At 58.6% G+C, this 115,343-nt stretch carries 97 protein-coding genes; 79 read left to right on the forward strand and 18 right to left on the reverse strand.

The features are described from left to right. On the reverse strand, positions 1-440 hold a 440-nt coding region (locus B0G52_RS22515), incomplete at its 3' end, for a transposase (protein ID WP_143762620.1). A gap of 457 nt (positions 441-897) precedes the next feature. Between B0G52_RS22515 and B0G52_RS22520 the strand changes: the two genes are divergently transcribed. Further along, positions 898-1,551: a hypothetical protein gene (locus tag B0G52_RS22520; protein ID WP_094047653.1), complete on the forward strand. Its 654-nt coding sequence runs from the start codon at positions 898-900 to the stop codon at positions 1,549-1,551. A 352-nt stretch (positions 1,552-1,903) separates the two neighbouring features. Here B0G52_RS22520 and B0G52_RS22525 read toward each other — a convergent pair whose 3' ends face one another. Beyond that, a complete protein-coding gene (locus tag B0G52_RS22525) occupies positions 1,904-2,797 on the reverse strand; it encodes an AraC family transcriptional regulator (protein ID WP_094047654.1) in 894 nt (297 codons plus the stop codon). Between the two features lie 133 nt (positions 2,798-2,930). Between B0G52_RS22525 and B0G52_RS22530 the strand changes: the two genes are divergently transcribed. The 10 genes from B0G52_RS22530 (at position 2,931) to B0G52_RS22575 (ending at position 22,043) form a co-directional block, all read left to right on the forward strand. Then, positions 2,931-5,954, forward strand: a complete 3,024-nt coding sequence (locus B0G52_RS22530; protein WP_094047655.1) for a glycoside hydrolase family 2 TIM barrel-domain containing protein — start codon at positions 2,931-2,933, stop codon at positions 5,952-5,954. A gap of 22 nt (positions 5,955-5,976) precedes the next feature. Next, positions 5,977-7,725: an alpha-1,3-galactosidase-related protein gene (locus B0G52_RS22535; protein ID WP_094047656.1), complete on the forward strand. Its 1,749-nt coding sequence runs from the start codon at positions 5,977-5,979 to the stop codon at positions 7,723-7,725. Positions 7,726-7,801: 76 nt separating this feature from the next. Continuing rightward, complete coding sequence (locus B0G52_RS22540; RefSeq protein WP_094047657.1) at positions 7,802-10,150, forward strand: glycoside hydrolase family 95 protein; 2,349 nt, start codon at positions 7,802-7,804, stop codon at positions 10,148-10,150. Between the two features lie 49 nt (positions 10,151-10,199). Continuing rightward, on the forward strand, positions 10,200-12,305 hold the full coding sequence (locus tag B0G52_RS22545) for a DUF5054 domain-containing protein (protein WP_094047658.1): 2,106 nt from the start codon (positions 10,200-10,202) through the stop codon (positions 12,303-12,305). Positions 12,306-12,467: 162 nt separating this feature from the next. Continuing rightward, entirely contained in the window at positions 12,468-14,105 is a 1,638-nt protein-coding gene (locus tag B0G52_RS22550) for a response regulator (RefSeq protein ID WP_094047659.1), read from the forward strand. Beyond that, entirely contained in the window at positions 14,098-15,897 is a 1,800-nt protein-coding gene (locus B0G52_RS22555; RefSeq protein ID WP_094047660.1) for a sensor histidine kinase, read from the forward strand. The genes B0G52_RS22550 and B0G52_RS22555 overlap by 8 nt, the downstream gene beginning before the upstream one ends. 446 nt (positions 15,898-16,343) lie before the next feature. After that, entirely contained in the window at positions 16,344-17,285 is a 942-nt protein-coding gene (locus tag B0G52_RS22560; protein ID WP_094047661.1) for an ABC transporter permease, read from the forward strand. A 29-nt stretch (positions 17,286-17,314) separates the two neighbouring features. Further along, the gene (locus tag B0G52_RS22565) at positions 17,315-18,208 is read left to right on the forward strand and encodes a carbohydrate ABC transporter permease (RefSeq protein WP_094047662.1); all 894 of its coding nucleotides are present in this window, start codon (positions 17,315-17,317) and stop codon (positions 18,206-18,208) included. Between the two features lie 70 nt (positions 18,209-18,278). Then, a complete protein-coding gene (locus B0G52_RS22570; RefSeq protein ID WP_094047663.1) occupies positions 18,279-19,961 on the forward strand; it encodes an extracellular solute-binding protein in 1,683 nt (560 codons plus the stop codon). A gap of 36 nt (positions 19,962-19,997) precedes the next feature. After that, positions 19,998-22,043 carry an endo-alpha-N-acetylgalactosaminidase family protein gene (locus tag B0G52_RS22575; RefSeq protein WP_094047664.1) on the forward strand — a complete coding sequence of 682 codons (2,046 nt, stop codon included), beginning with the start codon at positions 19,998-20,000 and terminating at the stop codon, positions 22,041-22,043. A 215-nt stretch (positions 22,044-22,258) separates the two neighbouring features. Here B0G52_RS22575 and B0G52_RS22580 read toward each other — a convergent pair whose 3' ends face one another. Continuing rightward, positions 22,259-22,930 carry a hypothetical protein gene (locus B0G52_RS22580; RefSeq protein WP_094047665.1) on the reverse strand — a complete coding sequence of 224 codons (672 nt, stop codon included), beginning with the start codon at positions 22,928-22,930 and terminating at the stop codon, positions 22,259-22,261. Positions 22,931-23,085: 155 nt separating this feature from the next. On the opposite strand from B0G52_RS22580, the gene iolD reads away from it, so the two are divergent. The 16 genes from iolD (at position 23,086) to B0G52_RS22660 (ending at position 41,882) form a co-directional block, all read left to right on the forward strand. Then, positions 23,086-24,951: a 3D-(3,5/4)-trihydroxycyclohexane-1,2-dione acylhydrolase (decyclizing) gene (gene iolD / locus B0G52_RS22585; protein WP_094047666.1), complete on the forward strand. Its 1,866-nt coding sequence runs from the start codon at positions 23,086-23,088 to the stop codon at positions 24,949-24,951. Positions 24,952-24,964: 13 nt separating this feature from the next. After that, positions 24,965-25,876 (forward strand): myo-inosose-2 dehydratase, encoded by a 912-nt coding sequence (gene iolE / locus B0G52_RS22590; protein ID WP_094047667.1) that lies wholly within the window; start codon positions 24,965-24,967, stop codon positions 25,874-25,876. 1 nt (position 25,877) lies between these two features. Beyond that, entirely contained in the window at positions 25,878-26,888 is a 1,011-nt protein-coding gene (gene iolC, locus B0G52_RS22595) for a 5-dehydro-2-deoxygluconokinase (RefSeq protein ID WP_094047668.1), read from the forward strand. 42 nt (positions 26,889-26,930) lie between these two features. After that, positions 26,931-28,376, forward strand: coding sequence for a CoA-acylating methylmalonate-semialdehyde dehydrogenase (locus tag B0G52_RS22600; RefSeq protein ID WP_094047669.1), 1,446 nt, complete (start codon positions 26,931-26,933; stop codon positions 28,374-28,376). A gap of 43 nt (positions 28,377-28,419) precedes the next feature. Then, the gene (gene iolG / locus B0G52_RS22605) at positions 28,420-29,433 is read left to right on the forward strand and encodes an inositol 2-dehydrogenase (protein ID WP_094047670.1); all 1,014 of its coding nucleotides are present in this window, start codon (positions 28,420-28,422) and stop codon (positions 29,431-29,433) included. Between the two features lie 21 nt (positions 29,434-29,454). Then, positions 29,455-30,267 (forward strand): 5-deoxy-glucuronate isomerase, encoded by an 813-nt coding sequence (gene iolB / locus B0G52_RS22610; protein WP_094047671.1) that lies wholly within the window; start codon positions 29,455-29,457, stop codon positions 30,265-30,267. A gap of 160 nt (positions 30,268-30,427) precedes the next feature. Further along, positions 30,428-31,441, forward strand: coding sequence for a LacI family DNA-binding transcriptional regulator (locus B0G52_RS22615; protein ID WP_094047672.1), 1,014 nt, complete (start codon positions 30,428-30,430; stop codon positions 31,439-31,441). A gap of 422 nt (positions 31,442-31,863) precedes the next feature. Continuing rightward, positions 31,864-33,834 carry an ABC transporter substrate-binding protein gene (locus tag B0G52_RS22620; protein WP_094047673.1) on the forward strand — a complete coding sequence of 657 codons (1,971 nt, stop codon included), beginning with the start codon at positions 31,864-31,866 and terminating at the stop codon, positions 33,832-33,834. A 98-nt stretch (positions 33,835-33,932) separates the two neighbouring features. Beyond that, entirely contained in the window at positions 33,933-34,931 is a 999-nt protein-coding gene (locus B0G52_RS22625; protein WP_094047674.1) for an ABC transporter permease, read from the forward strand. A 3-nt stretch (positions 34,932-34,934) separates the two neighbouring features. After that, complete coding sequence (locus tag B0G52_RS22630; RefSeq protein ID WP_094047675.1) at positions 34,935-36,080, forward strand: ABC transporter permease; 1,146 nt, start codon at positions 34,935-34,937, stop codon at positions 36,078-36,080. A 115-nt stretch (positions 36,081-36,195) separates the two neighbouring features. Next, entirely contained in the window at positions 36,196-37,167 is a 972-nt protein-coding gene (locus B0G52_RS22635; protein ID WP_233162968.1) for an ABC transporter ATP-binding protein, read from the forward strand. Next, positions 37,164-38,195 carry an ABC transporter ATP-binding protein gene (locus B0G52_RS22640; protein ID WP_094047677.1) on the forward strand — a complete coding sequence of 344 codons (1,032 nt, stop codon included), beginning with the start codon at positions 37,164-37,166 and terminating at the stop codon, positions 38,193-38,195. The genes B0G52_RS22635 and B0G52_RS22640 overlap by 4 nt, the downstream gene beginning before the upstream one ends. Beyond that, entirely contained in the window at positions 38,173-38,736 is a 564-nt protein-coding gene (locus B0G52_RS22645) for an HAD family hydrolase (protein ID WP_094047678.1), read from the forward strand. Before B0G52_RS22640 ends, B0G52_RS22645 begins: the two co-directional genes overlap by 23 nt. Positions 38,737-38,754: 18 nt before the next feature. Beyond that, positions 38,755-39,804 (forward strand): LacI family DNA-binding transcriptional regulator, encoded by a 1,050-nt coding sequence (locus tag B0G52_RS22650; RefSeq protein WP_094047679.1) that lies wholly within the window; start codon positions 38,755-38,757, stop codon positions 39,802-39,804. A 15-nt stretch (positions 39,805-39,819) separates the two neighbouring features. Next, positions 39,820-40,347, forward strand: a complete 528-nt coding sequence (locus B0G52_RS22655) for an MgtC/SapB family protein (RefSeq protein WP_094047680.1) — start codon at positions 39,820-39,822, stop codon at positions 40,345-40,347. 113 nt (positions 40,348-40,460) lie between these two features. Further along, positions 40,461-41,882, forward strand: a complete 1,422-nt coding sequence (locus B0G52_RS22660; protein WP_094047681.1) for a SulP family inorganic anion transporter — start codon at positions 40,461-40,463, stop codon at positions 41,880-41,882. Positions 41,883-41,904: 22 nt separating this feature from the next. Here B0G52_RS22660 and B0G52_RS22665 read toward each other — a convergent pair whose 3' ends face one another. Further along, positions 41,905-42,738, reverse strand: a complete 834-nt coding sequence (locus tag B0G52_RS22665) for an AraC family transcriptional regulator (RefSeq protein ID WP_094047682.1) — start codon at positions 42,736-42,738, stop codon at positions 41,905-41,907. Positions 42,739-42,855: 117 nt separating this feature from the next. Here B0G52_RS22665 and B0G52_RS22670 point away from each other — a divergent pair, with 117 nt between their 5' ends. The 5 genes from B0G52_RS22670 to B0G52_RS22690 all read left to right on the forward strand — a co-directional run bounded on the left by B0G52_RS22670 (position 42,856) and on the right by B0G52_RS22690 (position 47,468). Next, positions 42,856-44,178, forward strand: coding sequence for an alpha-L-fucosidase (locus B0G52_RS22670; protein WP_094047683.1), 1,323 nt, complete (start codon positions 42,856-42,858; stop codon positions 44,176-44,178). Between the two features lie 91 nt (positions 44,179-44,269). Next, positions 44,270-45,073 (forward strand): lipase family protein, encoded by an 804-nt coding sequence (locus tag B0G52_RS22675; protein WP_094047684.1) that lies wholly within the window; start codon positions 44,270-44,272, stop codon positions 45,071-45,073. Between the two features lie 384 nt (positions 45,074-45,457). Further along, positions 45,458-46,267, forward strand: coding sequence for an amino acid ABC transporter substrate-binding protein (locus tag B0G52_RS22680; RefSeq protein WP_094047685.1), 810 nt, complete (start codon positions 45,458-45,460; stop codon positions 46,265-46,267). Further along, a complete protein-coding gene (locus B0G52_RS22685; RefSeq protein ID WP_094047686.1) occupies positions 46,267-46,941 on the forward strand; it encodes an amino acid ABC transporter permease in 675 nt (224 codons plus the stop codon). The genes B0G52_RS22680 and B0G52_RS22685 overlap by 1 nt, the downstream gene beginning before the upstream one ends. 2 nt (positions 46,942-46,943) lie before the next feature. Continuing rightward, the gene (locus B0G52_RS22690; RefSeq protein WP_094047687.1) at positions 46,944-47,468 is read left to right on the forward strand and encodes an OsmC family protein; all 525 of its coding nucleotides are present in this window, start codon (positions 46,944-46,946) and stop codon (positions 47,466-47,468) included. 621 nt (positions 47,469-48,089) lie between these two features. Here B0G52_RS22690 and B0G52_RS22695 read toward each other — a convergent pair. Both B0G52_RS22695 and B0G52_RS22700 read right to left on the reverse strand, forming a co-directional pair. Continuing rightward, positions 48,090-48,701, reverse strand: a complete 612-nt coding sequence (locus B0G52_RS22695; RefSeq protein WP_094047688.1) for a DsbA family oxidoreductase — start codon at positions 48,699-48,701, stop codon at positions 48,090-48,092. Next, on the reverse strand, positions 48,685-50,073 hold the full coding sequence (locus tag B0G52_RS22700) for a purine/pyrimidine permease (protein ID WP_158223828.1): 1,389 nt from the start codon (positions 50,071-50,073) through the stop codon (positions 48,685-48,687). The genes B0G52_RS22695 and B0G52_RS22700 overlap by 17 nt, the downstream gene beginning before the upstream one ends. A 228-nt stretch (positions 50,074-50,301) precedes the next feature. Between B0G52_RS22700 and B0G52_RS22705 the strand changes: the two genes are divergently transcribed. Together B0G52_RS22705 and ssuE are read left to right on the forward strand one after the other, a co-directional pair. Then, the gene (locus tag B0G52_RS22705) at positions 50,302-51,189 is read left to right on the forward strand and encodes a LysR family transcriptional regulator (RefSeq protein WP_369827115.1); all 888 of its coding nucleotides are present in this window, start codon (positions 50,302-50,304) and stop codon (positions 51,187-51,189) included. 12 nt (positions 51,190-51,201) lie between these two features. Next, on the forward strand, positions 51,202-51,768 hold the full coding sequence (gene ssuE, locus B0G52_RS22710; RefSeq protein WP_094047690.1) for an NADPH-dependent FMN reductase: 567 nt from the start codon (positions 51,202-51,204) through the stop codon (positions 51,766-51,768). 490 nt (positions 51,769-52,258) lie between these two features. Here ssuE and B0G52_RS22715 read toward each other — a convergent pair whose 3' ends face one another. Then, positions 52,259-53,446 (reverse strand): IS4 family transposase, encoded by a 1,188-nt coding sequence (locus tag B0G52_RS22715; protein ID WP_094047691.1) that lies wholly within the window; start codon positions 53,444-53,446, stop codon positions 52,259-52,261. Positions 53,447-53,924: 478 nt separating this feature from the next. Between B0G52_RS22715 and B0G52_RS22720 the strand changes: the two genes are divergently transcribed. From B0G52_RS22720 to B0G52_RS22780, 13 genes are all read left to right on the forward strand, one after another. Beyond that, complete coding sequence (locus B0G52_RS22720; protein WP_094047692.1) at positions 53,925-54,803, forward strand: transporter substrate-binding domain-containing protein; 879 nt, start codon at positions 53,925-53,927, stop codon at positions 54,801-54,803. A 41-nt stretch (positions 54,804-54,844) separates the two neighbouring features. Then, complete coding sequence (locus B0G52_RS22725) at positions 54,845-55,627, forward strand: amino acid ABC transporter permease (protein WP_094047693.1); 783 nt, start codon at positions 54,845-54,847, stop codon at positions 55,625-55,627. After that, positions 55,624-56,334, forward strand: coding sequence for an amino acid ABC transporter permease (locus B0G52_RS22730; RefSeq protein ID WP_094047694.1), 711 nt, complete (start codon positions 55,624-55,626; stop codon positions 56,332-56,334). The genes B0G52_RS22725 and B0G52_RS22730 overlap by 4 nt, the downstream gene beginning before the upstream one ends. Further along, entirely contained in the window at positions 56,331-57,083 is a 753-nt protein-coding gene (locus tag B0G52_RS22735) for an amino acid ABC transporter ATP-binding protein (protein ID WP_094047695.1), read from the forward strand. Before B0G52_RS22730 ends, B0G52_RS22735 begins: the two co-directional genes overlap by 4 nt. A gap of 22 nt (positions 57,084-57,105) precedes the next feature. After that, positions 57,106-58,116, forward strand: coding sequence for an LLM class flavin-dependent oxidoreductase (locus B0G52_RS22740; RefSeq protein ID WP_094047696.1), 1,011 nt, complete (start codon positions 57,106-57,108; stop codon positions 58,114-58,116). Positions 58,117-58,168: 52 nt separating this feature from the next. Beyond that, entirely contained in the window at positions 58,169-59,314 is a 1,146-nt protein-coding gene (locus B0G52_RS22745) for an amidohydrolase (RefSeq protein ID WP_094047697.1), read from the forward strand. Positions 59,315-59,328: 14 nt separating this feature from the next. After that, complete coding sequence (solA, locus tag B0G52_RS22750) at positions 59,329-60,474, forward strand: N-methyl-L-tryptophan oxidase (protein WP_094047698.1); 1,146 nt, start codon at positions 59,329-59,331, stop codon at positions 60,472-60,474. A gap of 30 nt (positions 60,475-60,504) precedes the next feature. Beyond that, positions 60,505-60,999 (forward strand): DinB family protein, encoded by a 495-nt coding sequence (locus B0G52_RS22755; RefSeq protein WP_094047699.1) that lies wholly within the window; start codon positions 60,505-60,507, stop codon positions 60,997-60,999. Between the two features lie 45 nt (positions 61,000-61,044). After that, a complete protein-coding gene (locus B0G52_RS22760) occupies positions 61,045-61,578 on the forward strand; it encodes a GNAT family N-acetyltransferase (protein WP_094047700.1) in 534 nt (177 codons plus the stop codon). A gap of 28 nt (positions 61,579-61,606) precedes the next feature. Beyond that, a complete protein-coding gene (locus B0G52_RS22765; protein ID WP_094047701.1) occupies positions 61,607-62,935 on the forward strand; it encodes an LLM class flavin-dependent oxidoreductase in 1,329 nt (442 codons plus the stop codon). A 460-nt stretch (positions 62,936-63,395) separates the two neighbouring features. After that, positions 63,396-64,181 carry an ABC transporter ATP-binding protein gene (locus B0G52_RS22770; protein WP_233162938.1) on the forward strand — a complete coding sequence of 262 codons (786 nt, stop codon included), beginning with the start codon at positions 63,396-63,398 and terminating at the stop codon, positions 64,179-64,181. A 17-nt stretch (positions 64,182-64,198) separates the two neighbouring features. Next, a complete protein-coding gene (locus tag B0G52_RS22775; RefSeq protein WP_094047703.1) occupies positions 64,199-65,188 on the forward strand; it encodes an ABC transporter substrate-binding protein in 990 nt (329 codons plus the stop codon). 3 nt (positions 65,189-65,191) lie between these two features. Continuing rightward, positions 65,192-65,959, forward strand: a complete 768-nt coding sequence (locus tag B0G52_RS22780; RefSeq protein WP_094047704.1) for an ABC transporter permease — start codon at positions 65,192-65,194, stop codon at positions 65,957-65,959. Between the two features lie 7 nt (positions 65,960-65,966). Here the strand turns inward: B0G52_RS22780 and B0G52_RS22785 are convergent, their stop codons facing one another. Continuing rightward, on the reverse strand, positions 65,967-66,407 hold the full coding sequence (locus B0G52_RS22785; protein WP_094047705.1) for a winged helix-turn-helix transcriptional regulator: 441 nt from the start codon (positions 66,405-66,407) through the stop codon (positions 65,967-65,969). 101 nt (positions 66,408-66,508) lie between these two features. On the opposite strand from B0G52_RS22785, the gene B0G52_RS22790 reads away from it, so the two are divergent. The 4 genes from B0G52_RS22790 to B0G52_RS22805 all read left to right on the forward strand — a co-directional run bounded on the left by B0G52_RS22790 (position 66,509) and on the right by B0G52_RS22805 (position 70,346). Beyond that, complete coding sequence (locus B0G52_RS22790; protein ID WP_094047706.1) at positions 66,509-67,039, forward strand: DUF4242 domain-containing protein; 531 nt, start codon at positions 66,509-66,511, stop codon at positions 67,037-67,039. A gap of 5 nt (positions 67,040-67,044) precedes the next feature. Continuing rightward, a complete protein-coding gene (locus B0G52_RS22795; protein ID WP_094047707.1) occupies positions 67,045-68,142 on the forward strand; it encodes an acyl-CoA dehydrogenase family protein in 1,098 nt (365 codons plus the stop codon). Positions 68,143-68,249: 107 nt separating this feature from the next. Continuing rightward, a complete protein-coding gene (locus tag B0G52_RS22800) occupies positions 68,250-69,296 on the forward strand; it encodes an RpnC/YadD family protein (protein WP_094047708.1) in 1,047 nt (348 codons plus the stop codon). A gap of 102 nt (positions 69,297-69,398) precedes the next feature. Beyond that, positions 69,399-70,346 (forward strand): DMT family transporter, encoded by a 948-nt coding sequence (locus B0G52_RS22805; RefSeq protein WP_094047830.1) that lies wholly within the window; start codon positions 69,399-69,401, stop codon positions 70,344-70,346. Positions 70,347-70,490: 144 nt separating this feature from the next. Here B0G52_RS22805 and B0G52_RS22810 read toward each other — a convergent pair whose 3' ends face one another. Genes B0G52_RS22810 through B0G52_RS22825 form a run of 4 tightly spaced genes read right to left on the reverse strand, consistent with a single transcriptional unit; the run spans position 70,491 to position 75,350 of the window. Beyond that, complete coding sequence (locus B0G52_RS22810; protein WP_094047709.1) at positions 70,491-72,125, reverse strand: extracellular solute-binding protein; 1,635 nt, start codon at positions 72,123-72,125, stop codon at positions 70,491-70,493. Between the two features lie 45 nt (positions 72,126-72,170). Continuing rightward, positions 72,171-73,466, reverse strand: coding sequence for an alpha-glucosidase/alpha-galactosidase (gene melA, locus B0G52_RS22815; RefSeq protein WP_094047710.1), 1,296 nt, complete (start codon positions 73,464-73,466; stop codon positions 72,171-72,173). A gap of 20 nt (positions 73,467-73,486) precedes the next feature. Beyond that, complete coding sequence (locus B0G52_RS22820) at positions 73,487-74,380, reverse strand: carbohydrate ABC transporter permease (protein ID WP_094047711.1); 894 nt, start codon at positions 74,378-74,380, stop codon at positions 73,487-73,489. Positions 74,381-74,393: 13 nt separating this feature from the next. Next, on the reverse strand, positions 74,394-75,350 hold the full coding sequence (locus tag B0G52_RS22825) for an ABC transporter permease (RefSeq protein WP_233162940.1): 957 nt from the start codon (positions 75,348-75,350) through the stop codon (positions 74,394-74,396). A gap of 182 nt (positions 75,351-75,532) precedes the next feature. Between B0G52_RS22825 and B0G52_RS36550 the strand changes: the two genes are divergently transcribed. From B0G52_RS36550 to B0G52_RS22920, 19 genes are all read left to right on the forward strand, one after another. Then, positions 75,533-77,116 (forward strand): helix-turn-helix domain-containing protein, encoded by a 1,584-nt coding sequence (locus B0G52_RS36550; protein WP_094047712.1) that lies wholly within the window; start codon positions 75,533-75,535, stop codon positions 77,114-77,116. 4 nt (positions 77,117-77,120) lie between these two features. Further along, positions 77,121-78,860: a cache domain-containing sensor histidine kinase gene (locus tag B0G52_RS22835; RefSeq protein WP_094047713.1), complete on the forward strand. Its 1,740-nt coding sequence runs from the start codon at positions 77,121-77,123 to the stop codon at positions 78,858-78,860. A gap of 165 nt (positions 78,861-79,025) precedes the next feature. Continuing rightward, positions 79,026-81,077 (forward strand): PAS domain-containing sensor histidine kinase, encoded by a 2,052-nt coding sequence (locus B0G52_RS22840; protein WP_094047714.1) that lies wholly within the window; start codon positions 79,026-79,028, stop codon positions 81,075-81,077. After that, positions 81,074-82,348: a sigma-54-dependent transcriptional regulator gene (locus B0G52_RS22845; protein ID WP_094047715.1), complete on the forward strand. Its 1,275-nt coding sequence runs from the start codon at positions 81,074-81,076 to the stop codon at positions 82,346-82,348. Before B0G52_RS22840 ends, B0G52_RS22845 begins: the two co-directional genes overlap by 4 nt. Next, positions 82,345-83,277 (forward strand): ABC transporter substrate-binding protein, encoded by a 933-nt coding sequence (locus B0G52_RS22850; protein WP_094047716.1) that lies wholly within the window; start codon positions 82,345-82,347, stop codon positions 83,275-83,277. Before B0G52_RS22845 ends, B0G52_RS22850 begins: the two co-directional genes overlap by 4 nt. Before the next feature lie 592 nt (positions 83,278-83,869). Further along, entirely contained in the window at positions 83,870-86,392 is a 2,523-nt protein-coding gene (locus B0G52_RS22855; RefSeq protein WP_158223829.1) for an alpha-L-fucosidase, read from the forward strand. 184 nt (positions 86,393-86,576) lie between these two features. Then, complete coding sequence (locus B0G52_RS22860) at positions 86,577-87,713, forward strand: mandelate racemase/muconate lactonizing enzyme family protein (protein ID WP_094047718.1); 1,137 nt, start codon at positions 86,577-86,579, stop codon at positions 87,711-87,713. Further along, positions 87,710-88,330 (forward strand): ABC transporter permease, encoded by a 621-nt coding sequence (locus B0G52_RS22865; protein WP_094047719.1) that lies wholly within the window; start codon positions 87,710-87,712, stop codon positions 88,328-88,330. The genes B0G52_RS22860 and B0G52_RS22865 overlap by 4 nt, the downstream gene beginning before the upstream one ends. A 14-nt stretch (positions 88,331-88,344) precedes the next feature. After that, positions 88,345-88,983, forward strand: coding sequence for an ABC transporter permease (locus tag B0G52_RS22870; RefSeq protein ID WP_233162942.1), 639 nt, complete (start codon positions 88,345-88,347; stop codon positions 88,981-88,983). Between the two features lie 44 nt (positions 88,984-89,027). Beyond that, on the forward strand, positions 89,028-89,951 hold the full coding sequence (locus B0G52_RS22875; RefSeq protein ID WP_094047720.1) for an ABC transporter substrate-binding protein: 924 nt from the start codon (positions 89,028-89,030) through the stop codon (positions 89,949-89,951). Positions 89,952-89,964: 13 nt separating this feature from the next. After that, entirely contained in the window at positions 89,965-91,407 is a 1,443-nt protein-coding gene (locus B0G52_RS22880; protein WP_094047721.1) for an NAD-dependent succinate-semialdehyde dehydrogenase, read from the forward strand. A gap of 19 nt (positions 91,408-91,426) precedes the next feature. Further along, the gene (locus B0G52_RS22885) at positions 91,427-92,380 is read left to right on the forward strand and encodes an ABC transporter ATP-binding protein (RefSeq protein ID WP_094047722.1); all 954 of its coding nucleotides are present in this window, start codon (positions 91,427-91,429) and stop codon (positions 92,378-92,380) included. Positions 92,381-92,392: 12 nt separating this feature from the next. After that, a complete protein-coding gene (locus tag B0G52_RS22890) occupies positions 92,393-93,727 on the forward strand; it encodes a lyase family protein (protein WP_233162944.1) in 1,335 nt (444 codons plus the stop codon). Beyond that, positions 93,724-95,214 (forward strand): aldehyde dehydrogenase family protein, encoded by a 1,491-nt coding sequence (locus B0G52_RS22895; protein WP_094047724.1) that lies wholly within the window; start codon positions 93,724-93,726, stop codon positions 95,212-95,214. The genes B0G52_RS22890 and B0G52_RS22895 overlap by 4 nt, the downstream gene beginning before the upstream one ends. Positions 95,215-95,247: 33 nt before the next feature. Continuing rightward, a complete protein-coding gene (locus B0G52_RS22900) occupies positions 95,248-96,372 on the forward strand; it encodes a Zn-dependent alcohol dehydrogenase (RefSeq protein WP_094047725.1) in 1,125 nt (374 codons plus the stop codon). Further along, the gene (locus B0G52_RS22905; protein ID WP_094047726.1) at positions 96,369-97,547 is read left to right on the forward strand and encodes an iron-containing alcohol dehydrogenase; all 1,179 of its coding nucleotides are present in this window, start codon (positions 96,369-96,371) and stop codon (positions 97,545-97,547) included. Before B0G52_RS22900 ends, B0G52_RS22905 begins: the two co-directional genes overlap by 4 nt. A 190-nt stretch (positions 97,548-97,737) precedes the next feature. Further along, positions 97,738-98,244, forward strand: a complete 507-nt coding sequence (locus B0G52_RS22910; protein WP_094047727.1) for a DUF2179 domain-containing protein — start codon at positions 97,738-97,740, stop codon at positions 98,242-98,244. A gap of 28 nt (positions 98,245-98,272) precedes the next feature. Then, positions 98,273-99,703 carry an NAD-dependent malic enzyme gene (locus B0G52_RS22915; protein WP_233162946.1) on the forward strand — a complete coding sequence of 477 codons (1,431 nt, stop codon included), beginning with the start codon at positions 98,273-98,275 and terminating at the stop codon, positions 99,701-99,703. Positions 99,704-99,936: 233 nt separating this feature from the next. Next, positions 99,937-100,350 (forward strand): TerB family tellurite resistance protein, encoded by a 414-nt coding sequence (locus tag B0G52_RS22920; RefSeq protein WP_094047728.1) that lies wholly within the window; start codon positions 99,937-99,939, stop codon positions 100,348-100,350. Between the two features lie 39 nt (positions 100,351-100,389). On the opposite strand, the gene yyaC is transcribed toward B0G52_RS22920, so the two are convergent. Then, a complete protein-coding gene (gene yyaC / locus B0G52_RS22925; protein ID WP_094047729.1) occupies positions 100,390-100,968 on the reverse strand; it encodes a spore protease YyaC in 579 nt (192 codons plus the stop codon). 314 nt (positions 100,969-101,282) lie between these two features. Here yyaC and B0G52_RS22930 point away from each other — a divergent pair, with 314 nt between their 5' ends. Then, a complete protein-coding gene (locus B0G52_RS22930) occupies positions 101,283-101,831 on the forward strand; it encodes a hypothetical protein (RefSeq protein WP_094047730.1) in 549 nt (182 codons plus the stop codon). 23 nt (positions 101,832-101,854) lie between these two features. Next, positions 101,855-102,559, forward strand: a complete 705-nt coding sequence (locus tag B0G52_RS22935; RefSeq protein ID WP_094047731.1) for a GLUG motif-containing protein — start codon at positions 101,855-101,857, stop codon at positions 102,557-102,559. A 330-nt stretch (positions 102,560-102,889) separates the two neighbouring features. Here B0G52_RS22935 and B0G52_RS22940 read toward each other — a convergent pair whose 3' ends face one another. After that, a complete protein-coding gene (locus B0G52_RS22940) occupies positions 102,890-103,150 on the reverse strand; it encodes a hypothetical protein (protein ID WP_094047732.1) in 261 nt (86 codons plus the stop codon). Between the two features lie 446 nt (positions 103,151-103,596). Between B0G52_RS22940 and B0G52_RS22945 the strand changes: the two genes are divergently transcribed. Beyond that, positions 103,597-104,121, forward strand: coding sequence for an RNA polymerase sigma factor (locus B0G52_RS22945; protein ID WP_094047733.1), 525 nt, complete (start codon positions 103,597-103,599; stop codon positions 104,119-104,121). Then, a complete protein-coding gene (locus B0G52_RS22950; RefSeq protein WP_094047734.1) occupies positions 104,105-104,881 on the forward strand; it encodes a hypothetical protein in 777 nt (258 codons plus the stop codon). The genes B0G52_RS22945 and B0G52_RS22950 overlap by 17 nt, the downstream gene beginning before the upstream one ends. 113 nt (positions 104,882-104,994) lie before the next feature. Here the strand turns inward: B0G52_RS22950 and B0G52_RS22955 are convergent, their stop codons facing one another. Then, positions 104,995-106,026 carry a C40 family peptidase gene (locus B0G52_RS22955; RefSeq protein ID WP_094047735.1) on the reverse strand — a complete coding sequence of 344 codons (1,032 nt, stop codon included), beginning with the start codon at positions 106,024-106,026 and terminating at the stop codon, positions 104,995-104,997. 170 nt (positions 106,027-106,196) lie between these two features. Beyond that, positions 106,197-106,700, reverse strand: coding sequence for a hypothetical protein (locus B0G52_RS22960; protein WP_094047736.1), 504 nt, complete (start codon positions 106,698-106,700; stop codon positions 106,197-106,199). Between the two features lie 238 nt (positions 106,701-106,938). On the opposite strand from B0G52_RS22960, the gene B0G52_RS22965 reads away from it, so the two are divergent. The 5 genes from B0G52_RS22965 (at position 106,939) to B0G52_RS22985 (ending at position 113,478) form a co-directional block, all read left to right on the forward strand. Continuing rightward, positions 106,939-108,177 (forward strand): anhydro-N-acetylmuramic acid kinase, encoded by a 1,239-nt coding sequence (locus B0G52_RS22965; protein WP_233162948.1) that lies wholly within the window; start codon positions 106,939-106,941, stop codon positions 108,175-108,177. 25 nt (positions 108,178-108,202) lie between these two features. After that, positions 108,203-109,339, forward strand: a complete 1,137-nt coding sequence (locus tag B0G52_RS22970; RefSeq protein ID WP_094047738.1) for an exo-beta-N-acetylmuramidase NamZ family protein — start codon at positions 108,203-108,205, stop codon at positions 109,337-109,339. Positions 109,340-109,354: 15 nt separating this feature from the next. After that, positions 109,355-110,257, forward strand: a complete 903-nt coding sequence (locus B0G52_RS22975; RefSeq protein WP_094047739.1) for an N-acetylglucosamine kinase — start codon at positions 109,355-109,357, stop codon at positions 110,255-110,257. A gap of 279 nt (positions 110,258-110,536) precedes the next feature. Beyond that, positions 110,537-112,342 carry an RNA polymerase sigma factor gene (locus B0G52_RS22980; RefSeq protein WP_158223830.1) on the forward strand — a complete coding sequence of 602 codons (1,806 nt, stop codon included), beginning with the start codon at positions 110,537-110,539 and terminating at the stop codon, positions 112,340-112,342. Further along, positions 112,339-113,478, forward strand: a complete 1,140-nt coding sequence (locus B0G52_RS22985) for an extracellular solute-binding protein (protein ID WP_158223831.1) — start codon at positions 112,339-112,341, stop codon at positions 113,476-113,478. Before B0G52_RS22980 ends, B0G52_RS22985 begins: the two co-directional genes overlap by 4 nt. Positions 113,479-113,534: 56 nt before the next feature. Here B0G52_RS22985 and B0G52_RS22990 read toward each other — a convergent pair whose 3' ends face one another. Together B0G52_RS22990 and B0G52_RS22995 are read right to left on the reverse strand one after the other, a co-directional pair. Then, the gene (locus tag B0G52_RS22990) at positions 113,535-114,098 is read right to left on the reverse strand and encodes a hypothetical protein (protein WP_094047742.1); all 564 of its coding nucleotides are present in this window, start codon (positions 114,096-114,098) and stop codon (positions 113,535-113,537) included. Positions 114,099-114,150: 52 nt separating this feature from the next. Next, positions 114,151-114,876, reverse strand: coding sequence for a FadR/GntR family transcriptional regulator (locus B0G52_RS22995; RefSeq protein WP_094047743.1), 726 nt, complete (start codon positions 114,874-114,876; stop codon positions 114,151-114,153). Between the last annotated feature and the right edge of the window lie 467 nt (positions 114,877-115,343).

Below are 115,343 nucleotides of genomic sequence, written 5' to 3' on the forward strand. Positions count from 1 at the left end.
CGTTTGCAATAGACGGAATCCGAAACGCGAACAATGCCCGATAGCAGCCGATTCGATTCTCTCGCAGCCATGGCGCGGCGAATTTTGTGACAGATGAGCCAGGCCGTTTTATAGGTGACATGGATCGCTTCGGAGAGCTGGCGGGCATTCACGCAGCGGGGCTGGGCATGCAGAAAAATGGCCTGGAACCAACGATGAAGAGGCGTACGGCTGCCCTCCATAATGGTGCCGGCGATCAGGGAAGTTTGCGTATGGCAGGAGCGACATTCGTAGAGCGGAATCCGACGGGTGGAAATGAGATAGAAAAGCGGGTGGTTGCAGCGCGGACAGCGAAAGCCGTCGGGCCACTTCAACTCGAACAGAACAGAGAAACAATCCGCTTCCTCTTTATAGACGGAACAAAATTTTTGGAATTTCTCCGCGGCTTCTTTAAGGCTCATACGAATCTCCCTTCCGCATTAAACGAACGTTTGTTCTCTACTCAATTATACCAAACATTTGTTCTTATTTAAAGTTGAAATTAGTTAATTTTTCTTTTTACCATCATGATTTCCAACTGACTCAAAGGGATATCGGCAAAAGGGGCGGAAAGGCGGTAGGGCGGGCTGGTGCAGCGCGAACTGACTGAAAGGGATAGTGGCAAAAGGGGCGGAAAGGCGGTAGGGCGGGCTGGTGCAGCGCGAACTGACTGAAAGGGATAGCGGCAAAAGGGGCGGAAAGGCGGTAGGGCGGGCTGGTACAGAGCGAACTGAAAGGCGGCGGGGTGAGCACGGGATAGGATGGGAAGGGAGAGGACGGATTGACATTCGCAGATGTCAATGATACATTAGCTACTGCTCTTTTGCTTTCCCTTGGCTATAATAGATGAAAGAGCTGAAATCACGAGGGGGACCATCTTTGAATCACAAGGTTACGATCAACAAGAAGGAAATCGCGGTTACGTTCACCAGTTACTATGATACGGAGCTGGGTGAATTTTTATTTAAGCAGGTCATGTGCGACGTTTATATGCCGGGCAACGAAGTCGTTCCGATCGACGTGGAGAAGGAGCAGATTCGGCGCATCGTCGAAGGTTTCAAGAAGCGCAAAGAGCTGTACGACGAAATTCCTAAAGAAAAAATCAAAGGCAAAGAATATTACGTCATCAATACGAAAATGCGGTACGATCTGGATTGGCTGAAGGGGAGGAAGCAGGAGCGCCCGATGTCGCTGGCCGAGCACGAGAAGCTGAAGGCGGACGCCGCCCGCGGCATCAAGCCTGCGCCCAAGCCGCCCGAGCGGGAACCGGAAGAAGCTCCGGCGCCGTCGAAGCGGGAACCGGTTGCTCCGGAGTACAAGGATGCCAGAAGAAAGTTTCTGCTTGCCGAAGGATTCAAGCATAATCTGGCCACGAACAACTGGGAGATCAAAGACATTCGCTTTCCCGACGCCAAGATCGACAAGGCCGCTTCCGATACGGAGTTCGAGGAAGGCATGAAGCGCCTGCTTGACGCATCCTACCAGAATCATCTGAAGCGCCGCACCTCTTCTTCCCGCAAGAACGAGTCCTGAACATAGATTGGCTTGAGCCGTTTGCGCCCTTTCGCAGGGTGCGGCGGCTTTTTTTGATTACAGCGGGCCCGGCGATAAGGGTGGACTAGGACAGGCGATGAAGGTCGGCCAGGCTCTGACGATAAGGATGGACTAGGACGGGCGATGAAGGTCGGCCAGGCCCTGGCGATAAGGATGACTAGGCCAGGCGATGAAGGTCGGTCAGGTCCTGGCGATAAGGGGTGACTAGCCTTGGAGATAGGGATGGACTAGGCCCAGCGGTGAGGGGGATCAGGCCCTGCGATAAAGGTGGACTAGGACGGGCGATGAGGGACGATCAGGCCAACGATGAAAGCCGATCAGGCCTGGTGTATTAAATCCGGCGGGAGTCATTGCCGGAACGCGCTGCATCGCGGGCTTCACTGGCTTTGATCAGCCTGTATTCTCCCGGAACGGTGCCGTATGCGCGGCGGAACTCGCGGGTGAAGTAGGTCGGCTCCATGCCGACGTGGCGGGCGATCTGGCCGATGGACAGGTTCTCGTTCGTCTCCAGCAGCAACTGCCCCGCCGTCAGCCGGACATGGCGCAAATACTGCAGCGGCGTCTTGTGGAAAGTCTGCAGGAACAGACGCGTCAGCTGCTTCTGCGAATAGCCGACCTGTTCCGCCAGATGGGCGATGCTGATTTCCCGGTGCATGTAATCCTGCATGAATTTCGCTGCTTTGAGCACGATCGAGGAACGCGACGTTTCAGGAGCAGGAAGCAGCAGGGCGTTCGGGTCCAAGTCGCCTGCAGACTGCTTGCGAAGCTCCGTCAGCAGGGCGAACAACAGCTCGGAAGCCGCCCACGTATCGTAGTCGGCGCCCGAATGACGCCAAATGCGCTCCACCAGCTCAAGCAGCCGGGCTACCGATTGGACGGGAATGGAGGCGGGAGCGTCGCCGAGCCCCCATGAAGCCCGGGCGATCGCCGAGCCGTGGAACGAGACGAAGGCGACCAGCCAATCTCCCTCGACGACGGGCACGTATTCGTTCGGATATCCGGCAGGAATGTACAGCACTGTATTCCGATGGACGATGTCCCATTTGTTCTGGCCGAGCAGATGCATCCGGCCTTTGCCCGATGCCGTGATCAGCAGCTGGTGGGCCGAAAATCCCTCCAGACGGCTAAGCGCGCTCTGCTGCTCCATCCCTACCGTGTACACAGTGAACGGAACGACGCGCTCTTCCGACTCCGACGGGAAATTGGAACGCAAAGCGAGCTTCACCGTCGCTCCCCCTCTCAAGAATGTCCATTTTGTACGAGGATGTGTCCCTTCCGAAAGTTGTCTGACTCAGTATAGCACATTCTATAATGGAACTAAGCAAGCTATCGAATCCTTCGAGAGGATGGTTGTCAAAGTGATCTCTGTTTCGAAATATTGGGAGGATCCCTCCATTCTGCAAGTCAACCGCGAGCCGGCTAGAGCGCACTATATTCCCTATGCAGACCGGAGCGGCGCGGCGTCGGGCAAGCGGGCGCGCTCGCCGTATTACGGGACGCTGAACGGAAGCTGGAAATTCCGTTACTATGACAGCGTTCAGGAAGTTCCGGAAGGTTTTTACGAAGAGAACGCCGACCGGTCCGGCTGGGATGAACTGCTCGTTCCTTCCTGCTGGCAGGTGAATGGCTACGACCAGCTTCACTATACGAACGTCAATTACCCGATTCCGTGTGATCCGCCGTACGTGCCGGACCGCAATCCGGCAGGTTTGTACGAGCGGGAGTTCGAGATTCCGGCTGCCTGGGCGGATAAAGAGAAATATGTTGTTTTCGAAGGCGTCAATTCTTGCTTCTACGTGTGGGTGAACGGGAGCTTCGTCGGCTACAGCCAGGGCAGCCGCGTCCCGGCGGAGTTCAAGCTGACCGGGTTAAGAGGCGGCAAAAACCGGATCGCCGTCATGGTGCTGAAGTGGTGCGACGGAACGTATATCGAAGACCAGGATGCCTGGCGGTACTCCGGCATTTTCCGGGACGTCTATTTGCTGGCGAGGGACAAGGCGCATGTGCGCGACGTGTTCCTGAAGCAGCAGCTGTCCGAGGACTTCGGTTCGGCCGAGCTTTCCGTTGACGTGGAAGCGGTCGGCGCTATCCAACTGTCCGTCTTCCTCACGGACGCGGAAGGAACGATGATCGCATCCGCGAATTCGGCGGTGTCCGGCGCGACGACGATCAAGCTTACAGTAAGCGATCCCGAGCTGTGGAATGCCGAGAGGCCGTATCTCTATAGGCTGTACGTGCAAGCAGGCGACGAAACGTTTTATTTTCCGGTAGGGTTCCGCAAGGTGGACATCGTCGACGGAGTTTTCCGTATCAACGGACAGGCCGTCAAGCTGAAGGGCGTCAACCGTCACGACTCGCACCCTTCGCTGGGCCAGACGATTCCGCTCAACCATATGATCCGCGACTTGAAGCTGATGAAGCGGCATAACGTCAATACGATCCGGACTTCCCACTATCCGAACGATACGCGTTTTCTCGACCTGTGCGACGAATACGGATTCTATGTCATCGATGAGGCGGATTTGGAATGCCACGGCATCGGCAGCGGAGATCCGGCGCGCGAGGGCGAGTTTCATCGCCTGACCAACGATCCCGCCTGGAAGGATGCTTTCGTGGATCGGGCGGTTCGCATGGTCGAGCGGGACAAAAACCATGCCTGCGTCATCATCTGGTCGATGGGCAACGAGTCGGGCTACGGTCCGAACCATATCGCGATGCAGGAGTGGACGAGAAGCCGTGACGGTTCGCGTCCCGTGCATTACGAAGGCGCGGCGCCGCATTACAAAGGAAGCACGGACACGGAAAGCCTGGACATGGAAAGCCGGATGTACGCTTCCCCGGCAGAGATCGAAGCATACGCGCAAGATCCGGCCAACCTCAAGCCGATGTTTCTGTGCGAATACAGCCACGCGATGGGCAACGGTCCCGGCGATCTGCATGATTACTGGGAAGTCATCTACCGCTATCCGAAACTGATGGGCGGATGCGTGTGGGAGTGGACCGATCACGGCATCTCCACCGAGACGCCGGAGGGCGTGCCTTATTTCGCTTACGGAGGCGACTTCGGCGATCTGCCGAACGACGGCAATTTCTGCATCGACGGACTGGTGACGCCGGACCGGAAGCCGCATACCGGATTGCTGGAGCTCAAGCAGGTCATCGCTCCGGTCAAGATCGAGAAATCCGATGCGGAGAAGGGAAGCTACCTGGTTCGCAATCTGTACGACTTTACGGATTTGTCCCGTGCGTACATCCAGTGGAAGCTGGAGGAGGACGGAAAAATCGTCCGCCAAGGCACGATCTGGCAGCTGGAGGCCGGTCCGCATCAGGAGCAGCTCGTCAAGCCGGATGTTGGATCCGACGATGCGGCCTCTCGTTTGCTGACGTTCTCGGTCCGCGCAAAGGAAGAGACGCCTTGGGCGGAAGCGGGATACGAGCTGACCTTCGCCCAATTCGAGCTGGGGGCGGAAGCGCCGCCGGTGTCCTCCGACTCGTCTGCCAGCGTTGCGCGGCCGCTTAGCGCCCGCGTCATCGATTCGGAGCTCGTGCTGGAGGGCGCGGATTTCCGGTACGTTTTCGATTTGGCAGGCGGAGCGTTCCGAAGCCTGAAGAAGCATGGTGTGGAGATGCTGGCGGCTCCGACGCGGTTTGCCATCTGGAGAGCGCCGACCGACAACGACATGTACGTGAAAAAACAGTGGTTTGACGAAGGTTATGACCGCGCGGAGACGAAGATTTATGCGTGCGAATGGAAGCAGACCGGGGAAGGAGTCGTCGAGATCGAAGCGCGGTTTTCGCTCGGCGGCTATATCCGTCGTCCGCTGCTGCACGGAGAAGCGGCCTGGACGGTCGACGGCTCCGGACAAATCGCGCTTGCGGTGAAGGCGAGCGTCCGAGAAGGGCTGCCGTATTTGCCGAGATTCGGCCTGCAATTGACGATGCCCAAGGGCAGCGAAGAGGTCGAATACGTCGGCTACGGCCCGCACGAGAGCTATGTCGACAAGCGCCGCAGCGTGAAAAAGGGACATTATTTGCTCGCGGTGGACGACATGTTCGAATCCTACATCCATCCGCAGGAGAACGGGGCCAGAAACGATACGGAATGGGCAATCGTCTCCAACGAACAGGGAATGGGGCTTCGCTTCGAGAGCGGCCGTCCGTTCTCGTTCGGAGCGTCTCATTATCCGGCGGAGGAGCTGACGCGGGCCACGCATGCGCATCTGCTCAAAAAAAGCGCCGAGACGATCGTTCACCTCGACTACCGGATGAGCGGCGTCGGCTCCAACTCGTGCGGTCCGCAGCTTGCCGACAAGTACCGGATTGACGAGCGGGAATTCGCCTTCGACCTGCGGATCAAACCCGTTTTCAAGGAAGACGAATAACGAGCGAAGCGGGGGATGACGGATGGCGCACGAGACAGGACATCGGGCTGAACGGAAGGAAGAGGACCGGATGGAGGGCGAGCTGCTGCTGACGTTCGCGGATTTCGGAGGGCGCCCGGATACGGGGGAGGATGCCGGCCCGGCGATGAGGCGCGCATTGACCGCGGCTGCCGAGGCCCGGCGGCCCGTCCGGCTCGCGATCGAACCCGGACGCTACGATTTCTATGCGGAATCGGCCGAGCGGGCGTCGTACTATATCACGAACACGGCAAGCGAACAGGAAAACCCGAACCCTGCCAAGACGATCGGCATCCTCATGAAGGGGCTGAAAGACTTTACGTTGGACGGGGGAGGCGCGTTATTTCTATTTCATGGTAAAATGACGATGTTTGTTATCGATGAGTGCGAGAGAATCGCCGTGCGCAACTTGCGCACGGACTTCGCGCAGCCGACGGTGGTCGAGATGACGATTGCGCGGCTGGGAGATGGCTATATGGACGTATCCGTTCATCCCGATTCCCGCTATTCGATCGCCGAAGGCAGGCTTTCCTGGACCGGACCGGGCTGGAGTTTCCTCGAAGGGCCGATGCAGGCGTTCGATCCGGAGCGCAACGTCACCTGGCGCATCGACAACGTCGTCGCCCGCGCGGAGAGCGCCGAGGAGCTGGCTCCCGGAACGATCCGGCTTCGCTTCGGCGAGGAGCCGGGCGAAGCTCTGGCAGTGGGCTGGACGCTGCAGGTTCGGGACGGCATTCGAGATCAGGTCGGCGCGTTCATTCACCGCAGCCGGGACGTGAAATGGCGGGATGTCGGCGTCCATTTCACGCACGGGCTCGGCATCGTCGGGCAGTTCAGCGCCGATCTGAGCTTCCGCAGGCTGGATATGTCGCCTCGGCCGGAAACGGGACGGACGGTGGCCGCGTTCGCGGATTTCGTTCACCTGTCGGGCTGCGGGGGCAAAATCGAAATTGCGGACAGCCGGTTCGTCGGCGCTCACGACGATGTCATCAACGTGCACGGCACGCATCTGCGCATCGTCGGCCGTCCTTCCGAGCGACAGCTCGCCGTTCGCTTCATGCATTCGCAGACGTACGGCTTCGCGGCGTTCGCGGCGGGAGACGAGATCGAATTCGTCCGGGCGGGCTCGTTAACGCCGTTCGGACGCGGCCGAGTGGCGGCGGCAGAGCTGACTTGCCCGCGCGAGATGCTGCTGACGCTGGAGGACAGGCCGCCAGAGGGCATCGGCGAAACGGACGTTGTCGAGAACGCGACATGGACGCCCGAAGCGGAAATCCGCGGCAACTACTTCGCCCGCATTCCGACAAGGGGCGTGCTGGCGACGACAAGGCGGCCGGTCGTCATCGCGGACAACGTGTTCGAGCGGATGCGGATGAGCGCTGTGCTCGTCGCCGACGACGCGGCGTCCTGGTACGAGTCGGGCCGTGTGGAGGATTTGACGGTCCGGGGCAACCGCTTTATCGAATGCGGCGGTCCTGATCAAGCCGTCATCGCCATCGTTCCGGAGAACGAGGAGATCGACGAGGAAGCGCCGGTGCATAGCGGTATTCGCATCGAAGACAACGTGTTCGAGACGCGGGAAGCGCGGGTGCTGGACGCGAAGAGCACGCGTTCGCTGGAGTTCTCCGGCAATACGGTCCGCTTTCTGGATGAAGATGCCGCCGAGCCGGAACAACGGGCTTTCCGGTTTGTCGCCTGCAGCGAAGTGAAGATCGGGAACAACCGGTTCGAGAAAGGGTTCGCGCAGGCGTGACGTGATGCGAAGGTGTGAAGCAACGCAAAGGCGCGGAAATGGAACGTAACGACGAACGACAGGGGGAAAGAACAACGTGAAGCTGCAATACGACAAACCGGCTTTCAGATGGACGGAAGCTTTGCCGCTGGGCAACGGCCGGATCGGGGCAATGCACTTCGGAGGCGTCGAACGGGAGCGCATCGGCTTGAACGAGGATACGCTGTGGTCGGGAACGCCGTCCAAAGACGGCAACAACAAGCGCGCGCTGGAAGTGCTGCCGGAAGTCCGCAAGCTTGTACGGGAGGGACGCTACGAGGAGGCTGATCTGAAGAGCAAGGAGATGATGGGCGACTATTCGCAGTCTTACTTGCCTTTCGGGGATCTTGTGCTGACCTTCGGTCACGGGGACGTGTGCCGTTCGTATCGGAGATCGCTCGATCTGAACGATGCGGTATCGCGGGTCGAATACGAGATCGGCGGGGTTAGCTATAAGCGGGAGCTGTTCGTCTCGCATCCCGACCGCGCGCTCGTTCTCCGGCTGGAAGCCGGCGCGCCCGGAGCCCTGGAGGTTCATGCGCGTCTGGACAGTCCGCTTCGCCACGCGACTTCGTCCGAGAACGGAAGGCTCGTTCTGCGCGGAATCGCGCCGGAGCACGTCTCGCCGAGCTACTACGATTCGCCCGATCCGATCGTTTACGGAGACGAGGCGACGTCGGAGGCGATTCGGTTCGCGGGCGTTCTGCACGTCTCGGCGGAAGGTGGAACCGTTCGTGCGGACGGAGACGGTCTGCACGTGCTGGGCGCGCGCAGCGCCACGTTCGTATTCGCCGCGGCAACGACTTTTAACGGCGCGGCGGATGCGGCCGCGGAAGCGGGCCAGCACCTGGACGGAGCGCTGGCCAAAGCTTACGCCGCGCTTCGCGCCGACCATATCGCCGACTACCAGGCTCTGTTCGACCGAGTGCGGCTAGATCTTGGCGAACGCATTTCCCCCGAGGGGATGTCGACCGACGAGCGGGTCGCCGCGTACGGGTCGTCCGATCCGGATCTTGTCGGACTGTTATTCCAGTACGGACGTTATCTGACGATCGCCGGCTCCCGTCCGGGGACGCAGGCGACGAATTTGCAGGGCATATGGAACGATCTCACTCGTCCGCCGTGGAGCAGCAATTATACGATCAATATCAACACGCAGATGAACTATTGGCCGGTCGAGACGGCCAACCTGTCGGAATGCCACGAGCCGATGATTTCCTTGATCGGCAGAGTGGCGCGAAGCGGGAGCAAAACCGCGGAGATCCACTACGGCTGCCGCGGATGGGTCGCGCACCATAACGTCGACCTCTGGGGCCATTCGGCTCCGGCGGGAGGGCGTGGAGCGGGGGACGCCTCCTGGGCGATATGGCCGATGGGCGGCGTCTGGCTGGCACAGCATCTGTGGGAGCATTACGCTTTCGGCGGGGATGCCGCTTACTTGCGGGACACCGCTTATCCGACAATGAAGGAAGCGGCGCTGTTCTGCCTCGATTTCCTCGAAGAAGACGAGAGCGGCCGCTTGTCGACCTGCCCGTCGACCTCGCCCGAGCATAAGTTCCGCTACGACGGCAAGCTGGCTGGAGTCGGCCGCGCGTCGACGATGGACATGTCGCTGATCTGGGATCTGTTCACGAATTGCATCGAATCGGCCGAAGCGCTTGGAACGGACGAACGGTTCGCGGAGGAGCTTCGCGCCGCCAGAGCCAAGCTGTATCCGCTTCAGGTCGGACGGGGCGGGCGATTGCAGGAATGGTTCGAGGATTTCGAGGACGAGGATCCGTATCATCGCCACGTGTCGCATCTGTTCGGCGTCTATCCGGGCCGGCAGCTGACGGAGCGGGATACGCCGGAGCTGTTCGCCGCCGCCCGCCGTTCGCTGGAGCTGCGCGGCAACGAAGGCACGGGCTGGAGCCTTGGCTGGAAGGTCGGACTGTGGGCCCGGTTCCGCGAGGGGAACCAGAGCTACGAGCTGCTGACGAACCTGATGAGGCTTTCGGGAGAGGGCACGAATTATTCGCGGGGCGGCTTGTATCCGAACCTGTTCGACGCGCATCCGCCGTTCCAGATCGACGGCAACTTCGCCGCGACTTCCGGAATCGTCGAGATGCTGCTGCAATCGCATCAGAACGCATTGGAGCTGCTCCCGGCGCTGCCGGACGCCTGGCCGACCGGCAGCGTGGAAGGGCTGCGGGGCCGCGGCGGCTTCGAAGTCGGCATTCGCTGGCGCGAGGGCCGGCTGGAAGAGGCGGACGTGCGTTCCTTGCACGGCCGGGTTTGCGAGATCGCGGAGGCGGGGGAACTGTCCGTTACGGCGGACGGAGAGGAAGTAGTCGTTCAGCGCTCGCAGCAAGGAGGAATCCGGTTCGCCACCGAGACGGGCCGGACGTACCGCATTCGTCCCCTCTAGACGATAGAGGAGCGACAAGTCTTCGGAAGGATGGAGTAGACGCGACAACATGACCACGATCGAGAGAGTTCACGTCGTTTTCAAGACGCATCTGGATATCGGTTTTACCCACCTGGCGGCCCGTGTGGCCGAGCAGTACAGGGAGGAATACATTCCGAAGGCGATCGAGCTCTCGGAGCGGCTGGAGGAGGAAGGCGGCCCGGCCGGTTTCGTCTGGACGACCGGCTCGTGGCTGATCCGGCACTATCTGGATTCGGCCTCGGACGAGGAGAGACGCCGGATGGAGAACGCGATTGCCCGCGGGCATATCGCCTGGCACGGCCTTCCGTTCACGACGCATACGGAGCTGATGGACGAGGAATTGCTCCGGTTCGGCTTGTCGATCAGCCGCGATCTGGACGCCGCCTACGGCAAGACGACGATCTCGGCCAAGATGACCGACGTGCCCGGCCATACGCTGGGCATGGTCCCGCATATGGCGCGGGCCGGCATCCGCTATTTGCATCTGGGCGTCAATCCGGCGTCGAAGCGGCCCGACGTGCCTCGGCTGTTCCGCTGGCAGGCGGAGGACGGTTCGGAGATTATCGTCAACTATGCGGGCACGTACGGGGAGGAGCTGCAGCTGGAAGGGCTTCGCGACGTACTCGTCTTCGCCCACACGGGGGACAACTGCGGCCCGCCGTCGGCGGAGGAAATCCGCGAGCAGTTCGAGGAGATCGGCAGCCGTTATCCCGGCGCGGAAGTAGTCGCTTCGACGATGGACGCGTTCGCGCGCAAGCTGCTGGAAGCGAACTGCGAGCTGCCGGTCGTTCGAGAGGAGCTCGGCGATACGTGGATTCACGGAGCCGGGACGGACCCGCTTAAGCTGGCTCGCTACCGGGAGCTTCTGCGTCTGCGTTCCCGTTGGCTGGAGGAAGGGAAGCTCAAGCGTACGGATGAAGCGTATCGGCTCATGAGCATGGAGCTGCTGATGGTTGCCGAGCATACGTGGGGACTGGACGTAAAGAAATGGCTTCCCGACTTTCGCAATTACGCCAAGCGGGATTTCCAAGCCGCTCGCCTGCAAGATGAGGTGGACCCCGCCGACGTGCCGGCGAAGTTCGGGTATATCGGAGCGTTCGCGATGGACGAATTCGACAAGCATTCCGGCACGCTGTTCTCGGCGGAGGAGAGCCGGCGCTCGTATTCGCTGATCGAGAGCTCCTGGGCGGAGCAGCGGCAGTATGTGGACCGGGCGGTTTCGCATCTGGACGAGCCGCTGCGCGGGGAAGCGGTCGGCGCGCTTGACGATCTTGCGCCGAAGGCTGAGCAGCCGGGCGGATTAATGCTTGGCGCGGCGTCGGGCAGCTTCGCTCCCGGCAGCGGCTGGCAAGCGGAATTCGACGCAAGCGGCGCGCTGATCCGACTGTCGGACGCGAGCGGCAAGCGATGGGTCGACGAGGCGCACCCGTTCGGCGCGTACCGATACGAGACGTTCGGCACGGAGGATTACGCCCGTTACTTCCGCACGTACATGCAGAACCTGCCCATCACGCATCCGTGGGCGGACGCGGACTTCGGCAAGCCTGGCTTCGAGTTCGTCCGTCCGCTGCCGAGCCATCGGCTGTATGCGCCCACGCTGAACGACATGCGGCGGCTGGACGACGGCCGATACGTGCTGCGGCTGGTTATGCCGGAGGAAGCTCACGAAGAATATGGCGCTCCGAGGGAACTGGAAATCGCGTATGCGTTCGGACCGGAGACGATCGACGTTTCGCTGCAATGGTTCGGCAAGGACGCCAACCGTCTTCCCGAAGCGAGCTGGTTCGGCTGTGCGCTTCACGTCGACAACCCGAATCTGTGGACGATGGACAAGCTGGGGCTGTCCGTATCCCCGCTGCGCGTCGTGAAGGGCGGCAACCGCAATCTGCATGCTATCGGCAGCGGCGTCCATTACGAGGGGGCGGACGGCTTCGCTTCCATCGAGACGCTGGACGCGGCTTTGGTCGCGCCGGGTGGCGGCAGGCTGCTGCAATTCGACCAATCGTTCGCTTCGCTGGAGCGGGGCTTTCATTTTAACCTGCACAACAATATTTGGGGAACGAACTTCCCGATGTGGTTCGGGGAGGACGCGAAGTTCCGGTTCAGGCTTCGCCTGAAATCAAATCCGCAGTAATCGGTTGATCGGACCCGCAATAAGGAACACTTGGAGGAGAGGTAGCGCGCGCTGCCTCTCTTTCGGCATTGGCGGTTTGACCGGGCAGGCGAGGCCGGCAAGGACGGAAGAAGGGGCGGCAAGGAGAATGCAACCGCAAGCACGGAGGAAGGGGGAAGAAAGGTGCGCAAAGTGTTGATCGTCGAAGACGAGCCGCAAATTCGCGGCGGGTTGTTGGGCTTGTCTCTGTGGCAGGAACTTGGGTTCGCGGAAGCGAACGGCGCCGAAGACGGGGAGGAGGCGCTGGAAGCCGTCCGTTCGTCGCCGGAGATTAGCTTGGTCGTCACCGACATTCGCATGGAGAGGATGAGCGGCCTCGAGCTGATTCGAAAACTGCAGGAAGAGGTCGGCTACGCCGGGAAAGTGGTCATTTTGAGCGGGTACGACGATTTTCAATATGCACGGCAGGCGATGAACTACGGCGTCGTCGATTTCCTGCTGAAGCCGGTGGATGTAGCGGAGTTGAAGCAGGTCGCGAAGAAGGCGCTGGCGATGCTGGAGCGGGAGGAACGCCGGAGGGTGAGCCTCTATCTGGTGGAGGACGCCATTCCGAAGCTGAGAGAGGAGCTGCTGCAGGATCTGATCGAGCGCGCTCCGGTTCCGTCGTCGAAGGAGCAGGTTCACCGGCAGTTGGCGCAATACGGCATCGAGTGGCTCGCGGACCGCAGGTTGGTCATGCTGGCGCTGGAAGCGGACAACCTCAAGGCGTTCGCGCAGATGGGCTACACCGAGAAGGAGCGCGAGCGGGTGCGCTTCGCGATCGGCAACGTGCTCGAGCATTCGCTGCTGGAGCAGGCGGAGAGCGCGGGCAGCTATGTGTGGCTGCGATCCAGGCCGGAGGGCAGATGGATCGTCGTGTTCTCCGCAGAGGAGGAAGGGAATCCGGCGCTGCTCCGATGGCTCGGGGAATTCAAGACGCTGCTCGCCGCCCGTCTGAAGCAATACGTGAAGACGAGCGCGACGATCGTCGTGTCGGGGGAGGGCGACTTGGCCGCGCTGCCGGAGCTGTATGAGGAAGCTTGCCGCAAGCTGACGCAGACCAAAATTTACGGGGAAGCGGACGAGGATCCGGAGGCGGCGCGAACGTTTCGCGACGTCGACGTTCTGACGGAACCGCGGGCGCTTGCGGAACTGCTGAAGCACGGGGACGAGCAGGACGTGCGCGAGGCGGCGTCGCTCTTTCCCGTCATGGTGCGCGAATGGGGAGTCGAGCAGCTTCGGGATCTGCACCATCGGGTGTTCGAGTGGCTGCTCGACGTGTTCGAGGAAGCCCGAAGGGCGGGCTGGAAGCGGGAGGATTGGAAAAAGCGGCCGCTGCTCGTCTGGGAGAAGATCGAAGCGCTGGATACCTCGGAAGCGCTGCAGCCGCTCGTGCTGGAATATTTGCTGCAAGCGAACGCCGAGCTGCAGGGAGAGTCCGCCTCCCGCAGCCAAATCTTCGAAAAGGCCAAGCAGTTCATCGACGAGCGATTCCGCGAACCGATTACGGTGCAGGCGGTGGCCGATCACGTGTACCTGTCGCCGGAATGGCTGAGTACACTGTTCAAGAAACACGCAGGCATGACCTTTCTGGACTACTTGACGCACCTGAGAATCGAGCAAGCCAAGGAACTGCTGCAGGACGTTTCCCTGAAAATTTACCAGATCGGCAGCGAGGTGGGCTACCGGGACACGGTGTATTTTTCCAAACTGTTCAAAAGAAAGGTCGGCTGCACGCCCAACGAATATCGCAACTTGAAGGGGCTGGGCGGAGATGATTGAACGGACGCGTCACCCGCTGTCGATGCGCTACCGGTTCATGCTCGTTTTTTTCGCGCTGATCGTCATTCCGTTTGCGCTGGTCGGCTACCTGGCCTGGTCCAAATCGGAGAAAACGATTCGCGGCAGCCATCTCGACTCGGTCGTGCAAACCGCCAAAAATCTCGACAACTTCTTCCAATACGTCGTGAACGAGCAGGACAAGATTATGGCGTCCGACGAGCTGCAGGCGTTGTTCGACCCGGCCCGGAACGATCCGGCCGACGAGATCGCGTACTCGAACAAGCTGATCGCCTACGCCGACTCGCTCAACTATTCGAACAAGCTGTTCCGAATCCGGCTGTTTCCGCTGCATCCGTCCGAGCATCCGACTTACATGAGATCGGCTTACGGCAGCCTTGATCTGGAGCAGGCTCCATGGTTCGCCGACATCGCCGCGAACGGCCGGCCGTTCTGGAAGAGGTTCGACTCGGCGGATCATCCGAACCTGTTCGTGCAGCCGACTCTGGGCAACGCGAAGCGGCTGCACAGCTTGAAAACCTATGCGCCGCTAGGCGTCGTCGTCATGGAGATCCGGCCGTCCATCCTCGAGGAATTTATTCATCCGATGCGCCAATTTCGCAACCAGGAGCTGCTTCTCGTCGACAAGAACGGATTTCCCGTCTACAGTTCGAACGGTCGCTACCAAGCCGTGGAGCCCGGCCTGCTCGCCGAGCTTAAGCCGTCTCTCGCGTCCGCGACGATCGACCATGACGGCCGCAAATCGCTGCTCAGCTTCTCCGCGGTCATGGGCGACGAGCTGAGACTGATCAGCATCGTGCCAAACAAAGATCTGAACAACCCGATCGCCGTGCTCAACAAGGTAACGGTGGCTCTGCTCGGTTTCTATTTTCTGCTGTCTCTTTTTCTGGCCGGCTACTTGACGGTCACCTATACGGGCCCGATCTCGCAGCTGGTCCGCCGAATGAAGGCGATGACGCGCAGCGACTTCAAGGAGGATACGCTCGCGGATACGCGGTATGCGGACAGGAGCGACGAAGTGGGCTTGCTCTACCGCGGAATGTCCGCGATGGTCGGGGAAATCCATCGGCTGCTCAAGGAGACGAAGGATTCGGAGAAGCGCAAGAAGCAGCTGGAGTTCCAGGTTCTCGCGTATCAGATCAATCCGCATTTTCTGTACAATACGCTCGATACGATTCGCTGGAAGGCCGAAGCCCATAACGTCGGGGAGATCGGCGACATCGTCAGCTCGCTCGGCTCGCTGTTCCGTCTCAGCTTGAACGGAGGCCGGGAGCTGACGAGCGTGGAGCGCGAGCTGGAGCTGCTGAAGGCGTACGTCGATATCGAAAAAACGCGCCGTTCCCGGCCGATTCGCGTCACGTACATGATCGAGGAGGAGATCCGGGGGCTGCCGCTTATGCGTCTTGTGCTGCAGCCGCTCGTCGAGAACGCGATCCGCCACGGCATCTCCGGCAAAGGCGAGACGGGCATGATCATCGTGCAAGGTGGTCTGGAGGAGGAGAAGCTCGTCTTCCGCGTTACGGACAACGGGCCGGGCATCCCCGAGGAGATCGCCGGGGAACTGCTGAGCCCGACGTCGGAGCATCCCCGCAAGGAGCGGGAGGGCGGTCTTGGCTTGATTAACGTGCACGAGCGCTTACAGCATTATTTTGGCGATCCGTACGGTCTGGAAATCGAGAGCGAGGCGGGCAAAGGCGCGACGATCGTGCTGAAGCATCCCGTACTGCCGAAGGACGCGACGGATTTGGACGGCTTGGCGGACCCTGTCGGATAAAGCGGCGAGGGGCTGTCCCATAAGCAGGGACGTACAAAATTATCGATGAAAAAAAGAGGGCATCTATCTCCTGGAGACTGCCTCATACGGTCCTGAAATCACCCTGTAACGGGTTTGCCTATTCAGATTTCAGGATCGTATAGCATCGGAAGGAGATAGATGCCCACTATCATTCACCTATCGATAATTGTTCGGTACGTCTCTTCTTACTTATGGGACAGCCCCTTTTTCATGTGCGGGAGGGATCGGGAGAAGTGCGGGATACGCCTGGAAAGTCGTCCGACCGGTTTGGACCGTCATAGGTGTCAAGTCCATCGTCCGGGGGGCCGGGCGCGAAGCCTCCGGCTTTTGCGGCAGTCAAAGGTTTTGTACCAGTAAAGCTTAAAGCTGTCTCATAGGTTGGCGGACGGGGCGGTGGTATCCTTGGTGTACGGGAGGGGAATGACATGAAGGAAGCGATGGCGACGCCGAACAAGCAGGGCGGCGGAACCTGGAAAAAACTGAAATCCCAATGGACCTTGCAATTGATGATTCTGCCCTGCATAGCGTTTCTGATCGTATTCGCGTACATCCCGCTGGCGGGCAACATCATCGCGTTTCAAAACTTCAAGATTACGTCCGGTTTTACCGGCAGCGAATTCGTCGGGCTAGGCCATTTCGCCGAGATGCTTCGCGATCCGACCTTCCACCAGGCGATGAAAAACACGGTTCTGCTGAGCCTGCTGTATTTGCTGGTCGTTTTTCCGATGCCGCTGCTGTTCGCGCTGCTGATCAACGAGATTCCGTTCAGGAGATTCCGGAAGCTTGTGCAGACGACGAGCTATTTGCCGCATTTTATCGCCTTCGCGATGGTCGCCTCGATGTGGATCATTTTGCTGGACCCGAAAGGGCTCGTCAACGAAACGATGCAGCTGCTGCATCTGATCCGGCATCCGATCGAGTTCTGGACGGAGCCGGGACTGTTCCGGCCGCTGTCGACGCTGATCAGCATCTGGAAGGAGACGGGGTGGGGCGCGATTATTTTCCTGGCCGCAATCGCCGGCATCCAGCCCGATCTGTACGAAGCTGCGATGATCGACGGAGCCGGGCGGATCAAGCGCATTGTGCATATCACGCTGCCGAATCTCGTGCCCTTGTTCGCGATGCTGTTCATCCTGAAAGCCGGCACGCTGTTCACCGGCAACCTGGATCACTCGATTCTGCTCGGCAATTCGTTCAATAAAGATACGTCGTATGTCATCGAATATTATTCGCTGCAAATGGGGCTGGAGCTTACCCGCTATTCCTACGCCACGGCGATCAGCTCGTTCCAGGCGCTCATGTCGCTGCTGCTCGTGCTGTTCGCGAACTGGTTCTCGGGCCGGGTGTCCGGCAATCGGCTGTTCTGAATCCATCAAGGGCAAAGGAGGGAGCGGACTTGCGTTCCTACATCAAGCTGACGCGGGAAGACCGGATCGTGAACGCGACGGTGACGATTTTCGGCATTGTGGCGTTTCTGGCTACCTTTTATCCGCTGTATTACTTGCTGATCTATTCGCTGAACGATCCGGTCGACGCGGCCGGAGGCGGGCTGTACTGGTTTCCGAGGCAGTTTACGTTCGATAATTACGCCGTTATTTTTCGCGACGAGCAGCTGCTTAATTCATTCCTGCTGACGGTCGCGCGGACGGCGCTCGGCACGCTGACCGGCGTGCTGTTCACGGCGATGGGCGCGTACGCCTTGTCCAAATCGCGGCTGGTGTTCCGCAAAACGTATTCGATGATCGGACTGGTGACGATGTACGTCAGCGGCGGACTGATTCCAACCTACCTGCTGCTGCAAAAGCTCCATCTGCTCAATACGTTCTGGGTGTATATTATCCCGTCGTTGTTCAATATTTTCAACGCGCTGCTGTTTATGGCTTTTTTCCGGCAATTGCCGGAGGAGCTGGAGGAGTCCGCGAAGGTGGACGGCAGCGGGGACTTCTATATTTTCGCCAGAATCATTCTGCCGCTGTCGAAGCCGGTGCTGGCGACGGTCGCCCTGTTCGTGGCCGTCAACCATTGGAACGATTGGTTCAGCTCCGCCTACTTCGTCTCGAACCAGCAGCTGTGGACGCTGCCGACGATTATCGTGCGCATGCTGTCCGACACGGCGATTATCGAGAACATGCAGAGCCTGCCGCCGAACATGAGGATGGACCCGCTGTCCACGCTGATGGCGATCAAATACGCGACGCTGATCGTGACGGTGCTGCCGATTACGCTCGTGTATCCGTTCATTCAGAAGTATTTCGTGCAGGGCATGATGGTCGGGGCTATCAAAGCTTAACCGCGTTATCACGAGTCCGTTCACGGACTTCTGATAGATTTGTTTTATCACACAAGGGGAGGACTTATCGATGAAAAAAACGTTCAAAAGCCGGTCCGCGCTGCTGCTTGCGGGAGTCGTAGCCGCAACGCTGGTGGCCGGATGCTCCGGCGGCAAGGACAATACCAACGCTTCTTCGCAGCCGCCGGCCTCGGGCACGTCTCCGTCGGCGTCCGCCGGCGGCGGACAGCAATCTCTTGAGCCGATCACGCTGAATCTGTATTCCGACCGCGCTTGGTACAGCGACTGGACGGGACCGGGGGCGAAGCGGATTTCGGAGAAGACCGGCGTGAGCTTTAACGTGAAGAAACCGGTTCAGGACGACGGCGACGGCAAGGACATTTCGCTGATGATCGCCAGCAACAGCCTGCCGGACCTGATGGTCGTCGACCGCGGCAATAAAATGCTGGACCAACTCGTCGAAGGCGATTACCTGTACGCGATCGACGAACTGATCGACCAATACGCGCCGAACCTGCGGACGATTCTGAACGAGCAGTACGGTCCGGAGCTGCTGACGAATTTCGCGGAGTCGGACGGGCATACGTACAAGCTTATCTCCGGCTACCAGACGGAAAAATATTTGGAGCAGGCGCAGAAGAACGCGGGCCTCGCGCCGGTATGGCTGCCTCAGCTCGTCGTGCGCAAAGATTATTACGACGAGATCGGCCGCCCGGACACGTCCAGCCCGGAGAAGTTCATGGCCGCGCTGGAGCAGATGGCCGAGAAGCACCCGGACAAAATTCCGTATCTTGGAGACAAGAGCCAGCATTCCGACGACTTGGGCTGGTTCGCGCCTCAGTTCGGCGTCGCGCCGTACTACGTGGACGGGGATCAAGTGAAGAGCACGATCCACGATCCGAAGTGGAAGGAAATGATCAAGTACGGTTTTCAGCTTGCCGGCAAAGGCTTGCTGACCAAGGAATCATTCGTCAATACGAACGAAGTGACGGGGCAGAAGGTCGCGGCCGGCGATTCGATCGTCTGGGCGTACAATTCGACGGCGGTGAACTCCGCGCCTCCGAAGGACAATCCGAACACGCAATTTGAGGTGCTGACTCCGTTCGCGGATTACATGTATCCGACGATTCCCCGGGGCTGGATGGCGCTCGTCATTCCGAAGAGCAACAAAAACCCGGAGCGCACAATCAAGCTGCTCGAGTACGCAGCTTCCAAGGAAGGGCAGGCGGATTTCTCGTTCGGCGTGGATGGAACAGGCGCGGACGACTTCAAGGATTTGGCCGAGGGCGCGCATTTCTACTATGACGCTTCCGTCGCGAACGACTATTTCCCGCAAGGCAAGCCGACGCTGACAACGGGCTTTAACGACGCGCTGAACAACGATTGGGGCGGCACGTGGAAGCAGGCCGGACTCGGCGAGCCGATCATGCTGGTGACGAACTGGGCGGTGTCCAACACCGTGTTCTGGAATCCTGCGGACGAGGCCAAGGTTGCGTACGACCAAATGATGGCGCCGAAAATGAAGTTTTTCCCCGAGTTCGACTTCAAGATCGACAGCGCCAGCGATTTCGGCATTATCGAGGCCAAGATCAAGACGCTTCGCGCCGACTACATGCCCAAGCTCGTGTTCGCGCAGTCCGAGAACGAATTCGAAACGCTGTTCGCCGATATGCTGAAGAAGGCGGAAGGGCTGAGCGTCGACAAGCTGGAAGCGGAATACACGCGGCAATACGCGATATTGAAAGCGAAATAAGGCAATTTGCAATAGGAACGGAGCGGAGGAAACGGAATGCATACGCTGGAAAACGAATGGCTGGCCGTCGCGCTGTACGGCTGGCCGGGCGTTCGGGAATATGTGTACAAGCCGACGGGAACGAGGCTGGCCGGCAGCGGTCCGGACGGCAGGCTCGCCGTGAACGGGATGGAGCTGGAGTGGGACGAGTGGGACATCGACGCTCGTCCGTCCTCGGACGGAACGGCGGTCAGCTATCGTATGGGGCTGCGGCGTCTGGCACTGCGGATCACGGTTGAATATCGGCTGGAGAAGCAGACGCTCGCCGTCAAGGTGACGGTAGAGGACGATCCTGAGGCGGCGCTGAAGAAGCTCGATTGGATGCGCCTGCCGCTGCTGTCGTGCGACGATCCTTCGTTCTCGTTCGACCGGACCGAGGTGCGGCAGAAAAGCTGGAGGCTGATCCCGGGCGGCGGCAGAGGCTTGTACGACCGGGAGCGGGTTCGGGACCGGATCGGGGACGCCGTTCCCGATTCGGCCGAAGTGCCGACGATGCACGCGTGCGCGTTTGACGGAAATCTGTGCGGCTTCGTGCAGACGAATTATCCGGTGCTTCCTCTGCTGACCCGCGTATCGGAGGATTCGCGTTATCCCGGCCGCGGGGGCGGGTTCTCGATAACGCCCAACACGTATCAATATCGGGCTCGGGAGCGGACGATGGAGCCGCTGGAGCTTGCGGTCGTGTTTCTGGAGGACATCAACGGCGACGGGGCGGCGGACGATTGCGACTACCATCTGTGGCTCAACCGTCAGTTTCCGGATGCGGACCCGCTGTACAAGAAGGCGATCTGGTATCAGGTGTTTAACGCGGAAAAGGATCGCGGCGTGCTGACGACGTTTAAGGAGACGCTGGAGATCATCCGGCAAATTCATCACGTGACGGGCGGCGTTCCGCAGATCGCTTATTTGATCGGCTGGCAGTTCGACGGACACGATACGGGTTATCCTTCGCTCAACCGCGTTAACCCGAAGCTTGCCGAAAACCCGGAACGGGCGGAAGAGGAACTGCGGGAGCTGGTGCGTCGCGCCAAGGAAGAATACGACTGCATCGTCAGCTACCATATTAATCTCGATGACGCGTACGTCGACGCGCCGGACTGGGACCCGGCCATTCTGAGCCGCGACCCGGACGGAGCGGAGCGACTGTGGCTGGATACGCCCAAGCAGCGGGCTTATCACATTAGTCATACGAAAGATGTGGAGAGCGGACAGATCTTCCGCCGGATCGACGATTTTCTGCGGGCGGTTCCCGTCGAGCGTACCGTGCAGGTCGATGCGTTCCGCAACACGAACGCCAGCTGGGAGGCGGACGGCAGCTATATCGGTCCGCTGGAGGAGCTCGTCTGCGGGATGCAGCCGATTCTCGCCTATTTCCGCGACAAGGGGATCGACGTGTCGACGGAGGGGCTGAACGGCATGCCGATCGAGGACAGCGGCGTGTTCAGCGCTTATTGGCACTATTCGCCGTCGCTGCTGTACCACGGCAAAATTGTCGGCGGCGGCAGCGTCGACATGAATGCGATCGCCTGGGGCAAGGGCGCTTCGTTCGACTCGGACGTGCTCTATCGCGGCGAGCCGACGAGGCTTCTCGGGGAGCAGTTTCTGGCGAATGATTTCGAGTCGAAGCGGGACCAGGTCGTCGATATTATTTACTTGGGCTCGATGCTCTACCAGTTCTATCTGGAGCGGGAAATGGCGGAATGGCGGGAGGACGGGCGGCGCATCTACATCCGCTACTCCGACGGCGTGACCGTGGACATCGACAAGGCGGAGGAACGGCTTGCTGTGCGTTGGGGCCAGGTGACGGTCGCCTTGGACGGGGATCGATTCGTTCCGCTCGGCGACCGGATTTACGCGTACAGCCGGGACGGATTGGACCGCGAGTGGACGCTGCCCGAGCACTGGCGCGGCGGCGGGTTCGCCGCTTACCGGATGTCCGGCGAGGGCCGGGAACGGATCGCCGAATACCCGGCGGGCTCGTCGTCGGTTCGGCTGCGGCTGGAGCCTCGCGTTCCGGTTATTTTGGAGAAGCTTGCGGATTAACGGCAAAGGGGCAGGCGCAGGACAGAGCAAGACGGTGCAAGACGATGCAAGGACACGACAAAGCGGGATAGCGGAGCAAGATTGTGCAAGGATACGACAAAGCGGGACGATGGAATAAGGCGGTGCAAGGACGCGAACACGACAAAACAGGACGGGGCGGTGCATGCTTGGCATGTTATCCGCCTCGTCCTGTTTTCGTTGTTGCGTTGGGGGGACTATTCCAATGAAGCCAGGAGAGCCTTCATACGCTCGGGAATTTCCCGGCGCAGCTCGCTCCAGGGAACGAAAACGTCGGGCGTCCATTCGTGCGGCACGTAGTCAAAGCTCGGGCGGAAGGCGAACGTGCGCAGATGGCGTTCGGACAGCTCGTCGTCGCGCCCGCCTCTTTTGAATTCCCCGCGAAACATGGAGGGCTCGAGCAGCCCTTCCTTGCCCGCCTCCTCCATGCAGCACGTTTCCACGTTCGGCAGCAGGCGGAATACTTCCTCCAGCGGAGACATGGCATGCTTGCCCGGCTGGGAGTACAACTTGACGCGGCCGTCTTCCGTCACATTGCTGCGGTCCCGCAGCAGGCCGACCAGATATCGGCCGTGGAAGCTGCCTTCGCAGCCGACGATCCGGCCGTCATGGCCGACGTAAATCCACACATGCTCCAGCTCGTACAGGTGCTGAATGTCATAGTCCCAGTAAATGGCGTACTCGATGGCGAGGCGGACGCGTTCCGGATCGATCTCGACCGTGCGGTCGAACGACGGGGACGGAGCGGTCGCTTCGAATACCGTGACTCCGACGCGAATGGGCTTGAACGGCTCCAGACGGTCCATGTACAAAATCGGGGCGACGCGCTGCACCGTGTCCCAGTGAGGGGAAAGCTCGGATTGGCTCATTTTCGGAATCCTCCCGGCAAAATTGATGATTGATTTGATTCGCACTTCTATGTATCATTACATTAAGCGCTTTACTTAACATTATACAGCATTAAATAAATTTATTAAAGCGTAGTCATTATAAGCGCTTAACTGAGCAGATTGGAGAGAATGCCATGAGTACGATCCGCTTGACGATGGCGCAGGCGCTCATCAAATTTCTGGATCAGCAGTACATCTCCGCGGACGGAGTGGAGACGAAGTTCGTCACCGGCATTATGGGCATATTCGGTCACGGCAACGTGACGGGCATCGGCGAGGCGCTGGAGCGCAGTCCCGGCAATCTGACGTACGTGCAAGGCAAGAACGAGCAGGGGATGGCCCACGCGGCCGCCGCTTACGCCAAACAATCTTTGCGCAGAAGAATCTATGCCTGCACGTCCTCAATCGGGCCCGGCGCCTTGAATATGGTGACCGCGGCGGGAACGGCGACGGTTAACCGCATTCCGCTGCTCCTGCTGCCAGGGGACAACTTTGCATCGCGGCAGCCGGACCCGGTGCTGCAGCAATTGGAGGCGAGCCACGATTACACGGTGTCGGCGACGGACTGCTTTAAGCCGGTCAGCAAATATTGGGACCGGATCGTCCGTCCGGAGCAACTGATGACGGCGGCGCTGAACGCCATGCGGGTATTGACCGATCCGGCCGAAACCGGCACGGTCACGCTCGCGCTGCCCCAGGATGTGCAGACGGAGGCGTACGATTACCCGCTCTCTTTCTTCGAGAAGCGCGTATACGAGCTGGAGCGGCAGCAGCCGGCCGCGAGCGCGCTGGCCAAAGCCGCCGCGCTCGTTCGTTCGAAGCGCCGGCCGCTGATCGTCGCCGGCGGAGGCGTGCAATATTCCGGCGCGACGGCAGAGCTGGCCGCGTTCGCCGAGAAGTTCGGCATCCCGGTCGCGGAGACGCAGGCGGGCAAAGGCTCGCTGCCGTGGAGCCATCCGCTGAGCGTCGGCGGGATCGGCGTCACGGGCGGACTCGCCGCCAACAAGCTGGCCAAGGACGCGGACTTGATCATCGGCATCGGAACCCGTTATTCCGACTTCACGACCGCGTCCAAGTCCGCCTTCGCCAATCCTGAGGCGAGCTTCCTGAACGTGAACGTCAATCGGATGGACGCCGTCAAGCTGGACGGGGCGGCGCTGATCGGGGATGCGAAGATGGCGATCCGGCTGCTCGGCGAAGCGTTGGAGGAAGCGGGCTATGCGGCCGGATACGCCCAAGGAGAGATTGCCCGTGTCAGGGACGAGTGGAACGGCGAGGTCGACCGGCTGTACGCGATCGAGCGGGAGGACGGCCTCGCCCAGACGCGGGCGCTCGGCGTCGTCAACGAGACGATCGGCGATGAGGCCGTCATTGTCTGCGCGGCGGGCAGCTTGCCGGGCGACTTGCAGCGCTTGTGGCGTCCGGGCAATTCGCGCGGCTACCATATGGAATACGGATTTTCCTGCATGGGGTACGAGGTGAGCGGCGCGTTCGGCGTTGCGCTGGCCGAGCCCGATCGGGAGGTATACGCATTCGTCGGCGACGGCAGCTACCTGATGCTGCACTCCGAACTGGTGACGAGCCTGCAGGAAGGCCGCAAGCTGACGGTGCTGCTGTTCGACAATCATGGCTTCCAGTGCATTCACAATTTGCAGCGCGGTCACGGCAGCGACGGCTTCGGCAACGAATTCCGCTACCGCGAGCTGTCGACCGGCCGTTATACCGGCGCGCCGATGCCGATCGACTTCGCGGCCCACGCCCGCAGTTTGGGCGCCGCCGCTTACAAAGCCGGTTCCGCCGAGGAGCTTCGCGAGGCGCTGCGGCAGGCGAAGCAGGAGACGAGAACGACGCTGATCGAAATTTCCGTCCTGCCGGGCACGAATACGGACGGCTACGAATCCTGGTGGAATGTCGGCGTTCCGGAGGTGTCCGCAAGCCCGAAGGTCGTGCAGGCACACGAGGAAATGAACAAGCAAAAATCTCAGGCGAGAGCTTACTAGGAGGGTTTGGCGGATGGCTTCATTTCCTTTTCGCTTGGGCATTCATCCGATCAACTGGGTCGGAGAAGACGTTAAAGAGCACGGCGATGCGACGACTTACGAGCAAATTTTAGATGACATTCAGGTGCTGGGACTGACCGGGACGGAGATGGGCCGCAAGTTCCCGACCGATATCGACTTGTTGAAAAAGGAACTGGCGCAGCGGAACATTCAGCTCGTCTCGCAGTGGAAATCGGTGCTGTTCTCCGATCCGGCTTACCGGGAGAGCGAGCTGGCGGCGTTCCGCGAGCATGCTAAGTTTCTGAAGGAGATGGGCAGCCGGGTGATCAGCACGTGCGAGGTCGGAGGCTCCCTGCATTTCGATCCGCGGCGTACGCCGAATGAGAGCGAGGTTATCCCCCTCGACGACGCCGGCTGGGCTTCCCTCGCCGAAGGGCTGAACGCCGCCGGACGTATCGCCCGGGAATACGGGCTTAAGCTGACGTATCACCATCACGGGGGCACGGCGATCGAGGGGCCGGAGGAGATCGATCGGCTGATGGCGGAGACGGACCCGGAGGCGGTGTTCCTGCTGTACGATACCGGCCATGCGCTGTACGGCGGGTCGGACCCGCTGGCGCTGCTGCGCAAGCATTACGATCGGATCGCCTACGTTCATCTGAAGGACGTGCGCGTGTCGAGGCTGGAGCAGGCGAGGGCGGAAAAGATTGACTTTGTCACCTGCATCAGGCGAGGCGTGTTCACCGTTCCCGGAGACGGGAACATCGATTTCCGTCCGATCATCGGCGAACTGGTTGCCAGAGGATACGACGGGTGGGCGCTCCTAGAAGGAGAACAGGACCCGGCGGAGCATCCGGCGCGCGAGTATGCGGCTCGGGCAATTGACTACTTGACCTCTTTGCTTCCGGCGAAGGAGGGCGAATGAGATGACGAGCGTTGTTTTTGCCGAAGGCAGGAAGTTCGATTTGACGGCGATCGGCCGGCTGTGCATCGACTTGAACGCCAATGAGATCAACCGTCCGATGGAGCAGACGATGACGTTCACGAAATATGTGGGCGGCTCTCCGGCCAACATCGCGATCGGCGTCAGCCGACTGGGGCGCAGGACGGCGTTTATCGGCAAAATCGCCGACGACCAGATGGGACGTTTCATTCGCGGCTATCTGGACAAGGAAGGCATCGAGACGCGAAACGTCGTGACCGACACGACGGGCGCGGTGACCGGGCTTGCTTTTACCGAAATCAAGAGCCCGACGGAATGCAGCATCCTGATGTACCGGGATAACGTTGCGGATTTGAAGCTCAGCCCTTCCGAAGTCGACGAGTCGCTGATTGCGGACAGCAAGGCGCTGCTCGTCTCGGGGACGGCATTGGCGGCCAGCCCGTCGCGCGAGGCGGTGCTTCTCGCCGTCGATTATGCTCGCAGGCACGGCACGAAGGTTGTTTTCGATCTCGATTACCGTCCGTACACATGGCAGTCGGAGGAGGAGACGGCGGCGTATTACAATCTGGTCGCGGAGAAGAGCGACATTATCGTAGGCACGCGCGAAGAGTTCGACTGCATGGAGAAGTTCGAGGCCAACCCGGGGCACGACGACCGGATTACCGCCTCCAAGTGGTTCGGCTACGCTGCGGGCATCGTCATTATCAAGCACGGCAAGGAAGGCTCGATCGCGTACAGCGCGGACGGGCAGGAGCATAGGGCCAGATCGTTTCCGGCCAAGGTAATCAAGACGTTCGGTGCGGGAGATTCGTACGCTGCCGGATTCATTCACGGACTCCTGTCGGGCTGGACGATCGGCAAAAGCATGGAATTCGGCAGCGCCGCGGCCAGCATCGTCATTTCGAGCCACAGCTGCTCGGACGCGATGCCGACCGCCGCGCAGGTGACGGACTATATCGAACGCTGCGGCCGCGGCGAGATTACGGCGGGCTGAGCGCAAGCGAGCGTTCGCAACTAACGGAAAAGAGGGAACACGATGACCGCAACGCTTAAAAATTGGATCGCAGGACAATGGGTGGAATCGGGCGCAACGGAGGTTGAGGAAGTATTCAATCCGGCAACGGAGGAGGTGCTGGCCCGCGTTCCCCTGTCCGGGGAAGCAGACGTCGACGCGGCGGTGAGCGCCGCGAAACAGGCGTTCGCGACGTGGAGCCGGACGCCGGTGCCGCGCCGGGCGCGGATTTTGTTCAAGTATCAGCAGCTGCTCGTCGCGCATTGGGAGGAGCTGGCGCGGCTCATTACGCAGGAGAACGGCAAAAGCTACGCCGAAGCGTACGGGGAAGTGCAGCGCGGCATCGAATGCGTCGAATTCGCCGCGGGCGCCCCGTCGCTGATGATGGGCAAGCAGCTTCCCGACATCGCATCGAATCTGGAATCCGGCATGTACCGGTATCCGATTGGCGTCGTCGGCGGGATTACGCCGTTTAATTTTCCGATGATGGTGCCGTGCTGGATGTTCCCGCTGGCGATCGCCTGCGGCAACGCGTTCGTACTGAAGCCGTCGGAGCGTACGCCGCTGCTGGCCAATCGGCTGGCGGAGCTGTTCCATGAAGCCGGCCTGCCGGCAGGGGTGCTGAACGTCGTTCACGGCGGACGCGACGTCGTTAATGGACTGCTGGCGCATCCGGGCATTCAGGCGATTTCGTTCGTCGGCTCGCAGCCGGTCGCCGAATACGTCTACAAGACCGGCTCGGCCCACGGCAAACGCGTGCAGGCGCTGGCCGGCGCCAAAAACCACTCGATCGTCCTGCCCGACGCCAACCTGGATCTGACGGTCAAGGAAATCGTCAGCGCGGCGTTCGGCTCCGCGGGCGAGCGGTGCATGGCCTGCGCCGTCGTCATCGCCGTCGGCGGCATCGGCGACGAATTGGTGAAGCGGCTGGCCGCGGCCGCCGACGCCCTCAAGATCGGCAACGGCTTGCAGGAAGGCACGTTCCTCGGCCCCGTCATCCGTGCCTCCCATAAGGAGCGCACGCTCGGCTACATCGCTTCCGGCGAAGCGGAGGGCGGCGTGCTCGTTCGGGACGGCCGCGGTGACGCAGCGGCGCAAGGCGACGGCTACTTTGTCGGACCGACGATTTTCGATCAGGTCGGCTGCGAGATGAAAATTTGGAAGGACGAAATTTTCGCTCCGGTGCTGTCGGTGATGCGCGCGGATACGCTGGCGGAAGCGATCGAGATCGCCAACCGTTCGGAATTCGCCAACGGCGCCTGCTTGTTCACGGACAGCGGCAGCAGCGTGCGGCAGTTCCGCGAGACGATCGACGCGGGCATGCTCGGCATCAACTTGGGCGTTCCGGCGCCGATGGCGTTTTTCCCGTTCTCCGGCTGGAAGAAATCGTTCTACGGCGATCTCCATGCGAACGGCACGGACGGAGTCGAATTTTACACCCGCAAAAAAATGGTGACCGCCCGTTGGTAGGGCAGACGAGCCGCGACGCGGAAAAGAAGGATGGCAGACGAACATGAAGAAAATCAGAATCGGCATCATCGGAGCGGGCAGAATCGGCAAAATCCATGCCGACAATCTCCTGAGACATCCGCAGGCGGAAATCGCGGCAATCGGCGACCTGTTCGCCGGCGACGAATTGAACGAATGGGCGAAGCAGCGAGGCATTCCCGTTGTTACGCGCAACAGCGACGATATTATCGGCGATCCGAGCATCGACGCCGTCTTCATCTGCTCCTCGACGGATACGCACGTTCCGCTGATCAAGCAGGCCGCGGGTCAGGGCAAGCATATTTTCTGCGAGAAGCCGGTCAGTATGGACATTCGCCAGACGGAGGAAGCGCTCGAAGCGGTCAGGCTTGCGGGAGTGAAGCTGCAGGTCGGCTTTAACCGCAGATTCGATCACAACTACCGGCGCATTCGCGAGCATGTGAACACGGGAGCGATTGGGGACGTGCAGCTCGTCAAGATTACGTCCCGCGATCCCGCGCCGCCGTCGGAGGAGTACATCGGCAGCTCGGGCGGCATGTTCATGGACATGATGATCCACGATTTCGACATGGCCCGGTACTTGTCCGGCCTTGAGGTGGAGGAAGTGTACGCCCAAGGCGGCGTGCTGATCGATCCGGTATTCGGCAAGCATGGCGATGTGGATACGGCGATCGTGACGCTGCGTTTTGCCGGAGGCGCCTTCGGGGTCATCGATTGCAGCCGCAAGGCGTCTTACGGGTACGATCAGCGCGCGGAGGTGTTCGGCTCCAAGGGCTCTGCGGCGACGGCGAACGATCATCCGAATACGGCCGTGCTGAGCACCGCCGAAGGCATATGGAGCGACAAGCCGCTGTACTTCTTCCTGGAGCGCTACGAAGCGGCGTATCGCGACGAGATCGAACGGTTCGTCGATTGCCTCGTTCGGGGCGAGGCGCTGCCGGTGGACGGCCGGGACGGAGCGGCGGCGGAAAAAATCGCGCTGGCCGCGAAGCTGTCTTTGCAGCGGAACCGGCCCGTGAAGCTGTCGGAGATCGATTAGGAGAAGGGGGGAGACGACGCGATGAGTCATCTGATAGTCAGTCCGGTCGTTCCGGGCGCGGGAGACCGGCCGATGCTGTCGATTACGCCGGAATCGGCCGGCTGGGACTATGTGGGGTTCGAGACGTACCGGCTGCGGGCGGGAGAGAAGCTGGCCCGGCCTAGCGGGGACAGCGAAGTCTGTCTCGTGCTGGTGGAAGGCAAGGCGCATGTGGCGACTTCCGCGCAGAGCTGGCGGGACGTCGGCCAACGCATGAGCGTGTTCGAGCAAATTCCTCCCTATGCCGTCTATGTCCCGAACGACGACCGTTACGAGGTAGAGGCGGTCACCGATCTGGAGCTGGCGGTCTGCCGGGCTCCGGGCCGGGGCAACCACGCCGCTCGCCTCATTACGCCTGCGGAGATCGGCGTCGAGGTGCGGGGCGAGGGTACGACGCAGCGGTTCATTCACAATATTTTGCCCGAGGGGCAGCCGGCCGACAGCCTGCTTGTCGTGGAAGTCTTCACGCCGCAGGGGCACTGGTCCAGCTTTCCGCCGCACAAGCACGACCGGGACGCGCTGCCGGAGGAGTCTCTGCTGGAAGAAACCTACTATTATCGAGTCCAGCCCGAGCAAGGCTTCGCGATCCAGCGGGTGTACACGGACGACCGGTCGCTCGACGAGACGCTGGCGGTGAAGAACGGGGAAGCGGTGCTGGTGCCTAAAGGCTATCACCCCGTCTCCGCGCCTCCCGGCTACGACGTCTACTATCTAAACGTTATGGCCGGCCCTGTTCGTACGTGGAAGTTCTACAATGATCCGGACCACGCCTGGCTGGCTCAGCCCCGTAAGTAAGGACGCACAAGAGGGGAGCGAAGGTAAAGAAGAAGCATCTATCTCCTGGAGACTGCAAGTAGGCCGCCAGGCTTGCAATAAGCGGAAAATCGTCGGATAATGACCGGAAAGGGGGCGTTTTCGTCAACCCTGATCGAAATTTTCTAAAATGAGGTTGACTATGAAAGCGACCACGATCTATGACGTCGCCAAGGAAGCGGGCGTGTCCATCGCGACCGTCTCCAACGCGATCAACGGCAAAGGAAACGTCAGCAAGAAGAGGCGCGACGAAATTTTCAAGGTGATGGAGCGGCTGCAGTATCAGCCCAGCGTAATCGCTTCGGCCCTGATGGGCAAAAAAACGTACACGCTCGGGCTGCTTATTCCCGACGTCTCCAACCCCTTTTTCTCCGAGATTGCCCGTTCCGTAGAGGATTTGGCGCATTCGGCCGGATACAGCGTGATTGTGTGCAGCACCGACAACAAGGACGAGCGCGTGGATAAATATTTGCGCCTGCTCGAGCAGAAAAGCGTGGACGGCATCCTGATCGGAACCGGGACGGAAAACGGGGAGACGCTGACGCAGCTGGCGGAGAAGTCGATTCCGATCGTCATGATCGCCCGGGAAGCGGCGGGCGTGTCCGCGCACAGCGTCCTGACGGACGACTTCAAGGGCGGCGGGCTGGCCGCCGAGCATCTGCTCGCGCTCGGTCATTCCCGGATGGCGATCCTGGCGGAGAAGCTTGAGGTGAGCAGCAGCGTCGAACGGGTGAGGGGCTTTCGCTTCGCCCTGTTCGAGGCCGGCATCGCCCTGGGCAACGACGGCGTCGTCTCCTGCGATTCCAGCATCAAGGCCGGCAAGAAGGCCGCCGCCGCCCTGCTCGCCCGGGAGGAACGCCCTTCGGCGATCTTTTGCTGCAACGACTTGCTGGCGATTGGAGCGCTGCAAGCGGCCAAGGAAGCAGGCGTGAAGGTGCCGGAGCAGCTGTCGATCATCGGCTTCGACGATACGATCCTGTCGACGGTCACCAATCCCGCGCTCACAACGATCGCCCAGCCGATGGACCAGATGGTCAAGCTGGCGTTCGGCTTGCTGATCGGCGCTCCGGAGAGCGGACAACCGATCAGACAGCGAATCGTGATGCCGCCGGGTCTGATCGTCCGGGAGTCAACGGGCGAGCCTCCGGGCTCTTAAAACGGGGGCTTCCGAGCTCCTGACGGGACTTCGACAACGACAATCCAATATGACTTCTAATGCCACCGGACCACCGCCGTAGGTCTTTTTTCCATGGTCAAAATAGAGTTGAAAAAGCTGCGAAAAATCCCTTGTTTTTTTCATTCAAAAGGGGCTTGCAATCGCATGACACCCCATGTATGATACTAATCAAACGCTTACATTAAGCGCTTACAATAAGCCCGAAGACAACAGGGGTACGATTTTAATTCTCTTTTTACATGTGTATTAAACCGGTTTAACAATCAGTCGTTAATCTGTGTTGAGCGGGTCGATCCTGCACTTTAATTAAACCGGTTTAATGTCTGAGGAGGTGGCCAATGCGGCCCGAACGGCCGTACGCAAGGAACTAAACGATCGAAATTATTCCTGGAGGGGTTACCTTGAAAAGAAGCAAATCGATTTTGGTTCTATTTCTATGCGTGGTCGTATTCGTCGTAGGCTGCACGAGCAATAAATCCGCCGAGCCAAGCTCCAGCGCGACGACGAAACCGACGGAGACGACGGAGGTCAAGCCGGTTGAAACAGAAGGAACAGAGGGCACGAAGGAAGCGCCGATGCTTGCTGCTCTCGTATCTGACGGTAAACTGCCTCCTGTCGAAGAGCGCATGCCGGTTCCCGGCGACATCATGATCGAACCCGTCGTCGAGGAGATCGGTCAATATGGCGGAGATTGGAAGATGGCTTGGAACGGTCCCAGCGACAAATGGGGGATCGGGATGATTACGGAGGAAGCGCTCTTCCGCTTCACCAAAGAGGGAGACAAGGTGGAGCCGAACGTAGCCAAGGGCTTCGAGGTGAACGAAGATTCCACAGTCTTCACGATTCATCTGCGCGAAGGCATGAAGTGGTCGGACGGCATGCCGTTTACGGCGGACGACGTTCTGTTCTACTGGGAGCACATGTTGACGAAGGAAACGTTCGGCAAAAAGATCTATGATGCCTACTATTCCGTAGATCCGGTTTCCGGTGAGAAAGTGCTGGCGGATATTAAGAAGGTGGATGATTACACCTTTACGGTAACGCACAAGTATCCGAGCGTACAATTCCTGGAGCGTGTGGCGATCGACAACAAATGGTTTTTCGCTCCGGCGCATTTCCATAAAACGATACTCCCGGAACTCGTCGGAGAAGAGAAAACGCTGGAAATTACGAAGCAATGGGGCTTCGAGGATCCGAAGCAATTCCTGGTGGAGACGGGCTACTACTACTGGCTCTATCCGCAAATCCCGACGCTTCGGCCATGGGTAGCCAAAACCGACCCGAACAGTGATCAGTTTATTCTGGAACGCAATCCGTTTTACTGGAAGACGGACGAGCAGGGCCAACAGCTGCCGTACATAGATCGCATCGTTCAGACCAAAATCCAGGATCCAAGTCAAAGGCTGCTAGGCACCTTGTCCGGAGATTATAATTTTGGCCAATTCGGCGCTAACGATTTTACCGTCTTGAAGGAGAATGAGAAGAAGGGCGACTTCCGCGTCATTCTATGGACGCAGCCGACCTGGTCCAGCGAGGGAATTCAGTTGAACCAGACGACGCAAGATCCGAACTTGCGCAAGCTGTTCCAAGACATCCGCTTCCGGGAAGCTCTCTCTATCGGTGTTAACCGCGAAGAAGTGTCGGACATCGTGACGAACGGTTTGGCCGATCCGATTCAAGCTTCGGTTCCGGAAGGCGTTATCGGCTATCAGGAAGGTTGGGCGCAGCAATGGGCTGAGTTCAATCCGGATCGGGCAAACCAGTTGCTGGATGAGATCGGTTTGACGCAGCGGGACAGAAACAACTTCCGTTTGAACGCCGACGGCTCCGAGCTGACGCTTACGATCTACGAAGCGGATCCGAACAAGAACACATTCCTTGAATTGCTGAAAAAGTACTTTGAGGATCTGGGATTGAAAACGGACATCAAGCTGGTAGAGGGCGGCGCGCTCTTCGATCTGAAATACGCGAACGAGGTTCCGATTCATACCGAGAACATTTCCGTCGCTAACGTAGCTTTCCGGCCAGACACGCTAGTGCCATTGCGCATCATTACGCCATGGTTCGGCCATTACGGCTTGTATTCCCAATCGGGCGGCACCGACGGCGTGAAGCCGGAAGGCGATGTCGCGAAGATTCTGGAGCTGTGGAATCAAATTAAAGCGAGCAAGAGCACGGATGAGATCAACCGGCTTAGCGACGAGATTTACAAGATTCACAGAAACAATCAATGGGTGATCGGTTATGCGGGTCCTACACCGGCAATTACCGTCGCATCGAACTCGATGCGCAACATTCCATCCGACCTCGTATCGGTGGATGAATACCGCGGATTGGGACACGCGCATCCGGCGCAATTCTTCATTAAATAACGAAGCTTGTTCGACATCGCAAGCGGTAACGGGGAATTCGCGTTCCCCGTTATCGTTTTCCCGAGGGTTCCAACAGCAAGGGAGAGGATTGGGTACGGATGCTTCAATATTCCATTAAAAGAATCCTGATGGCGATCCCCGTCGTGATGTTCATCTCATTCATCGTGTTCTATATCATTCAGCTTCCTCCGGGAGACTACGTATCCAGCTATTCGGCGCAGATGACAGCGGCGGGAGAAGTGATGACGCAGGCGGATATGGACCAGATGAGGGCGAATCTGGGATTGGATCGCCCGGTGTACGAACAGTATGCCATATGGATCAAAAAAATCGTGTTTTATGGCGATTTCGGCTATTCGTTTAACTACAACAAACCGGTTATGGATGTCGTCAAGCAGTATATGGGATTAACGCTCGTCGTATCGTTAGTCACGATGGCATTCCAATACATCGTGGCGATTCCAATCGGAATTTATACGGCCGTTAAGCAGTATTCCGCAGGAGACTATTTCTTCTCTGGCATCAGTTTTCTGGGCATGGCTACGCCAAACTTCCTGCTGGCGATTATCCTGATGTATCTCTCCTATACGTGGTTCGGAGATCCGCTGCTTGGATTATTCTCCAGCGAATACGTCAATGCACCGTGGTCAATGGCTAAAATGATGGATTTGCTTAAGCATCTCGTTATTCCCGTCATCGTCATCGGTCTAGCCAGCACGGCGGATTTGATTCGCGTCATGCGGGGGCAGATGTTGGACGAACTGAACAAGCCGAACGTCATAACGGCCAGGTCCAAAGGGTTATCCGAGACAAAAATATTGTTTAAATATCCGACGAGAGCAGCATTGAATCCAATCGTCAGCACGTTCGGTTGGTCCTTATCCTCAATCTTCACAGGCTCGACTATTACGGCCATCGTGTTGAATCTGCCTATTCAAGGCCCCGTTATGTACAAAGCTTTGCTTGGTCAGGATATGTATTTGGCCGGCTCCTGGCTGCTGTTCATGTCGCTGCTGACCGTACTGGGAACATTGATCTCGGACATTCTGCTGGCATGGCTCGATCCAAAAATCCGTACAGAGTTCAGGGGTAACTAATCGATGAGAACACTACCCGTATTCCGGAGATCCACGACGGAGGCCCTCAAGCCCGAAGCGGCTAAAGATATCAATTACAGCTCGCAATGGCGTCTCATGTATATCAAGTTCAAGAGGCACAAGCTGGCGCGGATCAGCCTGTATGTGCTGGGTTTCCTGTATTTCGTCGCTTTGTTCGCCCAGTTCATCGCTCCGTATGGGCTGCAGAGCTATGACAGCAAATACGTTAACGCGCCTCCGATGACAGTTCGTTTCATCGACGGAGAGGGCAAGTTCCATCTTCAGCCGTTCGTCTACGAGTTGAAGTCGGCTCGCGATCCGGAGACGATGCGTAAAATATTCGTCGCCGATACAGAGAAGAAATACTCGCTTCAATTTTTCGTGAAAGGCGAGGAATACAAATTCCTCGGCTTGATTCCGACGACGCGGCACTTGTTCGGCGTCGAAGAGCCGGGGCGATTGTTCATGCTAGGTACGGACGCGATGGGCAGGGACATGTTTTCCCGCATCGTCCTCGGCAGTCAAATTTCGTTAAGCATCCCGTTAGTCGGGGTAGGCATCAGCTTCGTGCTGGGACTCATTATCGGAGGTATATCCGGATATTTCGGAGGCTGGCTCGACTCGATCATCCAGCGGATTATCGAAATTATTCGTTCATTCCCGACACTTCCGCTCTGGATGGCTTTGTCCGCCGCCATTCCGCCGCGAATCCCGATCGTTACGATGTACTTGTATATCGTTATTATATTCGCCTTCATCGGCTGGACCGATCTCGCCAGAGTTGTACGAGGCAAGTTCATCTCGCTTAAGAACGAAGATTACGTCATCGCCGCGAAGATTGCCGGGGTCGGCAATACGAAGATTATCGTCAAGCATCTTCTTCCGGGTTTTATCAGCTATTTGGTCGTCGCTACGACATTAGCCATTCCCAACATGATTCTCGGGGAGACGGCGATGAGCTTTCTCGGACTGGGCATACGTTCGCCCGCGACGAGTTGGGGCGTGCTGCTGCAGGAAGCCCAGAAGATCGAGAATGTCGCCTTGTACCCTTGGAAGCTGATTCCGCTGGGTTTCGTTATTTTGACCGTGTTGGCTTATAACTTCCTGGGCGATGGGCTGCGAGACGCCGCCGATCCGTACAAGAAATAGTCGATTTCATGACAAGCGAGGGGATAGCGTGACGACTCAAACGGCGCAGGCCGCCCAAGCGGCCAAGGACGAGCGCCCTCTACTGTCCGTGCAGGATCTTAAAATCCGGATCCAGATGGAGAACGGAGTCATGCACGCGGTAGACGGGGTAGATTTCGAAATCAAAAAGGGCAAGACATTAGGGTTGGTCGGGGAATCCGGCTGCGGCAAAAGCTTGACAAGCAGAGCGATCATCGGCATCAATCCGAAGGAATGCGAGACGACGGGGACAATCGGGTACGACTCTGCGGACGCCGCCGATTCCGAGCTTAATCTGCTGTCCCTCGATCCGAAGGGCAAGCGGATTCGCTCGATTCGCGGACGGAAGATCGCGATGATCTTTCAAGAGCCAATGACGGCTTTCTCGCCGATGTATACGATCGGCAATCAGATTATGGAAGCGATCAGAACCCATCGCACGAAGAACAAGAAGGAAGCGAAGAAGATTGCGCTCGAGATGCTGGGCAAAGTCGGCATCTCGGATCAGGAGAAGCGCTTCGACCAGTACCCTCACGAGTTCTCCGGCGGGATGCGTCAACGCGCGATGATCTCGATGGCGCTGTCCTGCAATCCCGAATTGCTCATCGCAGACGAACCGACTACCGCGCTCGACGTGACGATTCAGGCGCAAGTGCTGGAATTGATGCAATCGCTGCAACGGGAATTCGGCATGGCGATTCTGCTCGTCACGCACGATCTGGGCATCATTGCGGAGATGTGCGATGAGGTGGCGGTCATGTATCTGGGCAAAATTGTGGAGCAAGCCCCGGTTAAGGAACTCTTCTATAATCCGAAACATCCGTACACGAAAGGTTTGCTGAAGTCGATGCCGAGATTGGGCGGAGAGAAGAGCGTCCGACTCGATTCGATCGAAGGTTCCGTACCGATGCCGATCGATATGCCGCCGATGTGCGGCTTCTACGAACGATGCAAGGATCGGATTGAAGGGGTATGCAATGTGAATGCGGTACCGAAGACCGATATTTCCGATCAGCATACGGTAAGGTGTTTCCTGTACACGGATCGGCCAGAAGGAGAGTCGCCATGACCAAGTCCATACTCGACGTCGTCCGTCTGAACAAGAGCTTCGACGTGAAATCCAGAAAGAAGCTGTGGGCTAAGCCTACCCGGGTGCAGGTGCTGAACGACATCACGTTCCAGCTATTCGAAGGCGAGACGCTGAGCATCGTGGGGGAATCCGGCTGCGGCAAGACAACGCTCGGGCGTTGTATTGTGAGAGGAATGTCGGCCTCTTCCGGCGAAGTTAATTATTATGCAAGCGAAGGGGAGCGCATCGATTATCTGAAGCTGAAGGGCCAGGATGCGAAGAAGTATCGCAAAGATATCCAGATGATTTTCCAGGACCCGTATTCCTCCCTGAGTCCGAGGATGAGCGTGTACGATATTATCGCAGAACCTTTAATTGCCAATTTCAAATTAAGAAAATCGGAGATCGACGACAAGGTAACGGAAATCGCCAGTCAGACGGGGCTGAATGTCAGTTATCTGCAAAGGTATCCGCACGCTTTCTCGGGAGGCCAGAGGCAGCGGATCGCCATCGCTCGGGCACTCATCATGCAGCCTAGGCTGATCGTCTGCGATGAGGCGGTATCCGCGCTCGACGTCTCGATTCAGGCGCAGATCATCAATCTGCTCAAGGATTTGCAGGAGCAGTATCAAATCACATATATTTTCATTTCGCACGATCTGTCCATCGTTCAGAACATTTCGGACCGGGTAGCGGTCATGCACTTGGGGAGAATCGTGGAGCTGGCTTCCACCGAATCGATGTTCAGCCAGCCGAAGCATCCTTATACCGAGGCGTTGATGTCCGCGGTGCCGCAACCCGACCCGGAGCGGAAGAAGGATCGGATCATTCTGGAAGGGGAAGTGCCTAACCCGGCGAATCCGCCGAGCGGCTGCCACTTCCATCCGAGATGCGCGTATAGAACCGATAAGTGCGTCCAGCAAGTGCCGGAACTGCGCGAAGTCGGAGACGGACATTTTGCGGCGTGCCATTACGCCGAAGAACTGAACTTGAGAGGGGTACGACATGAAGAAGCCAAACAAGCTTGACGCGGAGCAGAAACAACTGATCATTTTCATGGATTGCGGGGATACGATTATCGACGAGGGAACGGAAATTCGGGACGAGGAAGGAACGGTCATCAGCGGCAACGTCATTCCGGGCGCGGACGTGGCGGTCAGGACGCTTGCGGAACGCGGCTATAGACTGGCGATCGTCGCCGACGGCACCGCTCAGTCGTTCAAAAATCTGCTGACCTCAAACGGCCTGTACGACTGCTTCGAAACGCTGATCTATTCGGAGCCGATCAAAGCCGTCAAGCCCAGTCCGCGCATGTTCAAGGCGGCGATCGGGGCGATGGATTTGACCGAGGAGGATTGTTCGCGGATCATTATGGTCGGCAACAATTTGAGCCGGGACGTCCGGGGCGCGAATCAGATGGGCATCACCAGCGTATTCCTAAGCTGGACGCCGAGGTATCCGAAGCAGCCGGCGGACGAGTTGGAAGTGCCGAATTATACGATCGCCAGCCCGCTGGAGCTGATCGATCTCGTGGAATCGCTGAACGAACGAATAGCCGTTGCGGGTTGAGAGGATGTAAGTGGAACGATGGCCAAGATCGACGATGTCGCCCGCAGGGCGGGCGTATCCAAAGGAACGGTCTCCAACGTGTTCAGCCAGAAGAGGCCGACGAGCAAGAAGGTGACGGACAGAGTACTGAAAGCGTCCCGGGAATTGAACTACGTGCCGAACCATATCGCGCGCAGCCTCGTCACGAAGAAGACGATGGCGATCGGGCTGACGCTGCCCCACGGCAATTTCTTCTTCAGCTCTTTCCATACCCAGTTTATTAACGGGGTCGTTCTGGAAGCGTCCGCTTTGGGCTACCGGGTGCTGCTGGACACGATCTCGGCCAAAGAGGTCAAGACGCCGACGCTGGCCAGCTATCCGATCGACGGAGCGATCGTGCTCGGCCCGACGGAGGAAGACGAGCGCATTCGGATGCTCCATCGGCACCGAATTCCGTTCGTCACGGTCGGCAAAATCATGAACGCGGACATTACCGACGCGCTGACGGTCAACAGCGACAACGAGCGGATTATTCGCGACATCGTCGGGTACTTGACCGGTCTGGGCCATCGCGATATTTTATTTCTGAATGCCGGCAAGCGCATGACGGTCGCCGCCGAACGTACGGAGGCGTTCGTGGACGCGCTCGCCGAGCGGGGGATCGAGACGCTGCCGCATATGATCCATTACAAACCGCCCATCGATTCGGATGAATACATGAAGTACGGCTACGACGAGACCGCGCAAGTGCTGGGCGCGCTCCAGACGAAGGTGACGGCGGTTATCGCCGACGACGACCGCACCGCGCTCAGCGCGATGAACGCGATCAAGGATGCGGGGCTCAGCGTGCCGGAGGACATCTCGATGTTCGTCATCTGCGGCGATCAGTCGATGATGCATCAGACGACGCCGGCTCTGACGGGCATGGACCTGCAGCCCTCGGAGCTGGGGGTCCGGGCCGTCAGGCTGCTTATGCATCAGCTCGGCGTGCTCGAAGGCGAGTATTCGCGCAACTGGATCGTGGACAGCCCGATCATCGTCCGCCATTCGTGCTCGCCGGTCCGATCCGAGCTTTCCCCGCAGCAGTAGGAGGGAGAACGTGCAATGGAACAAATAGCGGATTTCGCGGCCGCGTTTTTCTCGGAGTACGAGCTGTACTTCCGCATTCTGATCAGCGCCGTGCTCGGGCTGCTGATCGGCTTCGACCGCACGCACAAGAACAAGCCGGCCGGGGTGAAGACGTTCACGTTCGTGACGGCGGCGTGCGCCTTGATCACCATCGTGTCGATCGAGAGCGTAGAGGTATACAGCCATCTGCATGACCGGACGATGATGGATCCGATGCGGCTTACCGCCCAGATCGTGACGGGGCTGGGCTTTCTGGGGGCCGGCTTGATCATGAAGTCGGGCTTCGAGGTGAAGGGGCTGACGTCGGCTTCCATGATTTTGTTCGCCGGCGGGGTGGGCATCGGCATCGGCGCGGGGTTCTACGGAATCGTGCTGTTCACGATTGCGGTGCTCTTCGTGCTCGTCCGGGTCGGAGGCTGGATCGAGAAGTGGGAGCATGACAAAACGCTGGCCAAATCGTCTGCCAGATCGCAAGCCAAATCGAAGAACGATTCGCCGGATTGAGGGGCTGCCAAGCCCCTCTTTATTTTCCGTCTGGACGATCGGGACAATGCGGTGTATCATCGACAAGGTGCGTTACGCAGCAAGCTGGAGAAGGGCTGGAGAAAAAGCAGACTATGTTACACAGACTAAAGACGACTTGGTTTTCCAACATAAGAGCGGACGCGCTGGCGGGGATCACGACGGTTCTCGCGCTTATTCCGGATTCGCTGGCGTTCGCGTTCATTGCCGGAGTTAATCCGATGATCAGCATCTATTCGACGATCTGCATTCTTCTGCTGATCTCGTTCTTCGGCGGGCGTCCGGGAATGGTGTCGTCCACGGCGGGCTCGATGGCCGTGCTGATGACGGCGCTCGTGGCCCGGCACGGCGTGGAATATTTGTTCGCGGCCACCATTCTGACGGGCGTTATCCAGTTCGGGATGGGCGCTATGAAAATGGGGCGTTGGATGAGCTTCGTTCCGCATTCCGTCATTACCGGATTCATCAATTCGCTGGCGATACTGTTGTTTATATCCCAGATCAGATATTTCGAGGGACAGTCTTGGCCCATGTATGCGATGGTCGCGGGAACGCTGGCCATTATTTACTTGCTGCCCAAGCTGACGAAAGCCGTCCCGTCTCCGCTCGTCGCCGTCGGCGTGATGACGGTTGCCGTCTTCGCCGGGCAAATGGGACTCAGCACGGTCGGAGACTTGGCGACGATCGAGCCGACGATTCCATGGCTGCATCTTCCGGCCATTCCGTTTACATGGGAGACGCTGTGGATTTTGCTGCCGACCTCGCTCTCCTTGGCAGTCGTCGGCTATTCGGAGACGCTGCTGACGCAGACGATCATCGACGAGATGACCGAGGAGAAGACGAGCAAAGACAAGGAGCTTAGAGGGCAGGGCATCGCCAATACGGTGACGGGCTTCTTCGGGGGAATGGCCGGCTGCGCGCTGGTCGCGGAGTCCGCGATCAACGTCAAGGTCGGCGGCCGCGGCCGCCTGTCCACGCTCGTCGCGGCGCTGGCGCTGCTGGCGCTCGTATTCGCGCTGCGCGACGTGCTGAATGCGATTCCGATCGCCGCGTTGGTCGGCGTGATGTTCATGGTGTGCATCGAAGTATTCGATTGGGGGTACTTGCGCGACATCAGGCGCAAGCCGCTGGCCCATACGTTCATTATGACCGTCACGGTGGCCATCGTCGTCGCCACCCACGATTTGGCGATCGGGGTGCTCGTCGGCGTTCTGTTGAGCGCTCTCCTCTATGCGTACCGTTCGGCGACCAAGCTGGACATTCGCGACGAATTGGACGGCGACGAGCGGGTATACCGCGTGAGGGGCCAGCTGTTTTTCGTGTCGAGCGACAAGCTGATGGACCGGATCGATTTTAACGACGAGACTCCGAACGTGTGCCTGGACCTGACCGCCAGTCAGGTGTGGGATCACTCCGCGGCGAAGACGCTGGAGAAGATCGTCGTTCGGCTGGAAAGCAAGGGGAAGAAGGTGCGGGTGCTGCGGCAAGAGGCCGACTCCCATGCGGAGCCGGCCTGATCGTGGCGGAGGGCGCGCAGGCTCAGAGCCCGCGCAGCCGGTATTCCGTCGGACTGCAGCTGTTTTCCCGGCGGAAAGCTTTGGCGAAGTGGTTCGTGTCGGCGTATCCGACCCGTTCGGCCACTTCTTTGACCGACAGCGAGGTTGAGCGCAGCAGCTCCCTCGCTTTTTGCATTCTTCTGCGATTCATGTATTTCAGCGGAGATACCGCGAAATGCTTGTTGAAGTAGCGCACGAGATAATTCGGATGCAGATGGACGTGCTTGGCGAGCTGCTCCAGCGTGACAGGTTCGGCCAGATTATCCTCGATATACCGTTCGATCAGGTCGAGCCGCTGCACGTCGGACGACCGGCCCGGAAGCACGCGGATTTCCGTATCCGCTTCCGTCAGCAGCAGCGAGAGGAGTTCGAGCATGACGGCTTTCTCCCGAATGCGCGAGAGGAAGGCGCCGTCCGCGTGCAGCGCGGCCAACTCCTCGAACAGCGCTTTCCACCTCTCATGCTGCCGGGCATCGATACAATGGGGAACGTCGAACCATTGGAACAAATCCAATTCGCCGATCGTAGCCGTAAAATGACACCAATACTTTTCATAGGTATTGTCGCTGATGACGGAATAGGACTGCTTGACGTTCGCGGGCATAAAGACGAGTTGGCCGGGTTTGGGAGAGTATTCGGCATTCCCGATCTTCACCCAGCCTTCTCCTTCGCAAATATAATACAGTTTATTGTAATCGGGCACGTAATCGAGCTCCCGCCAGTGGGACGTACAGCGTGTATAGTAAGCGTCTATCGGCTGAACCTTCAAGTTGCGAAGCAGTTCGGAAAAATAGGCGGAGCGGTCGTCAAGCGGCACTGTCGGTCACCTCGAATTAGTTAATCCTATCCCCATAAAGGCTAATTGCCAACCTTGTTGATTATATCAGATGGTTGCTAATCTAGGGATATCCGAACAAGAGGAGGCGCCGGCGAGATGACAAATTACGGCCAGCAGATCAAGGAAAGAACGAAATGGTTTCTGAACGACCGCTTCGGCATGTTCATTCACTGGGGATTGTATGCGATTCCGGCCCGCGGGGAATGGGTCAGAAGCTTCGAGAAAATCAGCAACGAGGACTATCAGAAATATTTCGAGGAGTTCAACCCGGACAAATACGATCCGAAGGCATGGGCGAAAGCGGCCAAGGCGGCCGGCATGAAGTACGCCGTGCTGACGGCCAAGCACCATGACGGCTTCTGCTTGTTCGACAGCAAGCTTACCGATTACAAATCGACGAACACGAAGTCGGGCCGCGATCTCGTGCGCGAGTTTCTCGACGCCTTCCGCGCGGAAGGGCTGAAAGCAGGGCTGTACTACTCGCTGATCGATTGGCACCACCCCGACTATCCGGCTTACGGGGACCGTATTCATCCGATGCGCGACGACGAAGCGTACAAGCGCGATCCGGCGACGTTCGACCGGTATTTGGACTACATGCACGGACAAGTTCGCGAGCTGCTCACCGATTACGGCAAGCTGGACGTCATGTGGTTCGACTTTTCCTACGACGAGATGAAGGGGGAAAAATGGCGCGCGACCGAGCTGATGGAGATGATCCGCTCGCTGCAGCCGCACATCATCGTCGACAATCGGTTGGAGGCGAGCGGCGAGGAAGGCGGTTCGATCTATACGGACGAGCCAAGCTTCTATTCCGGTGATTTCGCTTCGCCGGAGCAGATCATTCCTCCGAGCGGCGTCGTGAACGAGAGCGGGGAGTCCATTCCGTGGGAGGCTTGCATTACGCTGAACAACAACTGGGGCTACGCCGCCGCGGACAAAACCTACAAATCGGCGAAGACGGTCATCCGCAAGCTGGTCGAATGCGTCAGCAAAAACGGCAACCTGCTGCTGAACGTCGGACCGGACGCGAGAGGGGAAATTCCGGAAGAGTCGCTTCGCATTTTGGACGGGATCGGGCAGTGGATGGAGCGCAACGGGGACAGCATCTACGGATGCGGTCAAGCGGGGCTGCCGAAGCCGGATTGGGGCCGTTACACGAGAAAAGGAAACAAGCTCTACGCGCATCTGTTCGAAGAGAGCATCGGTCCGGTCAATCTGGCGGGGCTCGCCGGGAAGATCAAGCGGGCGCGGCTGCTGGCCGACGGATCGGAGCTGTTCGTCTCCCGCCCGTGGAACGCAGCGATGTATCCGGACGACGCCTTCTTCAACTTCGCCCAGCCCGAGCATTTCACTTATCCGCTTCCGGACGATCGCGACACCGTTGTGGAAATCCTTCTGGACGAAGATAACGATTAACGTTAACCGGCTTCGGCCATCGCATGGATAAGCACCAACAGGCGCCCCCGTTAATAGGCTATCGCAAGAGGCTTAGACGGGGGCGCTGCCAATGGGCGGGTTCAACAATCGTACGGCGATTTTTCTGGCGGCGGTGTGCAGCCAGACTTATGCGCAATTCAATGATCCGAGCGGGGCGTTCGTCGTTCCCCGCCCGTTCGAGTTTGTCGGGGATATCCGCGCCAGGTCGCTGCTCGGAGTGCCCGAGAGGTTCGGCTTCGTGCTGCAGTCCGATACGCATGCGATCGTCGCCTTTCGCGGCACGAGCTCGACGTCTGACTGGGTGTCCGACGCGCTGGCGAGCCAGGTGAAATACAAATTCGCCAAAAACGCCGGGATGACGCACCGCGGCTTTACGGGCATCTACAGCTCGGCCCGGGATGGAATTCACGCCTGCCTGAAACGGATTTCTCCGGACAAAACGCTGTACGTGACGGGCCATAGCCTCGGAGGCGCGCTGGCGACGCTGTGCGCGCTCGACGCGGCGGCGGGAACGAAGTTCCGCCATCCCGTCGTTTATACGTTCGCGGCTCCCCGCGCAGGAGATCCGGCGTTCGCGAAAGCCTATGACGGCAAAATCGCGCGCAGCTTCAGAGTGCACAACGAGTTCGACGTCGTCACCCATCTGCCGCCTCTGACGCTTACGCTGCCCAAGAGCGGCAGAACGTTTTATTACAAGCACGTCCGTCATTCGGAGCAGCTCAACTTCCACAACGGTTCGGTGTCCGGCAACCATATCATCGGCAGTTATTACGCCGAATTGGCGCAGAGGGATCCGCTGTTCGCGCGGAAGCTGAGCGATTACAATCCCGGCTTCTGTCCGGGCTCTTCCGTTCCTTCTCCGTTCGCTCCTTAGTTTCGCGATCTATGGGGCTGTCTCGTAAGTAAAAAGAGGCGTACTAAACGATTATCGATGGATGGATGCCAGGTGCATCTATCTCCTTCCGATGCTATACGATCCTGAAATTTTGAACTGGTAAACCCGTGACAGGGTGATTTCAGGACCGTATGAGGCAGTCTCCAGGAGATAGATGCCCTTCTTTTTTTCATCGATAATCTGGTACGCCCTGACTTAGGAGACAGCTCCTTTTGGCGTGCGCTCAGGGCTATAACCATTAGGCGAGGCTTATCAGACCGATAGGCCTTTTCGTATTGGAATGCGTTCCCGGGCGCTCTTATAATCTACCTGTGAGTTAATTCCTATAATTCACATCAGAAAACTATATGAGGAGTGTCGGGAATGCGGACTGCAACGTGGAAAAAGGGAGTTCTCGCGCTGGCGTCGATTATGGTCGCGGCCATCGTGCTGGCGGCATGCGGAGGAAAATCGGAAGGGGCGTCGGGTACGTCGAAGAAGCTGACGATCGGAACGACGGGAGGCTTCTATCCTTACGTGTTCCAGAATACGGAGACGAACCGGCTGGAAGGCTTCGAGGTCGACGTATGGGATGCGGTCGCGGCGGAGATCGGCTATGAGATCGAGTGGCAGAAGTCGGAATTCAGCGGGCTGTTCGGCCTGTTGGATACGGGCAAGATCGATACGATCGCCAATTCGATCGCGGTGACCGACGAGCGCAAGCAGAAATATTTGTTCGGCGAGCCTTATGTGTATTCGGGAGCGCAGCTTGTCGTCAAGAAGGGCAACGACGCCATTCAATCGCTGGAGGATCTGAAAGGGAAGAAAATCGCGATTCAGATCGGCACGAACTTCGTGAACCATGTCAAAAACTTCGATACGAAAGGAGAAATCGAGATCGTCAACTACGAGTCCGCCGACGCCGGGTTCCAGGATGTCGCCTTGGGCCGGGTGGACGCCACGTTCGCGACGAAAGCTTCGGCGCTCGGAACGATCAACAAGTCGGGCTTGCCGCTGCAGCTCGGCGGGAAGCAGTTCAACGTCATCCCGGCGGCCAATCCGTTCGTGAACAACGAGTCGAACAAGAAGCTGGTCAAGGAAGTGAACGACGCGTTCGATAAGCTGCGCAAGAGCGGCAAGCTGGGCGAGCTGTCCGTGAAGTGGTTCACGGAAGACTTGACGAAGCCCGAATAATGTTCGATCTCGGTTATTTCCTGTCGTCGATTCCTTTGCTGCTCAAATTTTTGTATCTCACGGTCACGATAGCCATCTTGTCGATGGCTATCGGTCTTGTTATCGGACTCGTGCTGGAGACGCTCATTCGCAGGAATGTCGCCGTTCTGGCCGGCGCGGCGAGAGCGTACATTTCGTTTTTCCGCGCGACTCCGCTTCTGGTTCAGCTCTTCATTTTGTACTACGGCATGCCTCAGGTCATCCCCGCGATGAACGGCATGAACGCGTATACGGCGACGGTCGTCGGCATCAGCCTCAACTGCGGCGCGTATTTGGCGGAGATTATCCGCGGGGCGATCCGCGCCGTCGATGTCGGGCAATGGGAGGCCGCGCGTTCCGTAGGCATGACGCTGTGGCAGACGATGCGCAGAGTCGTGCTGCCGCAGGCGCTGTACGTCGCGGTGCCGGGCTTCGGCAACACGTTCGTCACGGTGCTGAAGGAGACGTCGCTGGGCTTCGCGCTCGGGCTGACCGAGACGATGGGACAAGCGAAGCTGATGGCCGCGGATACGTTCAAGTTTCTCGAAAGCTTCTCGGCCGCCGCCTTGCTGTACTGGGGCGCGGCGATGATATTCGGCTATATGCAAATTCTGATCGAACGTAAAATGAGCAAGCCTTATGCGAAGGAGATGTAACGATGTCCGGATTGCCGGAATTTCTGAACGATAAGCGTCAAGCGATAGAGGCGCGAAGGAACAAGCTGGAGAAGCAGGCGGAAGTGCAGCCGCAGCGGCTGTCGGCGGCCGTTCGCGTCGCGGGAAGGAGCGGAGTGCGGGAGATCCGCATCCGCGACTACCAAGTCATCAGCGACAGCCCGCCGGATTTCGCGGGATACGATCTGGGACCGAGCTCTCCCGAGCTGCAGCTCGGCGTGCTGGGAAGCTGCGTCAGCCATGTGACGCTCATTCAGGCCGCCCAGCTCGGCATCCCGCTCGATCGGGTCGATGTCGAAGTGGCCGGCCATATGCATCCTCTGGCCGGACGCCCCGGTTACGAAGACGTGCCGGTGTATTTGCACGATATCTCGTACACGCTCAGAATCGCATCGCCCGCGTCGGAGGAGCAGTTGGCCGGCTTGCACGAAGCGGTGGGGCGAGCCTGTCCGATTCTGAATCTGCTGCTCAAGCCGCAGACGATCTCAGGCAGGCTGGAGCGAGCCTAAACAAGCAGCAAACAAGTCTCAAACAAGCCGCTTGTCCCACAAGTAAGGTCGTACCGGATTATCGATGAAAAAAAGTACAACAGCCCCATTCGCACACACGAGCAAACGAAACGCTTGCTGGAGAGGCTCTTGTAACGTGAACGGAGAGCGATGTTCTAAAGAATCGGGTAACGCCTCCCGAATAGCGCTCGAACGGAGGACGATGTTCTAAAGATTCGGTTAACGCCTCCCGAATGGTGCTCAAACGGAGGATGATGTTCTAAAGATTCGGTTAACGTCTTCCGAATCGCGCACAAATGCAGGACGATGTTCTAAAGATTCGGTTAACGCCTCCCGAATGGCGCTCAAACGGAGGACGATGTTCTAAAGAATCGGTTATCGTCTCTCCAATCACGCGCTAACAAGATGGTTGCTCGAAAGAATCGCACATTGGCACACGTGTGAGGTCGCGACGAATAGCTTTTTTAGCTTGGCAAGCGGATGTGAGTCAGTTGGTCAGCCGTAGAAAAAAAGAAGGGCATCTATCTCCTGGAACATCGGAAGGAGATAGATGCCCATTACCCTGCATCCGTCGATAATCGTTCGGTACGACTCGTTTTACCTATGGGACAGCCTACTGCGTTATCTCGAGGTCTGCGCGAGAAGAAGCTCCTTGCGGATCGTCTCGACGAACTGATGCTTGAAAACCATCCCTCTCAGCACCGTGCTTCCGATAATGAAGAAAGGCGCTCCGGTAATTTTCGCCTCCTCGACGGCATGCCTGAGCGCTTCTTGGTGCGCTTCCTTGTATGCCCGGGTCTCCAGAGCTTCCCGGTAGCCGACCGGGTCCAAGCCGAGTTCTTCCGCCAGCTCCGTCAAGACGTCGATATCGCCGATATCCTTGCTCTCCAGGAAGAACGCCCGGTACATGCGCGAGTTGTACTCTTTCGCTTTGCCGTGTTCCTTCGCGTATTGATAGCCCTCGAACGCAAAATGCGTGTAAGGCTGCGGGGAGAAGGGGGGCTTCACGATCGGAATGTTCAGCAGCTTGGCGAGCGGGAACACCTTGTCTCGCCAATCGTTGGTCATGTAGGCATCCTCCGGGCGCAGCGTAGGCGTCGGATAGGGACGCAGCTCGTAGGGGAGATGCTCGACTTCGACCCCGGTTTCCGCCGCGGCTTCCTCCAGCTGGCCCTCGGCCAAAATACAGTACGGGCAGACGTAATCGGAATACACTTTAACCGTTAGCGACATGATCATTCTCCTTTGCTTGAGGTATGGAGCAGCCTTCCGAAGTGCAGCCGATGCCGGCCCATTGCGCCATCAGGCGCTCCGTTTGTTTGCGTTTTTGCCGTTCTGCATACCGGTCCGCGAGCCGCCAGCCTTGCTCGATCAGGATCGCGGCGAGCACGCCGACGATCAGCCCGTTGCTCAGCAGCGGCTTGAGCACGTCCGGCAACGCGGCGAGGCTGGCCGCAGGGATGAATAAACTTCCGACGCCGGCGAACAGAGAGAGCGCGACGACCGAGAGTTTCTTCTCGTCGTTCAGCACGGCTCCGAGCTCCTTCAGTCCGGCGGACAGCAGGTGGCTGAACGAGCCGAAAATAACGGCCAAGGCGACGGGGACGGGAATCGTCGACAGTAGTGCGGCCACGACCGGCAACAAGCCCGCCGCGATCAAGATCAGACAGCCGATGCAGACAGGCAGCCTGCGCGTCATTCCCGTCGAAGCGACGAAGCCGGCCGAGTGCGAATTGGAGACGGTTCCTACGGCCGCGAACAAGCCCGAGAGCAGCTGCGTAATGCCCATCACGAAGCCCGCTTTGGCATAATGGCCGGCCGGCTTCGCGCCTATCGCCTTTTCCATAATCGTGATCGCGGCGATCAGATTGATGAGCAGCGGCAGCGCGATGACGAGAGAAGTAAGCGCGATGCCCGTATCCCAGGCCGGCGCTCCCCAGGCGAACAGCGCCGGCCGCTCGAAGAGGCCGTTTGCGGGCGCTTCGGGCCAGCGGGTCAATCCGAACGCTTGGAACAAAACGCAGCCGAGCGCGATGCCGATCAGCACCGCGTAATGCCGCAGCCAGGAGATCCGGCTTCTGCCGAGCAGCAGCGTAACCGTCAAGACGGCCAGCGAGAGGGCGGCGACGGCGGGATCGATAACCGAGCCGCGGTATCCGACGCCCAGAATGCCTTTGACGATAGGAGAGCTGAATTGGAACACCAGCAGGAGCAAATACGTGCCGGTTACGACAGGGGTGAACAGCTTCTTGACATAGCGGATAACGTTAAAGGCGCTTAGAGCGATCATGAAGAGGCCTACGAGCAGCAGTCCGGCTTCCATCTGGCGCAGCAGCAGCGCGGAGGATTCTCCGGCGGTCAGACCTCCGGCCAGCAGGATGAAGACGCCCCACCAGGCTCCCGCCGGTCCTTCCAGAATCGGCAGCCGGTGGCCGAACAGCGATTGAAGCAGCGTGGAAATTCCGATGATCATCAGCGTTCTCTGGATGAGCTGGGCGGTTTCCGCGTCGGACAGATGGAAAGCGGCCGCCACGACGATCGGCGCGACGAGTCCGCCGGTAAGGAAGAACAGCGCCCATTGCGCGGAAGACAGCGCCGTACGCATAGTTGAGGTACCACCTCCGTAAAGATCGCAGAAAGTCAGCAAGCTGCGAAAGATATGCCCCATTATAGCCGCGCGAAGGAAGCGACATCCAATACGAAATCGATAATAAGGAGAATAAGCCGGGGGCTATGAATGAGAGTTTTGCTTTACATTCCGATAATTCCGATTTATTATATTGGATATAAAAGGTTGGAATCATTTTTCGGAGAATGGAAGTTGATCGGGGGGATGACGGTGAATATCGAAAATGTCGAGGCGTTCGTATACGTCATCCATTGCGGGAGTTTCAATAAGGCGGCCGAAGCGTTATACTTATCCCAACCATCGGTTACGGCCCGCATTCAATCGCTCGAACGCGATCTTGACTGCAGGCTGTTCGACCGGCAAGGCAAAACCGTGCGAATTACGGAGGAAGGCAAGAGATTCCTGCCCTATGCCCAACAGCTTCTGCTGACCTATCAGAAAGGCAAGCTGCACGTTAATCGGAAGAGGTCGCTTCCGGAGGAGATCAAGATCGGCTGCACGGTCACTGTGTCGAACTACGTCGTTCCCGAGCTGCTTCCGCGGCTGGCGCATCTTTTTCCGAACACCCACTACAAGTTCGTGACGGGGACGACAGACGAGATCGTAGGCAAAGTTCTGAACAAGGAAGTCGATATCGGATTCGTTCGCGGAGTGAACCATCCGAACTTGCATTCCGTGAAATTTTACGAGGACCCGATTTCCCTGTACGTCTACGAGGGACATCCGTTCATCGAGCTCGAACGCCTGTCGGTGGCGCAGATCGCGCAGCAACCGATCGTTTTTTTCGAGTGCGGGGCGCTTGACTGGCTGAGGGTTCATCGCATTTTCGAGAACCTCGACCACCCTCCGAACATCCGCATCCAGACGGACAATTCGGAGATGGCCAAGAAGCTTGTCCTCAGCAAGGCGGGCATCTCGTTCCTGCCGGGTCTGAGCGTGAAGCAGGAAGTTGCGGCGGGCAGGCTCGTTCCGATCCGGGTGCCGGGGACGGACGGCATCGCCTTGCAGACGAACGTCATCTCCAATCCGGGAGAGCACGGGCAGTTTCTAAGCGAAATTATCGCGATCGGCAAACTATTAAACGTTCAATAGGAGGAGAAGAGCATGAGTCAAATCGTCATCATTTCCGGCAGTCCGACGCCGGGGTCCCGTCTGAACGGGCTTATTCAACGGGTGGAGAGCAACTGGAAGGAGAAAGGCTTCGAGGTCGGCCACATCCGCGTCGCGGAGCTGCCTGCCGAGGCGCTGCTTCACGCGAATTTCAAGGACGAGGCGATCTTGGCCGCGCTCGCGCAGGTGGAAGCCGCCGACGCCGTCGTTATCGCCAGCCCTGTCTATAAGGCATCGTATACGGGCATTCTGAAAGCGTTCCTCGACTTGCTTCCGCAGACGGGACTGAAAGGCAAAATCACGCTTCCTCTGTTTATCGGCGGCACGATCGCGCATCTGCTCAGCCTGGATTACGCGCTGAAGCCGGTATTGTCGGTGCTCGGCAGCCGCAATATTCTGGGCGGCGTGTTCGCCATCGACCAGTGGGTGCAGCGTCTGGAGGGCGGCGGCTTCGAGCTGTCCGAGGAGTTGGCTGAACGCCTGGACCGCGCCTCGGAAGAGCTGGCCGAAGAACTGGTCTGGCTCGGCGCTCGGGCGAAGGGCACCGGCGTTAACGCATAGGTTTTGTCCTTAAAAGGGGGCTGTTCCGAGACGGAGCAGCCCCTTGTTTGTATGCGCGCTGCGGGGAGGATGGGGCGGCTGCAATGTTGTCAGGTTAAGCAATTATAGCCCCCAACTGCCCCGAGGTATGTACCGTCAAGGCACTTTATTGGCCTCGGGACCTCTCCATCGGTTTCGGGCGCATACCGCCAAGGCACTTTATTGGCCTCGGGCCTCCCCGCCGGTTCCGGCCGCATACCGCCAAGGCACTTTATTGGCCTCGGGCCTCCCGGCGCTTAACCTGACCACATTGGGGGCGGCTGGGGGAGACCAAAAGATGCATTACCCATGCATCAAACCTTACATGACAACCTAGGGATCAAACCATAATCCAATATTGTGATTGGGTCTCATATTTTTCCATGCCAATCTCTTCGCAGTAAGCAAAAAAAATCAGAGTAGGAACAGGAGACGCGATTTTCCACAAAATTGGATATTCATTTATCTTTACCTAACGCAGTATGACGCGCTGATTCTCTTCGACAAGCTTGACTCGATCCGTCTTCTGTCTCCCTCGGGATTTCCGCGACGGGACCCGATTCAAAGCTGCCAGAAATTGCTGCCAGCTATGATAGAAATAGGCCCGCAGCAGCTTCAAAACCTCCCACTGACTCTTGGTGGTTTGCAAGCTGAGTTTAACCAAAAGGCTGACTGCATAAGCGATCAGCGACAGAAACACGTGGTTCCAAACCGCTTCTTGTTCGAAGCTGCTGAGCTTAACCAACTTCAGATGTTGTTTCACCCATTTGAAAAACAACTCGATTAGCCAACGGTTCTTATAGATCTCGGCAATCTCCAAGGCCGTTAGATCCCACCGGTTCGTCACCACGCGATATCGAAGTCCTTTAAGGTCCTCAAATTCGACGAGTCGCAGCTGGGCCGTTGACTTTCGCATCGTCACATCGACATCCTGCAGGATTCGAACGGAACCAGAGGATGGGATCTCACGTGCGGTACCTGCCACCGGAAAGAGTTGAAGACAATCTCGGACGCGTGTGACAAATCGAATGTTGTCTGTTACCAGTTGTTCGAAGTGCGCGCGTTTTTCGTATCCCCGATCCATGACATAGGTGGCTTCCCGATCGACCGCCAGTTCAAGGGTCAGATTCGATTCTTGGACGTTGGCCGTCGTTCCTATCACTCGGTCAGGGAAGGTGGTGTAGGGATCGGCGACAATCAGACGAACATGGAGCCGCACGGCAGTCTTGCGTGAGCCGCACCGTGCCCATCTGCCCAAGTAGTGAGGCATACTGATGTCTGTTGCATCGACGAGATGAAGTCGACCGATCGCGTCGGAGATCCCTTTACCGGACCGGGTTAGCGTATCGATTCGAGCGACCAAATCATAGAACAACTGTTGCAAGCTCTGCGTACACAAGGTCTTGGTCTTTCGGGACAGTTGGGCGCTGCTAATCGAATCCAACCCAACGGCTTTGCGTAGCGCAGGGTGTGCCTGAAGTTGTTCCGAGATGACATCGTAGGACTGAAGCTGCATCAACTGGGCAATGACGTGAAGTTCGATGGCACTCCCGGTAAAGAGCTTTTTAGAACGATGATCGTCAAAGGGAGAACGGTAACCTGACACATGAAGTACGTTTAGGCATTGACAAATGACGCTCACTTTTTTATTGTTATCCATGTGGGGCTCCTTTTTTGGAGAAATGATGGATAACGCGTCATTTCTACAATAAAGGAGCTTTATTGTGTTTAACTACGAAAAAGCATTCACAATATTCCTAATATAGGAAATTATGAGAAGTATTTTTTCGTGTTAGGTTTGATGCATGGCTAGTGCAAAAGATGGCCTCGGAGTCGCGCCCCCGGTTACGTCAAGGCCAAATGGTGGTCTTGCCTGCCGCCCATTTGTCCCCATCGCCGCCCCCGTTCACTCCTTGTTCACTCCCCTGTTCAAAGCCTCGAAAAACCCCGCCAAACCGCGCCCCGTAAGGTCGTATCGGAGATTTGAATCGACCTATAGAAGATCTCTATTATCGAATCCATTGACGACAAAATAGGTCAGGTGCTATTGTTAATTCCAACAATAATTCTTACTTATCCAGTAGGAATTATAAGTTTAACATGATTCGACAAAAAGAAAAGCGGAGGGACTCATCGCTATGAAAAAAACCAGCCTTGCCATCGTCATTCTTACGCTATCGCTTACGCTAGCCGCCTGCGGCGCGAAAAACAACAACTCGGCCAACTCATCATCGCCCTCGCCGGAAGCTTCGGCTTCGAGCCCGGCGGCCAGCGAATCGGCAAGCGCACAGGCTGAGCCCGTGAAGGTCACGAAAATCATCGTCGGTACCGGCACGCAGTTTCCGAAAGTGTGCTTCATCGACGAGAACGGCAAGCTGACCGGTTTCGACGTCGAGCTCGTACGGGAGATCGACAATCGTCTGGCGCAATACGAGTTCGAGTTCCAGACCCAGGAGTTCAAGAGTCTGCTGCTCAGCCTCGAAACGAAAAAAATCGACTTTGTCGCCCACGAGATGGAGAAGAACCCCGAGCGCGAAGAGAAGTACCTGTTCAACCAAGAGCCGTACGCGCACTGGAGAAACAAAATCGTCGTCGCCAAGGACAACGACTCCGTGCAATCGCTTGACGACCTGAAAGGCAAGAAGGTGCTGGTAGGCGCGACGAGCGCTCAAGCGCAAATTATCGAGAATTACAACAAAGAGAACGGCAACGCCATCAAAGTGGTATACAGCAGCGGAGGCGCCAACGACACCGTCGACCAGATCGTTACCGGACGTGTGGACGCCACGCTCGCCGCAGACTTCGCGCTGTCGCTCATCGATCCCGAAAGCAAGCTCAAAACGACCGGACCGGCGCTCTCCGAAGCGGACATTTTGTTCATGTTCCGCAAAAACGACGAGGAAGCGCAGAAGCTGTCCGACGCCATCGACGGCGCCATCAAGGAACTGAAGGCGGACGGAACGCTGGGCAAGCTGAGCACGGAATGGCTGGGCGGAGACTTTACCGCGGAGGAATAGATCCGCTCGCAGAAATCAACGGCTAGAGGTGAATCCGCAACATGGGGGCCAAATTCGACATCAGGTACGTGTTCGAATATTTCGTGAAGCTGCTGCCTTACATTCAAATCTCGTTATTCATCGTAGCCTCATCGATTGTGCTGGGCCTGGTGTTCGGCCTGCTCGCCGCGATTCCCCGGCTGTATCGCGTTCCCGTGCTGCAGAGGCTGTCCCAGGTTTACGCTTCCTTTTTCCGGGGGACGCCGATTCTGATCCAGTTGTTCCTGTTCTACTACGGGCTTCCCGAGGTGCTGAAGCTGATTCATATCGACGTGACGAGGTTCCCCGTTCTCGTATTCGTCATTCTCGTCTACGGTCTGCACAGCGGCGCTTACGTCTCCGAAGGCATTCGGGCGGCGGTGACCGCGGTGGACCGGGGACAGGTGGAAGCGGCGTACGCGGTCGGGATGAGCGGCTTCAAAGCGTTCACCCGGATCGTGTTCCCGCAGGCGCTGGCGATCGCGGTGCCGATTCTCGCGAATCTCGTCATCGCCACACTGAAGGACACCTCGCTGGCCTTTACGCTCGGCGTCATGGAGCTGACGGGGAAGGCGCAGACGCTGCCGACGATGTCACGGCATTTTATCGAATCGTACATTGCGTTGGCTGCAATCTACTTTATCGTTAGCGTTGTTCTGGAAAGGCTGTTCCTGCTTGTCGAGCGCCGCATGCTGAAGCACGAGCGCGAAACCGGCAATGCGGACAGGGTCCCCCTCGGGAAAAAATGGCTGAAAAAGCGCACGAACGCCGGACTCGCGCTGAGCAAGGGAGGTACCCGGGCATGAAGCTGGATTTCTCGTTCATCTGGACGGCGTGCGTCGGCTTGCTGCCCGCCGTTCCGACAACGCTTAAGATCACGGTCGTCTCGGTGCTGTGCGGCTTGGCGATCGGAACGTTCGTTGCCCTGTGCCGCATGTACCGGGTGCCGGTGCTGCACCGGATCGCGGCAGCTTACGTCACGGTCATCCGCGGCACGCCGATGCTGACGCATCTACTGATTTTGTACGTCTCGATTCCCCTTGTCGTAGACGGGCTGGCGGATCGATTCGATTGGTCGTTTCGATCGGCGCAAATTCCGATGATCGGTTTCGCTTACCTGTCTTTCTCCATTACGGCGGGCGCTTATTTGTCGGAAGTCGTTCGCTCGGGCTTGCTGGCGGTGAACAAAGGTCAGATGGAGGCCGCCCATGCGGTCGGGATGACGACCGTTCAGGGGCTGCGCCGGATCGTGTTTCCTCAAGCGTTCGCAGCCGCACTGCCGAACCTTACCAACAGCCTGATCGGCATGCTGCACGGTTCCACGCTCGCCTTCACCGTGTCCGTCGTCGACATCAACGCTCAGGCGGAGATTCTGGCGACGACGAACTGGAAGTTTTTCGAAGCGTACTTGGCGGCCGCTCTCTTATTCTGGGGGATGACCGTTCTGATCGAGAGGCTGTCGGCGCTGCTCGAGAGAAGAGTTACCCGATACAATCGCGGAGGTGTCGCATGATCAGGTTGCAAGGCATTCGCAAGGCGTTCGGCAAAAACGAAGTGCTCAAAGGCATCGATCTAACCGTGGACAAAGGCGAGGTCGTCGCGATCCTCGGCCCGAGCGGCTCGGGCAAGACGACGCTGCTTCGCTGCATCAACTATTTGGAGAAGCCGAGCGACGGGGAGATCTCGATCGACGAATTCGCCGTCAACTGCCGGAAACCCGCCAAGAAGGACATTCACGCGCTAAGGCGCAAAACCGCAATGGTATTTCAGCAGTACAACCTGTTCCGTCACAAAACCGCGCTGGAGAACGTGATGGAAGGGCTCGTCGTTGTCAAAAAGCTGCCGAAGGCAGAGGCGCGCCAGAAAAGCGTCGAACTGCTGGAGAAGGTCGGACTCGGCGACAAGCTGGACGCGTATCCGAGCCAGCTGTCCGGCGGGCAGCAGCAGCGCGTCGGCATCGCCCGGGCGTTGGCGCTGAACCCCGAAGTCATTTTGTTCGACGAACCGACTTCGGCTCTCGATCCGGAACTGGTCGGAGAAGTGCTTGCCGTCATCCGCAAAATCGCCAAGGAAGGCATCACGATGATCATCGTCACCCACGAGATGAGCTTCGCCCAAGAGGTGGCGAACCATATCGTATTCATGGAAGGCGGGGCCGTCGTCGAAGAAGGGCCGCCGAAGACGATTTTCCAATCGCCGAAGGAAGAGCGGACGCGGCAGTTTCTGGCGAGGTTTACTTCGGACAGCGCGTATTCGATCTAAAGAGCGGATAGGAGAGAGATAGATGACGCTTAAACTCGGTATACTGGATCAAAGCATCGTATTTCCCGGGCAGACGCCTTCCGAGGCGCTGGCCAATACGATCCGCCTGGCGCAAATCGCGGAAGAGCTCGGCTTCGAGCGGTTCTGGGTGTCCGAGCACCACGATTCCTCGCAGATGGCGGGAGCTTCTCCGGAAGTGCTCATCTCGCATCTGCTGGCCCGCACGGACAAGATCCGCATCGGTTCCGGCGGCGTGATGCTGCAGCATTACAGTCCTTACAAGGTGGCGGAAAACTTTAACGTGCTCGCCTCGCTGGCCCCGGGAAGGGTCGATCTCGGCATCGGGCGCGCTCCCGGAGGGCTGCCGCGCTCGACGAAGGCGCTGCAGAAAGGCGTCGCCGAGCCGGAGTCGCTGGAGGAGAAGCTGTCCCAGCTTGAACAATATTTGCGCGGTCCGGTCGCCGAAGACGAGCCGCTGGCCGGATTGCAGGCGAATCCTCTGCCCGAGCAGCCGGCCGATGTGTACTTGCTCGGAACGAGCGTGTCCAGCGCCAAGCTGGCTGCGGAGCGAGGCTATCCTTACGCGTTCGCGCTCTTCATCAACAACGACCCGGCCGCCGCGCGCGAAGCGTTCGACGTGTACCGCAGCAGCTTTAACCGGGAGAAGGGCGGCCAGCCCCGCACGCTGCTCGGCCTCTCCGTCATCGCGGCCGATACGGAAGAAGAGGCGGCGGAGCTCGCCGGCCAATTCAAGAGCGTCCGCGTGACGCTGGCCAGCGGCAAAACCGTCAACGTAGGCTCGCTGGAGCAGGCCGAGGAATTTGCGCGGCAGGCCGGCGAGACGTATACGGCGGATGTTCGCGACGCCGACATCACGAAAGGCACGAAAGAGACGGTGCGCCGCAGGCTGCTGGAGCTCCAGATGAGCTACGGAGCGGACGAATTGATCTTCACGACGATCATCCCCGATTTCGAGAAGCGGGTGCGTTCGTTCCGGCTGCTGAAGGAGGCGTTCGAGGAGCAGCCCGTCTAAGGCCGGGCGCCCCGGTTTCGTGCTAACATGGGAGCAAGGAGGGATTGATACGATGAGTACATTCGCGGCCGAGCCGCTATTCGAACAATTAGTCGCCATCCGGCGTCAACTGCATGCCCATCCGGAATTGTCCCATGAAGAATTCGAGACGACCGCGTCGATCCGCGGGTGGCTGAGCGAAGCCGGCATCCGCATCGCGGACTACCCGCTGCGTACCGGCGTCGTCGCCGAAGTCGGACGGGGAGGCCCGATCGTTGCGATCCGGGCCGATATCGACGCGCTGCCTGTGCAGGAGGAGACGGGGCTGCCGTTCGCTTCCCGCATTCCCGGCAAAATGCACGCCTGCGGGCATGATTTCCATACGGCCGCCGTTCTGGGCGCCGCCCTGCTGTTGAAGCAGCGGGAAGCCGAGCTGAAGGGGACGGTTCGTTTCCTGTTCCAGCCTGCGGAGGAGAAGGCGAAGGGCGCATCGCAAGTGATCGCGAGCGGCGCGCTGGAGGGCGTGAGCGCGATTTTCGGCCTGCATAACAAGCCGGATCTGCCGGTTGGCACGATCGGCATCAAAGCCGGGCCGCTCATGGCCGCCGCAGACGGTTTCATCGTCGAGGTGAAAGGGCTCGGAACGCACGCCGCCGTGCCGGAGGCGGGCATCGACCCGATCGTCGCCTCCGCGCATATCATTACCGCGCTGCAATCGATCGTCAGCCGCAACGTCGGCGCGCTGGGCGGCGCCGTCGTCAGCGTGACGCGGCTGAACAGCGGCACCGCCTGGAATGTTATCGCCGACCAGGCCGTGTTCGACGGCACCTTGCGCACGTTCGACGAGAAGGTGCGGACGAAAGTGCGCGAGCGCTTCGAGCAGATCGTTACCGGCGTCGGCGCGGCGCTGGGCGCGGAGGCGACGGTCCGCTGGCTCGACGGCCCGCCGGCCGTCGTCAACGATCCGGTGTGGGCCGAACAGTCGGCCGCGACGGCCAAGGCGCTCGGCTTGCAGGTTGTGGAGCCGACTCCTTCGCCGGCGGGGGAGGATTTCTCCTTCTACTTGCGGCAAGTGCCGGGCAGCTTCTTTTTCCTCGGCGCTTCGGGACCGCAGGAATGGCACCACCCGGCCTTCGATGTCGACGAGCGCGCGCTGCCGATCGGGGCGTCTTTCTTCGCCTCTCTCGCCGTCGATGCCCTCGTCCGATTGTCGGAGTAAAGGGGGGAGCCGCCATGCGCAAACTTTACGACGTCATTATCGCCGGCGCCGGGTCGATGGGGATGAGCGCGGGCTACGAGCTGGCGCGCCGGGGACTCAAGACGCTGCTTATCGACGCCTTCGATCCGCCGCATGGGCAAGGCAGCCATCACGGCGACACCCGGCTCATCCGGCACGTGTACAGCGGCGGACCGGATTACGTGAAGCTTGCCCTGCGGGCCGACGAGCTGTGGCAGGAACTGGAGGACGCCTCCGGGGAAAAGCTGCTGGACAGAACGGGCGTGCTTAACTTGTTCGATCCTTCCGCCTATTCCTACGGGGACCGATTTCAGTATTCGGCCGACCTGGGCGTTCCGTTCGAGGATCTGAGCGCGGAGCAGGTGCGCGAACGCTGGCCGGCCGTTCGTCTGCCCGATGCCTACCGGGCGATGTATGAGCCGGAAGCGGGGCTGCTGTACAGCGACAAGTGCGTGGCCGCCTTCCGCAAGCTGGCGCTGCAGGCCGGCGCGAAGCTGCTGACGAACGCCTTCGTGACGCGCATCGAGCCGGCGGCCTCGTTCGTGACCGTGCATACGGACAGAGGCGAATATATCGCGGGCAAAGTGATCGTCAGCGCGGGAGCTTGGTTTAAGACGCTGGAGCCGTTCGTCCGCCTGCCGATCCGCGCCGTGCGCAAAGTCGTCGGCTGGTTCGAGCCGAAGACGAATGCTTACGACGCCGACCGGTTTCCCGGATTTACGTTCGGAGACGGGACGGGAGGCTACTACGGTTTTCCGAGCGTCGGGGGCGCCGGCGTCAAGATTGGGCGGCACGACTTGGGCTGCGAGTGGAAGCCCGGGGAGGAGCTTGCGCCATTCGGGGCGTACCCGGAGGACGAGGGGGATTTGCGGAAGGCGCTGAATGCGTTCCTGCCGGGCGCGGCGGGCAAGCTGCTCCGCGGCTCCGCGTGCAAATACGAGCTTACGCCGGACGAACATTTCATTATCGACAAGCATCCGGAGCATTCGAACGTGCTGCTTGCGGGCGGATTTTCCGGACACGGCTTCAAATTTTCCAGCGCCGTCGGCGAGCTTCTCGCCAATCAAATCGAGCTGGGCAGATGGGGGCAGGAGATCGGAAGATTTTCCGCGACGCGGTTCTTATCTCCTGGCCAAACCTGATCCATCATTTCAAAGGAGGCGTATCCATCCATGAGTCAAACTCCAGTATCCATCGAAAATTATGTTCGGACTCACGATCTTTTGCAGGAAGCCATAGCCGGCTTGTCCGACGAGCAGCTCGTCTGGAAGGCGTCCGAGAAGTCGTGGAGCGTGACGGAGGTGCTGACGCATTTGGCCGATCATAACCTGATCGTTTCCTTCCGCCTTCGCGAAGTGCTGGCCGGTTCGGAAGCTCGCCTTCCGGCGTTTTCCCAGGACGAATGGGTGGCCGGGCAGCGGGCGAACGGGGGGAGGGCGGCGGACGCGCTGGACGTATTCCGGGCGCTGCTTCTCTACAACAGCTTGCTGTTCCGGCGGTTGTCTCCCGAGGATTGGAACAAATCCGGCGTGAACTTCAAGGGGCAGACGGTGACGGTCGCAGGCATCGCGCAGGCGTTCATCGACCACGTCCATCACCATCTCGGACAGATCGAACGAATCAAGCAGGGGGAGAAAAGCTCCCGGGAGTCGAGCGGCGCGTTCTGAAGACGGGAAGTCGAGCCATTTTTACGCAGAAAGCGGGTGGAAAAAATGCCGAGCGGCCAAGTGATCGTTCGACATGCAGAGGAGCGGGACCGCGAAGCGGTTCTGAACGTGCTCCTCGAGGCGTACAGCCAGTACGAAGCTGCGCTGTCGCCCGAAAGGTGGACGCAGTACAAGGAAAGCATCGTGGAAGCCGTCGACGCCCCCACGACGAAAGCGAGGCTGGTGGCCGAGCTGGACGGCAAGCTTGTCGGCAGCGTGTTTATTTACGACTCGTCGGAAACCGCCTACGGTTCGCCGCAGCTCGAAATCCATAATCCGATCATTCGGCTGTTGGGCGTTCTTCCGGGCGCTCGCGGCAACGGAATCGCCACAGAGCTGATCCGCGGGAGCGTCCGGCTCATTAAGGAATGGGGAGCGGATACGCTGCATCTGCACACGTCTGACATGATGGATTCGGCGGTCAGGCTGTACGAACGGCTCGGCTTCGAGCGGGCGCTCGACAAGGAATTCCAAAGCGGCACGGTGCTGGTCAAAAGCTATCGTCTGAAGCTGTCGGACACGGCGCTTCTGAACGTATAAGAACATCAAATTGAGGGAGGAATCGGACATGGCACAACGCAAGAAAATCAAATTCGGAGCGATTATTCACGGAGTAGGAGGCAACATCGCCGGGTGGAGGCATCCCGAAGTGCCCGCGGACGCCAGCGTCAGCTTTCCGTTCTACAAGCAGCAGGCGCAGGTTGCCGAGGCGGGCAAATTCGATCTCGTCTTTATCGCGGACGGTCTCTACATTACGGAGAAATCGATCCCGCACTTTCTGAACCGTTTCGAGCCGCTGACGCTGCTCTCCTCGCTGGCTTCGGTTACGAGCCGCATCGGATTGGTCGGCACGTTGTCGACCTCGTACAGCGAGCCGTTCACGGTGGCGCGCCAGTTCGCCTCCCTCGATCAGCTAAGCGGCGGCCGCGCGGGCTGGAATCTCGTCACTTCGCCTCTTGAAGGCTCCGCCCGCAACTTCGGGAAGCCGGAGCATCCGACGCACGACGAACGGTATAAAATTGCCGAGGAGCATCTGGAGGTGACGAGGGGGCTGTGGGATTCCTGGGAGGACGACGCATTCGTCCGCGACAAGGAGTCCGGCGTCTTCTTCGATCCTTCGAAGCTGCATCGGCTGAATCACAAGGGACAATACTTCAGCGTGGAAGGACCGCTCAACATCGCGCGTTCCAAGCAGGGACAGCCGGTCGTGTTCCAGGCGGGTTCCTCCGAAAGCGGCAAAAACCTCGCGGCCAAAGGCGCCGACGCCGTTTTCACCGGACACGAGACGCTGGAGGAGGCTCAAGCGTTCTACAAGGACGTGAAAACGCGGGCGATCGCTTACGGCCGCGAGGCGGACGACATCGTCATCCTGCCGGGCATCTCGCCGATCATCGGCCGGACGCAGGGGGAAGCCGACTGCAAATACGAGGAGATCGCGGGCCTCGTCAGCATTGAGAAAGCGCTCGACTATCTCGGCCGCTTCTTCGAGCATCACGATTTCTCGCAATACCCGCTCGACGAGCCGTTCCCGGACCTCGGCGATCTGGGCAGCAACAGCTTCCGCAGCGGCACGGACAAAATCAAGAAGCAAGCCCGCGAGCAGGGGCTGACGCTGCGCCAGGTGGCGCTGCGCTCGGCGACGCCGCGCGGACAGTTCGTCGGCACGCCGGAGCATGTCGCCAATCTGATTCAGCAATGGTACGAGGAAGAGGGGGCGGACGGCTTCATTATCCACTCGCAGCTTCCGAGCGGCTTGAACGACTTCGTCGAACTCGTCGTCCCGATTCTTCAGGAGCGCGGCATCTACCGCACCGAGTACGAGTCGGATACGCTTCGCGGCAACCTGGGCCTGAGGGTTCCGGCCAACCGCAATGCGGTCGCCAAAGTGAACAGCTAAGCGCATGCGGCGCGATCCGTTGCCTTTTCGGGCCATGGCTCGCGCCGTTTGCTTTGCTCGGCGGATGCGGACTACGTCAAATTTTTCTGTACAACTGACCGATTCTCGTACATGAGCAAACGAAACGACCGCTGGAGAGGCTTTGGCGAAGAGGACGAGGGCCGATGTTCTAAAAAATCGGTTAACGACTCCCCGATCGCGCTCAAACAGAGGCCGATGTTCTAAAGAATCGGTTATTGTCACTTCGTCAGACGAAGTTTTTTTGCCAAGTGTGTTGCTTTTTTATACAAAGTAAAATATTATTACTTTAATACCGATTAAACTCATTGGATATATGAGTTATCAGGCGGCGCCGACAAGACGACTTGAGGTTGCTGAAGGGATAGCGATCGCGGCAAAGCGCGTTCCGGCCATCCCGACCGAGAGAATTAAGGAAACGCGCAAAGGAGCTGTAACGGAATTGAGCCACTTGCCTGCCGTCCAGGCGGAACGCCTGGACAAATCATTCCCGCGAGAAGGCGGGGCTGAGCGCGTGCTCGACAACATCGACTTTACGGTTCACAAGGGCGAGATCGTATCGCTCCTCGGACCGAGCGGCTGCGGCAAGAGCACCTTGCTTAATGTGCTGGGAGGCTTCGAGAAAGCCGATTCGGGAGCTGTATTGATCGGCGGTGAGCCGGTCGTCCGGCCAAGCCGCAAGTGCGTCATGCTGTTCCAGGACTATGGCCTGCTTCCGTGGCGTTCTCTGCTCGGCAACGTGGAGCTGGGGCTCGAGCCGCTGAAGCTGCCGAAGCAGGAGCAGCGGGAGCGCGCAATGCGATACGTGAAGCTGGTCGGGCTGGAGGACAAGAGCGCATCCTTCCCGCATCAGCTGTCCGGCGGGATGAAGCAGCGCGCGGCGCTGGCCAGGGCGCTGGCGATGCAGCCCGAGCTGCTGCTCATGGACGAACCGTTCGCGGCGCTCGACACGTTCACGCGATACGCGCTGCAGGATGAGCTGCTGCGCATTCATGCGAAGGAGCGCGTCACCGTCATGATCGTCACCCACGATATCGACGAGGCGGTGTACCTGTCCGACCGGGTGCTGATCATGCAGCCGTCCCCGGGCAGAGTCGCCAAGGAAATCGCGATCGACGCCGCCCGGCCCAGAGACCGCGGACATGGCGATTTCCAGCATTACCGCAAGCTGATTCTGGAGCAGTTCCGGTTTACGGGATCGGCGGCGGAAGAGGAATTTACGATTTAAGGGGAGGTCTTATCCATATGCGTAAAAACAGTTTAAGCAGCAAATTGGCCGCGGCGCTTGCGGCCATTCTCGCCCTTGCGTTGATCGCCGCTTGCGGCTCGAACGACAAGGCAAAGGAGGGAGATGCGTCCGGACAAGGTCCGAAGCGGACGATTCAGATCGGCTACCTGCCGATTACGCACGCGGCTCCGCTCTACATAGAGGAGGAGCTGGGCAAAGCCGGCTTCGACCGCTTCGAGCTGAAGCTCGTCAAATTCGGCTCATGGCCCGATCTGATGGACGCGCTGAACACCGGCAAGATCGACGGGGCGTCCGTCCTGATCGAGCTGGCGATGAAGGCCAAGGAGCAGGGTATCGACCTGAAGGCAGTCGCGCTCGGGCATAAGGACGGCAACGTCATCGTCGCCGCTCCCGACATCGATTCCGTGCAGGACCTGAAAGGGAAGCCGTTCGCGATTCCGCACAAATTTTCCACACACAACATTTTGTTGTACCAGATGCTGAAGGGCGCGGGGCTGCAGTATTCGGACGTCGAGGCGATCCAATTGCCGCCGGCCGAGATGCCCGCCGCGCTGGCCGAGGGTCGGATTGCCGGGTATGTCGTCGCCGAACCGTTCGGCGCGAAATCGGTCGTCATCAACAAAGGCAAGGTGCTGTACCAATCGGAGGAGCTGTGGCCGGATTCGGTCGACTGCGCGCTCGTGCTGCGCGGGGAATTGATTTCGGGAGACCGGGCGGCCGCGGAAGAACTGGTGGCGAAATATGTGGAAGCCGGCAAAAAGGCGGAACTGAAGGACGGGGACATGAAGGCGATCGTGGGCAAGTACATGAACGTCGAAGACAAGGTGCTGGAGCTGAGCCTGCAGTGGATCAAGTACGAGGACTTGAAGCTGGACGAGGCGTCCTATGAGATTTTGCGAGAGTACATGATCGAGATGGGGCTGTCGGAGAAGCCGCCGACGTTCGCGGAGTTCGTCGATAACTCCTTGATCGAGAAGGCGTTGTAGCGTATGCGGGTACTAGGCAAAACCGGCTACGTGCTCGTCGGCTTCGCCGTCCTGATCGCCGTCTGGCAGTCAGTCGTATGGACGGGGCGGTACGAGGAATCGCTGCTGCCCTCCCCGCTCGGCGTCGCCGAAGCGATCGGCGAGCTGATCGAGTCCGGCACGCTGTTCGTCCATCTGAGGGTCAGCCTGCTCCGCTTCGCGGCCGGCTATCTGTCCGCCGCTGTGCTGGCGGTCGCGCTCGGCCTGGTGCTGGGGAGGCTGCAGCGGCTGTGGCGCTACATCGATCCGATCGTGCAGCTGATTCGCCCTGTGTCCCCGATCGCCTGGTCGCCGTTTATCGTGCTCTGGTTCGGCATCGGCAATGCGCCTGCGATCGCGATCATTTTCCTGGCGGCATTCTTCCCCGTGCTGCTGTCCACCGTATCCGGCGTCCGCCGGGTGAACCCGAGCTTCCTGAAGCTGGCGCACAATCTGGAGCTGGACAGGAGGGCGCTGCTGACGAAAATCGTCTTCCCCGCCGCGTTCCCGTCTATCGCCAGCGGACTGCACATCGCCGTCGGCACCGCCTGGATTTTCCTCGTCTCGGGAGAAATGGTCGGCACGCAATCCGGACTCGGCTTCCTGATCGTCGACGCCCGCAACATGATCCGGCTCGACTTGGTGCTCGCGGGCATCGTGTTCATCGGAATATGCGGCCTGCTGCTCGACCAGTGCGTGCGGCTGTTCGAACGCCGGATGGAGAAGAAGTGGGGCATCGTTCGCGGCGACTGATTCCCGTCTAGCGGGTCGCCGACGGCTCCAGCTCGATGGCGGCGACGTCGTCGACGTTCGTCCGGCAATGCTCGCAATAGCAGACGAGACGCACCTCGTGGCCGCAAGAGACGTGAACGAGCTTCTTGTAGCATTTCTTGAGATTGTTCCGGCCCCATAGCAGGAAGGCGTGAAAAACCGTTTCCAGCTCTTGACCGCTCTGCGTCGGCTTGTACTCGTACCGGGGAGGATGGGCGGAATACAGATTGGATTCGATCAACCCAAGCTCCTCGAGATCCTTCAGCCGGTCCGAGAGCAGCTTGGAGGAGAGTCCCTTGAGCGCATTTTTGATTTCGCTGAACGTCGTGCGGCCGACGAGAATTTCGTGAATGATGAGCAGCGTCCAGCGGTCGCCGATCAGATTCAGCGTCTGGGCGATGTTGCAGGGCAAGTCGTAGCGGTCCTTCATGGCGAACCTCCAAGTAAGTTGATCTATATGAGTATAAATTTTACACCAAGTATATTAAAATCACAATTTCTGCGATTTGACCGCAAAAGGAGAGATTTGAGATGGCATTGTATTTGATCGAATCGAGTTTGGACGGGAATACCCGCGAAAAGGGCGCATTCCGGGCGCGGACGGACGAATTGCAGCGGGAACTGGGAGAACGCGGCGCGAAGCTGCTGGAGGTGCAGGTGTCGCAGGGCTTCGAGCGGGCGTTCTTCATCGCCGACGGCGGGGAGGAGGCGGTGCGGGCGGCGCTCGCGGCGGCATCGGTTCCGGTCGAGCTGCTCAAGGAAGTGCGCTTGATCGGCAAGCAGCCGGAAGAGGTACAGCCGCAAGGGGAAGGGCTGAACTACCTTGTAGAATGGAACTTGCCGGAGCATCTGACGATGGAGCAGTATTTGGAACGCAAGAAGAAAAATTCGGTCCATTACGCCGAAGTGCCTGAAGTGTCGTTCTCGCGGACCTACGTGTGCGAGGATATGACGAAGTGCCTGTGCTTCTACAAGGCGCCCGACGAAGAAGCGGTCAAGCGGGCGCGCGAAGCGGTGCATGCCCCGATCGACGCGCTTACGGCCATCCGGCCGCAGGAATGACGCGTATGACGGCCGATGAACGGCTCCGCGACGGCAGCTTGCTCGAAGAAAGAATTCAAACGCTGCTGAAGCCGAGCGTCAGGAAAATCGATTGCGAAGCCTATTACCCGCTCGACTATATGACCGCGCTTGGTCGGGACGGCTTTTTCCGTTCGGAGGGAGAGCGCGCGCAGGAGGTGAGGATGGCGGGTGTCCGAATCGTGGAAGAGACCGCGGCGGCGTGCATGACGACTGCCTTTAACGTATGGTGCCATCTGGCCGCGCTGACCTACGTTCGTCACAGCGGCAACGCCGCTTTGCGCAGGACGCTGCTCCCGGGCTTGGAAAACGGAGAGCTCCGTGGAGGCACGGGTCTGTCCAATCCGATGAAGTTCTACGCGGGCATCGACAAGCTCTATTTGAAGGCGGAGCGGGAAGGCGGCGGCTATCGGGTATCGGGGCAGCTTCCGATGGTATCGAATCTCGGGGAAGGACATTGGTTCGCGACCGTGTCAGAGACGGCGGGCGGGGAGCGTATCATGGCGTTTTTCCCTGTCGGGGCGGAAGGATTGAGACTGGAGGAGCGGCTCGGATTTCTCGGGCTGAACGGGAGCGCCACTTATTCTTGCTCATTCGACCGCGTCAGCGTGCCGGAGGAATGGATCGTTTCGGAAAGCGCCGACGAATTCGTCGCCAGGGTGCGGCCTGAATTCGTGCTGTACCAAATTCCGCTTGGCCTGGGCGTTACGGCTGCCGCGATCCGTTCGATTCGCCAGGCGAAGGAGAAGCAGGGCGGCTGCAATGGCTTGCTTCCCGTTCAGCCCGAGCAGTTGGAGCGCGAGCTGGAGCGGCTGCGCGAAGCGACTTATCGGCTGGCCTCGCAGTTGGAGGAGGTGAGCGCTTGGAAAGCGCTGCTGCGAGTGCGGCTCGATACGGTCTACTTGACGCTCCAGGCCGTTCAGGCCAACATGCTTCACCAAGGCAGCGCCGGTTACGTGCAGACGAGCGCGCCGTCGCGTCGGCTGCGCGAAGCGTACTTTTTCGCCAACTTGACACCTACCGTCCGCCACCTGGAAAAGCTGCTTGCAGCCCAATCTTTACCAGTTGATGAAAGTCTGCTATAATCGTCTACAAATACGAAATTCGGTGTGAAGCACATTCCGAAGAGCGCTTGAAGCGTTCCGGGGGTGTGCTTTTTTGCGTCATGAAGCCGGGAAGGAAGTGTAGTATAATGAAGAGGTCGGATCGCAGCGTTAAGGAGAAGCTTAAGCTCGACCAAATGATGCGCGTCTTGTTCCGCCTATCCAAACGTCTGACGGTTCAACTCGTCAACGGTTTGTTCGGCGAGCAATTCGCGAACGAGGAAGTCAAATCGATCCACTACGGCAACGCGGAGTTTATTATGGACGGATACGACCGCATCGTCGGCGATCTGTTTCTGAAGCTGGTTACGGTTCGCGGCACGTTTCAGTATCACGTCGAGTTTCAGACGTTAAATGACCAGTCGATGGTTATCCGGATGTTTCGTTACGGATTTGAAAAAGCAGTAGAGGTGGCAGCAGGGACGGACGACGGCAGTGGGGGAGGACGCAACGGAATGGCGCTGCTTGCGTTTCCCCGCCAGATTGTCATTTTTCTGGAGGAGAACGAAGCGGTTGGCGACGAGCTTGCTTTTCGCTTGCTTCTGCCCAGCGGGGTGGAGACGGTCTACACGGTGCCGACGATGCGCTACTGGACGCTGACTCCCCGCGATCTGCAGGAGCGGCGGTTGTTCGCCCTGCTCCCGCTGCAGGTGTTCCGTTCGCGCAAAAGCATGCGCGGCATTGCGGACAGCCACCGATCGGATGAAGAGAAGAGACGGCTGTTCGCCCAAGAGTTTGAACGGCTCAAGACGACGATCGGGCAGACGCTGGACGTCATCCGGGAATTGCACCATCAACGGCTGCTGCGGCTCGGCGATATCGACCGGCTGCTGCAAGTTCTCGATAACATATTGAAATATTTATACAACAGATACGGCAACGATCAACAAACTGAGGAGGTTAGTCGAATGATCAAGACGTTCATTGACCCTGAAGTGTTGAAGAAGGGGAGAAGAGAGGGGCAGAAAGAGGGTATTCAGCAGGGTGTACAGCAGGGCAAAATTACGGTCGCGCGCAAACTGCTGAAGCTCGGGGTCGATATCGGTACAATCGTTGAAGCAACGGAGTTGAGTGAGGAGGAAGTGCTGAAGCTGGGTAAACAGGAACAGCCCCCGTTTCCGCTTCGGAACGATTAGCCGTCCGGCTCGTACCGGCTGTTTTTCCCTATGGTCAACCTCCAGATTCGATCTTATACTAAGTTACATTCGAACATCACAGGGAGACAGACGCAAATGAGAATTTCAACGGAGAAACTATTCACGCACCCGCTCGGCATACTGGCCGCGGCGACGGGTGCTACTTTTTTGTGGGGAAGCGCATTTCCGATCATCAAGCTGAGCTACGCCGAGCTGGACATCGGGAAGGGACAAGTTTACGAGCAAATCTTATTTGCGGGAATCCGGTTCACGCTGGCGGCGCTGCTGATTTTGGCGTTCATGAAGCTGATGGGCAGAAGCATTGCTTACCAGAGAGGCTCGTGGCGGGGTGTGGCGAAGATTGGCCTGTCGCAGACGCTGCTGCAGTATGTGTTTTTCTATTACGGGATGAGCGGTTCGACCGGCGTGCAGGGCTCGATTTTGGCCGGAACGACCTCTTTCTTCCAAATTCTCATCGCCCACTGGATGTATGCGGACGATCGGATCACGCCGCGCAAGCTGTCCGGGCTGATTGTCGGTTTTGCCGGAGTCGTTGTCGTAGGGCTGTCCGGGGGCGCGACCGGCGTCCATTTCGGCTTGGCCGAAATCTGCCTGCTGGCGGCGATGTTCTTCGGAGGGTTGGGCAACGTATTATCGAAAAAAGAGTCCGGGCGCCTCGACATCCTGTACATGACCTCGTACCAAATGCTGCTCGGAGGAGTCGTGCTGAGCGCGATCGGGGCCGCGGGCGCGGGTTTGATGCCTTTCGCGTTTACGTGGAGCGCCGCGGGCATGCTGCTGTATCTCGCGGTATTGTCGGCGCTCGGCTTCGTCCTGTGGAACACGGTCATGAAATACAACCAGGTCGGCAGCATTTCGATGTACTTGTTCCTCATTCCCGTGTTCGGCGTCTTCCTGTCCGCGCTGCTGCTGTCCGAGCCGCTGCATGCGACCGTCTGGCTGGCGCTCGGACTGGTGGCGGGCGGCATCGTGATCGTCAACCGCAAGCCTGCCCCGGCCGCGGCTGCGGAAATCGGGCGCCCGGCCTAAAAGCTTCGCAGTCCTCGTCCGATCGAATTCACGGGGCGGGGAGCGCAGTGGACCGCTGAACGCGGAACAGGATACCTTGTCCCCCTTGCCGGGGGGCGGTATCCTGCTCCTTGAACCTAATCTATCCGTGCAGCCCAACCTCGATTATTTCCACAGCTGGACTCGTTCCGCATAATTTTTCGAATAGATTTCCTCGATTTTCTCCGCTTTGTTGGCTTGCAGATTGGCGATCATTTTGTTGTACGCGTTCTCCGCTTCCGCGGCCGATTCGGCGTAAATCATCGACGTAAAGCCCTTGTCGGTAATATCCTTCACCTTCTGTTCGACAAGAGCGTCGGGCGTTCCGCCGAGCGGGCCCAAATTGTCGTAGAGCGAAGAGTCCCAGGTCGAATCCTTCATGGAAATCAGGGCGTGAGCGCTGATCGGATCTCTGTCGTACTTGGCCGCGAGATCGTAAGGCGTTCCGTCCGTGCCGTTGCCGTTCTTGATGAACCAGGTCCATTTCCGGATGCCGGTCGCCTTCGAATATTCGTTCCAGTTGTCCTTAAAGCCTTGAAGCACTTCGGGCCGAGGCGTATGCTTGCCGTCCTTCATATCCCAATGCGTGCCTTCGAGTCCCCATTGAAGCAAATATTGCCCTTCTTCGCTCACCAGGAAATCCATCATCTTGATCGTTTCGACGGGATGCTTGTTGGAGACGGTTATGCCGATCGCGTCCCAGCCGAGCGAGCTTCTCGGACCGAACGTGGTCTGCGAAGGGTCCACGCCGTCCGCGACGACCTTGAACGCGTAGAACTGCTTGTCCGTATCCTCGCCGAATTGCTCCCGCAGCAGACGGTTCGCCTCCGTCGGAAGTCCGCCTCCCGTTGCGAATACCCTGCCGCTGGTCGTCTTCTGATCGTAGATTTGCGTTTTGTTAACCGCCCATTCCTTGTCCAGTAGTCCCTCGGTTTGCAGTCCGTTGATGAATTTGATCATTTCCAGATATCGGGGGTGGCGTACGTCCAGCTCCAGCTTGCCGTCGGTCTCGTAATAGCTTTTCATGCCGTACATCCCTTTGAACGTACCGATAATGGTCGGCATATGATCCGCGTTAAGCGTGAAAGGAATCGAATCTTTGCCGTTTACCGCCGGATATTTCTCTTTGAATTTGCGCAGCAGGTCGACGAATTCCTCTTGGGTGAAGCTCTCGCCCTTCTCCGCCTTCTCGCCGTAGCCGAATTCTTTCAATACGTCCATTCGCATGTTGATGCTCCAGTTCGGATCGGGATCCATGCCGTACCAGTTGTTCAGGTAATAGTTTTTGCCGTCCATGTAGCGGCTCTTGTTCAGCACGTCCCCGTACATCGCGGTGATGTTGGAGCCGTACTCCTGGATCAGATCGTCGAGCGGAATCAGCGCTCCGGCGGCTATATATTTGTTGACGATGTCGCTGCGGCGGTCCATCAGCACGATGTCCGGCAGGTCGTTGCTCGTCAGCATCAGGTTCAGCTTCTCCTCGGGATTGCCCGTCGGCTGCTGAATCTGAAAAGTTATCCCGGTCCGCTTCGTAATCTCCTGAGCGACGGGATTATTGAATTGGTCGCCCGTGTTTTTGTCGAAGAACGTCAGCGTGATCGGCTCCTTCGGCTGCTCCGCTCCCGAGTCGGATGGCTGAACGGAACCCGAATCCGAACCCGACGAGGCCGGCTCGTTCTTGCCCCCGCCCGAGCAGGCCGTCATCACTAGCAGCAGCGCGGCCAGCGCAACCAGCGATACTTTTTTGTACTTTCGATTCATGGAAATTGCCCCCTCATAATATAGGATGAAAATGATGGCTTGCCCTTACTTCAGCCAGGGAAGAAAATCCCGGTTCGCCTCCAGCATCTCGTCGCACATCGCCACGATGTCGTCCAGCGACAGCTCGGCGGAGGTGTGCGGGTCCAGCATCGCGGCATGGTAGACGTGCTCGCGCTTGCCGGTCAGCGCCGCTTCGATCGTCAGCAGCTGCATGTTGATGTTCGTGCGGTTAAGCGCGGCGCATTGCGGCGGCAGCTCGCCGAAGTAGGTCGGCAGAATCCCGTTCGCGTTCACCAGACACGGCACCTCGACGCACGCCTTCTCCGGCAGGTTGGAGATCAGCCCGCCCGTATTGCGCACGTTGCCGGCAATTTCGAATGGCTTGTTCGTCTCCATCGCTTCCATAATATAAGAGGCGTACTCGTGAGAGCGCTCATGCGTCAAGCCGTCGTTTTCGATCAGCTCGTTCACTTCCTGCCAGTAGGCCGCTTTGCCTTTGCCCCAATTTTTGTACATCTGCGTGGAAATGCCGAATTGCTCCGCCAAACCCGGATAACGATGCTTGTGATAGTAGGGCACGTATTCGGAAGCGTGGGTGCTCGACTCGGTGACGTAGTAGCCGAACAGTCTCATGAAATCGTAACGCACGCCGTCTTCGTGCGGATACGGCCGCTCAGCCGCGCGTTTGCGAATTTCCGGGTACAGGTCGACGCCGTTGCGCGTCACTTCGAGCAGCCAGGCCTGATGGTTGATGCCGCCGATCCGCCAGCGCACGTCGGCTGCGTCCATGCCCAGACCCTCCAGCAGCTCCTTCGCACACGTCTGCACGCTGTGGCAGAGGCCGACCGTCTTGACGCCGGTCGCCTGCTGGACGGCGCCGGTGATGATCGCCATCGGGTTCGTATAATTGAGCAGCCAGGCGTCGGGACACACCTCTTCAATGTCTCTGGCCATGTCCAGCATGACCGGAATCGTGCGCAATCCCCGGAACATGCCGCCCATCCCTAGCGTATCCGCAAACGTCTGGTACAAGCCGTATTTTTCCGGAATCTCGAAGTCCGACATGATCGACGGGACCAGCTCGCCGACCGTAATCGCATTGATGATGTAGTCCGCGCCCCTCAGCGCCTCCTTCCGGTCGGAATAGGCCGTAATGGTCGCCTTGTTGCCGAGATTGGCGTTGAGCGTCGTCAGCATGCGCAGAGACTGGTTCATCCGCGCCTCGTCGATGTCGTACAGCGCGAGATGGGAGTCGGCCAGCGACGGCGTTCTCATGCAGTCTCCCAAAATATTTTTGGCGAATATCGAGCTTCCCGCTCCGATGAAAGTAATTTTCGGCATATCGAATGCCTCCTTGAGGGTTAGTTTTTGACGGCTCCCAGCAGCATGCCTTTAAGGAAGAACCGCTGCACGAAAGGGTAAACAAGAATAATAGGCAAGGTGGCGACCATCGTTACCGTCATGCGAATGCTCTCGCCCGTAACCGGAATTTTCTTGGCTTCGTTGGCGAGCTGCTGCGCATCGTTAAGCATGTCTCCGGTTTGATATTGGTTAAGAATCTTCACCAGCACGGCCTGCAGCGTCTTGAGGTCCGGATTGTACGTGTAGATGTACGAATCGTACCAGGCGTTCCAATGATAAATAGCCGAGAACAATGCTACGGTGGCCAGCACGGGAACGCATACCGGCAAAATGACTTTAACGAAGATCCGCACGTCGTTGGCGCCGTCGATCTGGGCCGATTCCTCCAGCTCCCTCGGCAGCTCCTCCATGAAGGTGCGGATCAGAATCATCCAGAAAATATTGATCAGTCCCGGAAAGAGAAAGACCAGGAAGTTGTCGATCAGGCCCAGCGATTTCACGATCATATAAGTGGGGATCAGACCGCCGCTGAAATACATCGTGAAGACGAAAAATAAATTGACGAATCGGCTCCCGACCAGATCCTTCTTGCTTAACACGTAGGCGAGCAGGGCGATGCAGAAAACCGACAGCGGCACTCCAAGCAGCGTACGGAGCAGCGTCACTTTAACCGACGTTGTGATCTCCGGATTCGAGAATACGGCGGCATAGCTTTCCAGGCTAATGTCGCGGGGCCAGAGCAGAAATCCGCCCCTTAAGGAATCGGTTCCGTCGTTGATCGACAGGACGAAAATTTGCCAAAAGGGGAAAAAGGTCACGATGAACAGCATACTCAGAAATCCGTACAACAAAATGCGGCCCGACCAGCTCATCAGCGTATCCCGGCTTATCATGTTTCCCTCCTCCTTAGAACAGCGAATTATTGTTCATGCGTCGGGCCAGAGAGTTAACGCCTAGCACCATGATGAAAGCGACGATCGACTTGAACAAGCCAACGGCCGAGGCGTAGGAGAACATCCCGTTCTGGATGCCGTAGCGGAAGGAATACGTATCGATGACGTCGGAATAATCGCGATTAAGCGAATTGCCCAGCAGGAAATATTGGTCGAATCCCGTATTGACGATATTCCCTACGGCAAGAATAAGCAAAATGACGATCGTCGGCTTCAGCAGAGGCAGCGTGATATGGACGATCTGCTTCACTCTCGTTGCTCCGTCCACTTTGGCGGCCTCGTACAACTCGGGGTTGATCGAGGCGATGGCGGCTAAATAGATGATCGAACTATAGCCCATTTCCTTCCACGTATTGGCTCCGGCGACAATCCCCCAAAAATATTTTCCTTCCTGCAGGAACAGCACGCTTTCCTTGGTCAGTCCAAACAGCTTCAGCAGTTCGTTGACGACGCCGTCCGCGGACAGCAAGGTGACGAATATATTCGCCGCGATGACCCATGAGATAAAGTACGGCATGTAGGACGCCGTCTGGACGATGCGCTTGAAGGCTGCGCTTCCGACTTCGTTCAGCGCCACGGCGATGAGGATTGGAACCAGGAAGCCGATTCCGATCGTCAGCAGGCTCGATACCAAGGTGTTCCTCATGATCAGGAAAAAATCGTCTCCCGCGAAGAAAAGCGTGAACCACTGAAAACCGACGAATTCGCTGCTCAGGAAAGACGACCAGAAGTTTCCGAGAGTCGGCTTATAGTCCACGAAGGCCATGTACAAACCCAGCATCGGCCCGTAGGAGAACAGAATCGCCCAGATGAATCCGGGGACGAGCATGAGGTAGAGATAACGCTGCTTGAGTATTTTTCTGCGCCATTTGGATTTTGTCGTCTGATGGATCGCATTGATAGGAATCACCTCGTTTCGTAAGCGCCGGCCGCTTGTCTCTATTATTGAGCCGCCGGATCGCGATATCCATAACGAGTTCCACTGATTTATACCGCAAACGAACGAACCTTCTCCGGAGCGAATTGACAGGCGTTTTACGCGAGTGGGATACTTAGAATCATTCAAATCGCGCGACAAGGGGCGAAATCGGGATGTATACGATCCTACTGGTGGATGACGAGCGTCTGGAACTGGACACCTTGCAGAATTTCGTGCCTTGGTCGGAAATGGGCTTCGAGATCGCGGGAACGGCCAAGAACGGGAAAGAAGCTTTGGCCAAAATCGGCGACTTGCTCCCGGATGTCGTCATTACGGACGTCAAAATGCCTATCATGGACGGAATAGAATTCGCGGCGATCGCCCGCGGGCTTCTTCCCCATCTTAAAATCGTTTTCCTAAGCGGCCACGATGACTTTCTTTTCGTGAAATCCGCCCTGCATGTGGAAGCGATGGGGTATTTGCTTAAGCCGCTCAATATGGGGGAACTACGGGATCTGATGGAGAAGGTCAAGCTGAAATGCGCGGACGAGCAGCGGGTTAAGCTTTCCTCCCGCGCTCTGGCGATCCAATATATTAAGGATCTGCTGAGCGGAAAGGACGGGCTCGCCCGAAAATCGAAGGCGGAAGAAATTTTAAGCTTGAATCTTGAGCCGCTGGCTTCCAAAACCGGAAAATTCATTTTTTCTTTAATTACAATCGATGAATACGCGGCCTTGTCTAGGTATGTGCCCGACGGCCTTTCCCTTATTGCGCGCATTGAGAGCGAGATCGGACGGCTGGCGAGCGGACGCGGCGCATTGGTCGTCTCCCTGAGCGAACGCCAGCATCTCTCCATCAGCGCCAACGAGCCGACGGAGGACGTACTCCCTTGGTATCGGGAGCTGGGCGCCTTGTCCCAATGGATCACGCTGTGCTCCAGGCCGCGGCCGGAGAAGCTTGAACGGCTTTTCGATCTGTTCCAAGGCTTGACGGAGCTGCGGGATCGTCATGTTTTCCTGTACGGGGCCGGTCATTTGATCGTTGCGGACGAGTCGGCGGAACGGAATGCCCTGCAAGCCTCCTCCGTCGCCGAGCGGGGGAAGATCCTCTCCGTCGATGCCTTGCACGCGAATATCCGTCAAAGGAATCCGCAGGCGGCCGCGGCTTGGATTCGGGATTATTTCTCATCCCTGGCGGTGGAAGAAGCAAGCGCGTGCATCGAGCCTGTCGAGCAAGCCTGCTTAAGGCTTTTGGATCAAATCTACGAGGAGCATGTCACGGCCCACCTCGGAGTAAAAGAAAAGATGGAGGACAAAGCGGTGTTGATCGGCAAGCTTTCCGTCATCGAAAGCGTGCCTTACATGGAGCAGACGATCCGCAAAACCGTGCTGAAGCTGATCGAATGCGTCGCGGAGCAGGAAACGGACAAGCATGCGGTAACGGTCAGCCAGCTTAAGAAGCTGATCGCGGAACAATATGCCCAACCTCTTACGATCGAATATTTGGCGGAGCGGGTGTTCATGTCTCCGAATTATTTGCGCACCATTTTCAAGGAGCATACGGGCAGCACCGTTCTCGAATATTTGACGCAGATCAGAATGGAGCGCGCGTCGGACATGCTGCGGAGCAGCGCGCTCAAAATCCATGAGATTTCGGCCAAAGTCGGCTACGAGAATCCATCCCATTTCTGCGCGATTTTCCTCAAGAGAACGGGAGTTACGCCCAACCAATACCGCAAACAAACGTTAAGGCTGTGAAACTATGCTGCGGAAGATCAAAACCTTTTTCATGAATTTGCCGCTCCGGGGGAAGCTGCTCGTCCTCTTCCTGTTCGCATCGGTTATTCCTCTGCTCTTCGTTTCTTTCTATTCCTATTCCGTCACTGAACGACAGTTGGTCAGTCAGACGCACGAAAACATGCACTCGATGAACTCCCAAATCAACAACAACATCGAGAATCGCCTGGAAACGTATAAGCAAATTTCGAGTCTGCTCTATATGGACACGACCTTGAAGGAATATCTCTCCCAGACGTACGACAAGAGTATCGAGTTCGTGGAAGCTTACGACTATATTAACGATCTGTTATACGGAGTTATGGCGGCCAATGCCGATATTCACGCGATTACTCTGTACCCGTACAACGAGACGATTCCGAGCGACGGGTTATTCGTCAAGCACGTCGACGAGCGGCTGAGATCTCAAAGCTGGTACGAAAAGCTGTCGAAATCGTACGGGGATGCGATCTACAGTATTGTGAACAGTGACGAAGCGATCTTCACATTGGCCAGATTGCTGAATAACCACAGACTGCAATATCCCTACGGGATCCTCACGATCGACATTAAAGAAAACGTGCTATATTCGCTCTACGAGAAGGAAACGTTAAACAAAGACATTTACATCATAAACGCCGACGGAATCGTTCTCTCGGCCAAAAACAAGGAGCAAATCTCCAAACCGCTGTCCTCCCTCATCGGGTCCGGCCCGTGGGAGAACGGGAACGTAGGCACATTCGAAACGGATATCGACGGGGCGCAATCGCTGATCGTGTTCAACAGCATGAAGTTCGGCTGGAAGACGGTGTCCGTCGTACCGCTCAGCCTCGTCTTATCCGACGTCCAGCAGGCGACCAATCGGATGCTGCTCATCTCCGGCTTAAGCGTCGTGCTGGCGGTTGCGCTTATTTTCCTGACCTCGCGCTATTTTTCGAATCGCTTCCAGACACTCTACCGTTACATTCGCAAAGTGGAGAACGAGGATTTCATTTTCGATGTCCAGGGCTGGGGAAGGGACGAGGTCGGACAGCTTGCCGAAGCTTTTCACTCCATGAGACGCCGATTAAACGAGCTGATTAACGAAGTGTACAAGAAGGAAATTTTGAAGAAGGAGGCCGAACTATACGCGCTCCAAAGCCAGATCAACCCGCACTTTCTGTACAATACGCTGTCGATTATCTCGTCCCTCGCACTCCGCAATCATGATCCCGAGGTCGGGAGAGTCGTGTCCCATCTCTCCAATTTCTACAAGACGTCTCTCAATAAGGGGAAAAAGAACATTCTCGTGCAGAAGGAACTGGAGATTACCCGTCACTATATCGCGATTCAGCAGACGAGGTTCGAGAATTTATTTCACGTGCATTGGCAGATCGACGAATCGTTATATCCTTATCTGACCTTAAAGCTGATGCTGCAGCCTTTCGTGGAGAATGCCATTCTGCACGCAGTATGGGACGACAATCACTCTTTGAATATCGTTATCCGCCTGTTTCGCGAAGCCGACGGGATGATCTTCGAGGTCGTTGACGACGGCGCCGGAATGACCGCGGAGCAAGCGAACAACGCTTTGCAATCCCATATGGACGCAGGCTACGGCATACGCAATGTCCACGAGCGGATTCAACTGGCTTACGGGCCCGGCTACGGCATCGAGCTGTTCAGCAGAAGGGGGATCGGGACTCAGGTTAGAATAAAGCTCCCCTTGCATGCGGGCATGCAGTAAAACCAAAGCTTTACTCGCTCGCCCCTTCCTCCGTTGTATGGAATTGTCAAGCGCTTGCAAAGGCGACGAACTGCGCAAAAATTCAACACCGCTGTTGGAAAATGATACAGATCGAGGGCGGAAGTTGCCATTGTAGGCGCAAGACGGGAGGTGTACAATGCTGGTATGAAAATGACCCGGAAATTCCTGCTCGTCTTCGTGCTGATCCTGTTTTTGCCCATCGTGGCCATCCACCAGGGCATCGTTCGTTACTCGGAGAAGGTCATGGAGGCCAACATCATCGAAAACAACGAGATCATGGCCGAACTGATCGTCAACCGGATGAACAGCGAGATGAACGACGTCGTCTCGCAGCTTCAGCTTGTCGCCGGACTGTCGGACCGGCACGAGCTTAATCCGTCCGCGATGTACGCCAGAGCCAAGCAGGCGATCTCCAAGAGCACGATCATCCAATCGATTTATTTTCTGGACACGGACCGCCGCATGCTGTTCGAGGCGCCGTTTCGGCCGATCGTGGAGGATACGGCCTACGACTATCCGAAGTTCGAGCATGTCAAATGGAGTTATACGTATGTCGTTACCGGGTTGATCTCCAATGTTCGCTCCGAAAAAACGGTGACGGTCGCCATTCCCGTCTTTTACGACGACCGCCGGTTTCTCGGCGTGCTGGTGGCGGAACTGAGCCGCAACTTCCTGTCCAACATACTCAGAAGCACGAGCGAGACGCGCGAAGGCTTCAGCTTCATTATCGACGGCGAGGGCAAAGTAATCGCGTCCACCAGCGACGACGATTGGAACCTCGATTTCTCGGGCGAGCCGATCGTCCGGCTGCTGCTGAAGGGCGACTCGGGCTCCGTTCAGGAGGCTTACCGAGGCGAGCCGAGCGTCATGACGTACCAGACGATGCGGGAAAATTGGGGACTCGCGCTGGGCGTTCCGGAGAAATTCGCTTTCTCATCGGTGCAAACGCTTTCGAAAGCGCTCACTTACAGCTTTCTCGGCATTTTCGGACTGATCGTCTGTCTCGTGCTCTTCGGCGGCCGCCAGATTCTCATTCCGATTCTTAAAGTGACCAAGTTCGCCCAGCGCATTCAGAGCCAGAAGGCGCCGCAGCCGCTCCCCGAGCCGCTGACGAAACGAAGGGACGAGATCGGAGAGCTGCTTCGGGCGTTCCAGGACATGGGGGAACGGGTCGACCGCAGCCATCGCTTTCTGAAGGAGATTATCGAAGGCATTCCTTACGCGCTCATTACGCTTAACGCCATGGGAGAAGTGACCCGGGTGAACCGAAAATGGGTCGAGCTGTTCGGCTTGTCCGAAGCCGAATGGGAAGGCAAGCGGCTGGCCGAGCTTCCCGGCTACGAATTTCTGACCGCGGCTCCTGGCTCCGGCGAGAAGGAAGCGACGTGGACAGGCGGAGACGGAGCGACGCGCGTGCTGAGCGTCGTTACCGCGTCTTTCTATGACGGGCTGCTTGCGGTCGTGCAGGATATTTCGCAGATCCGTATGCTCGAGTCGCACGTGAAGCAGAGCGAGCAGCTCGCGCTGATCGGACAGATAACGGCGGGCATCGCCCACGAATTGAAAAATCCGCTCGCCGTTCTCTCCAGCTCCTCGGAGCTGCTTAGAGAGGAGATCGAGCTGCGGCCGGATTCGGAGTGGGTGCCCACGCTCGTGCAAGATATCGACGACGAGATCGCGAGAATGACGTCTATCGTCAACGAATTTTTGACGCTCGCCAGAACGAGGAAGGAAGCGGACGTCCCCGTACAGCTCGACGAGCTGCTGAACCGGGTGCTGCATCTGCTGCGGATCAAGTTCAACGAGCTCGGCATAACGGTACGGCGCGACTATGCGGACGCCGTTCCGGTCATCGAGGGCAAGACGAACAAGCTGATCCAGGTGTTTCTGAATCTGCTCGTGAACAGCATGGAGGCGATGCCCCAAGGCGGCGCGGTCGATATCGGAATTTCCGTCTCGGAGGAGGAAGTATGCGTCGAGATCGCCGATGAAGGGGACGGCATATCCGAAGAGCATCTGGAATGGCTGTTTAATCCGTTTTTCTCGACGAAGGAGAACGGCAACGGACTGGGGCTGTCCATCGCCCGCGACATTATGAAAGAGCACGGCGGAACGTTGGAAATGAGCAGCGCAACAAACAAGGGAACGGCGGTCCGCTGCCGCTTCCCGCTTAACCGGAAGGAGGGATTGGCGTGACGGCGCCTGGAGTTCTGATCGTGGATGACGAAATCAAGCTGTGCCGCAACATCGCGCTTAAGCTGAGAAGGGAAGGCTATACGGTATACGAGGCGTACGACGGCAAAGCGGCGATCCGCAAACTGCAGCAGCATGCGATCCGCGTCATGATTTTGGATTTTATGCTGACCGATATGACGGGCCTGGACGTTCTGAAGAAGGTGAAGGAGATCTCGCCGCAGACGAAAGTGTTCATGCTGACCGCCTACGGCAACGTGGAGAACGCCGTGCTGGCCATGAAGTGGGGCGCTTCCGACTACTTGAACAAGCCGTTCGATCTGAAGCAGCTCGCGGACATCGTCTCGGACGCCTATCGTTCGCTCGACGACGCATCCGGGGAGGTCGTATTCCGCAGTCCGAAAATGCGGGCGATCCGCGATATTCTGGACCGGATTACGATGACCGAAGCTCCGGTGCTGCTGCATGGGGAGAGCGGAGTCGGCAAAACGACGCTGGCCAAGTGGATTCACGGGCAGAGCGGCAGGAAGGAGCAGCCGTTCCTGCACGTCAACTGCGGTTCGATGCCGGAAAGCATGCTGGAACGCGAGCTGTTCGGAGCGTCGGGCAAAGCGGTCGCGGCCGACGGAGGCACGCTGTTCCTCGACGAGATCGGCAGCCTTACGCCGCTGAATCAAGCGCATCTCTACAGTCTGCTGAAGGATGGCAGCTTCATGACGCCCGACACGCTGGAGCGGGCCAAGGTGAACGTCCGTCTTGTCACGTCGACGGGACGGCCTCTTAAGCAGCTTGTGAAAGAAGGCGCTTTCCGCGACGATCTGTACTACCTGCTGAACTTGGTCGAGCTGGAGCTTCCTCCGCTCCGGGATCGCAAGGAGGATATCCCGCTGCTCGTGGAGCAGAAGCTGGACGAACTGAACGCCAAATACGGCAAGCCTTTGGCGATCTCGGAAGAGCTGATGGACATTTTGGCGGGAATGTCGTGGCCCGGCAACATCAGCGAGCTGATGAACATGATCGAACGGATGCATTTGCTGAAAATGAACGGCGTTCTCGAAGCCGACGACCTGCCGTCAACGCTGCTCGGCCCGTCCGGGGGATCGAGCGAGGAGCTGCGGTTCGAGGGCAGGCTGTACGACGTGCTGGAGGAAGTGGAAGGCCGGATGATCGCGGGCGCGCTCGAGAAAACCGGCGGCAATCAGAGCCGTGCGGCCGAGTTGCTCGGCATCTCCCGCAACGCGCTCATCTACAAGATGAAGAGGATCGAGCGATGAAGAAGCTGCCGCTTGCGGCGCTCGCGCTGCTGCTGCTCTTGTCCGCATGCCGGGGAGAGGACGGCGGTTCGGCGGTTCGGCCGACGGACTCCGCGTTGCCCGCGGGGGAGATCACGATCGGTTCCAAGTCGCTGACCGAGCAATATTTGCTCATGAAGATGAGCGCGCTTCTGCTCAAGGATCAAGGCTTCAGGGTGAACGAGATGGTGTTCCTGGACAGCCCCGCCGTCCGTTCCGCCATGGAAGCCGGCGTAGCCGATCTGTACTGGGAGTACACGACGACGGCCAGAATTTATTATCACAAACAGTCTCCTCTGTATGAACCGGAAGAGGCCTACCGCGAGGTGGCGAAAACCGATGCGGACCGCGGCATCGTCTGGCTGTCCAAGAGCACGTTCAACAGCAGCTGGGCGCTGCTGATGCGCAAGGATATTTCCGAGCAATTGCACATCTACCGGATCAGCGATCTGTCGAAGTATATACGTACCCGGAACACGAAGATGAAGTTCGCGACGAACGGCGAGTATTTGACGCGCGAGGACGGCCTCGACAGGCTGAAAAAAATCTACGACTTCGAGCTGCCCGCCGAGCAGGTCGTGGCGATCGAATCCGATCTGCTCTCGCAGACGGTGAAGGACGGGCGCGCCGACGTGGCCGTCGGCATGGCTTCCGATCCGCGCATCAAGAAGAACGATCTCGTGCTGCTGGAGGACGATCGCAAAGTTTTCCCGCCCTACGACGCGGCTCCCGTCATTCTGGAGGATACGCTGCGGCGCTATCCGGAGATCGGCGAGACGCTGAACCGGCTCGCTCCGTTCATTACGAACGAGAACATGCTCGACCTGATGTATCAGGTCGATATTTTGCAGAAGGACATTACGAAGACGTCTCGCGATTTTCTGGTGAAGCACAAGCTTTTGGAGCCGTGATCGGTTGAGATGGAGCTGCCCGCAAGCGACTTGCGGGGCGGCTCCTCTTTCTTTTTATAGACGGACAACGCATCGCTCTCGAAGGGAGAAGGTGCTTTTTTGTGCTGCGCGCTCCGGTCTTTGATCATTCAGCAGTACGTCTTCTTCGAAAAAATAGGATTGACATCAGATTAGCAGGAAGACATAATAAAACCATATTATCACATACATAAATTTATTATTCATATATATGAATTTAATTGAAAGAGAGACAGAGACTGTCGGTAACGAGCCGTGTTGGATAGAAGTGCCGCTCGGTCGATTGACAATCCGATATCGTTGAATTGTAATCGCTTTCAATTTGTGGTTATTCCGGGGAAACGGCAGGAAGCCCGACTTCGGCAGTTCTTGATATCCCGGAAGGGAGGTGAGCGCGCGGAGCAGTCGAATAGCCGGGAGGGTATGCCTCTGTCGGTTGCATAACGTGCGTCGGCTGCGGCGATCGAACAGCATGCGAACAGGTTTGTCACATTAAACGAACTTGGAGGTAATGTTGATGAGAGCTGCAAGAAGTTTGGGCAGGAAATTATGCATCGTTGCGATTTCGTGTTTGATGGCGGGAAGTTTGGTCTTATACGGCGGGGCGCCGCTGCATGCGAACAGCGGAGGCACGCAGTCGCAGGGGACGGCGAACGCGGCCGTTCCAGCCGCGCGGATTGTGCAGGCGCACGAATGGAGCGCGAAATCCGGCGGCGTATCGGTTGAGAACGGCGTTGCCCCGGACGATACGTCAGTCGCGAACATCGCCTCGGGCGATTGGCTGAAGTACGAAGATATCGATTTCGGCGATGGCAGCTACGATACATTCATGGCGACGCTCTCGTCGGACGAATCGGGCAAGTCGATGGAAATCCGTCTGGATTCCCAGACGGGCACTTTGATCGGCACGCTGCAAATTCAGCAGACGACCAACAGGAGCATCTTCAAGGAGCAGTACGCCGCCATTTCCTCGGTTGTCGGAGTTCATGACGTCTATCTCGTATTTCCGGATGCGGTCGCAGCCAGCGTCAACTGGTTCGTGCTGGGTCAAGACTCGACAAGCGAGACGGAGCAGGAGAAACGGGCGAGAATGCAATGGTTTAAGGATGCCCGGTTCGGCAATTTTCCGGTCTGGGGTCCGTATTCCGTTCTCGGCAGCGAGTACAACGGGATTCGCGGCGGCGAGTGGATCATGAACATCGCGAAAATACCGAAGGCCGAATATATCGAAGCAGCCGCCCGCCCGCTTAGCGAAGGGCTGAACGCCTCGACCTTCGACGCCGCCGATTGGGTGTCGCTGGCCAAGCAGGCTGGACAGAAATATATGGTGGTTACATCGAAATTCCATGACGGATTCAGCATGTTCGAGACGAATGTCACCGATTTCAAAGGCTATGACATCGTATCGCTTGGTCAATCCGGCCGTGATCCGATTCAGGAATTGGCCGAAGAGAGTCGCCAGCAAGGGATTAAGTTCGGCGTCTATTACTCGATTCTGGATTGGGCCAATCCGAACGCTGACGGATTCGTACACGATACGGACCCGACACTAACGCCTAATCGCGCGTTGTATATCACTCAGATGAAAGAGCAGCTGCGTGAGCTGATCGAAAATTACGATGTCGACCTGATCTGGTTCGACGGCGGGTGGTACAGCTGGTTGTCCCCGGAGATCGGCGCTGACATTTACCGTTATCTGAGGACGCTGAAGCACGATATAATCGTCAACAATCGTCTGGGGCACGGCAACGGAGACTATGGCACGCCTGAACAGAACATTCCGACGGTCGGCTCGTCCAATCCGTGGGAAACCTGCATGACCATCAACGGAGTATGGGGATATGCCCCTTACGATACGAACTGGAAAACACCGCAAGAACTGATGGTCAACTTGACGAACATCGCTTCGAAAGGCGGCAATTTCCTGCTCAGCGTGGGGCCCAAAGGAGACGGCACCATTCCGCAGGAAAGCATAGACCGACTGCTGGCTATGGGAGATTGGCTGGAGGAGTACGGAGACAGCATCTATAGCACCGACAAGAACATGCTGCTGGAAGATACGGAGGCGGGAACAAGCACGACAGGAACGGACAAGGTGTATGTCCATCTGGCGAATTGGCCTGCAAATCAGCAATTGGCGATTCCCCAATTGAGCAATACTATTAACGATATTTACCTGATGAACGATCCGGGAACGACGTTGAGTTACCGCAACGAGAACGGGAGGACGATCATTACGCTGCCGGCCGTCGCGCCCGACCCGTATGTTTCGGTCGTCGTGATTGACGTTGTCGGCGAGCCGATGCTGTATCCTTACGAGAATCTGGCGCAGAACAAGCCGACGAATGCGAGCTCCACGTGGTACAATTCTCCGGAATACAGCGCGGCCAAAGCGGTGGACGGCAATCCCGAGACCAGATGGGCGAGCGGTCCCAATACGACGAGCGCTTGGCTCGAGGTGGATTTCGGCAGCCAGGTCGTCTTCAACAAAGTGAAGATCAGCGAGTTCAGCCAGAGAGTGACCGCATACACCATTCAATATTGGAACGGCAGCGCATGGCTGGACGTTCATACGGGCACAACGATCGGTTCCTCCAAAGTCGCGGAGTTCGATCCGGTCGTCGGCTCTAAGGCAAGATTGAATTTGCTGTCGGCCACCGATGTGCCGTCGATCTACGAATTCGGTCTCTACAATACGTTGACCGATCATGCGCGAAGCAAGCCGGCTGCCGCAAGCGCGACTTGGTACGACAACCCGACATACGGTGCGGATAAAGCGGTGGACGGCGATCCGGCCACCCGATGGGGGGGAGTGAACAATTCCGCCGCCGCATGGCTGGAAGTCGATCTTGGCGAAGCTGTGACGTTTAATCACGTCGAAATTCGGGAATTCTACACGTCGGCCCCGCGCATCTCGGGCTTCACCGTACAGTACTGGGACGGCAACGGCTGGGAGGATGCCTACACGGGCACGACGATCGGCACGGTCAAGCTCGCCAAATTCGATTCGGTGACCGGATCGAAGGTGCGGCTGAACATGACGATCAGCGGTTCGGATGCGCCGACGCTCTACTCCTTCAGCGTATACAACGCCTAAATTGCAGCAGGCTGGATGACATCCTCGATAAAGCCGTATTACCATATGAATGCGCTTTCGCATACCCTTGCGATTGCGCATTTTTTTTACACCTTTTTGCCTAATGTTTGTGCAGCGGACCGTCTGTGCAGGCTGTCACGGAATGTTCATAATGAAGCTCGTAAGCTGACAGCGAGGTGACGAGATGAAAATTACCGCGATCGAAATCAAGCATTATTTACTGCCGCTCGACCCTCCGTTCAAGGCGGCATGGGACCCGAACCCCCGCAGGAAATTCGCCTCGACGGTCGTGCAGGTTCACACGGACGAAGGCGTGACGGGCATCGGCTCGGGCGACCTGATGACGGGCTTCGAAGGGCATGAGCAGCTGTTCATCGGCCAAGACCCGTTCGCGATCGAACGGCATTCGCAAGTGATCGACAACATCGACTTCCATTACGGAAGATGCTGGCCGCTGGACTTGGCGCTGTGGGACCTGATGGGCAAAGCGACCGGCCAGCCGACCTACAAGCTGCTTGGAGCCCGCAATGATCGCATTCTTGCATACGCTTCCACAGGCGAGATGGTGACGCCGGAAGTGCGGGCCGAGCGGGCGCAGCAGCTGCTCGAGCAAGGCTTCAAGGCGATGAAGATCCGGTTCCACCACAAGGACGTGCGTGACGATATCCGCGTCGTCGAAGCGGTTCGCAAGGCGATCGGAGACAAGCTCGACATTATGGTCGACGCCAACCAAGGCTGGAAAATGCCGTGGGACACGGAGCCGACCTGGGATCTCAAGAAGGCGTATCAAGTCGCCAAGGAGCTGGAGCAGCTCGGCGTATTCTGGCTGGAGGAGCCGCTGCCGAGCCACGATTTCCACGGACTGGCTCAGCTTCGTCAGATGGTCGGAGGCATCCGCATCGCCGGCGGGGAGATGAACCGCCGGATGCACGACTTCCGCGAGATGAACTTCCTCGGCTCGCTCGACGTATACCAGCCGGACGTCGCGCTGACCGGCGGCATCACGCAGGTGCGCAAAATCGCCGACATGGTGCAGGCGAGCGGCGCGTGGTTCAGCCCGCATACGTGGACGAACGGCATCGGCGTCATGGCGAACCTTCATCTGGCCGCGGCGGTCAGCCACTGTCCGTATCTGGAGCTGCCGTACGATCCGCCGTCGTGGACGCCGGAGCGTCGGGACTTCATTCAGCGGGATAAACTGAACATCGATTCCGACGGGTATCTGCACTTGCCTCAGGCTCCCGGACTCGGCGTCGAACTGGACCTGGAGGCCGTCGAACGCTACGCCTATAGCAAGGTGTACGTAGGTGAGTCGACATGAGTTACCTGTTCAAAAATCCCGACAAGGTGATGCCGTTTTTCTGGGAGCATCTGTCGCTGACTTTCAGCGCATTGCTGATCGCCCTCTGCATCGCTTTGCCGCTCGGCTTCCTGATCGCCAAATATCAGAGGCTGCAGGCTCCGGTTACGAGCGTGCTCGGCATCATCTATACGATCCCCAGCATGGCGCTGTACGCGGCGCTGATCCCCTATACGGGGCTCGGCGTCACGACGGCGACGATCGGGCTCGTCGCCTACGCGCAGATGATTCTCGTGCGCAACGTCGTCGCGGCGATCAAGGGCATCGATCCGATGATGATCGAAGCGGCGAAGGGGATGGGGATGAGCAAGGCGCAAATCATTTTCAAGATCGAAGTTCCGCTGGCCGTGCCGGTCGTCATCGCCGGCATCCGGGTCGCGACCGTCTCGATCATCTCGATCGGAACGGTAGCCGCCTGGATCGGCGCGGGCGGACTCGGCCGATTGATCTTCCAAGGCTTGAACCACGATCACACCGGGAAAATCATTGCCGGAACGGTGACCATCGCGATTCTGGCGATCGGGGCAGACCTGCTGTTCCGCGTCCTTGAAAAAATCCTCAGCCCGAGAACGAACTAACGGAGGTGTGAACCGTGAAAGTCCTGGATCAAATACGGGAGTACTTCGAGGGGAACGCCCCGGTATTCTTCGCCAATATGAAAACGCACGTCTGGCTCAGCTCCTTCTCGATGATCGCGGCGATGCTGATCTGCATTCCGCTCGGCATCTGGATTTCGAGGAAGCTGCATATCGCCAACTACGTCATCAACGCCGTCAACATTTTTCGAGTCATCCCGAGTCTGGCCGTCCTGGCGCTGATGATGCCGCTGCTCGGCGTCGGATTCGCTCCGGCCGCCATGGCGTTGACGCTGCTCGCCGGTCCGCCGATCCTAATCAACACGTACGTCGCTTTCCGGGAAATCAATCCCGCCATCAAGGAAGCCGCGAAGGGGATGGGCATGACGCCGATGCAGACGATTCTCAAAGTTGAGCTTCCGCTCGCGCTCCCGGTCATGCTGGCCGGCATCCGCACCGCATCGGTCGAGATCATCGCCAGCGCGACGCTGGCTGTGCTCATCGGAGGCGGCGGACTGGGCAGCTACATTATTAACGGGGTCAGCATGATGTCGAAGAGCTATTTGCTCATCGGAGCCATACCCGTGGCCTTGCTCGCGATTCTGAGCGAGATCGTGTTCAGCTTTTTACAACGCAAAACCAATTATTCGCATTAGGGCGTGTATGGATACACGCCTTAGAAAAAGGGAGAGGTTATTCGATGAAAAAACGTTCCTGGTTGTCCCTGCTCGCGATTACGGCTCTGGCTGCGGCGCTGACGGCTTGCGGAGGAAGCAAAGACGGCGGCAAATCCGATCTGACGATTACGGTCGGCTCCAAGGATAATACCGAGAATCACCTGATCGGCGAAATGTATGCGCTTATTCTGGAAGACATCGGCATCAAAGTCAAACGCCAGCTCAGCCTGGGCGGCACCGCTCCGACGTTCGAAGCGCTCAAGAAGGGCGATCTCGACATTTACCCGGAATACACCGGCACCGGCCTTGGCGTCATGCTGGAGGAGAAAGAGCCGGAGAAGGATTCGGCGAAAGCGCTCGAGAGAGTTCGCGAAGGCTTTAAGCAATGGAACATGGAATGGCTGGACCCGGCTTCAGAGAATGCGACTTACGGGTTCGCGATGAAGCAGGAAACGGCGGACAAATACGGCATCAAGACGTATACGGATCTCGCCAAGCACAGTCAAGATCTCGTGCTGTCCTATCCGCAGGAATTCGACGTTCGCGAAGACGGACTGCCGGGCTTGCAGAAAGTATTCGCCGACCAAGGCGGCTTCAAATTCAAGAAGCAGTTCCAGATCGACTACAGCCTGCGCTACAAGCCGCTGGAAAACAACGAGTCCGACGTCACCGTATCGGTCGGAACCGACGGCCAGATCGCCGGCATGGGGCTGCAATTGCTGCAGGACGACGTAGGCTTCTTCCCGGTCTACAACGTCGCTCCGCTCATCCGCAAGGAGAAGCTGGACGCCGAGCCCAAGATCAAGGAGCGTCTGAACGCGTTGGCTCCGCTGCTCACCGATCCGGCCGTGCAGGAGATGAACTGGAAGGTCGACGGTCCGGAAAAAGCGGAAATCGAAGACGTGGCCAAGCAATTCCTCATCGACAACAAACTAATTGCGCAGTAAGGCGGAGGCACCTATGACAGAGATGAGAACCCAGTTGTTTATTAACGGTACTTGGACCGAGGCTCGTTCGAGCCTTCGGTCCGCTCTTTTCAACCCGGCGACGGGAGAGCAGATCGCCACCGTGCCGGTCGGCGGGACGGAGGATGCCCGCGCGGCAATCGAGGCGGCCTACGCGGCCTTCCCTGGTTGGTCCCGGACGGCTGCCGAGGAGCGTTCGGTCATCCTGCGCCGCATCTACGACCTGATCGTGGCGAACGCCGACCGCCTGGCGGAAATTATGACGCTGGAGCAGGGCAAGCCGGTGAAGGAAGCCAAGGGCGAGGTGCTGTGGGGCGCCGATTTCTTCCTCTGGTATTCGGAGGAGGCGAAGCGGATCAACGGCGAGATTATCCCGTCGTCCCGCCCGACGCAGCGCATTCTCGTGCAGCGTCAGCCGATCGGCGTCGTTGCGGCAATTACGCCGTGGAACTTCCCGTCGTCGATGATTACGCGCAAGGTCGCTCCGGCGCTTGCGGCGGGCTGCACCGTCGTCGTCAAGCCGGCTCCGGAGACGCCGCTGTCGGCGATCGCTTTGTTCGAGATTTTCGAGCAAGCGGGGCTCCCGGCGGGCGTCGCGAACATTGTCGTCGGGGACGCGCAGCAGATCGGCCGGGAGTTTCTCGACAACGACAAGGTGCGCAAGATCAGCTTTACCGGCTCGACGCCGGTCGGCAAGTTTCTGCTGGAGCAATCGGCGAAGCAGGTGAAGAAAGTATCGCTCGAGTTGGGCGGTCATGCGCCGTTTATCGTGTTCCCGGACGCCGATCTGGAAGCTGCGGCGGAAGGGCTGCTCTACAACAAGTTTCAAAATAACGGTCAGACGTGCATTTGTGCGAACCGTATTTTCGTACATGAGACGATCGAAGCGGAGTTTACGGAGCTGTTCGCGAAGAAGCTGCGCGAGGTGACGGTTGGCAACGGCATGAGCGACGTCAACGTCGGTCCGCTCATTCACGAGCGGGCGCTGGCGAAGGTGGACGGCCATGTGCGGGACGCGCTGGCGAAGGGCGCCAAGCTCGTCGAGGGCGGCGCGCGGCTTGCAGGAGGCGAGTACGAGTCCGGCCATTACTACGCGCCGACGCTGCTGACCGGCGTCACGCCCGACATGGACGTGTTCCGGGAGGAGACGTTCGGTCCGGTCGCTCCGTTCATTACGTTCCGTACCGAGGACGAGGTCGTGGCGATGGCCAACGATACGCCGTTCGGACTGGCATCCTACCTCTACACGCGCGACTTGGCGACAACGATGCGGGTAGCCGACCGGCTGGAGTACGGCATGGTCGGCATCAACGAATCCGCGCTCGGCTACGTGCAGGCGCCGTTCGGCGGCATCAAGCAGAGCGGCATGGGGCGCGAAGGCGGCCAGCGCGGCGTGGATGATTTCGTCGAGATCAAATATTTGAATTTGAATTTTTAATAGAAGGGGGCCACCCTGGATGGGCATTGTTTTTAGGAGTGTAACGAAGCAGTATCCGAACACCGCTTCCCCGGCGGTGGACAACGTCTCGCTCGACATCAAGGAAGGGGAATTCATCGTCTTTCTCGGCCCTTCCGGCTGCGGCAAAACGACGCTGCTGAAAATGGTCAACAAGCTGTACGACACGACCTCAGGCACGATCGAGATCGACGGCACGGACATCAACCAGGTGCAGACGGAGCAGCTTCGGCGCGGCATCGGGTACGTCATTCAGCAGAACGGGCTGTTCCCGCACATGACGATCGAGGCGAACATCGCGGTCGTGCCGCGCCTGCTGAAATGGGACGAGGCAAAGATCGACAAGCGGATCGACGAGCTGCTGGACATGGTTCACCTCGATCCGAAGGTGTACCGCAAGCGCCGTCCGAGTCAGCTGTCAGGCGGACAGCAGCAGCGCGTCGGCATCGCGCGGGCGATGGCGGCCGCACCGAAAATCTTGCTCATGGACGAACCGTTCGGCGCGATCGACGCGATTACGAGAACGAGTCTGCAGGATGAGCTTCACCGTATTCAGCGGCTGCTGAAGAAGACGATTCTGTTCGTCACCCATGACGTCGACGAGGCTTTAAGGCTGGCGGACCGGATTATCGTCATGCAAGCGGGCAAGGTCGTGCAGTTCGCGACGCCGTTCGAAATTTTGACCAATCCGGCCAACGACTTCATTCGGCAGCTCGTCGGGGAGCGGGACGTGTACCGCAAAATGGCCTTCCTTAAGGTGGAGGACGTCATTAGCGCGTCCGGAAACGCCGAGACGGCCGCGGGGGCCGAAGGCGTAGCGCTGACGGACGATCTGAAGCTGGTGTTCAACCGGATGGTCGAGGAGCAGGTGCGCGAGTATCCGGTCGTCGACGGCAGCAACCGGCGGGTCGGCACGGTGACGATGGAGCGCATTTTGACGAAGCTGGCGAATTAGGAGGAGATCGTCGTGTCGAGGTACGAACAGGACGCCTTCGGGACGGTCGAGCTTTCGGACGAGGCGCTGTACGGAGTTCAGACGCTGCGCAGCGCGCGCAATCTGAGCTTCTCGGGCCGCACGCTCGCCGCTTATCCCGGCTATATCGCGGCGCTGGCCGAAGTGAAGCGGGCGGCTGCGCGAGCGAACGAGCGCGCGGGGCTGCTGCCGCGAGCGGTGGCGCAGGCGATCGAGCAGGCGTGCGAGGAAGTCGGGCACGGCTGCCACGACGGGCAGTTTATCGTCGATCCGTATCACGGCGGAGGCGGCATCGGCAGCAACATGAACATGAACGAGGTCGTCGCCAATGTGGCGAACGAAATGCTCGACGGCCAGGCAGGGGACTATCGTCCCGTACATCCGGCCGATCATGTGAACGCGTCGCAATCGACGTCGGACGCCTGCCATACGGCGCTGCGCATCGCGGCCCTCCGCGCGGGAGAGAAGCTGTTGGCGGAACTGGCGCGGCTGGTCGGCGAGCTCGACGCGAAGAGCGCGGAGCTGGCGCAAGTGCCGACGATTACGAGAACATGCCTGCAGGACGGCATGGTCGATACGATGGGCACGATGTTCGGCGGCTACGCGCACGGGGTGCGCCGTCGAATGGGGCGGCTGACGGCAGCCGTGGAGGAGCTGCATGCCGTTAATCTCGGCGGCACGGTCATCGGCTCGGGCGTCGGCGCGGCTGTCGGCTACCGGGAGCATGTGCTGGACACCCTGCGCGAGGTGACGGGTTTGCCGATGCTGCGCTATCGGGAGCATCTGTACGACGCGGCCCAGAACATCGACGATCTGTCGGCGCTGTCGGCGGAGCTGGCGCTGCTGGCCGGCGTGCTGATCAAGCTGGCCAAAGACTTGCGGCTGCTGTCCTCCGGTCCGGAGGCGGGATTTGGAGAACTGCGGCTGCCCGCGGTGCAGGCGGGGTCTTCCTTTTTTCCCGGGAAGGTCAATCCGGTCGTGCCGGAGACGCTCGTGCAATGCGGCCTGCAGGTGATCGGACTGGATCGGGCGGTGCAGGGGGCGTTGGAGCATGGCGAGTTGAACTTGAACGTATGGGAAGGGTTTGCGGGCTTTAATCTGCTCGACATGCTTGGCATGCTGGAGCGGGCGATCGGGAAATTCACCGACCTGTGCGTGACCGGCATCCAAGCCGATGAAGCGAGGTGCCGCGAGCTGTCGCGGACTTTTATCCCGGCCGTTGTCGCCTTAAAGGAGAAATATGGATATTCGCAGGTCGGTCAGTGGTTAAAGGAAAAGTCCAAGGAAGAAGTCAGGACGATCTACGAAAGAGAGGCAGAACAGAGATGAGAGCACCGAAGCTGGAGTGGGCGAACGGATGGCTGAAGGAAACCAAGAAACTGTACGTTAACGGCGAATGGATAGCCGGCTCGTCCGGCACGACGATAGATACGGTCAGTCCCGCAAGCGGCAACAAGATCGGCTCGTTCACCGGGGCGTCCAAGGAGGATGTTGACGCTGCGGTGAGGGCGGCCCGGGCGGCTTTCGAAGGCGGGGAATGGCGAGAAATGTCCCGCAAGGAGCGCGGCAGAAGGCTGCACCGAATCGCGCAGCTCATCCGTGAGCATCAGGACGAGCTGGCGACGCTGGAGTCGATGGACAACGGCAAGCTGTACAAGGAAGCTTACAATGACGACGTCGCGGAGGCGGCGGACTTTTTCGAATATTATGCGGGCTGGACCGACAAGTATTACGGCGAAGTCAATCCCGTCGAGGGCGACTTCACGAGTCTGACGACCCGCGATCCGGTCGGCGTATGCGGGCTGATCGTGCCGTGGAACTTCCCGATCGACATGGCCGCGATGAAGCTGGCGCCGGCGCTGTCGATGGGCAACACCGCCGTGCTGAAGCCGTCGAGCGTTACCTCGCTGTCCGCGATCCGGCTGTTCGAGCTCATTCACGACGCAGGCGTGCTGCCTCCGGGCGTGATCAATTTGATTCTCGGCGAAGGACGTACCGGCTCCTTTATCTCGTCGCACGGGGACGTCGACAAAGTGTCGTTCACGGGCAGCACACAAGTTGGCAAAAAGCTCGTCCACGACTCGGCGGATTCCAACCTGAAGGCGGTCACTTTGGAGCTGGGCGGCAAGTCTCCGAACATTATTTTCGCGGATGCGCCGAATTTGGACGCGGCGATCGAACGGTCCTTCTATGGCCTGTTCACCCATAAGGCGGAGAAATGCAGCGCCCCGACGCGCCTTCTCGTGCAGCGTCCGGTCTACGACCGGGTCGTGGAAGAGCTGGCGAAATACGCCGACGGCTACAAATGCGGCGATCCGTTCGATCCGGCGAGCGACCAGGGACCGCAGGTGTCCCAGGCGCACATGGAGAGCATTCTCCGCTACATCGAGAGCGGCAAGGAGCAGGGCGCTCGCGTTGCGGCTGGCGGTTATCGCGATACAGAAGGGACGAATGCCGAAGGGTATTACGTTCGTCCAACGATTTTTGCGGATGTGACCAACGATATGAAGATCGCTCAGGAGGAAATTTTCGGCCCGGTGCTGTGCGTGATCCCGTTCGATACGGAAGAGGAAGCGGTTCGCATCGCCAACGACACGATCTACGGACTGGCGGCGGGACTATGGACGAACGACGTCGCCCGCGCTCATCGCGTCGCGAAACGACTGGACGCCGGTCAGGTGTTCGTGAACCGCTACGGCTGCTACGACATCGCCAGCCCGTTCGGCGGCTTTAAGCAATCCGGCTGGGGCAAGGAGTACGCGATCCACAGCCTGGCCTCCTACACGAAAATGAAAGCGATCTGGATCGCTCATTAACTGATATCGATTTCTTGAAAGCGGGGGACGAAGATGGAAATGCTGGCGGCGGTCATGAGAGGAACGAATCAACCGCTTTCGATAGAAAAGGTGGAGCTTGCCGCGCCGAAAGCCGGAGAGGTGCTCGTTAAGGTGCTGGCGACGGGCGTCTGTCACAGCGATTTGAACGCGATGGAGGACGAGACGACTCCGGTGCCGACGATTCTCGGTCATGAGGGAGCGGGCGTCGTCGTCGAGGTCGGTCCGAACGTGCGGACGGTGAAGGTCGGGGATAAGGTGGCGCTGAGCTGGGTGCCGTTCTGCGGCACTTGCGAGTTTTGTCAGACGGGGCAAGTGAACCTGTGCGAATCGGCGTTCGGTCCAATGTTCGCGGGAACGCTGCTTGACGGCACGTCCAGATTGAGCCGGAACGGAGAGCGGTTGTATCATAATTCGCTGCTCAGCACGTTCGCGGAGTATACGGTCGTGCCGGAGATGAGCTGCGTGAAAATGCCGGACCATATGCCGATGGCTCAGGCATCGCTGATCGGCTGCGGCGTGGCGACGGGTTACGGAGCGGCGGTGCGGGCGGCGCAGGTGAAGCCGGGCTCGACGGTGGCCGTATTCGGCATCGGCGGCGTCGGCGTAAATGCGATCCAGGGCGCGCGGATCGCGGGGGCGAGCCGCATCATCGCGTGCGACCTGAAGCCGCAAAACCTGGAGATCGCGCGAAAGTTCGGCGCGACCGACGTCGTGAACGTCGGCGAAGTGGACGCGGCCGAGGCGCTGAAGGAACTGACTGGCGGCTTTGGCGTTCATTATGCGATCGACTGCTCCGGCAACACGATGGCGGCCCAGTCCGCCTGGAAAGGCACGCGCAAAGGCGGCACGACGGTCGTCGTCGGCGCGTTTAATCCGAAGAAGGAGCTGGCGCTGCCGGCTGGCGGGTTTCACCGCGTCGGCAAAATTCTCAAAGGCAGCTTCTACGGGGACGTGCATCCGTTCCGCGATTTCCCGGCCATCGCGCAATTGTACCTGGACGGCAAGTTCCAGCTCGACGAGCTGGTGCTGGACCGGATTCCGCTGCAGGATATCAATCGCGCGATCGACGGGTTCCATGATCCTTGCTGCGTGAACGTCGGCCGAACGGTCGTTGAATTCGGAGGTGAAGCGCGGTGAGCGGATTCGATTTTGCGGCGAGAACCCGGGTGGCTTACGGCGTCGGACGAGTTAAGCAATTGGCGGAGGATGTAAAAAGTTTAACCGGCGGCGGAAACGAAGCGGTGCTCGTCACAGATCCGGGATTGGTCAAAGTCGGCGTGGCGGACGAAGTTCTGGCCGCTCTGCGGGAGGGCGGCGTGGAAGCTGTGTTGTTCTCGGATGTGCAGAGCGATCCGACGAGCGCTTCCATCGATGCGGCTGCGGAGGTCATTCGCGCTTCGAAAGCCTCTTGTGTCATCGGCCTCGGCGGCGGCTCGGCGATGGACGTGGCCAAGCTGGCTTCGCTGGTCGCGGGAGCGGAGCACCCGACGGAGCATTATGCGTTGATGGCGAATCCCTTTGCGCCGAAGATGATCAAGACGATTATGGTGCCGACGACGTCCGGGACGGGAGCGGAAGTGACGAGCACGGTCGTGTTCTCGAATTCGGAGAAGCGCAAAGTGTGGGGCTGGGACTACGATCTCGCGCCGGACTTGGCGGTGCTCGACCCGACGCTGAGCGTGGCGCTGCCTCCTCATCTGACGGCGGCGACGGGGTTAGATGCGCTGATCCATGCGCTGGAGGCGGTTGCCGGCAAGCGCGGCAACGCGATGATCGAGGCTGTCGGCCTGCAAGCGATTCGCATGATCTCGGACAGCTTGCTGACAGCGATTCGCGAGCCGGGCAACCTGGAGGCGCGCGGCCGGCTCAGCATCGGCTCGATGCTGGCGGGCATGGCGATCGAGCAAGGCGGAACTGGCATCGCCCACTGCATCGGGCACGCGCTCGGCACGCTGGCGCGCGTACATCACGGCCGCGCGGTGGCGATTGCGCTATACCATACGTACGATTGGAACATCGCGGGCAATGAAGCGACTCTCGCGAATATTGCCCGGGCAATGGGGGCGGTAGAGAACGCCTCCGCTGGCCTGGAAGAGCAAGCCCGTGCCGGCGCAGCGTTCTATCGGCGCCTGGTCGAGCAGTCGGGGCTGCAGCTGTCGCTGACTGACGAAGGCTTGACGCCGGCCGACGCGAGCCGCCTCGCCGAGACGATGGCTTCCGCCGAGAACGCGCCGATGCGCAACAACAACTGCCGCTACGCTTCGGACGAGGATCTCGCCCGCTTTGCGGAGCAGTTGCTTGCGCAAGCTTAAGGCGCGCGGGCCGATTGAAAGCAGAGTTAACGGTCCGCCAGACCGTTAACAGAGGCAAAAGCGCCGGAACCTCCGGTCTAACGGTCCGCCAGACCGTTGAACACGCAAGCCCGCGATAAGACAACAACGCGAGGGGCTGTCCCAACGGCTTACGGGGATAGTCCCTTTGCTATCCGAAGAGGTGCGGCGGATGACGGTCATTTTATCGATTATAGCTCTGCAAATTACGTACGTCAGCATGCTGTCCATCCGCTTCATCCTGATGGTCAAGGGCGTCCGGTACGTCGCCTCGATGATGAGCGCGGTCGAGATCGGCATCTACGTCATCGGTTTTAAGCTTGTTCTCGACAATCTGGACAATCCGATCAACCTGATCATCTACTGCCTGAGCTACGGTGCAGGCGTGCTGCTTGGCATCAAGATCGAGGAACGGCTGGCGATTGGCTATATTACGGTGCAGATTACGACGAAGGAGGAGATCGGCCATTTGGCCGATCACCTGAGAGCCCGAGGCTACGGAGTGACCCGTTGGCCGGGCGAGGGTCGGGAGGGCCGCCGATGGGTGCACAACGTCGTGCTTCCGCGCAAGCAGCAGCAGAACGTGTACAGGGAAGCGCTCGCGATCGACCCGAACTGTTTTATCGTTAGCTATGAGCCGAAGCTTTTTCACGGGGGCTTCATGACCCGGAAAATGTAACCGGCGAACACCGACTGGAGGAACGAAGATGGGACAACATCAGATGAAGGAAATGGGCGGAAAAAGCGTGATCATCCGTCTGGACATCAGCGGCGACCGGATGAACTTCGGGCTCGTCGCCAACATCGTATCCAGCCTGGGCGGCGACATCGTCGCCATCGATACGATCCATATCGGCAACGAAGGCAGCGTGCGGGACATGACGGTGAACGTCGTGGACGCGTCGGGCATCCAGCTCATTCTGGAGGCGATCGGCAAAATTCCGGGCATCCGCGTCGTGAACACGTCTGACCGGACGTTCCTGCTCCACTTGGGCGGGAAGATCGAGGTCACGCCGAAGGTAACGATCCAGAACCGCGACGACCTGTCGCGCGTCTACACGCCGGACGTTGCCCGGGTATGCGCGGCCATTCAGGAAGACCCGGACAAGGCGTTCTCGCTGACGGTCAAGCGCAACACGGTCGCGGTCGTCTCCGACGGCACCGCCGTGCTCGGTCTCGGAGACATCGGACCGAAGGCGGCGATGCCGGTCATGGAAGGCAAGGCGATGCTGTTCAAGCAGTTCGCGGGCGTCGATGCGTTCCCGATCTGTCTGGAGACGACGGACCCGGACGAGATCGTCCGCACGGTCAAGGCGATCTCGCCGGCATTCGGCGGCATCAACCTGGAAGACATCTCTTCGCCGAGATGCTTCGAGATCGAAGAGCGTCTCCGCGAGGAACTCGACATTCCCGTCTTTCACGACGATCAGCACGGGACGGCGGTCGTCACCTATGCGGGCCTGATCAACGCGCTGAAGATCGCGGGCAAGACGCTTGCGGACGCGACCGTCGTCGTCTGCGGAATTGGCGCGGCCGGCGTGGCAATCAGCAAAATCCTGCTGTCCGCGGGCGTGAAGGAACTGATCGGCGTCGACAAAGAGGGAATTCTCGTTCAAGGGGAGACGTATTCGAATCCGGTGAAAACGGCGTACGCCGAATACACGAACCCGAATCGCAGAACCGGCACGCTCCGGGACGCGCTTGCCGGCGCGGACGTATTCGTCGGCGTATCGGCGGGAGGCATGCTGTCCAGGGAGGACGTGCAGCGAATGGCGCCGAATCCGGTCGTGTTCGCGATGGCCAATCCGTCTCCGGAGATTCTGCCGGGCGACATCGACGATATCGTGGCGGTCGCCGCGACAGGCCGCTCGGACTATCCGAACCAGATCAACAACGTGCTGTGCTTCCCCGGCATTTTCCGGGCGGTGCTTGATTGCCGGGCGACGACGATCAACGAGGAGATGAAGCTTGCCGCGGCGGAGGCGATCGCGTCGGTCATTCCGGACGACAAGCTGAGCAAGTATTACATCATTCCGAGCGTCTTCGACCAGTCGGTCGTGGAGCGGATTCGCGACCGCGTCGTTCGCGCGGCGATGGCATCCGGGGCGGCGAGAAGAATTCCGAAGGAGTACCGGTAATCCGCAACCGGCTCCCCGGAACGCGACTGATGATCCGGACCCGATTCTTCCGGAATGAGGCAGTTGACCCGAACCCGATCTCTCCAGAATGCGACGCAGATCTCTCCAGGATGCAGCCGATAGCCGCACTTATCGACAACTTCGCGAAAAGTTCGCCGGTTCTCTTGAAAAATAAGCGATTTCGGTGCAAGATGAAGCAAGATAGATATGGCGATACGAGGAGCTGACTGCGGTTGTTTTTGCATTTTATACAGGAGAGGGAACAGCGGGAAGCCTTCTTGGAATTGGCTCACGCCGTCGCCAACGCGGACGGTTTCGTCAGCGGCAACGAAAAGCGGTATTTGCAGTCCGTATGCTCCGAGCTGGGGCTGGAAGACCACTTGCGAATCGTTCCGCCTTCAAGAGAACTAGAGGAAGTTTTGTCCGAAATCCGGGATCGTCGGGTGCAGCATCTCTTTTTCCTGGAAATTCTGCTGCTCGCCTACGCGGACGGAGATTATAGCGACGAGGAAAAGCAGATCGTCATGGACATGAAGCGGGCGTTCGATATTCCGGACGAGACGTACGAAGCGTTCAAATCGTGGGCGATCTCGTACGATCGGCTCAGAACGCAAGGCATGCAGCTCATATTAAATCCGATCGATTGATGAAGAGCCGCCGGGGCTTGCCCCCGCGGCTCTTTCCTATTAAAGGACGGCCGGCTCGGTCGCGCGGTCGGTCGACATTCGGATGCCGACGAGCAGGCTGCGAGAGATGAGGCCGGCCATGTTCATAACGAGGTGCAGCCGGGTGCTTTGCAGAGCTTGGTACCCAAGCAGCCCTCCGATGTTCACGATGCCGGATACGTGAATATCTCCGACGGGCGGCAGCTGCTTGTTCACACCCGCGCCCGGTCGAAGCGGGCCGTCCCCGATCACGACGGCGCCGATGCTGGACGCTTGTCCGAGACAGGCGTCGATGCCGATGACGAACGGGTCGTCGAACCGGAAAGAGAGCTTGTCCATCGTATCCGCCAGGTTCATGGCGTGAACGGGATTTTCCAGCGTGCCGAAAATCTCGAATTCAGGAGAACGGTACTTGCCGAGCAGCGTGCCCGTCAGCGGGCCGAGCGAATCTCCCGTACAGCGGTCCGTTCCGATGCAGACGACAACGATGCGCCTGTGCGGCGAAAGCCGGTTGAAATACGCGCCGAATTTGCTCGCCAACCGCATCGAAGCGGCCGGATCGGTGTGGGCGACGTAGTAGGGCATGGGCAGAATGGACATTCCTTCACCTCGTTAAGCAGGCATATTGGGCTGATCAATCGAGCTATAAATGAATGATACATTATGTATCGAGAAAAGGTTGTCGGTTTATCGCTCGCTTGCGACGCAAGTTGCGCGGTCGTTCGACAAGGCCGACATGCCGCGAAGCCGAGCACGCAACGATCGATCATCCGCTCGACAACCGTACTTTCTCTCCAACCCCCGGCGTCCCGCGTCAACGACGAAGTCGTGACGGAGACTTGAAGCGAACCGATTCACAGCCCATCGTTCATGCTGTAAACTGTTGGTGAATGAGGTTGGGCGGGAGGATGCAGATGAAATGGACGCTGAGGACGGCGGCCGTCCTGTGGCTTATGCTGCTTGCGGGCGAAGGGGTCGCGGGAGCTGCAGCGGGGAAGCCGGAAGCGCTTGACGGCGTGCTGAATCTGGAGGGCTATTCGTTCGAACGGGACGGCGAACTCGCATTAAGCGGCGAATGGGAGCTTTACTGGCAGGCGCTGCTGGAGCCCGGAGCTTTCGCCGATGCCGTTCCCGCGGGTTATGCCCGGGTGCCGGGCACCTGGAACGATCAGAAGCTGGACGGAGTCGATCTGTCCAACCAAGGGTACGCCACCTATCGGCTTGTCGTGAGACTTGATCGGGAATACGACGCGGAGTCCCAAGACAGCGCGATGATGTCGGTGCGCATTCCCGGGGCGGCTTCGGCTTACAGGCTGTGGATTAACGGCAAGCCGATCGCTTCCGTCGGACAAGTCGGTATCGACGCCGCGGCTTTATTTTGCCGGGGTCTGCTTTATGATTCTGCTTCGCACGCTATCGGTAGGAGGATGGAAGCGGGACTGCGGGCGATCGCTACCTGCTGACGACGGCCGCTCATCTGAACAACGTGCGCAGCAAGCTCGGCAGCAGCTTCAAGCTTGCCGGAGACATCGATCTCAACGTATCTCCTTACAATACGGGCGAAGGATGGATGCCGATCGGGGCGTTCGATCTGTTCGGGGATACGGCGGCAACGAGCTTTACCGGCACGTTCGACAGAGCCGGATTCGTCATCTCCAATCTGTATATGAACCGTACGAAATCCATCTCCGCGCTGTTCGCGCAAATCCAGGGAGCCGCGGAGCTGACCGACGTGCGTCTGGTGAACGGGAATGTTACGGGCGATACGTACATCGGAGCATTGGTAGCGGTTCAGAAGCAAGGAACGATCCGAGGTGTTCATGCGGCGGGAGTCCTGCGGTCAATCCGAGCCGACGATACGAACAGCTTGGGCAGACTGGTCGGCTCGCAGTGGAGCGGTCTTATCGCGGAAAGCTCGTTCGTGGGGCTGATCGACGGCAGCGGTTATTACGTTGGGGGCTTGGTCGGGTATCGCGACGGAGGGACGATCTCAGGCAGCTATTCCTCCGCCGAGGTAAGAGGGGCGGCTTGCGTTGGCGGACTCGTCGGCTACAGCGAAGGCGGAGCGCTGTCCGACAGCTATGCGACCGGCGAAGTGGATGCGACTCCGGACAACGGCGGCCTGATCGGCATAATGAAGCGAAGCAGAGGGCTCCAAGAGACGAAAGTCTCCGGGCGTCCTTTTATTTAACATTGCGTAACTAGTCAAACTAGGAACAACTAACCGGTGAAAGTCCGGCGGAAGTAAGAGAAATCCGTATTCGAAAGAAAGCGGCAAGGTTGGCGGAGGATAAAGCTCTACTTCATTCGGCAAAACGAGTTCGTTGATTCAGCCGGGCGATCATCCCTTCTTGGCTAGAAAAGTCAAGAAGAGCAATGAATCCGCATCGTTTCAAAATCAACCTTCCATTTGGCTTTCATCATAAAATCAATGCCAAGTATTCCATCGACAACTGAATGCTCCGGTCGTTATGTATTAATGTTAAAGAGACAACTGGCAATCCATTGTGGAGACGTATGTTCATGTGTGTTGCCGCACTCCTGAGAAAATTTCTTCTACGACCTCTACATCGGTTCGGCTGGTATGGAAAACGTACAGCTCTCGTGAGGGATACAGCTTGTGAAAGTGTTTGTATCCGCTCCAGGCTTCTTGTGGAGTGTTGTACTCTTGTATAACAGTCAAGTCCTCAAGATGGCGTAAGTGATTGTTTGAACTTGCTTTTAAAGCCTCTACCAATACAAAACAGCTCGGATGTTGTCCCATAATTTGTTCCCATTTCATCAGCCTCACCTCGCTTGATCGTTTGATTTTATTATAGCATAAGTGCTTGATTACATTTCAGGCATGATTCCTTGCGCAATAACTGGTACAGAGGCGAGCGATGCGTGGCTCCAAGCTGTTTCCAGTTCGTTTTTTCGTGTCTGAGAATTGTCCGGAGCTACGCTGCGGTACTTCTCAAACTTTTTTCACCCCACAGCAAACTTTCCGCTTTTTCGCCGGGTAATACTTGTAGTGAGCGTTCAAAAAGTTCGGTTTTCAGCACCGAGAAGGTTGGATGAAGACCGGAGATGAGGAACGGTCGTAAAGCGTAGTGGAAGCTACGTGAGCACCGGAAGAACCGGCTGAATTCAAGATTCGATGTCGAGTATGCATCCTGGGATGCTTCGTGATCAAAATCGGACTTTTTGAACAACTGCTTATAGAACAGCAGGAAAGAGGGGATTCGAGTGGACAACCGGTTGATCGAACGCATTCTCCAAGGAGACCGCAACGCGTTTCGGTCGCTGTACGACGAATATTTCGACTATGCGATGCGCACCGCCAAGCTCGTGACCAAGAACGGGGAGTGGGCGAAGGACGCGGTGCAGGAAACGTTTCTCCGGGTATACCGGAACGTCTGGCAGTACGACGGGAGCAAACCGTTTAAGCCATGGTTCTACTGTATTTTGCTCCGCGAGTGCTACAGGGTGATGGAACGGGAGAAAAAGGTGGTGCCGTTCGGAGAGCAGCTTGAGAAAATCGCCGTCGAGCAGAAGCTGCCCGATGTTTCGGTGGACGTGTACGAGGTGCTGCAGACGTTGGACGACTTGTACCGCATTCCGCTCATTCTGAAATATTTGCACGACTACAGCGAGAAGGAAATCGCCGACATGCTCGACGTGAACGTGAATACGCTGAAATCGCGCTTGCTCAAGGGACGGGAAAAGATGAAGAAAGGGCTGGGGGGCGAACGCTATGGAACGGAATCTTAAAGACAAGCTGCTGGAGAAGAGCCGTTACGCCGAGGAGACGAAAGAGGAAGTATGGGACCGGATCGAAGCGATGCTGGACAGCGAGCCGGCGGCGCCGACGAGAATGGAAACCAGGTCGCGGACAACGAGAAAACAGACGAAGAGGAGCGATCGAACGATGAGAACGCTGAAAATAACGATGGGAGTCGCCGTCTTTATTATGGCATTCGGAGTATTTCTGGCGATGCCGGCCGGTACGGCTTTTATGAAGGACGTCAAGGAATGGTTTGCGCCGGAAAAGAAAGTCGAGGTCGAAGTGGAAGGCCAGAAGGAAGAGACGGATCAGAAGCTGCATCAGAACGAGGAGAGTAAATATATCATTTACTACGACCAGGAGCGCTACAAGCTCGTTCAGGAGAACGGCAAGGACGTCATTACGACGAAGGAGCCGCTGCCCGAGCGTTATCCCGAAGTATCGATGACGATCGAGCAGGTTAAAGACGAGAAGCCCGAAGATCTGATCAAGCGGCTGAGCAGCGAGCTGGCCGGCAAGTACGAGGATGTGCGCGAGGTCGAAAAGGTGTCGGATCCTGTGCAAGGCTACATGGTTCGGGCGCTGGCCGGGAAGGAATGGGACAGCGAAGTCGTCGTCATCTACGTCGTCGACAATCAGAAGCAGGGCAGCTTCACGATTACCGAGAAATACTTCCTGGAAGCTGCGGAAGGTCACGGCGCCCGGTTCCATCAGATGCTGAAGGAGTTCAAGGTGCTGGCGGAGTAACGTTGAAAAGAAGCCCTCCCCGGGTGGTCCCGGGGAGGGCTTTCGCGCGCTGGTGACGGCAACGCGTTGCGGAGTTCTTTTGGCGGATCAGATAGGCCCCCCGACTCTCCAAACTAGATCAGCCTGCGAGCCGTGACGAATCTCTTTTTCCATTTTTCGTCGAAATCGTCGAAGTGGACGCCCTTGACCTTGGAGAAGGTGTGCAAAATCCGGTTGTCGCCCGCATAGATGCCGACGTGTCCGATCTCCAGCCCGCGCGCTCCGAAAAACAGCAAATCCCCGACGCGAAGCTCGTCCAAACCAACCGCCCGGCCTTCCTTCGCCTGATTGTACGAGACGCGCGGCAGGTCGACGGACAGCACTTCCTCGAAGACGTGGTGCACGAAGGAGGAGCAGTCGAACGTGTCGGTCTGGCCGAGCGCCGCGCCGAACTCGTAAGGCGTGCCTATGTACTGCGAGCCGAAGGCAATCAATTCGTCTCCCTGCAGCTTGGCAAGTGTCGGGCTCTCGTAATCGGTGTACTGCGGCTTGGCCGAGACGAAGCCGATCCGGTCGTCCTGCGTGCGCACTTCCAGCCATTTCGCGTCGATCTCGCGGAGCACCTGGATTTTCTCGCCCTTGGCGAGCATGCCGCGGATCGGAGTATCGGAGGCGGCGTCGGGCGCGGCGCGCAGGTTCACGCCGTAGGTGACGGAAGTACGGAACTCCCGAACGGTGGAGATCGTAATGTCGTTGGCGTAGGCGTGCCACTGCACGACGTTGCCGAGCGTTTCGCCGATGAAGCGAAGCGGCAGCATCGCCGTTCCGTTCACGATGGCGCCCGGCTGGGACAGCGGGATCGATTTGCCGTTCAAGGATGCCGTTGTATCTCCGATTCGGTATGTAAACAGGATGCCGTCCTTGATCGCGCTCACCGTCTGCGCGGCGTTCGACCAGGTCACCTCGGCGCGCTGCGCTTCGAAAATCGCCCTCATCGGCACGAGCGTCGCGCCTCCGACGACGATCGGATCGGCGGCTAGCGCCAGCTTCTTTCCGTCTACGTAAATATCGGGAGCGCCGCCTTGAGCCGCCGCATGCGCATGCGCGGGCAGCGCTTGTCCGAGGAGCAGGCCCAGCAGGGCGATTGCTCCGATTCTGGTTAACATGTTGCCGTCCTTCTCCCTTCGTCCTAAGTCTTACTATGTTTGACGCTGGGAGGGAACGGTAGGTTGTGTGGAAAATGGTGGGCGCGAAGCGGAGCGGGCTCCATCGGCGGACAGAAGCGATTCCGAATGACGGATGTCGAGATGCCCTTGCTCCGCTTCGCGCCGCCGCTTCAAACGGCGCTCGTCAGAGAGAAAGAACTGCAGGGGAGACGACGCTCCAGCGTTTGGCCGAGCACTTGAGCGAATGCCGGTTCGCCGGCGGTGGGAATGACCCAGACGGTCATATCCGACAGCTTGGATCGGGGAAGGCGATAGTCGCCGGATAACGGAATCGGCATCCGGTTCAGAATACCCCTCTCGGGAGCGATTTCCAGCCGGATTTGCCCGTGAACTTGGAACAGATGACTGAATCCGGTCGATTCGGCGGCCGTCCAGCGGATCGATTCGATCCGTTCCACCGAGAACCAGATTTCCTTGCCTTGCGCGTCGGCTAACCGGATGCGGTCCAGGCACAGATTTCTTTCGCTGAGTTGGCACATGGCGAGCTCGAAAGCTCTTGTTTTGCCGGGGGCTCTTACCCGAAGAGCGAACGCGACGTTAAGCACGGCAGAGTCCAAGTACGTGTTTCTCATCATTTTTACGGTTTCTTGCTCCTTCAGCGAGTGAATTTTCATACGGTTTTCATCATACCGAGTTGCGGGCGAGAAGGGTGTTGGATTGTCGGGGGAGAACATTGCTATTTTCATCGAACGAAGGCGGATGGGATCGACTGAAGGAAAAAGTAGATTTGAATTTAAATAATCATATATAATTAAAATTATTGAAATTTTATTTCGAAATTTCGTTGACGAAAAAATCGGCCCGGATTATGATTACGACAGAAATGTGCCGGGTGAGCGTAGGGGGCTGGCGATGAGTATGGACGAGAATGGGAACGTTTACGGAAAGCGATACCGCGAAGCAAGCGCGCGCGAAGGCGCCGGGGGCGTCCGCCGCGCGGTAGGTTTAATGTCGGGCACGTCGGTGGACGGAATCGACGCGGCGGCGATCGAGATTCGGGAGGGAGAAGGAGGCCGGCCGCAAATCCGGCTGCTTGCTTTCGAGAATACTCCGTATCCGGCGGACGTGAGAGCGGAAATTTTCGCGCTGTTCGAGCCTTCCGCCGCGACGGTCGACCGGGTCGGGCGTCTTAACGTGCTGCTGGGCGAGCTCTATGCGGAAGCGGCGTTGTCGGCGATCCGGCAGGCCGGCCTGAAGCCGGAGGAGATCGCGGTCGTCGGCTCGCACGGCCAGACGATCTATCACGCTCCCCAGCCGTTCTCGAGCCATGGCTACGATCTGCGCTATACGGTACAGATCGGCGAAGGAGCGGTTATTGCCGCCCGGACGGGCATTCCTTGCGTATCGGATTTCCGCGTTGCGGACATGGCTTGGGGCGGGCAGGGGGCGCCTCTTGTCCCCTTTACGGAATATTTGCTGTACGGAGAGTCGGACAGAACGCTGCTGCTGCAAAACATCGGCGGCATCGGGAACGTTACCGTCCTGCCCGCGGCGTGTTCGCCCGAGGAAGTGTACGCCTTTGATACCGGACCGGGCAATATGCTGATCGACGGCGTCGTGTCGCGGCTGTTTCCGGGCATGTCGATGGACGTCGGCGGGGCGATCGCCAAGGAAGGGCGTGTCGACGAGGAACTGCTTGGGCGCTTGCAAGAGGAGCCTTATTATGCGCAGCCGCTTCCGAAGTCGACCGGACGGGAGCTGTTCGGCACGGCGTACGTCGACAAGCTGCTCGCCTATGGAGAAGAGCGCGGCTTGTCGGCAAGCGATCTTGCGGCTACGGTGACGAGGCTGACGGCATGGTCGATCGGGGACGGCTATCGGCGCTTCATCCGTCCGAAGCATGCGGCGGACGCGATGATCGTCGGCGGAGGCGGCAGCTACAATCCGACGTTGATCGGCATGCTGAAGGAGGAACTGGAACCGATGGGCGTCGAGGTGCTGACGCAGGAGGACATCGGTCTGAGCAGCGACGCCAAGGAAGCGGTCGCCTTCGCGCTGCTCGCGGATTATGCCGTCGCCGGCAGGCCGAACAGCCTTCCGGGAGTGACGGGGGCTAAGCGGGCGGCCGTTCTCGGGAAGATTTCTTATTAGCAGAGGCAGAGACGGGAGGAAGAAGATGATACGCAACGGAATCGACTGCATCGACAATTACGCCCATCTGTTCGCGGGGAAGAAGCTGGGGCTGATTACGTCGCCGACCGGACTGACCGCCGAGCTGGAATCGACGATCCGCGTGCTGCACGAGAAGTTCGAGCTTGCCGCCCTGTTCTCGCCCGAGCACGGCGTGCGCGGCGACCGCCAAGCGGGCGCTCTGGTCGACGACTATATAGATCCGTTTACCGGCGTTCCGGTCTACAGCCTGTACCGCGGAGATTCCAAGCGGCTTACCCCGGAGATGCTGGACGCGGTCGATATGGTCGTATACGATATTCAGGATGTGGGCGTGCGCTATTATACGTTTATCTACACGATGCTCTACGCGATGGAGGATTGCGCCAAGGCGGGCAAGCCGTTCGTCGTGCTGGATCGGATAAACCCGCTGGACGGCGCGACGGTGGAAGGCAACGTGCTGCTGCCCGAATACCGTTCGTTCGTCGGCAACTATTCGCTGTGCGTGCGTTACGGATTGACGGCCGGCGAAGTGGCGACGATGGTCAACGCCGAGACAGGCTTGAACGCGCAATTAAGCGTCGTGCGCTGCGAGGGCTGGGAGAGGGAAATGCTGTTTCCGGAGACCGGACGCATCTGGGTTCCGCCTTCGCTCGGCGTGCCGCGCTTCGAGACGGCGCTGCTCTATTCGGGCACATGCCTGTTCGAAGGGACGAACGTGTCGGAGGGCCGCGGCACGACGTCTCCGTTCGAGATCGTCGGCGCGCCGTTCGTTCGGGCGGAGGAACTGGCGGAGGAGATGAACCGCAAGGAGCTGCCTGGCGTTCGCTTCCGTCCCGTCTATTTCAAGCCGACGTTCTCCAAGCACGAAGGGGAGCTGTGCGCGGGCGTGCAGCTTCACGTGACGGACTTCCGGGCGCTCCGGCCGCTGGAGACCGGGGTTCGGTTGATGTACGAGCTGAAGCGGCGGCACGAGCAGTTTGCGTTTTTGCCTCCCGTGCGGGAGAACGGCAGGCCGTTCATCGATTTGCTCGGCGGCGATCGCGCGTATCGGGAGGAGAACGACGAGGAAGCGCTGCTGGAGCGGTTCCGCGAGGAGAGCCGCGCGTTCTCCGAACGCAAGCAGGCGTATCATCTTTACTAAGAGGAGTGGCAGCGAATGGGATACGTGGCGGGAATGGACGGAGGCGGGACGAAAACGGCGCTGACGATCGCCGACGAACGGGGCGAAGCCGTTCATCGTTTCGTCTCCGGACCGATCAATTTCAACGGTCAGGACGAGGCGAGCATCCGCCGCAGCTTCGAGGAGATGTTCGCCGAGATCGGGCGTGTATGCGGCGGGCTGGCGAACTGCGCGCGAATCTGCATCGGCGCGGCCGGCGTCAGCAATCCGACGGTCGTCTCGCGGATGACGGAGCTCGTTCGGTCGTGCGGCTACGAAGGCGGGCTGATTATCGCGGGCGACCATGAGACCGCGCTGCGCGGCGCGCACGAGAGCCCGCACGGCATGATCCTGATCGCGGGCACCGGCTCGATCTGCTTCGGCCGGAACGAAGCGGGAGCGGAGCATCGCGCAGGAGGCTGCGGCTACCTGATCGACGACGAAGGGAGCGGCTACAGCATCGGTCGCGAGCTCCTCTCCGCCGTCGTCCGCGCCAATGACGGCCGCCTGCCGCCCACGTCAATCACCTCCTTGGTGTACGAGCGGCTCGGTATCGATTCGGTTCGGCAGGTGATCGGCTTCGCGCACGACAAGACGACGAACAAGAAGGACATCGCCGCTCTGGCCCCGCTGCTGTCGGAGGCTTGCGCGATCGGAGACGCGGCGGCGATGGCGATCGTTCGTAAGAGCGCCGCAGCTTTGCGCGAGCTGGTCGCTCCCGTGGCGGAGAGGCTGTCCCTGCAAGGCGGAAATCTGGCTTTGGCCGGCAGCGTGCTGCTGCGCAACGACGAAGTGCGAGCCGAACTGCTCGGCCTGCTGAATCGGGACTTCCCCGACATGATCGTCTATCCCGCGAAGAAGGAAGCTTCCTGGGGAGCCGTGCTGATGGCCATGTCGTAGACGGCGGAATCGGATCCAATCTTTTATACGCAACTTAACAGGACTGCTCTTTCATTATTCCGATAATGCAAGAAGCGGTCTTTTTCTGTAATTTTTTTCTGAATCACCTCCGACAAAAACGCAATTTTGCGTCTTGAGGACGCCAAAGCCGTTTTTGCTTGATTGGGAAATTTGGTATACATTAAAAAAATAAGTTGGATTCGGCCTGAAAATGTTCAAATGTATGCGGCTTCCGGCATCTCTTTCTTCGAGGGGCGGCAGGAACAGGGGAGAATCGGGATGAGAGACGGGAACGGGCTTGATCCGGACGTTGCAAACAACGCGGAGGAGGCGAAGGAAAGCGCGGACCTCGGAACGGAGCTGGCTGAACGGGCGCGGGCAGGAGATACGGAGGCGTTCGGGGAGTTGATCGAGCGGCATCGGGGCCGGGCCAAAGGCTGGGCCGAGCGAATGACCGGAGATCCGCACCTTGCCGACGATATCGTGCAGGACGCGTTGATCCGCGCCTTTATGCACATCGGATCGCTGCAAGAGGCGAATCGCTTCCTGCCTTGGCTGCACCGGATCGTCCGGAACCAGGCGAACATGCGTTTAAGGCGCGGCGGACCGCATCGCAGAGAGAAGCCCTTCGCCTCGTTCGAAGCGAGGGAGCGAGACGGAGGAAGCGTCGATTGGGACAACCTGGACAGCATTCTGGATCATCTGACGAGTTCGGCCGGCCAAGCCGCGATGAAGGAAGACGATCCTGCCGAGCATCTTATGCGCAAGGAGATGTACGAGACGATCCATTCGGTGCTGCACTGCTTGACGAAGAAGGAGAGGGCGATTTTTGAAGCCTACTTCTTTAAGCAGTTGAGTCCGGATGAGATCGCGGCGATGTACGGCATGACGACCGGTTCCATCTATACGTACATCCACCGTTCGCGGCAGAAGCTTCGGCAAGAACAAATTCGGGTTTCCCTTGGTCTGCTTCCCGAGAAGGGAGGGGCCGTATTGGCCAGGCATAAGATGCTGGAGCTTGCGGAATGGCCCGCGCACGCCTCCGTGCCGACGACCATGGTAGACCGGCTGGGGCATATGCTGGCGACAATGGGAGATTCGCGCGACATGGCGGAGCTGATGGGCCTGTCGGGTTTTGCTTTTCGGATGCAAATTTCCGAGAAAACGACTTTCGCGGACGGAATTTACATGTTCGATTGGCGGGAGACGCTGATTTCTTTCGCGCGGGACCTCGGGTACGAGGCCGCGCTCGTCTGCGGCCAGCTGTCCGATTTTCCTGTGCCGCTGCTCGGAGCCGTCGAGAAGTTTCCCGTCGTCCTGCCGATCGAAGAGGCGGTTCTGCCTTTTATCCGTCAAACGATCGACAGCGGAAGACCGGTTCTGTATTTCGACACGTCGGCCGCCAGACCGTTCGTTCATGAATGGTCGCTGATCTTCGGCTACGACGACGAACGCCGGGTCGTGCATCTGACCGATGTCATGTGCCCGGAAGGAAAAACGCTGAGCTACGAGGACGTTGCCGACAATCCGATTCGCTTCCTGGCCGCCTTGACTCGTCAAGCGGACCGCGATCAGACGGCGTTCCTCCCTGGCCCGCGCGACACTCGCCGGAGGCGTCTGGCAGAGAAGTCCGTCCGGTTTGCGGTGTCGTTCGCCAAGAACCGCTCGGCCTACCGCCCCATGACGTCTTATCTTTCCTACGCGACGGGGCTGGCCGCTTACGATACGTGGATCGGGCATCTGAGACGCGGTCCGGGCTCTCCTCCGAACCGGTACGGAATGGGCCATCTCGCTCACGCGTATTCCCGGACGAAAAGCTGCGCCGCCGCGTACTTGCGAACAGTCCCGTTTGAAGGGGAAGCGATGAGATTCGCCTTACTCGCTTCCGAAGCGTATGAACAGGCTGCCGAAGCATTGCGCGAGCTCGAAGAGCTGGTGCCGTTCATCAAGACGGCGGAGCTGATGCAAGCGGACCTGTGCGAACGATGCGCCGGATTGCTGGAGCAAGCGAGAACCTTCGAGGCTTCCGCGATCGGTTATTTGGAGAAAACAATCACTTATTTGGAGAAAGGAACATCCCAATGAGCAACGCTAAAAGCCTCAAAATGATGACCGAGTTTCAACATTTGGATAACCTGCTGGACGCCAAAGCTTCTTTCGAGAAGATGCATCCCGGCGTCGTCATTACGATCGAGCAGGCCGCCGATCACGCTGAATCGCACAGGGCTCTCCAATCCGACGAAGCGCCGGACATCGTCGAATCCGGGGGCTGGTCAATTTTTAACCGGAAAGGGTTGTTCGTCGATCTGCTGCCTCACGTGGAGGAGACTCCCGGGCTGAAGGAAGATTTAAACCCCGGCGTTATGAGGGTGGCGAGCAAAGACGGAGCGCTGACGGGGCTGCCGGTGGACGTCGCGCTTCCTCTGATTCTCTACAAAAGGGAGTTGTTCGACAAGGCCGGTATTCCGTACCCGCAGGAGGGCTGGACATGGGAAGAAATGATGGAGACGGCGAAGAAGCTGACGCAGCGCAACGAACAGGGGGTGGCGACCCAGTTCGGATTCGGCTTCGGAGTCGACGTCGAGGAGATCGAGCCGTTTGTTATGCGCAACGGCGGACGCTATGTCTCGCCGGATGGGACAACAGCCAGAGGTTATGCGGATCAGCTCCCTGTCATCGAAGCGTACCGAATGCTGATCGACGCCTACCGCGTGCACCGGGTCATTCGCCGGCCCGGCGAGCCGTCCGAGGCGGGAGAGCTGCACGAAGGCTTCGCCCTCATCTTCGGCTTTGCCTGGTTTGCAGGAGCGGTCGTGCGTTACGGATTGGAGGATAAGTACGGTGTCGTCGGATTGCCTCGGATGCCGGGCGGGGAGAACGCCAACATGATCTATATGGGAGCCGCGGGAATCAGCGCCAAGTCTCCGAATCGCGAGCTGGCATGGGCGTTTTTGCGCCACTACGTGCTGGAGCGTCCCGAGGCGTTCCGGCATGCGAATACGCTGCCGATCACGAAGTCGCTTGCCGAGCGGAGCGGATATACGGACAATCCGGTGTGGCGGAGATTTATCGAGGAGATGGACGTCGTGCAACCGAGCGGCTTCTATCTCAGCGAGAGATGGAATTCCTCCAGACAGCTCATCAACGAGGAAATCATCCGTATGATCAACGAAGGAGCGGACGTCGCCCAGACGATCAGAGGGTGGACGCGCTTCGGGTAAAATAAGACGCCCCGGCTCCGCGCGGCTTGCCGCTTGCGGAACCGGGGCGATTTCGTTCAGTCGGCGGGCGGCTCGATCATTTCGTGATTGGTGATGAGAAGCTTGTAGATGATTCCGTCTTCATCGATATAGCATTCGATCCAGTAGTAAGGCGTGCCTTCGGCTTCAAGCAGTTGTCCGATGACCTTGTTGTCTTCGACGAGCAATTTGAACGTATGGATGAAATCGAACGGGCCTTTACCGGGCGAGCCTTCGAACGCGTAAGCTTGCTTGGCTTGCTCCAAGCTTTTTCCGACGGTCAGTTCGCCGATCTTCGTCGCGTATCCCGATTCCGCGCTTTCCAGCACGAGCCAGATCGCTTTTCCTTCCCTGAAGCCGACGGTCAGCCCGTTGCCGTAGTTATATAGCGCAAGATCAGTAAGGCTCTCGTCATCCTTGGTTTCGGGTTCGCCCAGAATGTCCGTGATCTCCTCTTCCTTCATGCCTAAAGCGATCGTCTTGTTGGTCTGTTTGTTCGTTAGCGCGGCGTAATCCTGGGAGACGGGCTCAGGGGCTGAGCATCCGGCCATGAAAAATATAGGGACGATCATTAAAGCCAGCTTTAACTTTTCGAACAGCATGGACGATCTCCAATCCGCATGGAGTATTGTGAAGACCAACAAAGATTGATCTTCAACCTTCCTTATTCGCCAAAGCCCCTCGAAGTACCTGTTCGACTTTGCTCAGGTGCTCCGAGACGAGTTCGGTCGCGCGCTGCTTGTCGCGGTTTTCGATCGCTTCGAAGATTTGGCGATGCTCGTCCAGCAATCTCGAGGCGGTCGCTTTCTCGCGATAAAACCACAGCTCACGCGTCTGGCGGATCGATCCGGCGAAGCGGTCGGACAGCGATTCCATCAGCTGCACGAACAGCGAGTTGCCCGATGCCTCCGCGATCGCCATGTGAAAGTCCGCGTCGGCGCGCTCCCCTTCAGACGTGTCGTTGCGTTCGAGACACGATTCCATCGTCTCGATCAGCTTGCGAAGCTTGGCTATGTCCTCGGGCGTCCGTCTCTCTGCCGCGAGCGATACAGCCCCGATCTCCAGCGTTCGGCGCACCTCAAGCAGCTCGATCAGAGAGGCCGCTCCCTGAAACAGCCGCTCCGTTCCGCTTTTCGCTTCGTTCGGAAGCTCCTCCTTGACGAAAGTGCCGCCACCGTGCCGTACGTCCAGCCAGCCCATCGCCTTAAGCGCGCTGGCCGCTTCCCGTACTGTGGACCGGCCGACGCCGTACGCCTCCGCCAGCTCGACAACCGAGGGAAGGCGATGTCCCGGTTGCCACTCCCCCTCGCGAATGCGGCGCAGGATGTCCTCTGCCACCAGTTCATGCCCCTTGGGCGTTTCTATTTTCATCTGCCGCATACCCGAACCTCCCGATCCGTCTCTATATGAACTACAGCCGGCTTTTTGGCGCTCCGAGGCACTTTCTGTGCCTTGAGGCTTCGCGCCACCGCCGGGCCGGTCTGCCCCGAGGCACTTTATGTGCCTTGAGGCTTCGCGCCACCGCTGGGCCGGTCGGTCTCGAGGCACTTTATGTGCCTTGAGGCTTCGCGCGTCCGCTCGGCCGGTCTGCCTCGAGGCACTTTCTGTGCCTTGAGGCAGCGCGCGTCTGCTGGGCCGATCCGCCCCGAGGCACTTTCTGTGCCTTGAGGCTTCGCGCCACCGCTGGGCCGGTCCGCCCCGAGGCACTTTATGTGCCTTGAGGCTGCGCGCGTCCGCCCGGCCGGTCTGCCCCGAGGCACTTTCTGTGCCTTGAGGCTTCGCGCCATCTCCCAGCCCGTCCCGTCCGCCCAACCAATCTGCCGCACCAAAGCCATCATCGCAACGTA

It is taken from the genome of Cohnella sp. SGD-V74, assembly GCF_003001675.1.
Classification (GTDB): Bacteria; Bacillota; Bacilli; order Paenibacillales; family Paenibacillaceae; genus Cohnella.

Coding starts and splice junctions, on each gene's coding strand:
- B0G52_RS22535 (WP_094047656.1), top strand. CDS start 5,977: ATGGCGCACGAGACAGGACATCGGGCTGAACGGAAGGAAGAGGACCGG.
- B0G52_RS22545 (WP_094047658.1), top strand. CDS start 10,200: ATGACCACGATCGAGAGAGTTCACGTCGTTTTCAAGACGCATCTGGAT.
- B0G52_RS22555 (WP_094047660.1), top strand. CDS start 14,098: ATGATTGAACGGACGCGTCACCCGCTGTCGATGCGCTACCGGTTCATG.
- B0G52_RS22560 (WP_094047661.1), top strand. CDS start 16,344: ATGAAGGAAGCGATGGCGACGCCGAACAAGCAGGGCGGCGGAACCTGG.
- B0G52_RS22570 (WP_094047663.1), top strand. CDS start 18,279: ATGAAAAAAACGTTCAAAAGCCGGTCCGCGCTGCTGCTTGCGGGAGTC.
- B0G52_RS22575 (WP_094047664.1), top strand. CDS start 19,998: ATGCATACGCTGGAAAACGAATGGCTGGCCGTCGCGCTGTACGGCTGG.
- B0G52_RS22580 (WP_094047665.1), bottom strand. CDS start 22,930: ATGAGCCAATCCGAGCTTTCCCCTCACTGGGACACGGTGCAGCGCGTC.
- iolD (WP_094047666.1), top strand. CDS start 23,086: ATGAGTACGATCCGCTTGACGATGGCGCAGGCGCTCATCAAATTTCTG.
- iolE (WP_094047667.1), top strand. CDS start 24,965: ATGGCTTCATTTCCTTTTCGCTTGGGCATTCATCCGATCAACTGGGTC.
- iolC (WP_094047668.1), top strand. CDS start 25,878: ATGACGAGCGTTGTTTTTGCCGAAGGCAGGAAGTTCGATTTGACGGCG.
- B0G52_RS22600 (WP_094047669.1), top strand. CDS start 26,931: ATGACCGCAACGCTTAAAAATTGGATCGCAGGACAATGGGTGGAATCG.
- iolG (WP_094047670.1), top strand. CDS start 28,420: ATGAAGAAAATCAGAATCGGCATCATCGGAGCGGGCAGAATCGGCAAA.
- iolB (WP_094047671.1), top strand. CDS start 29,455: ATGAGTCATCTGATAGTCAGTCCGGTCGTTCCGGGCGCGGGAGACCGG.
- B0G52_RS22615 (WP_094047672.1), top strand. CDS start 30,428: ATGAAAGCGACCACGATCTATGACGTCGCCAAGGAAGCGGGCGTGTCC.
- B0G52_RS22625 (WP_094047674.1), top strand. CDS start 33,933: ATGCTTCAATATTCCATTAAAAGAATCCTGATGGCGATCCCCGTCGTG.
- B0G52_RS22630 (WP_094047675.1), top strand. CDS start 34,935: ATGAGAACACTACCCGTATTCCGGAGATCCACGACGGAGGCCCTCAAG.
- B0G52_RS22635 (WP_233162968.1), top strand. CDS start 36,196: ATGGAGAACGGAGTCATGCACGCGGTAGACGGGGTAGATTTCGAAATC.
- B0G52_RS22640 (WP_094047677.1), top strand. CDS start 37,164: ATGACCAAGTCCATACTCGACGTCGTCCGTCTGAACAAGAGCTTCGAC.
- B0G52_RS22645 (WP_094047678.1), top strand. CDS start 38,173: ATGAAGAAGCCAAACAAGCTTGACGCGGAGCAGAAACAACTGATCATT.
- B0G52_RS22650 (WP_094047679.1), top strand. CDS start 38,755: ATGGCCAAGATCGACGATGTCGCCCGCAGGGCGGGCGTATCCAAAGGA.
- B0G52_RS22655 (WP_094047680.1), top strand. CDS start 39,820: ATGGAACAAATAGCGGATTTCGCGGCCGCGTTTTTCTCGGAGTACGAG.
- B0G52_RS22660 (WP_094047681.1), top strand. CDS start 40,461: ATGTTACACAGACTAAAGACGACTTGGTTTTCCAACATAAGAGCGGAC.
- B0G52_RS22670 (WP_094047683.1), top strand. CDS start 42,856: ATGACAAATTACGGCCAGCAGATCAAGGAAAGAACGAAATGGTTTCTG.
- B0G52_RS22675 (WP_094047684.1), top strand. CDS start 44,270: ATGGGCGGGTTCAACAATCGTACGGCGATTTTTCTGGCGGCGGTGTGC.
- B0G52_RS22680 (WP_094047685.1), top strand. CDS start 45,458: ATGCGGACTGCAACGTGGAAAAAGGGAGTTCTCGCGCTGGCGTCGATT.
- B0G52_RS22685 (WP_094047686.1), top strand. CDS start 46,267: ATGTTCGATCTCGGTTATTTCCTGTCGTCGATTCCTTTGCTGCTCAAA.
- B0G52_RS22690 (WP_094047687.1), top strand. CDS start 46,944: ATGTCCGGATTGCCGGAATTTCTGAACGATAAGCGTCAAGCGATAGAG.
- B0G52_RS22695 (WP_094047688.1), bottom strand. CDS start 48,701: ATGTCGCTAACGGTTAAAGTGTATTCCGATTACGTCTGCCCGTACTGT.
- B0G52_RS22700 (WP_158223828.1), bottom strand. CDS start 50,073: ATGCGTACGGCGCTGTCTTCCGCGCAATGGGCGCTGTTCTTCCTTACC.
- B0G52_RS22705 (WP_369827115.1), top strand. CDS start 50,302: ATGACGGTGAATATCGAAAATGTCGAGGCGTTCGTATACGTCATCCAT.
- ssuE (WP_094047690.1), top strand. CDS start 51,202: ATGAGTCAAATCGTCATCATTTCCGGCAGTCCGACGCCGGGGTCCCGT.
- B0G52_RS22715 (WP_094047691.1), bottom strand. CDS start 53,446: ATGGATAACAATAAAAAAGTGAGCGTCATTTGTCAATGCCTAAACGTA.
- B0G52_RS22720 (WP_094047692.1), top strand. CDS start 53,925: ATGAAAAAAACCAGCCTTGCCATCGTCATTCTTACGCTATCGCTTACG.
- B0G52_RS22725 (WP_094047693.1), top strand. CDS start 54,845: ATGGGGGCCAAATTCGACATCAGGTACGTGTTCGAATATTTCGTGAAG.
- B0G52_RS22730 (WP_094047694.1), top strand. CDS start 55,624: ATGAAGCTGGATTTCTCGTTCATCTGGACGGCGTGCGTCGGCTTGCTG.
- B0G52_RS22735 (WP_094047695.1), top strand. CDS start 56,331: ATGATCAGGTTGCAAGGCATTCGCAAGGCGTTCGGCAAAAACGAAGTG.
- B0G52_RS22740 (WP_094047696.1), top strand. CDS start 57,106: ATGACGCTTAAACTCGGTATACTGGATCAAAGCATCGTATTTCCCGGG.
- B0G52_RS22745 (WP_094047697.1), top strand. CDS start 58,169: ATGAGTACATTCGCGGCCGAGCCGCTATTCGAACAATTAGTCGCCATC.
- solA (WP_094047698.1), top strand. CDS start 59,329: ATGCGCAAACTTTACGACGTCATTATCGCCGGCGCCGGGTCGATGGGG.
- B0G52_RS22755 (WP_094047699.1), top strand. CDS start 60,505: ATGAGTCAAACTCCAGTATCCATCGAAAATTATGTTCGGACTCACGAT.
- B0G52_RS22760 (WP_094047700.1), top strand. CDS start 61,045: ATGCCGAGCGGCCAAGTGATCGTTCGACATGCAGAGGAGCGGGACCGC.
- B0G52_RS22765 (WP_094047701.1), top strand. CDS start 61,607: ATGGCACAACGCAAGAAAATCAAATTCGGAGCGATTATTCACGGAGTA.
- B0G52_RS22775 (WP_094047703.1), top strand. CDS start 64,199: ATGCGTAAAAACAGTTTAAGCAGCAAATTGGCCGCGGCGCTTGCGGCC.
- B0G52_RS22780 (WP_094047704.1), top strand. CDS start 65,192: ATGCGGGTACTAGGCAAAACCGGCTACGTGCTCGTCGGCTTCGCCGTC.
- B0G52_RS22785 (WP_094047705.1), bottom strand. CDS start 66,407: ATGAAGGACCGCTACGACTTGCCCTGCAACATCGCCCAGACGCTGAAT.
- B0G52_RS22790 (WP_094047706.1), top strand. CDS start 66,509: ATGGCATTGTATTTGATCGAATCGAGTTTGGACGGGAATACCCGCGAA.
- B0G52_RS22795 (WP_094047707.1), top strand. CDS start 67,045: ATGACGGCCGATGAACGGCTCCGCGACGGCAGCTTGCTCGAAGAAAGA.
- B0G52_RS22800 (WP_094047708.1), top strand. CDS start 68,250: ATGAAGAGGTCGGATCGCAGCGTTAAGGAGAAGCTTAAGCTCGACCAA.
- B0G52_RS22810 (WP_094047709.1), bottom strand. CDS start 72,125: ATGAATCGAAAGTACAAAAAAGTATCGCTGGTTGCGCTGGCCGCGCTG.
- melA (WP_094047710.1), bottom strand. CDS start 73,466: ATGCCGAAAATTACTTTCATCGGAGCGGGAAGCTCGATATTCGCCAAA.
- B0G52_RS22820 (WP_094047711.1), bottom strand. CDS start 74,380: ATGATAAGCCGGGATACGCTGATGAGCTGGTCGGGCCGCATTTTGTTG.
- B0G52_RS36550 (WP_094047712.1), top strand. CDS start 75,533: ATGTATACGATCCTACTGGTGGATGACGAGCGTCTGGAACTGGACACC.
- B0G52_RS22835 (WP_094047713.1), top strand. CDS start 77,121: ATGCTGCGGAAGATCAAAACCTTTTTCATGAATTTGCCGCTCCGGGGG.
- B0G52_RS22840 (WP_094047714.1), top strand. CDS start 79,026: ATGAAAATGACCCGGAAATTCCTGCTCGTCTTCGTGCTGATCCTGTTT.
- B0G52_RS22850 (WP_094047716.1), top strand. CDS start 82,345: ATGAAGAAGCTGCCGCTTGCGGCGCTCGCGCTGCTGCTGCTCTTGTCC.
- B0G52_RS22855 (WP_158223829.1), top strand. CDS start 83,870: ATGGCGGGAAGTTTGGTCTTATACGGCGGGGCGCCGCTGCATGCGAAC.
- B0G52_RS22860 (WP_094047718.1), top strand. CDS start 86,577: ATGAAAATTACCGCGATCGAAATCAAGCATTATTTACTGCCGCTCGAC.
- B0G52_RS22865 (WP_094047719.1), top strand. CDS start 87,710: ATGAGTTACCTGTTCAAAAATCCCGACAAGGTGATGCCGTTTTTCTGG.
- B0G52_RS22875 (WP_094047720.1), top strand. CDS start 89,028: ATGAAAAAACGTTCCTGGTTGTCCCTGCTCGCGATTACGGCTCTGGCT.
- B0G52_RS22880 (WP_094047721.1), top strand. CDS start 89,965: ATGACAGAGATGAGAACCCAGTTGTTTATTAACGGTACTTGGACCGAG.
- B0G52_RS22885 (WP_094047722.1), top strand. CDS start 91,427: ATGGGCATTGTTTTTAGGAGTGTAACGAAGCAGTATCCGAACACCGCT.
- B0G52_RS22895 (WP_094047724.1), top strand. CDS start 93,724: ATGAGAGCACCGAAGCTGGAGTGGGCGAACGGATGGCTGAAGGAAACC.
- B0G52_RS22900 (WP_094047725.1), top strand. CDS start 95,248: ATGGAAATGCTGGCGGCGGTCATGAGAGGAACGAATCAACCGCTTTCG.
- B0G52_RS22910 (WP_094047727.1), top strand. CDS start 97,738: ATGACGGTCATTTTATCGATTATAGCTCTGCAAATTACGTACGTCAGC.
- B0G52_RS22915 (WP_233162946.1), top strand. CDS start 98,273: ATGGGACAACATCAGATGAAGGAAATGGGCGGAAAAAGCGTGATCATC.
- yyaC (WP_094047729.1), bottom strand. CDS start 100,968: ATGTCCATTCTGCCCATGCCCTACTACGTCGCCCACACCGATCCGGCC.
- B0G52_RS22930 (WP_094047730.1), top strand. CDS start 101,283: ATGAAATGGACGCTGAGGACGGCGGCCGTCCTGTGGCTTATGCTGCTT.
- B0G52_RS22940 (WP_094047732.1), bottom strand. CDS start 103,150: ATGAAATGGGAACAAATTATGGGACAACATCCGAGCTGTTTTGTATTG.
- B0G52_RS22950 (WP_094047734.1), top strand. CDS start 104,105: ATGGAACGGAATCTTAAAGACAAGCTGCTGGAGAAGAGCCGTTACGCC.
- B0G52_RS22955 (WP_094047735.1), bottom strand. CDS start 106,026: ATGTTAACCAGAATCGGAGCAATCGCCCTGCTGGGCCTGCTCCTCGGA.
- B0G52_RS22960 (WP_094047736.1), bottom strand. CDS start 106,700: ATGAAAATTCACTCGCTGAAGGAGCAAGAAACCGTAAAAATGATGAGA.
- B0G52_RS22965 (WP_233162948.1), top strand. CDS start 106,939: ATGAGTATGGACGAGAATGGGAACGTTTACGGAAAGCGATACCGCGAA.
- B0G52_RS22970 (WP_094047738.1), top strand. CDS start 108,203: ATGATACGCAACGGAATCGACTGCATCGACAATTACGCCCATCTGTTC.
- B0G52_RS22975 (WP_094047739.1), top strand. CDS start 109,355: ATGGGATACGTGGCGGGAATGGACGGAGGCGGGACGAAAACGGCGCTG.
- B0G52_RS22980 (WP_158223830.1), top strand. CDS start 110,537: ATGAGAGACGGGAACGGGCTTGATCCGGACGTTGCAAACAACGCGGAG.
- B0G52_RS22985 (WP_158223831.1), top strand. CDS start 112,339: ATGAGCAACGCTAAAAGCCTCAAAATGATGACCGAGTTTCAACATTTG.
- B0G52_RS22990 (WP_094047742.1), bottom strand. CDS start 114,098: ATGCTGTTCGAAAAGTTAAAGCTGGCTTTAATGATCGTCCCTATATTT.
- B0G52_RS22995 (WP_094047743.1), bottom strand. CDS start 114,876: ATGCGGCAGATGAAAATAGAAACGCCCAAGGGGCATGAACTGGTGGCA.